This window comes from Vibrio sp. R10-SF1-ISO8 (genome assembly GCF_059833805.1).
Genome location: NZ_JCBDHL010000019.1, coordinates 346029 through 461371, shown reverse-complemented (window position 1 = coordinate 461371; position 115343 = coordinate 346029). Strand labels below are relative to the sequence as shown.

The window sequence follows — 115343 nt, the reverse complement described above, 5'->3', positions numbered from 1 at the left end:
TATGATCTTGAACCAGCTTGTTAAGTAAACTTGCGCCAAGCCACTGTTGATATAGCTGTGTCGCTGTTGCATGAGGATTTACCGCTGATATCGAGCCATCTTTAATACCAGCTTGAATGCATTGAGCGATCAATTCAATGATCCGACCTGCACCTGTTGCTAAAGCGACGCGCATAGTCTCTGACAAATCTGAAACCTCTGCGCTGAGCTTTACGACTAAACAGCGATTGGCATTACATACGCCGTTTTCCACTTCAAGCCAGCGTGAGAAATAACCCATTAATCGCTCGTTAGCATTACCGTCTTCAGAGTTAAAAAATGCGTTAAGTCGCGCAAGATAGGTTCTGAAGTAGTCTTCGATTAAGGCTTCACCAAACTGTTCCTTAGACTTGAAGTAGTGATAAAAAGAGCCTTTGGGTACATCCGCGGCTTTTAATAGTTGCGACAAACCAACAGCCGTAAAGCCTTTGGTCACCACTAATTCATAGCCCACATCGAGTATGTGCTGGCGAGTATCGTTCGTTTTTTCTTTCATGAGGTGCACTATAAATTAAATTAGACCAGTCGTCTAGTTCGTGTTGGCGGCAAATTAAATCTGTACTTTTTGATGTGGGCAAGCGTGATAAATAAACCGGTAAAGCATCACTCATAATCTGAGCTAACAGACTACGAGTGATGAATGTGTGGTTAAGGTTTTCGAGGCAGTATATCTGTGATGGTTGCAGTAGGCGCTTTCTCAACATTGGTATGAGTATGGATAGCTTGGCTACGCCCTTGCTCTTTAGCTTGATAAAGCGCGGTGTCTGCTGCTTTAACCAACTCAGTGGTAGATGCATTTAGCTCTGGGAATGTGGTCACACCGATAGAAACGCCGAGTTGTCCTAAGGAGAGACCCTTCATGTCCAAGTGCAGCTCTCTCACTGATTCGACGATAAGGTTAGCCAGTTTAAGCGCTTCGTCTTTACCCGTCTCAGGGCAGATAATCGCCAGCTCCTCACCGCCCAGTCGACAAGCGACCTGATTCTCTTCGATTGAGCGATTGAGCAAAGCAGACACCTCTTTTAATACGTAATCTCCCGCATCATGACCAAAGTTATCGTTAAAACGCTTAAAATGGTCAAGGTCGAGCATTAGCAGTGACAGTTCAGCATGGTCTTGCTCTGCTTTGGACCATTCTTTGTCAAAAACTTCCTCAAAGTAGCGTCTATTGAACAAGCCAGTAAGCGGATCTCGCATCGCTTGCGAACGTAATTTTTCCTGTAGGCTTAAATTAGCCAGCGCTAATCCAAGGTGCTCAGCGAGAGTAAAGGCTAATTGTTTGGTCTCTTCACTGACTTCCTGAGATTGAATCCCAAAATAGAGATGGAACATACCAACGGTATTACCATGAGCGGTAAGAGGGATGCATAAAGTTGTTCCGTCCTCATCTAAGCCACTCATATGACTGCAGACTAAGTTGTGATGCTTTTCATGAGATAGATGAAACTTACCTTTTCTAAGTGCCCAGCAATCATTTGGTGCATAGACTTTACTCGCTGGCCATTCACCACCCCAGTCAAGTTTCACTTCGAGCTGGTTACGTGACTCGCGCATGATCGACACGCTGCCATTAATGTCGCCGAGTAGCCTAGGGATGATATCTGCGACAACAACTTGCGCTTCTTTAATGCTATTACATGCTGCAAGCATATTGGCGAGTTGGTGCAACAATTCAATCTCACGGGTACTCTTTGCAATCCGCATTTCCTGTTGCTGACGCTCATGGTTGACTACGGCAAAGATTCTTCGATGACTAAACCAAGAAGAGGCAATGAGTACGATAAAGGAAGCGGCCATTAAGGCATCGACAATTAACTCTAGGTCCAGTGTCATTGCGTTAAGCGCGGTAAGCGGCATGGCGAGGCGGATGACATATTTCGTGTCATGCCCATGCTCATCGGGCGGAAGCTCTAAAGTTTTGGCGACATAGAGTAAATCTTGGTTGATAGATTCGCTGTACCGCTTTGATACACCCACTCCGCCACTCAGTGCTTCAGCAATTTCTGGACGATTACTATGGTCATCCAGTGCGTTAATCTCTCGATTTGAAAGCTGCGAGTCGCCAAGTACCTTACCGCTGCTATGTATGATGGTAAAGCGTTGTCCAAAGCGTGATTGGGATAGGTTATCGATAAAGACGTCAATCTCAGGTTGTTCCATATCATAGAGATCGAGTTTCTTTTCGTGTATTTGGTGTGCCACATCATCGAGTAAGCTAGACATGTATCCGCTTACAATACGCTTAGTCCAATCGGCTAGCGTATTATGGAAAAAGTAGCCACCCACAATCATTGAAATGGCGAGCGCTACTATGGGTAAATATTGAAATCTATGTAGAGAAGAAACTGACATTGATACCACACACAATATAAGGTTATTGATTCAATTGAATATTTTGCCTATATATCAGTTTAGCTGCATATCAAAAAAAAGTAGGAGAAGTGAAGGGTTTGGAAGAAAGATCAAGTTTTTAAATGCCCGCAGACGCAGAAAGTGTCTGCGGGCATTTGGTTTAGACTAGCTCGTAGCTAATTTCGAACAATGTGTCCGTGTTAGGGTAGATTTCTCGAATTAACTTTTTCAGCTTAGGCAGTTCAATGTACTCTTGCTGCGCATGAAACTCGTTAATATCATCAAAGTGCAGCGGTTTCACAGACAAGATTTTCACCTCACACACTTTTTCATCGGTCTCTAGGGTGAAAACTTCAACCCTGGTGCCTGGCACGTAGTGAGACTCTGATTCATCGCGAATCGTAATGGTCTTCTTACCTGAGGCGACTAACGGAGTCAGAAACTCGAAGAAGGTGATTTTTGTTGGGGCAGTCATTTAATCTTCCTTTTGCTGACGTTTGTGCTTAGGTACATAATTCAAAATTGAAATGGGTACAGGTTTTCGTGGGGCGAATCCTTTAACTTCACGGCGTTCAATGAGGTGACCCAAGCGTGATTCGATCATGCAAAGGTTTTTGAAGTTGTCTTTGGATACAAAGGAGATTGCCTCACCTTGTGCATCTGCACGACCTGTACGTCCAATACGGTGTACATACTCATCGGCAGGGAACGGCAAATCATAGTTAATCACACGCGTTAAACCTTCAATGTCGATACCGCGAGCGCCAACCCCTGTTGCGATCATGTACTTAATCTTACCAGCTTTGAAGTCTTCCAGCAGTTTTGAACGAACCGCTTGGCTACGGCCGCTGTGGAATGCTTCGGCCATAATGCCACGTTTTTCGAGCTGAGAGGCGAGCTTAGCAGCGCCATGTTTTGTTTCGATAAATATCAGCGCTTGGTCCCAATCATTCTCATTGATTAGATGGCTCAGTAGGGCAGATTTCTTGTCTTTATCAACGGTAATCAGCCATTGCTCGATGTTCTTCTTCGAGGCTTGATTGGCTGCAATGGAGATCTCATAAGGGTCGTGTACCGCTGTTTTTGCTAGGTCTCGAACCTTGTTTGAAAGCGTGGCAGAGAACAGAAGGTTCTGAATATCTGTAGGTAAGCGATCAAGGATTTTGTTGATATCATCAATAAAGCCCATATCCAGCATGCGGTCAGCTTCATCTAGCACCAAGACTTCGACTTCGTCAAAATGTACCGCGCGCTTGCCGTACATATCAATCAGACGCCCCGGCGTTGCAACGAGAATATCGACACCTTCGATTAACGCTTGTTTTTGAGCTTGTTCGTCGACGCCACCATACATGGCGAGAGAAGTCAGAGGTAGGTGCTGGCTGTAATCTTGAATCTTCTGTTCAACCTGAACCGCTAGTTCGCGAGTCGGGGTTAGAATGAGAGCTCGAATGCGCTTTTTACGTTGTGTTTCACCTTGACTAAGTTTCTCTAGAATTGGTAACACAAAGCTTGCGGTTTTACCCGTTCCCGTTTGTGCAGCGGCGATCAGATCTTCTCCGCGGAGAATGACAGGAATCGCTTTAGTTTGGATATTGGTGGGTTTTTGATAGCCAAGTTGAGAAATAGCATCAGTGATAGGTTGGCTTAAGCCGAGTTTCGAGAAAGACATGCTTACACTCTGAATCTAGATTAAATCAGGGGGGAGAACCCCATAGTTGCAGCAGAGTGTAGCATGAAGAAGGGGGGGACAATTAGCTTTGTTTTTCCAGATACCAATTGCCTTTGCAGATGCCGTTTTTCAAATGCCACTCACCGGAGATTCGATTGCCGCTTGCCTTGCCTGTAAAACGATAGTCCCACTGGTTATTGGTGGCGTAGAGTACAAGTCCGCCTTCGCTTGATTCTATCCAGCCTTTTAATGGTGTGCCATTGTAAGTCAAAATGAATTGAGCAAATCCTTCAGCAACGGTGCCAGTGATAGTGGTCTTTGAACACATATTGTTGCCGCTTACGTCGATTCTTCGACCTATCCATTGTCCATCAAACTCGTGTGAAACAGTAAAATCTGGTTGTGAAGGTAATTTAGGGAAAGTATCTGGATTGTTTGAACCGAAAAGTTTTGATTGTTGACCGACAACGACAAAGATACCGAAGCCGATAAAGGTAGCGATAAGAAATAGTTTCTTCATTAGTGGCCCATTTGGACAATTTCGGTTGTGATATCTGTTGTCACGGAGTTTGCGATAAAGCAGTGTTGATGTGCTAGGTGATGTAGCTTTTCGAGTTGTTCCAAGGAGGGTTGCTTTTCACCTTTAAACTCGATCTTCGGGCGCAGTATGACTTGTGTGACGGAGCTTCTACCTGATGAGTCTTCTTCAAGAAAACCTACGGCCTCATCGGTATAGCTGTCTATGATGTAGCGGCGTTTCGCAGCAATGCCAAGAAAGGTCAGCATATGACAACTTGAAATGGAGGCGATAAAGGCTTCTTCTGGGTCGACGTTTTCTTCTACCGACAGAGGGAGTGGAATGACATGGGGTGATGATGAAGCAGGTACAGTGATTCCACCATCAAAATGCCATGTATGGGCGCGACTGTATTGATTGTCGTTGAAGGCTTCACTTGGGCCACGTTGCCACTTTACCGCAGCGCTAAACTTGGACATCACTTTCATTCCTTTTGGTCGCTCATTCCGCCAATAGATTGTCTTACACGATAGAATGACTAGGTAGAAGCGTTGCCACTTAAAATTTGAGCGTGCCTCACAGGAATTGCACTGAGAGCTTGGCTTATCAATGATTTTCCATCGCTATGTTTTATCGTTGAGGTGTTTTAAAATTCAATGAATAAAATTCCTTAATATGTCATGCAGGAAAACAATCAATGGGTAAGAGCCACAAACAGTTTTACCTAGAAGTGGTAGGCAAACAGCTATTTGTTTTGATCATAGCTGCACCATTAATGTATCAGCTGACTTTTGAAGCGATGCAGGAAATGGAAAAGGGTAACCAGTCTGCGATATTGGCTGTGATTGGTTTATTGATGGCGGCAGCGATTGTTGGGGTTTTTGAAGCAACCTACCAAAAGACCCAGTTGGCTTTTCCAGTTCATCGCTACTTGGTTCATTTGACTAAAGCGCTGCTCTTTATCGGTATTACAGAGTTGATGCTGTTGGCCGTCGCCGCGATAGGGACCACGTATCATGTTTTTGATGATCCGCTGCTTTGGGCTCTTATTCCTATCTATCTCGCGCTATATCTATATGACTGGTGGGACGCGATTGCGGCTTCGTCTCGTGACAATATCTGCTGATTAGTCGTTAACAACGAGAAGCTCTATACCATGCTAGAGCTTCTCTTTTATAGGTGAATGCATCCATTACTGTTTGTATTTACCTTCAATTGAAGCTTGTCTGTATTGCTCAAGCTTACCTTCGGCTTCTAATTTGGCTAGTCCGCGATTAAAGGCGTCTAACAGTTCTTGGCTACGTGGCGAGTTTTTTGAAATGATCACGAAGTAGTCTCGCTCTGTAAGCATCTTAGCATTGGGTTCAATCGTACCAGTAAGGCCAAGCTTGGTCACTGTTTCCATACCGACATCCATATCTTCCAAAACTACATCTAAACGACCAGCTTTGAGCTTTTTATAGTTGTTTTCAGCGCTTGCGATACGCTGTATTTTGACCGTTCCAGCTTTTTCTAGATCTTCAATACCATAGGCATAGCCGGTGACCCCCCCGATTTTTAATGACGACAGATCTTCTCGGTTACTCCAAGTGACGGGTTTGCCTTTTTGTTGAAATAGTGCGGTACTCAGAGTAATAACAGGGTTGGAATAGAGGAAGTGCTGTTCACGGTCTGGGTTTTTACTCCAAATAAGAGAGCCGTCATAGTTACCCGCTTTTGCTTCTTCAAAACCTCGTTTCCAAGGCATGTAGTCAAACTCTACGGTGTAACCTTCAGCTTCGAAAGCTTCCCGTACAATTTGAGTGATAAATCCCCCTTGTTTGAGAGACTTAGATTGATAAGGGGCCCACTCGCCATTAGCAAGCTTAACCGTATTTGCATAAGAAATGTGAGAGACAGAAAGGGCAAAGATTAAAGCGATGAGCTTGAAGCTTTGTTTGAGCATAGTGCAATCCTCTAGAGAATGTCAGTATCTAAAGAATAGTTGCTGATATTCATATCACCAACGAAAGGTTGATGATATGAATCAACGAAAGTTTAGAAGTTCTCAGGTGCTTCGAAGGTCATAGGTTGTTTTGAGTAGGGATGTTCGAGCTCCAATCGCTCGGCATGCAAATGCAATCGCTCTGCTTTTTCGCCATACAAGGTGTCGCCAACCATAGGCAGGTTAAGTCCTAAGTGGTGAGCACAATGTACTCGGAGTTGATGAGTACGACCCGTTTTAGGGTACATGTAGAGTTTGCTTCTGCCGTTCACCGTAGAAATTTCTTCCCAGTAGGTTTGCGCGGGCTTACCGTGCTCAAAGCAGACCAATTGGCGAGGGCGATCGACCGGGTCACCACGCATTGGCAGATCTATTTCACCACTAGACTCAGAGACTGATCCTTCAAGTAAAGCGACGTAACGTTTTTGCACGCTGCGAGAGATAAACTGCTTTTGCAAACTTTTATTGGCGCGCTTGGTTAAGGCAAACACCAGTAAACCAGACGTTGCCATATCAAGTCTATGGATAACAAAAGGCCCTTCGACATCAGGGTAACGCTGTTGAAGTCGGGTGTAGGCCGAATCTGTGATGGTTTTTCCCGGCACAGATAGCAACCCAGAAGGCTTATTGACGATAACCATCGCGTCATCTTCAAATAAGATCTCTAGTTCTTTATCTTCCGCCCAATTTTCTTCGAGCGGATTGTCGTCAACCAACATGCCTTCAAGCATATGCCCAAGGATCGGCTGGCATTTACTGTTACACGAAGGATAGAACTTAGTGTGCTGACGAATTTCAGATTTGGGTGAAACGCCCCACCAAAACTCAGCCAGTGCTAGCGGCTTAAAGCCATGCTTAAAGGCGTAGTGGAGTAGCTTAGGTGCTGCACATTCACCTGCTCCCGCTGGTGGAATCGGAGAGGTAGTGGGGGCAAAAATTGATTTTAGAGACCGTTCTTCAGCGCGAATGTTTAAGAAACGGTATTGCTCAAAAAGCTTGTTTTGCAAAGCATTAGAGAGCAGTTTGCGTTTCTCTTTTAAAGTATTGAGTGACGTTGTCAGTTCATTTAGCTTTGAGCTGACGCCAGCGATTCTCTCTTCCCACTCTAACTTTAAGTACTTAAGGACGTTTTTCTCAGCGACGCTTTCTTTACTCAATTCAACGAGTAGAGCATCAAGTTGGCTAGAGTCGAGGTTGGCTTCGCCTTGTTTTCTCTGTTCTTTTCGCCTAGCGCGCCCTTCAATAATCGCGTCACGTTGCTCTTGCTCTGCCTCTGCATAACCTTGTTCCAGCTGACTTAATGCCTCTTTAAGCTGCAAAAGTTCTGGGTTGGATTGCTCTACTTTAACCGCTTGATTGAGCTGAGTGATCTCAGCGAGATCTGTTCGAAAGAAGCTCTCTTCCGCTAACATGTCAAACACAGGTGGAACAAAGCCGGGCAATAAGTTTTGGTCGGCGATTTTGCCAGAAAACGCAGAGAAATAGCCTATTTCGCCTTCGGGAGACTGAACAAGAAGCACGCCGAACATCTTACCTGTGCCATCTGGGTTACCATCAATACCAAAATCATGATGCCAAGCTCGTTGCACAGTAAGGTGGCGTTGCAGCTGCTGCGCGGCTAGGACACACAGTGGGTGAGGCTGGTAGTAAAAAGGAAAGGTAAACTTCTCGGGTAGTGGATACGATTGGATATCACTATCGAAACGAGTGAAAAGCTGGTTTGGGTGGTGCATTAAAGTATTCACTACAGGTAAAATCAATTGGGCGTGATTTTACCTGTTTGTGAGCATATTTCTAGTTTAGAAAACTAGCGAACGTAATTGATCTGCGCTGAAATAAACCAGTGCTGAACCGTGCCATCCGCTCTTTCAACCCAAAGGTCATTGTCTAACTGCTTCACACGACCATTAATCGTAATTGAAAGCTTGTTCTCATCTGTTTGGTTTACTTTGATGAAAGGGTCTGAAGTAATCAGAAACGGGGTCGCATCTTTTACCGAACTGTTTTCATCGATTAGAAAGAAGTGATTCAGTTTGCCATCTTCGGGCTTGGTCGAGATTGCCTTGTGACCGATGAGCTTGAACCCTTCACCAACAGGTTGATTAAGAATTTCGCTACTGAGTCTGACATGGGTAGGGATAAAAACCCAAGCGAGAACAAGGGCAATAGTGACCAAGGCAGCGCCTAGAGATATTTTGAGTTTCGACATGCTGTGTTATTGAGATGTTTGGAACAGAGGCACATATTAGCACAGTTCTATACTCCAATTCGCGCTAGGCTTGGCGATTTTCTAAGTGGTATTACTGTTACAGGTTTGCAATAATGACAGTGGTTTAATAAGACAATATTACAGAAATCACTATGGCAAATTGGGAAGGAGTGAGCGAGTTTGTCGCAGTTGCAGAAACTCAATCTTTCACCTCTGCTGCAAAGAAGCTCGATACATCGGTCGCGCAAATAAGCCGTAAAGTCGCTCTGTTAGAAGAAAGACTGGCCGTTAAGCTGTTCAATCGCACCACACGTAGAGTCTCGGTAACGGAAGCTGGGCAGCTCTATTATCAGCAATGTAAGCATCTCGTCGAAGGTCTAGAGCTGGCTGAACTGGCTGTTACTCAAATGCAGTCGACACCTAAAGGTCTACTAAAGGTGACCGCTCCCGTCACTTTCGGTGAACAAAACCTCGCCCCATTATTGCACCAATTCTTAGAACTCTATCCGCAAGTCGACTTAGAGCTAATGTTGACCAACCAAAAGCTTGATTTGATCGAGGTAGGCGTTGATGTTGCGATTCGTTTGGGGAAATTGCAGGATTCGAGCTTAATTGCCAAGCGATTATCGAGTCGGCAATTGTATGTGTGTGCAAGTCCTAGCTATCTAGAAAGGTACGGCGAGCCACATACTTTATCCGAACTTAACCATCATCAGTGTCTTGTTGGGTCAGTTGATTACTGGCGTTTTCGTGATTCTAAAAGTGAAAAATCGATACGGGTTTCAGGAAGAATACATTGCAACTCAGGCTACGCACTGCTTGATGCAGCAAAACGGGGGCTTGGATTAGTACAGCTCCCGGATCACTATGTGAAAGAAGCGCTAGAGGCCGGAGAATTAGTCGAGGTGCTTTCGGAGTATCGTGATGAGCGAGAGGGGATCTGGGCACTTTACCCGCAAAACCGAAATCTCTCGCCAAAAGTACGCTTACTGATCGACTTCTTGGCGGAGAACTTTGATTAAGACCAAGAGAAGGCGTCTCTTAGTCTTATTACACAGTAAAACCTTGAATTAAGCTTCTTGCTCTTCAGCGTCTTGGCGCTTAATCACTTTGTGACCGTCTTCTGAAACACCTTGTTTCCAGTAGCTGCTAATGTAGATGTTCTCGCGTTCGACTTCTTTCTCGTTGCGGAAGTACTGACGCAGCGCGCGCATTGAATCGAACTCACAAGCACACCAAACGGACGCTTTACCAGCCAACCAAGGCAGATCGCGAACTGCTTGTGCCAAGTTATCATTCTCAAAGATCCATTTGACTTCAAAATGCTCTGGGGCTTCGATGGGTTGAATATCTTGCTCAGAGATAACTTTAATCACAGCGTAGCCTTTTGCATCCGCCGGGAGACGTCGAATCTTGGCCGATAGGGCAGGTAGGGCTGTCATGTCTGCGGTCATGAAAAACCAATCCGCGTCTGTGCTCATGTCTTGTATCGTGCCTGGGCCGGCAATATGAATGGAAGCACCAACCTGAGCCTTCATCGCCCAGCGCGCAGCAAAACCGCACTTAAGATCGTGAGTGATGTGTTTAACAAAATCGACTTCAATGGTTCCCGCTTGCTCGTCAAACTTACGAATGGTGTAAGTACGCATCACTGGGCGCTCATCGCCTGATAGCTGTTGTGGGTCAGTGTCACCAGAAGGCGTAAACAATAGCTTGATGTAGCCACCCTCACAGTTGTTTGGAAACTCTTTTAGCGCATCACTTTGAAAGGTAATGCGCTGCATGTTTGGCGTGATAGAGACGGTTGAAGATATGGTAACGTGCTTTGGTGATGGCTTTTTCATGTGCTAACTCGAGAATTGTTCTTGTTCTCATCTAGGTTAACAGCACACAACAGAGTTAGATAGTATCTTTAACCAAATTTACATTCCTGACATCTATATCATCGGCAGTGTGGAGCCAACCAATAAGACTGCCATCAGGATATTGAAGCTTCGGATGCGTAAAGCGCTAGTTAGCCAACGTTGAAGCTCTCGACCTGCCAAAATCCAAAATGAACCCGATGGGAAATTGACCAATAAAAAGGTCGCTGAAATGATCATTAGTTCAATCCATCCGCCACCATTGCTATATAGAGTGACGGAACTTAGCGCCATAGACCAACCTTTTGGGTTTACCCACTGAAAACTGGCTGCCCCTAGGAATGTCATAGGGCGAAAATTATCGACGTCTTTTGCGCGCCCACTTAACGCGATTTTAACTGCTAAATAGGCAAGATAAGCCAAGCTGACATACTTCAATACAAGGTGGGCGATTGGATACGCTTCAAACACCGCTGACAAGCCAAGCCCAACAAGCAAGACCATAAATGCAAAACCAAATGCAATTCCGCACATGTGAGGTAACGTACGCATATAGCCGACATTAGCGCCTGAAGTCATCAGCATTAAGTTATTTGGCCCCGGTGTAAAGGTCGAGACAAAGGCAAATATCACAAGAGCAGTGAGTTGTTCGAATTCCATGAGATGTCCTATTTCTATCGTGAAAGCAATAATATTGCGTAGTAACGCTTGTCTTGACCGGTCAATCACTATATTAGGTGGAATAGTGCGCAATTATGTGTTTTTATTCGAATGACTAGGACTAATTGCGCAATAAAGGTGAGAAATGGATAAGTTCGACGAAAGAATATTGCAAGAACTCAAAAGAGACGGAAGAATCTCCAATGTCGAGTTAGCAGAGCGTATTGGTTTATCGGCTTCAGCCACGCTTAGGCGCGTCCAAGATCTTGAAAAACGCGAGGTGATTAAAGGCTATCGAGTCATGCTTGATAATAGCCAACTTGGTGTCGGCTTTGTCGCTTATGTCTCTATCGGCCTTGCCAGTCATAGAAAACAAGCCCAACTAGAGTTCGAAGAACACGTCAGATTCGTTGATGAAGTCGTTGAGTGCCACAACATCACAGGCGCTAACGAGTATTTACTTCGAGTTGAGACCAAAGACTTACCAAGCTACAAGAAGTTTCATGCCGACGTATTAGGTGAGTGCACTCAAGTACAGTCTATCACTACTATGGTGGTCATGGATTCACCCAAAGACGAGCGCTAAGCTTGTTACCAACACAATTATATTGCGTCTGTATTAAAATTAACTGATTGATTTTGTTTATTTTACTGTAATGAACCATAAATATAATCGACATTTAATCGTAATGGATTAGCAATCAAAACGTCATTCTGTCCATCTAATTTATCTCGCATCAACAGTTCGAGCACAGAAGCTCATTCTAAATGTAAAGGGTAAATAAGATGAAAAAAGCAGTGGCAGCGTCTGCAGTATTTGCAGCACTTGTATCGGGTTCTTCACTTGCAGCGACAGTGTACAAAGCTGATGGTACTGAGCTGAAAGTCGGTGGTCGCGTAGAGTTTCGTGGTGACTTCATTGGTACAAGCAAAGGTGCAGAGATTAAAGGCACGATGGACGATAGCACTCGAGCACGTCTAAACCTGAAAGGCAAATCTGAGATTACTGAGGGCATGTCAGCGTTTGGTGTCTATGAAGCTGAGCAAGATACAGGTAAAGATGAGTTTGAAAACCGTTACATGTATGCAGGTCTAGACTTTGATGGTCATGCACTGTCGTTTGGTCGTCAAGACATGGCTGCCGTTATCGTATCGGATCTGACAGATATCTCGGAGTTCTCTGGTGTTCAGCAGGTGATTAACTCTGCAAGCGACAAAGAAGACAGCGTGTTTGCTTACCGCGGTGCATTCGATGCGTTTCAACTTCAAGCCACTTACCAAGCAAATAGCGATGAAGACACTGACGGTTACAGCATCTCAGGTCTTTATTCAGCACCGTTTGGCTTAGATCTGGGCCTAGCGTTCTCAGGTGCTGATCTAGGTAAAGGAAACGGTAGCCAAAACCAGATCCTTGGTGGCCTAGGTTATACACTAGACGCTCTTTACTTAGGTGCGACGTACTCAGTCGGCGACCTAGATGACAAAGCAACAGGCACAAGCGATAAAGAGTTTAAAGCGCTTGAGGTTGCTGCGAAATACAAATTTACAAAACAGTTCTCTGCTGCGGTGGTTTACACCAATCAAGAAAACGAAGCGGCAAATGGCACTAAAGCGGATGCGACGGATGGGGTAGAAGTAGCGGGTTACTACAAGTTCAACGGTAACTTCCGTACTTATGTTTCCTACTTCTCCAACGGTATTAAGTCGACAGATGCTGACGCAGACGGCTTTAAGGACACGGGTGAAGATACGCTTCGTTTAGGTGTGCGTTACGATTTCTAATCACAGAGTTGCCTGAAATTCTGTCCCATTGGCCAAGCATTAGCTTGGCCTTTTTTGTTCTATATCAAAGAGGTTGCTATTCAGTTAATTTATAAATCAATTGCATATGGATGATAAGTTTCTGTTGTAAAACTGAAGCTTACAAGATAAATCAATGCGAACTAAGCAGAATTCAAATGTGACTTCGATCACGCCTTGTGCTAGAGTTCACGCACTTTATCTATGGGAATCTTCCCACTTCAAGGATGAGTCCAACGACTTGAATGAGAAAAATAATGCAATTGTCCCTTAAAAATTTGTCTATTCGAACACAGGTATTAGTACCTGTTATCTTCACAACGTTCGCGCTATTTATCGCATTGTGGATCACCAAAAGTAATCTAGAGGCAGAGCAAGAAATTATCAGCTCTAACACAGATTCCCTCGTGTATTACAAAGACACCTTGGCAAAAATCGATGATCAAGTTTATCCGTTACGTATTAGTGCGGTGTATGCCATTTACGATGATTCTCGCCGCCAAGTGTTTTTGAACGAACTTAAAACAAGCTTAAAAGAGATTCAAAAAGATCTCGACTTGATGGCTAGTCGCGACACATTCAGAGATGAAGTACGAGTGGTGCGCCGTGCTATTGAAGATTACGTACAATACTCTCACCGAGCAGTGGAGCTGTTTTCACAAAGGGACAGCGGCCAAGTGAGCGCGCAAGAGTACAACAGCTTTATCGCTAAGTATCGTGACTCTGGCAATCAAATGGTCGGCGCCATTAATACTTTATCTGCACAAGTTAATGAGTTCGCGACCGATGCCATGGAACATAGCGCTGAGCAAAACACAAAAGTTAAAAACATGGCAATGTACATGGTACTTACTGTTCTTGTTGCCTCTTTAGCTGTCGCTTGGGTACTTTCAGGCATGATTGTGAAACCAATCCTTCAACTGCAGAAAGTGATGCGTAAGCTAGCACATGGTGATCTTTCTGTTCGTGCTAAGGTCGATGGTGATAATGAAGTCTCTCAACTGAGTACTGATGTGAACCAAACCGCTGAGCAACTTCACAGCACGGTAGAAGAGTTAAGCCGTATTAGTGAGGAAGTCGCTTCCGCTTCTACTGAGTTAGCTGCCGTGATGACGCAAGCGCAAGCCAATGCTCAGCAAGAGCTAGCTGAGATTGAGCAAGTCGCATCTGCAGTCAACGAGCTTTCTAGCACCGCAGATAACGTAAGTGATAACGCTCAGATGGCAGACTCAAAAGCACGTGAAGCCGATCAATTGGCTAAATCTGGCTTGGATATCTTTGAAGAGAGCAGTCAAGCAAGTGCTCAAATGGGCAATGCACTAAACGAAGCTGCGCAAGTTGTTCTAACTCTTAAAGAGCAGTCTGAACAAATCAATGATGTGATTGAAGTTATTCGCGGTGTTTCAGAGCAGACTAACCTTCTAGCACTGAACGCAGCAATTGAAGCAGCGCGTGCGGGCGAATCTGGTCGTGGTTTTGCAGTGGTTGCGGATGAAGTTCGAATGCTGGCAGCAAGAACTCAAGAATCAACGGGCGAAATCCAGGCCATCATTGAAGAGCTACAGAAGCAGTCTGGTCTTGCTAACGATAGCATGCAGCTTAGCCTTGAAATGCTGGAGAAAAACAATGAGCTATCATTACAAGCTAACAGCGCGCTACAGGGTATTACAGAGTCTGTAACGAATATCAATGATGCCAATACCCAAGTTGCAACCGCAGCAGAGCAGCAGTCTCAGGTAACGCAAGACATTAACCGTAATGTTGTGAATATGTCTGAGCTGGTTAATCAAAACGTTTCCGGCATTTGTCAGAGTGCAAGTGCGAGCAATGAGCTGTCTACGTTAGCAGAAAAACAGAAAGCTCAGCTTTCATTCTTTAAACTGTAATCAAACGCTTTAATTTCAAGAAGCAGCCATTTTCGGCTGCTTTTTTTGTATTTGCGTAAAAAATTTTGAAAATTCTTTTGCCGAGAAAGGGTAAAAATTAGAGTTTAAAGGTGATTATTGACGAGTGAATCAACCAATCGATCAGAAGTTGGACAGCGTAAAGAGGAAAAGGATTGCGCAAACGGTTAGCAAGCTTTGAGTTAAGTGATTGTTTTTAAGAGAGAAGAGCGAATAATTGCTGAGAAAGGAGTTACTTAGGTATGCAACTTAACCGAACTGTATCACAAAAAAATTGGAAATATCAGTCTTGCGGGAAATAAATCACGACCTATAATGCTGAAAACCGGAGCGTCTGCCAACGCTCCGGTTTTTTTGTGTCCGAAACTCAGTAAAGCGTCTGCTAACGTTTACCGAAAACGCACGACACGTAAATTTGCTTATAGGAAAATTTATCATGCGTATCGAACAAGAACTTAAGTTAGGCTTTAAAGATGTACTATTTCGCCCGAAGCGTTCTACTCTTAAAAGTCGTTCTCAAGTTGAATTAACCCGCGATTTTACATTCAAGCATAGTGGTCGTCAATGGTCTGGCACACCAGTAATTGCAGCAAACATGGATTCAGTCGGTAGCTTTGAAATGGCGAAGGCTCTAGCGGAACATGGCGTGATGACTGCAATTCACAAACATTACACCGTAGAGCAATGGGCTGACTTCGTGAAATCAGCGGATCAAAAAACACTAAATAACGTGTTTGTTTCTACGGGGACTTCAGATGCTGATTTCGAAAAAACAAAAGAAATCATGGCGCTATCTGAAGAACTTATCTTTATCTGTATTGATATCGCGAACGGTTACTCTGAGCACTTAGTTGAGTACGTAGAAAAGGTACGTGCCGCATTCCCTAACAAAGTTATCTCTGCGGGTAACGTTGTAACTGGCGACATGTGTGAAGAGCTTATCCTAGCAGGTGCAGACATAGTGAAAGTGGGTATCGGCCCTGGCTCTGTATGTACAACTCGCGTTAAAACAGGTGTTGGTTATCCTCAGCTTTCTGCAATCATCGAATGTGGTGACGCTGCGCACGGCCTTGGGGGGATGATCATTGGTGACGGTGGTTGTTCATGTGCAGGCGACGTAGCAAAAGCCTTCGGCGGCGGCGCTGACTTCGTTATGCTAGGCGGTATGCTAGCAGGCCACGAAGAATCAGGCGGCGAAGTGATCGAGCAAGACGGCAAAACTTTCATGAAGTTCTACGGCATGTCTTCACAGTCGGCAATGGACAAGCACTCAGGTGGTGTGGCTAAGTACCGCGCTGCTGAAGGAAAAACCGTACTATTGCCATACCGCGGCTCTGTTCACGGCACTATCTCTGACATCCTTGGTGGTGTTCGTTCAACTTGTACATACGTAGGCGCAGCAAAGCTTAAAGAGCTAACTAAGCGTACGACTTTCATCCGTGTGCAAGAGCAAGAGAACAACGTTTTCGGTAAAGAGTAATTCGATAACTCTTCGGAAAATACGAAATATTAAGAGCCGCTTTTAGCGGCTCTTCTTTTGCCTGAAAATCGTAAAGTGGCGACAAAGTGGCGACAGCCAGCGAAAAATTTTTTGTGGCGACAACTACAAGTTAGCGAGTGGGTTGTGAGTGATAGCTTCTGATAGGTGATCTGGAGCGAAGTGAGCATAGCGCATTGTCATACTAATATCTGCATGGCCGAGGATATCTCGCAACACCAGAATATTCCCACCGTTCATCATAAAGTGGCTGGCAAATGAATGGCGCAGAACATGCGAAGCCTGGCCAGAGGGTAGGGTAATGCCGAGTTTGTTTTTAAGGATGTAGCAAAAGGGTGTGTAGCATTCTTGGAACAACTTACCTGAGGTTGGCTTATAGATCTCATGATAAAGCTCTTCAGAGATAGGTACAGAGCGATTCTTCTTAGTTTTAGTGTTGGTATAGGTGACTTTGTATTGAGTGAGCTGAGAGCCGTTAAGTTGCGCAGCCTCATTCCAACGCGCACCGGTGGCAAGGCAAAGTTTAACTATCTTGAGCATATCTTCTCTATTGTGCAGGGCGACTAACTCCAATAGCAGGGCAATTTGCTCCTTATGTAAGAAAGCCATGCTACGCTCGTGATCTTTAAAGGGTTTAACATCCTCAATAGGGTTGGGGAGTTTCCACTCTCCCAGTTCTTTCAGCTTGCTGAAAACAGCTTTAAATCTAGCGAGCTCAGAATTCAGCGTAGCGATACTCGGTGCCCCTTTTTGCCATCGGTCATCAACAAAGCTAATTTGCCCATGCATGCGCTGACTGCGAAAGTCTGAATACAACCTAGCGTTTAGAAGGGTAGCTAGTGGGTTACCCATAGCATCACTCATCTTTTGCAGTTTGCTATAAATTACAGCTCCGTTAGCGAGCGTTGCGCCATAGCGCGTAAACCAAATGTCGATAAGCTCAGATAGCCTTCTATGATCTGGCTTATCGCCTTGCCAGGGCTTGTCCTCAACTTGACGCATGACAAACCGCTCGTAGGCAGCAGCTTCACCTTTGGTGGCGAAACGCTTTCTTACTCGCTTACCAGAGCGACCATTTGGGTAGCATTCACATAGCCAAGGCTTTTTAGAACCATCTTTTAAGTTGCGGATAGACATGGAAAATTTACCGAAATTACTGTATATTAATACAGTATCATTCGTTTTGGTACATTCAATGTTTAGTTGGTACAAACTCGCACATTGTCAGATTTTCTGATGAAATCATGAGTGTTTGGGTTTAATATTCGCACCTAGAAAAAATAAGAGCTATACCATGAAAGCGTTATTGTCGATCAAACCAGAATTTGTAGAAAAGATTATCTCGGGCGAAAAGTTGTTCGAGTATCGCAAAGCTATCTTCAAAAGACCTGACGTGAAGTCAGTAGTAATATATTCGACCATGCCAGAAGGTAAGATTGTTGGTGAGTTTACTATCGGGGATATCTTAGCTAAACATCCTGAAGAATTATGGGAAGAAACCAAATCTGCATCCGGCATTAATAAGTCGTTCTTTGACGAGTACTTCTCAAATAGAGAAGTGGCTTACGCTATTCAAATCAAAGACTTCAAAAAGTACGATAATCCGATAGATCCATACCAAAAAGAGAGAGGCTTTAAAGCCCCTCAGTCATTTAAGTACTTAGAAAGCAATTCGTCATTGCTTGTATGTTCCGCCGCTTAACCTGATGAAAAACATTATTTTTATTTGTGGTGTCCATGGGGTTGGAAAGGGGACTCTTAGTCGAGATTTGAGTTCTAATCTTGGTATGAGTGCATACAGTGCAAGTGACATTATCAAATCTAATTCAAGCTATATCGAAAGTGGTAAACTCGTTTCATCCTCAAACAACAATCAGTTAGCTCTAATCAAGGGACTTCATAAAATACCTGATGACAACCTATTGCTAGACGGCCATTTTTGTCTTCTTAGTAAAGATTTTTCCGTGTTGGATATTGAGTACGAAGTATTCGATGCTATTGCGCCTAAGTTGATTATCTACGTCTACGCCGAAGCTACGGAAATATCTAGACGATTGCTTAAAAGAGACGGTGTGGCACCGAGTGTTTCAATGATTTCCAAATTGCAGAAGCGAGAGAAGTCGCGATCAGTTCAATTTAGTCAAGAACGTGGTATTGTATGTGTTTCATATACATCCGGTGATTCGATTGAGAACCTGATGGAAGTCATTAGAAATATATAGAGAGTAAAATATTGGCTAGCAGTGTTGGTATTTGGTTAGAGTCTAATAGTCGAGCAAACATTGATGTTAACCTAGAGGTACATGTCAACTACTGGTCTTTAGCTAAGGATGACATTAATTATCTTGATGTTGGCGTTAAGCTTACTCCGGTCAAAGGTGAATTAAATACAGAGCTCTATCAACGGATAGAGTCTGTTAATATTTACCTTCCATTTGAAAGAAAACATATTGAGTATGACTCTGAATTGGGCTACATGGTATGTAAGGATCAAGAGTTGCTTTCGGCTATTTTTAATAGCTATATTAAAGAGTATTCTCATGTGAACGACTCTGGTGTACACAATATTACTCTTCCCGATGGCGAAGAGTTGAGTTTCTTTACCCAAATTGACCTAAAAAATGGTGACGGCCTTGATGGGGTTAGTATTACCGAGCTAGTAGACAAAAAGGAAAATGGAACCTTACTCTCATTCCCGGGAGCTTTATTTAAAGTGGCAAATGGAAATGTTAAAGATTCAGTTTACTTTAGATTTCGAATAAATCTAATAGATGAACAGGCAATAAGACGAATCTCTACTATTACTAAGCCAAAGCTTTCCGCTCTTTTAGGTGACTTGAATAAAATAGAAATAGTTGACTTTAGGTTAAATGAGGCGAGAAATTTACCATTTAAAATTCGCTCAAAAATAAACTCTACGGAGTCTTTAAACGTTATACATTTCTTTTTGATAAGAGAAGCTGTATCCGATTTTAAAGCTTCACATTCTAATTACAAACGTTGTAGAGTTCTCGAGACTGATATTTGGGATAAGTATTTGGGGTTGAAAGATACCAAATCGCAGTACCTGATTTATCACTGGAGAGAGAAGACTGATGGAATCAGCTCTGAAGATAAGACTGACAATAACTTTATCGATCACTTTTCTGCTTTTGCAAAATTCACCTCAAATCAGGTCTCTTGGCGCTTGGTGCTGGTAGTTCTTACCTTTACGTTTGTGATTGGTGTGGCTAGTGGAGTATTTGGTAACCTGTTTTGGCACAAACTTACATCAGATAAAGATATCGAGTGGAATTTATCTAGAACAGAACATGAGACTGTGCCAAACTTACCCCTAGCTATGTATTGGCCCCCAACATATAAAGGTTAGTTTTGGCTGGAATAGTAGTAAAACCATCTATAAAAATAGAAGAGGCTGATAGTCACTTTGACGTTTCCCAAATCAGTCATGCGTTGGAAGATGTGTCAAAGCTTTACCCTGATTTTCAGGATTGGTTCCGTAATAAATTTATGCCAAGTTTTCATATGGGTGAGAGAACTATCCTTGTGGCTCACAACGGCTCTGAGCTATGTGGTGTTAGTCTTTTAAAAAAAACGATAGAAGAAGACAAGATTTGTACTTTTTACGTTCTTCCAAAGTTTAGAGGTGAAAAGCTCGGTGAGGCTTTACTTGATCGAAGTTTAGAGTCTTTCTCTACTTCTGATGTTGTGATATCCGTATCTAAAGAGAGAGTTAACGAGCTTTATCCCGTTTTGCATTCAAGAGGATTTTTACTTGAAGCACGAGTTGATGATTTATATCGTAAAGGTAATACAGAGCATTTTTATAAGAATAGGTAAAGGGCACTCTGGCCCTTTTCAATTAGCGAAGTACTATCTTCTGATCTAGCTCTGATAGCTCAATTATGTCATCAAACTGTTTGTCAGTTAACTTCATCACTCCCCAATAGTCATCGCGGCTTAAACCTGCAAAGTCGGCTAGTTCTTGTCTGATTGGGCGCTTTGGCAAAGCGGTGTTGTATGTAAAGTTGATGATATAATTATATTTCTTCTGTTTGTAGATTGTACGGAGCTCATCTTCAGAGAACACACTAAATTTAGCGCAGTAGTCTACGAACTCATCTATACCATTGTATTTGTCGATTGTATGGACATCTTCAACAACACATAGGGAAGTTGCGACTGATCTAAATTCTGCAGCACCTTGTCCATCTCCAGTTCGGTATATTACGATTGCATCGCCACGATTAAAGTCCATAACACCTGCCATGCCACAGATGTAAATCTTGTGGATACTATTAGAGTGAGAAATATCTCTAACGACATTAGGGCTCTCTGTGATCAATTTTGAGTCAGGGAACAACTTAGTATGGTAGTTAGGATATATGCTCAACAAGTACTTAGCGTTTCCCTTAGTGTTGACGAAAGGGTAATCTTTATCGACATCTCCTAGGGTTGAATTGAGATCTCTAAGCAATACCTCCTCAATCCCATTTTTCGTTTCTTTTTTCGCGTACTCTTTAAAGCCATACCGTTTAAATAACTCCGCCAAATAAGGATGCTTATCGGCAAATATAGTCACGTAAATGTCATCGACGTCTGGCTTATATGCTAGAGCATAATCAAAAATTTTCTTAAGATAACGATCCCCGCGCCTAGTGCGTTTAGGGTTGAACTTAAAAGTACCAACCTTCATATGTTGAGTGTTTGGCAGCGGAGGAATGGTATCGCTGCCGGGGCCTTTTTCATACTTGCAATAAAGAAAACCCTCAATCTGGTGATCATCATTGTAAAGTACTAAAGCATTGTTGTTATGTTTTTTCTCGAACCATTTTTCAAATTCTTGATAATCCCTCTTTAAAGTGTCAAAAAAAGGGTCATCGAGATCAATTTCTGAAAATGTTTGAATAACTAACTTTTCCATTGCCAATTAACCTCTACTTGCTTGTGGTCGGCGCTTTCTACGTGGAGTATATGTGCGATTGTTAGTTGTTGGTTGAGTAGCTCGATCGATTGAACGAATAATTTTTGTAGTTTCTTTTAGGTCTCTCAAGAAGTCTGGGACATTTTGTGTGTCTGCTTTTCCATCATGAAAGGAGAAGAAGGACGTTACTAACTCTTTCTTAATTGAATTTCTCTCTTGTTCATCTAACTCCTTGAGATAAGGAGTTATAGAAGCAAGCTGAACACCTCTTTGTCGGTAGAGGTTTTCTTTAGCCCTATGATTTGCAGCTTCTTTTAGAAGATACAAACCGGGGGCTGTCAATAAGATTACGATAGATATTCTTTTAAAAAACCACGATGCTTCAGAAGAGAAGGAACTAGGTGTAGAGGGAGGCTTAGAAAGACTCCCTTGATTAACGATATTGTATGTACTTAGCTCTCCGTTAGAGGAAGAAAAATCGACTAACCAAGTAAGCCATGGAATTTTGAGACCTAGCGAATCCCCAAAAATCGCGACGCTCATTAATATAGCCAAAAATAAAAAACTCAACCCAAACAACTGAAAGCCCCAGTATGCTTTAGCTTCACGTCCCGCTTGAATTAGGTGTTCGTGTGCTAACGCTTTTTTAGATAGCACGCCAACAATATCTTTTGCTTCGTTAAGCTGCTCTTTCAGGAGTGTTCTAAGCCCTTTATATTGCTGGATTTCTTTTTTTACTTCACTGAGAAATCTGTCTTTAAAACTATTCTGCTCTTGAGAAAACCTGTCATTGAGCTCTAGTATTTGTGCTTCATGTATTCTATTTAATGACTGCAGTTTTTCTTCAAAATCTGCACGAGAGTCGTCAGAGAACCTAATCTGCTCCTCCGTTTTAGATTTTAGTTCACTATAAAGTCTATTGTACTCTGAAGAGTGCTTCTTTAAGAGTTCATCAGTTGCATCACGAATTATTTGGTTTAACCTAGAGTTAGCTGTTTCTACAGTCTTTTCTAAATCATTTGAGCTGTCCTCGACGAGAACCTTTATTTCGTTTGAATAGAGCTCTCTTAACTGGCTGCTTTCGGTTCGAAGCTCATTGATATATTTCCGCTGTACTCTCTCTATCTGACGCTCAGCAGCACCTGTTCGTTCACTTATTTGAATTACACTGCTAGCTACTGCGCTGTTTATCTCGTTTTGACGCAGGGTCAATTGTCGTAGTTTGCCTGTTGCTTCTGATTGAGATAAAGATTCAAGTTCGGTAGCTTCATTATCCACATACCAATCATTTAGAGCATCATGAAGTGACTTTTTAGCTAAGACTAATTTTTCATTCGATTGTCGGGGGGAATAGTGTTTAACTTCTTTTGCTAAAAGAACCAGATCTTTTCGAATATCATCATTCAGGTCTCCCCACAATACTAATGGGTCTTTGAGGCTTGATTGTAGGCGCTTCGCAGTTCGAATAATATTTCTACTTCGCAAACTGACATTATAGTCCGCTTCTCGAGCTGCATTTAAAAACTCTTCAATTCTGTTCCCTATAAGTACGAGAGGTTCCATTACTTCTTCTCCATCACCAACGCCACACGTCCAACAACCTTAACTTCATCCTCTTCAACAGTAAGAGTTGAACCATTAAAGCTGATCGCTAGCTTCTTGCCTGGTAAACGTTGGATTTCGTTGAGAGAGAGTAGGCCGTCCATATCAATTAGATATGTGCCGCTAACAGCTTGTAAATTATTTTTATCTATAATGTGAGTGCAGCCGCTTTGACGAATAGCTATCGGATTTGATACCTCAATCTCGTCCAGATAAGCCTTGTCGAAGGTTAGTGTTTGGATGTTTTCTAACTTCCCGTCTTTAATGTTGAAAGAGTCAATGTCGAACAAAAACTTGGTTTCCATTTGTTCTTTATCATTCTTATGAGAATTTCTGTTCGGAAATGGCTCGCCTTCACCTAGTGTTAACCACTTTAAAGAAACACCTGTGTACATGTGGGCTCGCAGCACTACTTCGTATGGACAAAGCCCGCGTTTGTGCCAAGTGGCTATAGTTGAAGCGGAAACATCTAAACGGTCGCCTAAGTCCCTAATAGTTTTTGTGCCGAGAATTTCGTGAAGGCGATCTGTGACGAATTTCCCACCTTGATAATTAAAGGGGGTTAATTTGGCTTGATTTGTTCGCATATACGATCAATAATCCAATTCAAATGGACTGCGAGCTGCAACTCTAGCGTCCGATGTTAAACAATCAATAACTTACAAGGATACCACCATGCTTTCATATCAAGTAGTCCTAAATACGCCTTTCATGACCTATGACCAATACTCGCAGTTCTCTGGTATGCCTAAGCGCACCATTATGGACTGGGTTTCTGACGGTCGCCTGCCTATCAAAGCCAAGTCTAAACCTAAGGAAACACCGCTGATAAACATGGTTGCTTTGCTAGAAATGGCAACACGTGAAGCAATGCAAAACCTAGGTTAAACAGCGGTTTCTAAACCTTGGTTGGTTTTTCATTTTCATCTCCTTGGTATGCAAATGAGTATTGGCTATGAACGAAAGTGACTCAATGTGCGAATTTATTGGCACGAAACAATTGGCATTTAACGAAGCGTGTTGCGCATTTGCGAAGTCAGAGAATATGACCAAGCTGGCAGAAGGCATAGGTATGAGCCCAACAATGCTTCGCAACAAGCTCAACCCAGAGCAACCTCATGTCTTAACGTGTGTAGAGCTCATCGCGATTACTAAAGCCAGTGGCAATCACACCATAGTAAACAGCCTGCTTCTTGGGTTGGGTGTTGTTACTGCTCATATACCGCTTGATGCAACTGAAGAAACCTTTATCAAACGTGCATTAGAGAACTCGATTCACTCGGGTGACCTGTCTCAAATGGCGTTAGACCAAGCCGGAAACGTACGCTTAAGCCGCACTACTAAACACAACATTATTCAGAAAGCTCAAGCCAGCATTGGCAATCTTGTGCTTTTGATTAGTGATCTCGAAGAACGCACTAAAGGCGTGTCTCCCTTTTTAGCTATGGGAGTGGATTTTGTTGCCAACGGTGCGCCAGTCCCCGGACTGAGTTAACTGAAGAAAACAGAAAGGAAGTTTCAACATGATTACGATTGAACTCAACACTCTGGAAGAAGCTTTACATCTACAGAACGTCGCTGCGCTAAACGTCACCAAGTACCAAGAGAACCCTGTCGAAGGGCAAGAGCGCCAGCAAAACTCAAATATTCGTCTTTGGCAAAACATCAGCCGTCAAGCGGGCCTAGCGATGAAGGCATTAGGCGCGCAATCGGAGAGTGCCTCATGCAATACGTAGCCATTCGATTGTTTGGTGATGGCGCCATGAAGCGCCACGAACAAACTCAAGAGCCAGAAACAACGGCTCTTGGTGATTTCGATTCTTTAGACGATGCCGTAAGCCAAGCCTGCGAACAGCTCAAATGCAATCACGTTCGCCACGGAGTATTAAGCGAAGGCGAGGGGAAGGGCGGGTTTATCGTCGTGGACACACAGGAGCTTGCTGAGATATGAGTGCTTCCCAAATTCATCCTAGTGAAAAGAGCCTACCTGCCAAAGACTTTTGCACGATAGCTAGAGCCTTAAACAGTGTGGTTCATCATCCTCCTTGTGTATTCATAAAGTTAGATGCTAAGGGCAACTTCTTAGGTTGGGCAATATCGGTATTTAGCCAAGCCCACCGAGAAGCCATCTACTTAGTTTCTCAAGGCAATGAGCTTGAACTATTTCCAGATGTTCATGAAGCCATGTTGTTTTTGAATGCAGAAGGCATCTTTACGTTCAATGTTAGCTCTGCAGGGTGAGGTGAGAATGAGTGACGATATTGACTTCAGACCTGCGGTATCTATCTACGATGATGGCATCATCGCGACGTCACCTAGTCATTTGCCTTGTCCCGATATGCCGGCACTCGAGAGCTATGATCCGAGTAAGACGCAGCGAGCTCAATTTCTACTATCTAAGCTACGTGAAAAACACGGCATTAAAAAACGAACTAAACCCACTCAAAGACCCATGAACTACATGTGTACGGCTCAAGGTTGTATCGAACCTTGGGGATCGGTAAGTAATGTGAATCGAGAGGAGGGGCATTGATCAATGAAAGAGAGTGAGTTGCTGTATGTCGCGGGGGCGGTAATGCCCCTAGACAGAATCAAGCAAAATGACGCCAGCCATCGAGCTGGTTTTTTAGGTTCCAAAATTCACTCAGACCAAGAGCAAGCGTTACTTGATAGTGGTTTAGTTAAGAAGATTCCTGTTTATGATCGAGTATCAAACCGATTATCCAAGCGCGAGCGTGATGTAAATGTTCGAACTGATTTTTACAAAGCGAAGAATTATCGCTCAAAACACGACCGCGAAGCGGCGGCGAGAATCGCCGAAAGACTTAGTCTAGTCAAAGGGCGCAAAAGTCCGACAAAGGATTTTCGCCAAAGGAAAGAGTTTCAGATTCGTAGAATCAGGACTCTGAACAAGTCTCTTAGAGCGAAGTCAGTACTCGATTCTCCCGAGGCTTACTTCAACCATTCGACTCTCTATGAGACCACTGAGCGCTCGAAACCTGCTGTGTTAAACGAGAATGGTCGGCGAGCGAGAGGGGAAACGGGCCGAATACCTATTTGGATGCAGTTGATGCATCGTGCCTGGAACGATACTTATAAGTTTCAAGCCATAACCGAGACGCCTTCAAGTGCAGCGCCAACTGCTAATGTGGGTGAGAGGTTTTCTGAGAAGTTAACTTCACGTTCCGTTAGCAAAATCTTTGAGGCTGGTGCATATACCGCTGCCTGCCATGGAGGTTTTTCTACGTTCCTGACTTTAACCTTCACTAAAGCTAAGCGTCTGGCCATGTTTGGAGGAATGCTCGATGAAGACGATTGCCGTTCAATGGGAGCTAATCATCCAATTGTTTATAAGCGGAACATGGTGACTGCTAATCCGCGTGCTCTGGAGAAGAAAATCTGGCACCCAATAACGGATATCGGTGGTGAGTATTGGACGGTGCCAACCAAAGATAACCCCTTACCAAGAAAGATGAATCCAGATGGGGTAATCGCCGGAGCATACTGCGATTTGAAGCAGAAACCTGAGCATGAATTTACGATGGAAAAAACTCTAGAGACGACGATTGGACATGAAGTTTCAAGGTTTCTAGATGCAGCTAAGAAAATGTACCAAAGAGGCTGGCTTGCAGACCATACGGTTCGGACTGATCTTGAGTCAGGTCAGAAGTATTGTGATCTAACTAAAGAGAAAGTACCAAAGTACGTTCAACCTAATGACATAGGACCAATGAACACACCGGCAGACTTTCACTACATTTGGGTAGCTGAGTGTCCGGCTAATGAGGACGGGGAACCAAACCCTCACGTGCATTTGTTATTGAGGTGGACTGTTCCGGAGCATCTGTTTAGTCCCTGGTCTAAACGCCTAGAGAAAATATGGGGTCACGGATTTGCAAAGCTCGAGAGAATCAAAAAGCCTAAAGCTGCAGGCTCATACATCATAAAGGCAGTAGGTTATGCAGCGAAAGGCGCCAATGAGAGCCAAGGGTTAATAAAGGGCAATCGGTATGCGATTGCTAAATGTTCGAGGGCGCCTGCTTGGGAAACGTTAGCAAGTTTTGAAGCTGACAATATGACTGCAATCATAAAAGAGTTGGGATACAAGCTCGAGCAATGGAAGAAGCCTATTAAAAGGCAAGTTCGAAGCCTCCAGGCAGCTAAAGCTCAAACCATTAAAGCTAAGTCGATTGCCAGAAACCAGAACAAACCTGAGGAGTACCAGAACCGCTTGTACAATCGAATCATTCGATTAGAGAAGCAAGCCGAGAAACTAAACAAGACAATTCAAGAGCGGGGAGTGCATGTCAGCTCAAACAATAGGTTCTGCATTACATTCGAAGGCCAGGACGCGAAACAAAAGGTAGATAAGTTCATGATCTGGGCCGCTGGTGCTCGAGGGTGGCCGATGGAGTGTCGAGATATTGAAATGGACGACATTAAGTCTAGTTCAGATACGCTATATTTCTCGCAATATCAGCAGTTTATTGAGAGGCACTGTTACTGGAAGAGTGTCTTGTCGTCTTCAATACCAATAGATGAGTCGAGCGATAACGAACGAGATTACTGGCTTAACATTTCTTCTGAATATCTCGCTGGGTGTTTACAACTAGAGTGAATACGCGTTTGCCAAGATGGACTGGGGTAGCCTCGCCAGTAAGGCTACCCCGGTCGGCTAAGCGATGTGTGTGATTACAGTTTCTATTAACTGAGCAACTTGGTTGCTTTCATCATCTCCAGCGAAGAGTTCAACGAGAGAAAGCGCAGCGATAGTAAGTAACTTAAAGGCAATTTTGTCCAAAATTTGTTCGAAAAGTTTGTTACAGAAGTTGTCTAACCAACTGGCAATGGTGTTTTTGAAGTTTTTCATATCTCATTGTCCTTATGAGTTTCACAAACATCTAGTTGAATGCTACGCAACTTAGGAATCGAATATGACAGTTGTGTTTCACTTAGTTGAAGCCTAAATGACAGGTATTCAAAATACATGTAGAAAGCTGTATAAATATACAGTATATTTTCAATGTCATTAGTAAGGATATTGATATGTCGAATAAAAAACAGCTTTTCCAGCAAGCACTGGAGCTAATTCTTGACGGGGTCGCATTGAGTACGAACGGTGAAAACCGCGCCCAAGCAGGTGCTTACTTAATGGGATTAGTTGTTGCTGACAATCAAGGTGAGCTTGATATCGAGAAAGTGGAAGCCATCAAGGCCATTATCGAAATGGCTGACGAAGTCGAAAGCCCGCAGTTTAGGCTATAAGTGCAATTACTGAAAAGGAGTTGCCATGTTAATCACTTGCCCCAAATGCGAAAGCAAAGCCCGCATTGCTACATCCAGAGCGATGAGTAAAGAAACTCGTGAAGCATACTGCCAGTGCCTCAACCTCAACTGCGGCACAGTCTTTGTCACCTACACATCCGTTCACCGCATTATCGAACCTAGCGGTGATAAACCTGATCCAAAACTCCAACCTGAGTTGTGTAAGGGAGATTTGGATCAGATGGAGATCTTTGACTAACAAAAGTAGTTTAGTAACGCATCATTCAGAGATAACCTTTTTCTTCCTCATCAGTAGATACATTATAGAGGGCCAAGATAGGAGGAAAAGGAATGATAGAAGATATAGAGTGAAGCCTAATGGAGAAGCGATGTAGGTGAGAAGCTTTTTAGATATTGGTTCTTTTTGGGCCGAGTTGTTTAGTCGGTCTTCCAAATAGTTGAGATAACTTTCATTGTATATTCTTAATAGGGGGTATGCCTTAGCTTTAAACAACTTCTCGGTCTCCTCATCTAGTTCGCTCTTGTTAGGTGCTTGTTCTGTTCTGTAAGCTTCTTCAGCCTTGTCGCAATATAGCTCTGCTTGTTTATGTTGCTTTTCAATAGATTGTTGGCAAAGTGCCAGTAAGCTAGATAATTCTTTTGTTCGCCTTATTTCTTCTAGGTGGCTGCCTGATCCGATTAACTCTTTTGTATCTTGTGTGGAACGATAGAACAGATACTCTGAACCAATAGTGAAGGTGGCAAAGCAAAATAAGCTGTTGATAAAAATGACTAAAAATCGACCTTTGTTCGATTTTTCTGATTCTACAAAGAGCTTCTTCAAGCGAAAAAATAAACTTTTAATTGAAGGCCAGTAGGAGAAAATATCCATTATTAATTCAACCAGTTGAGTATTGATTTTGATATGTTGCAACAGCTAGTTTTATGAATCAATGTTTCAAGATAGTTCGAAATTTTCTTTGATAGGTTTAGGTGTTAGCCTTGTTAAGAAAAGCGCATAAAAACGATCTCCGACGATCTCTAAATCTCCAATCTAAAACAGCCCTCGGTGTAGATACATCGGGGGCTGTGCTTTACTAACCCTACCGAAACGCGATCACTTTAAGGATCGCAAAATTACAGTGCGGAATTTTAGCGCGGGGGGAGGGGTGAGTCCGAATAAGGGCTGGAAGCACACTTTCACCACCTAAATAATCTCTGCTCTTTAAACTCCAAACTTATTCTTCGATTGGTAGGCTATTGATGTGGGAACGACAACACGAGCACGCTAGATGGAATGGGCTGAAGCTCAACATCCTGTCTACCTCTTTTGATGGTGGTAAGCGTCTGCAAGTGAGCGAAATCCCCTACGCTGAACTACCGCACATCAAAGTCATGGGCACCAAAGCCCGAACATTTACTATCGAATCTATATTCGTAGGTGCAAGCTCACTAGCTGACGCCAATGCATTCATTGAAAGCCTGGAGCAACAACCAAAAGGAGAACTCGAGCATCCCTGGTTAGGAGAGTTGGTGCTAGTGTTCGAGGAACATTCCCTCAGTATTAACACCAAGAAAGGTGTAGTGACACTGAGCCTGAAGTTTGTCCGTGCCGGTACTTCACCCTCTATCACTGCACCGAGAACAGTACGCACCAAAGCACAAGCTGACATAGTAGAAAGCCTGTCTAAGCAATCATTTGTTGAAGAGGTGAAAAGGCTGGATGTGTCTCAAATCAACGAAGTACAAAACAACGCAACCAGTGCGCTCAATGTGTTGGTTGATATTACTAACCGCCTGAACCTAGCCGACGATTCGCTGCAAGATATTAACCTAGCGATAAATGGAGCCTTCTCAGCCGTGAGCGGCTTGAGCACTAACCCTGCTGAGTTCGCTGATCTGTTTTCTAGCGCTGTTGATACGGTGTCTGAAGGTGTTCAATCAGAGCCTGCTTCCGAGAGTGAAGCCGTCGATAACTCACGCAGTGCTCAAGCTTTGATGCTTGGTGAAGTAAAAACCGATAGCCCAACCAAACACCACAACGTCCAGATGGTGACAGGCGCGATGAAGATGAGTAAAGACGTGACTGACCTAGAAGCTAATGACAGCTTTGAGATCACCATAGCCCAAAAGCAACCAGAGATTATTCAAAGTGATCTCTCAACTCTAATTGTCAGCGTTGATGACCGCATCAAGGAAACCACTCAAGTTTCTACCCAAGAAAGCATAGAGCTCTATGACGCACTCACATCACTAAAAAGCAATGTGCAGACTCAGCACGACAAAGTAGCAGAGGGAACCAAAGCACACAGAACAGTGCAATCACCTCACTTTAAGTCGGCGCTGACCATAGCCCATGACGAGTACACCGATGAGAACGTCATTACCAAAATGAATGCACTTCAGCACCCTTTATTTATCCGTGGTGATATTGCGGTGAGGGATGCACGATGAATCAACTCACGATGTACATTGACGGAAAGCAGCATACTTTCTACCAAGCCAATTTGAACTACTCAACGGAGCAATTGGCCCACACCTTTAACTGCTCGATTGAACCCATGAACATTGATCGCCCGTTGACGGTAGAGTTCTACCTCAATGACCAATCCATCTTGATTGGACAGATAGATGAAGCTGAAAGCGAGACAAGCGCAAGCTCTCTAATGATGCCAATAGTGGGGCGTTCCAAGAGCGCCAACATGATTGACTCGCGCATCACTATGGATGCGCTTTATAAACTCAATGTTGAAGAGCTGCTTAGAAAGCTGGCAAAGCCATTTAGCTTAGGGGTAAAGAGCCTAGTTAAAGGCATGCCAAAGATTGAAGAGTTTCAGATTAACGCCGAATCGCCGGTTGAAAATGTTGCTCAGCTCATCCGTGAACAAGGCTACATGCTCATCGAGCGAAATGGTGTTCTGACTATAGAGAACACGGCACATGCAACGATTAACAATGTTGGCCTTGAAACAGGCAACAACATAGACAGCTTAAAGATAAAACGCGCCTTCAATAAGCAGTTTCACACCATTGATGTGCAGGGCCAATGGGATGATGCCAGTGCCAAAATTACCAACCCAAGCATTGAGAGCTCGCGCATGATGGTGATCACCTGTGACCAACTGCAAAGCAGTGCGGCATGTTTATCTCGCGCCAAATATGAACGTAACTTAGCCATAGCGGAAAGCCTGACCGCTTCAACGTCTGTCGCAGATATCTTTCCTCAGCTTGCGATTAATGGATTAAACCGAGTGATTCGAGTGATCGACAAAGAGCAGAGTTTTAGTGAAATGCTGGTAATCAAGTCACTTGGCCTATCGGTGTCCGAAAGTTCCGCGAGCACTTCCGTTGAGTTGGTCAGACCGTTTAAGGAGCAAAGTCATGTCTAGTGCTCAGCACCAGCAACAACAGCGATTAATGGCTCGCATCAAGAACGTGATCGGAACAGGCACGGTAACAGGTGCAACTACGGGCATGCTGCAAATTAGAACTGCAACAGGCCGCACTAATGACCGAATTAAGCGCGTCCACAACTACGGCTTTATGAGTCGACCATTACCACAAGCCAAGGCTTACAACTTGTTTATCGGCGGTGTGACTGCACGTGGGATTACCGTCAATGTGGAAGATGAGCGCTACCAAATCGACTTAAAGCCCGGTGAGGTCGCCATGCTTGATGATAAGGGAAATTTAATCCATCAAACCGAGGAAGGTATTAAGGTCTACGCAACCCAAGGTAAGGTCGATGTTGTAGCCGCGAATGAAGTCTCTATCAAAGCGCCACAGGTAAACGTTATTGCTGACAAAACCACGTTTTCTAATGATGTAGATATAGGCGGCGATCTGAGTGTGGCGAAGAATGCAGAAGTTGCAGGCTCTGTCGGTGGTCTGTCTGGTACGTTCGGCGGCGTTAAAGTCGAGACGCATGACCACGACTATGAAGACGACAGCGCAATCAAAACGACACGGGAGCCTAACAAAGCATGAGCCATTTTAAATTGAACGCGCTTACCGAGTCGGTGGATTCCAAAGAAGGCATGACTCATGCGGTACTGCAAAGCGTCTACAACTACGCCGAGTCAACCAAGAATGACCGCGCCAGAATGGAGAACAATGAACGCGGCGGCACTTGGAGCAATGAACTGATAGAGATTGTCGGCTCTCGGGATTGGACACTCAAACGAGCCAAATTAACCGATGAAACCTTAAGGCTTGCTAAACGTTTTTATGAAGAAGCTCTCACCTGGTTAATTCAACAAGGTCACGCGAAAACCATTGAAGTCACTGTTTGGAGAGAGAAACCAAACCAAATGGGCCGTAATGTAATAATAACCCTAACGGACGGCTCAACATTTGAAGTTCCACTATCGAAGGTAGATAAATGAGTACACAAGTGAGCCTTGAGAGTTTAATCGCTCGTGCTGAAGCTAACCTGACAGCGGCAACAGGACAAAGCAACCCAGCCACCAAAGCGATAGCTTCTGCAATCGCTGGTGTTAGCTATGGGCAATATGGCTATCAAGATTTGCTTTTCAGACAACTGCACCCTGAAACCTGCTCTGAAGCGTGGCTATATTTGCATGCCAATCGCCACAATACACCACGACTGCTGCCTACTTTTGCGAAAGGTACAGTGCAATTTAATGAGTTAGGTGGAACCGTGGTGATCGCCAAAGGGACTCGCCTGATCTACGGTGATAAAGAGTACGAAACCACTAAGGAACAGTACAGCAATGTGCTTGTAGACGTTATGGCACTTGAATCAGGGACAGCAAGCAATTTACCAAACGGCGCCAAACTCACGCTCACTGAAGGGCTAAGCGGTATCGACCCTAATATGATCTTATCGCTTGGTATTGAAGGTGGTGCAGATATCGAAGAGCTAGAGCACTGGCGAGCACGAGTAATTGTCGCGTTCGAGAAAAACGAGCTGATTGGCAAGTCAGAAGATTACGAAGTGTGGGCGGTGTCGGCTCACTCTGATGTTGATTTTGCTTGGGCACTCGATAACACGCCAGAGCGCGGCATGGTAGAGGTCTACATTGGCGCACGTGAGAACGACCCAACGTTAAGCGGTGAAGTGGTTAACCTTGTTCAAGAGACCTTTGAAGCTAACCGGCTCGCTGGTTGTCATCCGTTTGCTCACCTTCCAGAAAAAGCGCCGCTCGCTATAGAGATTCAAGGCATTGAAGACCTAGCGATTCGTGATGATGTGGTCACGGCCCTTGAAAACTTTGTCAAAGGGAAAATGGGCAAGATAAACCCAGAAACCCAAAAGCCTGAATCCATCACCAATACTGAAATTGTGTTAGTCATTTCAACCGTCACCAACAACTTTATTGTCAAAACACCTGTGGGCGAAGTGCCTATCGACAATAACCAGATTCATGTATTAGGAGCCGTCACATGGACACCTCCGACTTAATCATTGAATACAGTGAAGGGGATTTTGCTGAAGCGTACCGTGGGTTACTTCCTCAAGGCGAATACTGGCAAGACTCCGAGAACGCAGAGCTGACCAAGACCATTAACGGTATAGCGAAAGACTTTAAGAAAACCCATGACGACATTGAATTATCGCTTTTAACAGAGTTTGAAGAGCAAGGGTTTGGCTGGAAGGTTCGCGATTATCAAAGTCTGCTTGGGACAATGGGCTCAAACGGCTTGGTGTATGACGATGTGAAAAGGCCTAATCTGATTTTGATTGACCTATTCAGCTATGACAATGGTGCAGCCATCAACGCATTTGAAAATGTCCGATTACCTCATACCGAGCTTCACTGGCTTTACCCACTGGAAGCCGAAACCCAATTTGAACAGGCTACCGCCTTAACAATAAAGCCAGAGTTGAGCTCACAGTTAGAAATAGACGCTGAAACTCAAATATTGTGCCGCACTGCCATTACTTGGCAACTTGAAATAGGAGACACCGAATGAGCACACTGCAAGCTATTCCGACTCAGCACGGGATAGGCATATTAAACAGTGAGCTGAAAAATACTGTAACCAAGTATCGGCTCATTGGCGCGTTAACCCATGACGCACCAAATGAATCATTGCATTCATTCTATGAAAACACCATTGAAACCAGTTACTACGATGACAATGGCGTTTTAACCTTTATCTTGAATCTGCCTATTGAGCAGCACTTTGATGAATACCTACATCAAATCCATGTGCTTGATAGCAGTAATCAATCCGTGATCGAATGCTCGTCACCCAAAGTCGCCTTACCGAAAGGCATTGGCGGCATGGTCACACTCAAAGCGGCGATTTCGGGTGAAGCTGGACAAGTCATTTTTAAACACGGTGAGTTTGTGACTGAAACTGAAATGAATGAGCTGCATCTGGTTAACATAAAGAAAGAGCTACTAGCGCTGCGAGTGGGTGAAATATGGGAATCTCACAATCCAAGCGCAGTTGATGGCTGGCTAGAACTCAAAGGGGGAACAGCGTCGAGAACAACTGACGGTCTTCTTTGGCAGTATGCACAAACCACGGGCCTAGTTGTTGCTCAAGGCGCTAAAGATGCAGACCCGATGAAGTACGCAATGTATTTTGGTGAAGGTGATGGCATCAGTACTTTTACTCTACCCAATCATCATTTAGGGCATTTTGTACGTGGTACTCCTAACAATGTAGATCATGGGGATACACAAGAAGATCAGCTCAAAGCGCATAGTCATGAATACCACTATGTGCCGAATTCAAACAACACCTACTCTGGTACTAACAATGGTGTTCGAGACTTGGGGTATTCAGCTCAAACGGGCGTCATTGGAGGAGACGAAAACCGCCCTTACACCGCAAACCTTTCCATCAAAATTCACCGAGGTTGGATGTAATGAAAATAGCATATCACTACGCTCCACAGACTTGCTTGTTCGCAGGCACTAGCCAAGTGCACAAAGTGACTGGTTATGACGATTACATGTTGCCTCAATTAGCGACTTGGTTGGAGCTTCCTGAGTTCATAGAGAGTAAACAGCAACTGAGATTTTCTGTTGAAAATCAACAATGGTATATTGAAAATAAACCCATTGAAGTTATTGCTTACCTAAAAACTGATAGTTCTAAAACTAAAGCGTTTACTGATAAGTCGGTTGTCACTGACGACTATACGCTAGTTGAACCAGCGACCTTGTTTGACGAGTGGAACAATGATGCATGGGTAACCAACCTAAGCAATAAATACATTCACGATTATGCGCAAGTAGATGCTACTCGTTCAGCGCTTTATACCCAACTCACCGACCCACTAGAAAGTGAGCTTGCCCGTAAACAGCGGCAAGGCAAAACCGATGCGGTGCAAGTGCTCTCTGGTCGTATCAACGAGCTAGAAGCCAAAATCAAAGCAGAGAACCCATACCCAGAAGCGCCAACCAACTAACTAACCGCCAAGCCCAGCCTAGACGCTGGGTTTGTTCTTTCTACCTTCCCAAACTTCTAAATCTCCGCACTAGAAATGCCATAAGTACCCTTTAAACCTCAGCTCTATACACTGGTTTTGTGGGGCACTAATCATTAGTTACGAGAGAAAAATCAATGAATCAAACAGAAGTAAAAGCGTTAGTTGTTTCTTTGCTTGATATTACCGGGCTAAAGAAAACTCTAACGTCTGTTAGTGCAACCCTAATCAGCTTCGGTGTGAACGATATTGCTCAGCTTATAGCAATCTCTGTGGGTATTGTTTCGGGCGTCATGGCTATTCGCCACTATGCCGTTGCCACCAAACTCAACCAAGCCAAACTCGACAAGCTGAACTCTCAAGAGGACGGAGCCATATGAGCTTAAAAACCAAAGCAATACAGGCGGTGGTATGCTCTGTCACCTCAGTTCTTGCCATTGTATTTACTATCGACTCAGAGCTAAGTGTTAGTGAAAACGGTTTACGCCATATCGCTAACGAGGAAGGTTGCCGCCTTAAGTCCTACCAATGCAGTGCGAATGTTTGGACGGTCGGTTTAGGTCATACCAAAGGCGTGACCAAGGATACACATATTACCGAAAAGCAAGCCGCTGAAAGCTTTGTTGAAAGCGTATCTGCCGCTGAAAGTGTAGTTAACAAGCGTATCACCCAAACACCAAACCAAGGCGAGTACGACATGATGGTGAGCTTTGTTTATAACCTTGGTGCAGGAAACTTCGCTCGCTCTACATTGCTGAAAAAATTTAACCGAGGTGATCGCACTGGTGCTTGTAATGAGTATCCGCGATGGGTGTTTGTGAATGGTAAAGATTGCCGACTAGAAAAAAGCAACTGTGCCGGTATTCCTAAGCGCCGAAGTAAAGAGCAAGACGTTTGTCTAAACGGTTGGCAAGGAGAGTAACCATGTTAAGTAATTATCTAACCCTGTTTAAAGCTCTTGCTTTTGCTGCCGCTCTTGGTGGTGTCGCCTACCTTTCTTATGACTACGGCGTTACGACTACAGAAGCTAAGGCCCTAAAAGAACAAAACGCTCTGTGGGACAGAGTAGAAAGAAAACAAGACGAGGCTTTCCAATTAGCTGTAAAACTCGCTAACCAAAAGCCTGATATTCGAATTGAGTTTCGAGAGATAGAAAAAGAGGTGATCAAGTATGCTCAAAAGAACAGTGATAAGCAGTGCGTTGTTAATGATGCTGATTGGTTGCGCATCCGAGCCGACGCAGTGCGAGCGCATAATCGAGCAATCGGTATTCAGCAACCCGCCACCATCGCTGATGGTCCCGCCAGAACCGTTACAAGTTACGAGCGAGACGCCGAAGTCCTAGCCGAAGATGCGGCTAATATAGAGACCTGTGCGGAAAATGCGCGCAGACTGTCTGCTCTACAGCGATGGATTGCAGCACAAACACAAGTCATTCCCAAGTAAATGGTTACGATGCCTTCATTATCAATTGATGCAAAGCACTAAGCTCATCGACTATCTCTTGAGTAAAGTCATTTAAAAACTCTGGATTTGAAAGAGACTTCACGTCATTTGCGCTAAGGTTTCGAAAGTTAATTTTTTGCTTTGGATATTTAAACAACGTGGTGCCATTTTCCACCTCATAGTTATGATTTAATTTGGGGAGCTTAGTTTGCTTTGCATGTTTTGATTCCTTGTTTTGATACAGACCAAAATACAAATGGTGGTCTTGTTCTACATACAAATAGAACGAAGGGTAATCACGTAATTCAAACTCTTGAATGATCCATCTAGAATTACGTCTAGCTTGAACATATTTTCTGACTGTTTCCCTTGGATCATGTTCGTGAGCAATTGAGTCGCTTGATAGCTCACCCAACTGTTCTGTCATTTTATCTCCAAGCATCTCCCACATTGACAACTGAGCATCAACTACGATTTCTTCATACGCTTGATTTAATTCGGAGACAGACTCTAAGTTGTCATCTTCTAGCAACAGTTTCTTTAATCTCTCGATGTGTTCCATATTCTCAACGCGATTAGTTAAATGGTTTATAAGGTCTAGATATTGAATGAAAGCTTCACGCAATGGCGCATTACGAGCGGAAAGTTCAGTACAACGGTCCATCCAGTCATGTATGTCCGAGCGATAGCTTATATTGGTTACCTTCTTGTCCAGATCGCCAACACTCTCTGGACTAGGGTCTTTGCCATCTAACGTAAGATAAAAAAGATGGATATCTTTATATCCTTCCTCACGCATGGTTCGGTAGTAACGCTGAAGTTGCTTATCCTGATCAGCAGCATAGATTTTGTTTTCTATGATGATCGCTGTTTTTTCTGAACGGATCAAAACATCGATATTTTTGTACTCGCAAAGAACTTCAATGTTTCCTGAAATATCTAGCTCTTGACGCTTAAGAAAATCAGAGAGAAAAAGTTGTCCTTGATTGTGGCTACCCGTCGGGCTCAGAACATCGACTAAAAAACGAGAGTGGAGCCTAACTTCATCTGACTCAGAACGAAGAACAGAGAATAAGTTATATTGTGGGGGCTGTTCGTATCTGTCTCTTAATAGTCTTAGGTAGTTGAAGAATTGTGTATTAACCATAAAGGCCTCTTATGCAATAGTGCCAGTATGGTACTGTGTTTGATCAATTAAAGATTTGATGCAAATACTATTTTTGGTAAATCTGTAGTGGAGCTAAATGCTACTACATATTCAAAAGTTCGTATTCTTGAGGCGCGATCACCCCCATCCCCACAAACTCATTCAACTCCTGCAGTGTATCAATCATTGGCAGTAGTTCATTCTTGTGAAATAGCCAATCAACCTTGTTGAGGTCGAGAGAGGTAATACTCTCGCGGCGAACGCTCATCAGCTCGATGGGTACGCGGTGGAGAGCCAGCACATCATTCATGGTTTGGTTCTTCACTTCTTTAAATGAATCCTTTGCTTCTACTTGGCCAATTGGCTTAAGTTCTGGTGCCTTAGTGTCTTTGCCTCGCGCATTCACAAACATATTCTTAAACGCCATGCCTTCTTTGGCCTGAAGCTTGGTTTTAATTTCGTCTTCCTGCTTTTTCGTCATGCTGGGCTCATTCATATAAAGCAGGTAACCCGCGTGCTGGCCGTTGCGGTAATACTGACGGCGGAACAAAGTGGCATCGTCATTTAGCCAGATGGAAGTGAGCCCACTTACGTGACCGGGTAACCCGTAGATCTCCTGAGCAACGTCGTATTCAGAGAGATGAAAGATTTGCCCCTCCTTAAAATCAACTCTGCCATCATCCTCATAAGTTTTTGGTTTGTAGGTATAACCCAAGTCCTCGCGGCGACGCATATACAAAGCGGGAATGTGTTTAACCTGAACGATAGGACCTTTGCCCGCGTGTGAGCGAACAATTTGGAAATAGCCGTTGCCAAAGGTGAGATAGTCTTGGATAAACCGCTTAAGGTCGCGACGGGATAATATTGGCGAAACGTTCACTGCATAGGCGAGGGTATTGCGCTTAAACTCAATCGCGCTCGAGTGCATTGGGTTAACGCGTAGCGCTTTGGCCAAGGTGTCGAAAGGAATAGGTGGTTCATACAAGCCATCAACCAAAGCCGTTTCAAGGTAGCTTAGTATGTCACTGTTCATCACGCTGACAGGGTTAGAAAATTCAATCTCAATCACTTCGTTTCTCCGCTCTTTGGCTTAGAAGATTTCAACGGTGGTATCGTCGTCATTGTTAATATCAATTGGCTCCCAACACATAACATGCATCGAAGCCCAGGCGAGGTCAGCATGCGACCCTATCTTGCTGCGATTAGAGACAAACGTAACCTGGTTACTGATGTTGGTGGTCTGCTGGCGAATCATCAGGAAGGAATGCACCAGGTCATCCCATTCGGCGTCAAACTGCAGTCGACCATTGCCGATGATCTCCCGAGCTTTGTAGGCCATCATCCGCTTTACCTCTGGTGAGTAGTTCAGCTCGAGCAAAGACGGGTAAAACTTTCGAACCAACTCAGCCACGGCAGAACCTACACCACTGGTATCGATGGCGAGGTGCACTACATTGTATTTTTCGGTGATCGCGCGAATGGCTTCAGCTTGCTGCTCATAGCTTGAACCTTTAAGCCTTAATCGCTCAATGAAGCGGAAAACGCCGCCTTTCATTTTTGGTTTAAGCGAGACTACTAAGCCCGCATCATCAGAGCCTTCTCCCTGACCACCGCCTCTTGGGTCATAGCCGACTAACACTTCCTCGTCACCGACGGGGCGTGGCTTGTTGTGGTCAACTTCCTTCCATAGAGAGGAGTCCGCTTTGCAGGCGAGAAGGGCTTTCAATGAAAAGAACGACGCGCTGTCATCTAAGAATTTGCATCGCAGTAGGTTGTCGAAGATTTCCTTAACCGGATATTTACGCTTTAGCTTCTCCATGTTGAAGAAGGTCGCGCCTTTCTTCATCGCATCATCAACGGTGATCATCTGCCTGAAGATAAAATCAGGACCTAGCGCCCCATCTTTCAGCGCGGTGTGGCTGATATCAATGCTGTGCTCTTTCTTACCTTCCCATTTCGGATAAGCTTCATGAGCCATCGTGGACGGCGTCGAAATGTAAGTGGTGCGGAACTTCGCTTGTATCGACATGCCGCCTGCGTAGTCATCCAGCTCAGCGAAGCGGGGTATCCAAAACACCTCATCCCAATACATGTGACCATTGAAACCCTGAGAGGTGGAAACGTTGGTCGACATAAAGCCTAGCTTGGCGCCATTACTCAATTCAATATCATCTTTGCCCTTGAGATCGACTTCACCAATCTCGAGAGCAAACTTACGGATGTAGTTTTTAAAGATATACGCCTGCTTTTTCGACGCAGAGATAAAGACCTGGTTGTCACCATTAAGCACAGCATCTTCAAAGGCTTCATACGCAAAGTAGAAGGTGAGACCAATTTGGCGCGACTTCAGATAGAAACGTGTTTCGTTGATGTCATCATCGAGCTTGTGAGCGTGTATCTCTTTCTGGTACTCAAAGAAAGTACGTTCGCGGTATTCATCAAGCATCTCTTTGGTGATCTGCGAAACGTCATTCTTAACTTTGTTAGGTTTTCGACCTCTAGGGCTTTTGCCTTCGAAGGATGTGCCTGGTCTGCTTCGCTTATTCTCTGCTTCAACACGTTTGTAGTGCTGATCGAGTAGCATCTTCAGCTCGCGTTCCTGACACTCAAGTTTTTGGTCAACCCACATCAGATACGTGATCCTCTGACGCAGTATGAGCTCTACGGGCAAATCATCCCGCATTTCCTTCCAGCCAAATTTTGATACCCATTGCTGAACCGTTCGGGTGGCAACACCGATTTTATCCGCGATTTCTGCCGGCTTTTGCTGGCGTAAGAACAGACCAAACGCTTGAGTTTGCGCTGGCGTGTATAGCGGCTGGTTCAGATTGGTTACTGCATTCGTCTCCATGCCAGCATAGTGCTACAGAACCCGCCATTGCTCAGCTTGCGAGAGTTCTATATCGGGTATCTAGAATCAGGATGAATACAAAAAGAGGAAGGCTTTCGTTAGATTGAAATCATCGAATTCAGGAGAGTTTAGACATGTTTCAGTCAGAGCCGATTTGTATTTTGCAGGCAGGGACAACCGTTGATGGTCGCGTTATTGAACAGAAAATCATTGATGAAATCGCAGAGACCTACAACCCAGAGGTATACACCGCACGCATTAATGAAGAGCACTATGACTGGAGCTACAAATTTGGTTCGGTGTTGTCGGTAGAGAAGCGTGAAGACAAGTTGTTTGCGGTTATTAAACCTAACTCCCATTTGCTACGCATGACGGAACAAGGCCAGTTACTTCATACATCCTGTGAGTTCATTGAGAAGTTTTCTAACACTGAGAAAGCCTATTTAACCGGACTGGCTCTGACCGACAAACCCGCATCACTGGGTACAACTCAAATCCATCTCTCTAGCAAGGACGATGGCAAGGTTCACGTACTTTCAAAGTTTACGATCGAACCCCAAGCGCTTTCGCAAGAAGAACCAGAAAGTGATGCCTCCTTATTCCAGAAATTCAAAAGCTGGCTCAGCGGTGAAAAGTCTCCTGAGCAGTTCTCGCAACAAGAGGAAGAAAGCGAAATGAGTAAAGAAACTGAAGAGCTGCTCAAACAAAGCATCGAGCAGAACAAGGTACTCAGTACCAACTTAGGCCTGTTGGTCGAAAGCCTTTCCGCACAGAAAAAGCCAGAGGTTGATCAAGAGGAGCCTGAAAGCAATCAGCTCGATGAACTCAAAGGTCAGGTGGAGCAGTTGTCGACTCAGATGTCGGAGATGACGACAACGCTTAGCCAAATCACTGACGAAACACCGCGCAAGCTAGCAGGTCAGGACAGCGAAGAAGAGCAGTACCTATAACGCCAGTCTGACGAAGAGAAACAGGTAAAACTATGCAGAAACAAACGCAAATCAAGCTCAATGCTTACGTGAAGAAAGTCGCTGAGCAAAATGAAGTGGATGACGCGACCCAGAAGTTTAACGTCACGCCGAACGGCACTCAAAAAATCATTGGTCAGATGCGAGAGAGCAACTGGTTCCTGAAGAAGATCAACATCATTCCGGTGAAGAACCAGAAAGGCGAATCCATCGGTCTGGGTGTAACGGGCATGATTGCTAGTCGCACTGACACATCAGGTGAAGGTCGCCGTGTACCGAAAGACTACTCAGGCATGGGCGCGATGCCGTATATGTGTGAGCAGACTAACTTCGATACCGCTATTCGTTACGACAAACTTGATGCCTGGGCGCACGACAAGCGCTTCAACTCAATCATCTCAGCTCACACGCGTGAGCAGATTGACGCTAACAAAATCACCATTGGTTGGTACGGTGAACGCGTAGAGAAGAACACCAATGCGAGCTCGAATCCAAACGGCGAAGACGTCAACAAAGGTTGGTTTCAGGCGATGCGTGACTATAACGCTGAGCGCTACATTACTGAAATCGAGCCGAATTCCGGTGAGATCCGAATCGGTGAAGGTGGTGACTTCATTAATCTCGATTTAGCGGTGCTCAACACCAAGAATCTGCTTCACGATGCGTGCGAAAACGATTCAAACCTGATTGCGATTATCGGCTCTGACTTGCTGGCTTACGACAAAGCGAAGTTCTACGAAGCGCATGGCAATACTCCAAGCGAGAAGAGCAAGATTCAGGAAGTACAGGTCATTGGAACCTATGGTGGTCTGCCTGCAGTGAAGGTTCCGGGTTTCCCGTCAACCGGCATTATGGTGACCAGCTACGACAACCTGTCTATCTACATTCAGGAAGGCTCAATTCGTCGCTCAATGGGTAAGAAGAACGACGAGAAAGATCAGATCGAGAACTTCGAGTCGATGAACATGGCTTACGTCATTGAAGAAATCGGCAAAGCAGCCGCGATGGAATTCAAGAACGTCAAACTGAAGATTGGCGAAAACTGGGTATAGCCCTTAAACGACCACCCCCTCAATGCGGGCTCTAACACTCAATCTGTGAAGCCTTGGCAGAAGCAGAGTTCAGTGTTTGTCTGCCCGCATTTCTCACGAGGAACCATGATGGAATTTGTCGGTGATAAAAGCGAAACCTACGACTCAGAGCTACCAGCTACGGCAAAGTATCCGGTGTTGAAGCTAGCAGAGTTTCAGTCTCTGTTTCATTTCATGAGCAATGAAACAGAGGCAGGCATTCTGCATCAAGCGAGTGTGTCACGTATCAAAGTACACAAAGAGTTGGAGTGCGTCATAGCGCCTTACGAGGACCTAAACGCACTTTCTAGGGATAAGTTTGAAGATGAAGAAGCAGGCGCAACGCTTTACAAGCAAGCGGTATTTGCTTTAACCGCCAGTGAGTTGATCGGTATTCAGTTAAGTGGGGATGCGACAGCGGAAGCAGCGCAGCGACAAGAAGCGTTAACAGACAAAAAGCAGCATTGCGAAGTCCAGTATCGCCACGCTATCGACTTGCTCGTTCATGGTCACGAAACCTACTGCTTTGAGGTGGTGTGATGCAAGCGCTACAAAGCCTGACTGAGCTGTTTAAAAACCACATTACTGATTCGAAGAGCTTAGATATCTGGGTAGAAGATGGCGCTCTGTTTTGTGGTCAAGGACCATTGGTCGACGGCTATGAGTTGGAATACACGGCAATTGTTTTTGTTCAGAACGCGAGATTAAAACCGCACATTCTGTTTATGCACTTGGTGAATTGGCTCAACAATCATGATCCGGAACGAACAGAGAAAGGCTTACCAGCACCGACGTTTGCGACTCAGATGCTCGATGATGGCAAATGTGACATCAAGATAAAAATCGACCTGAGAGAAAGTTATTCACTGGCAGAGAGTGAGCAAGGCAACTGGAAGCAGCAAGGGACCCTATATGAGTGTATCAGCGAGTTTGAGGCGGCTGTGCAGGCGGATGAACTGAATGAGCTGGTTTACTTCGTTGGTCATACCAAGGACTTGCCATGAAGACCCTAGAAAGCCCAGAACAGCTGACCCAGTTGGTAGATGTTTTAGTTATGAAAGCGTCTGAAAAGCATGACTTAAACCGCCGAATGGCAAACCGAGCTCGGCAGTTTTTCAGGCAGCAAGTCAGAGCGCAGCGAGACATTAGCAACAACCCATATCAAAGCCGAAGGCCAAAGACTCAGCTTGATGATGGAGCCAACAACAAAGACATGCTGCTGGGTTTTGCTCAGGCACTACGAACACGAACCAGTGACAAAGGGTTTGAGGTTGGTCTAACGGGCTCTGTGGGTGTCATTGGCCGTGAGCACAATGAAGGTGCTCAGGTCTCTTTCACCACAAGGGTAAACGGCTTCTTCGATTCGAAGGTGGGACAGTGGCAGGGTGGAATACTCACTAAACGAAATTATCACATGCCCAAACGTACGTTTATCGGCTGGACGCCACAGCTCGAAAAAGAGTTGTTGGCGATGGCTGCAGAACACTTTGCACTAGAGGATGCAACCTAATGCGAACATTTAAGGTTAAGCCGAGCAGCAAAGGCTTACTGGTTCGAGACCCTGAAACCAGACAACCGCTGAAAGCTGCGGGAGAAGTGAAACCGCGCAATACCTACTGGCTACGCCGAATCAAAGATAAATCCGTTGTTGAGGTTAAGGCGAAACAACAAAAACAGGAGACTGAAGAATGAGTATCAGCTTCTCAGAAGTGCCGAGCAATGCTCGTGTTCCGGGCATGTATGTCGAGATTGATAACAGCCTGGCTAACAGTGCTGAAGACCAGCAACTTTGCCTTGTGATCGGCAATGCCGCCGATGGTGCCGCGGTAGGGGCAAACACAGTAAAGCTTTGCATGGATGATGCAAAAGCCGCCGAACACTTTGGCAACTCAGATATCGTTAAGATGGTGAAGTTCTTCCGCAAGCAGGATGAAACCATGCCCGTGTATGCGGTGAGTGTGGCCAGCAATGACACCATGTCTGCGCTTGCTGCATTGGGCGATAAGCAGTATCACCATATCATTTGTTCATTGAATGACGAGACCACCATTCGTGACTTGGGAGAGTTCTTGGAAAAGCGCTACGACGCGCTCAATCAAATCCCTGGTCTGGCGTATCTACCAAAGAAAGGCACACACTCGGAGCTGGTGACCTTTGGTTCGAAAAGCAATTGCCCACTGATCAGCTTTATGTCGATTGATAGCTTGGGGGATTCATCGAATCAGGTGTTGTCGGATGCAGAAGCTGTTGCTGCTTGGGCAGGGCAAATTGCCCCTTCATTGGCCAATGACCCATGCCGACCCCTACAAACCCTCAAGTTGAGTGGCGTGTATTCAACAGCGGAAACGGAGTTTGACTGGGCAGAGCGTAACTTACTGCTTCATGAAGGAATGGGTACTTACACGGTCACGCCGAGCAAAGAAGTACAGATTGAGCGCTCGGTAACTGCGTATACCGAGAATGCGTCAGGTATCGCCGACAACAGTTACCTCGACATCATGACACCGGCAACCGCGATGTATTTCCGCCAGAAGCAGCGTTCACGCATCCTGAGTAAATACGCGCGCCACAAAGTCGCAAAGGACGGTACCAAGTTTGCGCCCGGTCAGGTCATTGTTACGCCAAGCATGTTCAAAAGTGAATTGCTCGCATTATATCGGGAGCTGGAATATCAGGGCATCGTGCAAGATTTTGATGGCTACAAAAAGTCTTTGATTGTCGAGCTCGACCAGACCAACAAACAACGCATCAACTATCAGGATTCACCGCAGTTCGTGAATGGACTGATCATCGTTGCAGGTAAGATTCAATTCAGGAAGTAAGCCATGGGAACAACAATTACTAGCCGCGCGGTACTTAATGCCGGTTCATTGGGGCGCTTACCAATCAAAGAGGGCGCGGAAATCAACTTCGGTAACCTCAAGCGTGAACCAGTTATGGGTGACGATGGTGTGCTTGGCCACAGCGAGTCTTATGAAGAGGCGCCATCCATTAAGTGCGTCATCGCCCACGCGAGCAATACAGATGAAGATGCCATTAAAAAGTTCGTCGATGAAAACATCACGCTCGAGACGAACAGTGGCAAAACCTACACCTTAACCGATGCGTGGGTGGGCGACCCGCTAACGTTGGCCGTGAAGGAAGGTCAGCTGGAAGTCATGTTCTATGGCTACGAGCTGATCCCACAATAAGGAGCGAGCCATGTATTCAATACTCATGAAGCGTCAGGCGCTCACCAACAAGCCTAAAGTCGTGCAGATAGAGCAATCGAATCGACCATCGGCGTTGAGTAAGCCCTGGGAAGAAGTCCAGTTGATGCTCAAACAAGATTTATCTTACGTTCGAACCTTGGCGGGCTCAAAGGAGAAGGACCCATTCAAAGAGTCTTTGATCGAGAAGTACCGCTCAATCGTCGAAACCCTGCTTGAAACACATCAAGGCAATTACGCCAATCTTGATGTGCTTTGGTGGTTCTTCATGTGGCATGTTGATTTGGGACTGCTGGAAACCATCCACGATGATTTTCGCAATGCCATCGGTGCAGGGCTGGAAACACCGCACAACTGGAAAATGAACGGCCAGACAGCCTATTGCGGCTATGTATTCAATTACTCTCTGGAAGCCCACAAAGCCAACAAAGAGTATGAACGTAGTTACTTGCTCAATGCTGTGCAAGATTTGCAATCTGGTGAGCTGGCAACCAATGCACCACTAAAAGTGAAGATGTATCGCTTGGTCGGTGACTGGCATTACGAAGAAGGCGAACGCGAACTGGCGTACCAACTCTATGAACAGGTGATGAAGCTGGACCCGGACAAAGGCGGCTGCAAAACCAAACTCAAAGAACTAAAGGAAGAATTGGGCTATGGCGACACCGATTAAACACAGCAGTGAAGTGAAAAAGGTTAAGTTGGCAGTACCGCATGAGAAAGACGGCGAGATGATTGAAGAACTTGAAATCACCAAACCGCACTCGGGCAACCTGCGGGGTTTAAACCTCATCAAAGTGTGTGAAATGGATTTCGAAACAGGGCAGATTCTGGTGCCAAGAATCACCTGCTTGAGTGAGCGAGATATGCTCAACTTAGCGCCAGAGAACTGGGCGCCAGTACTGACTGAAATCGCCTCTTTTTTCGTCAACACGAAACAGTAATCGAATACGTTGAAGACTACTACGCAGATATAGCAGTAGTGCTGGGCTGGCAGCCAAGCGAATTGGATAGGCTTAGCTACGAAGACTTATTGCTGTTTCGGGAGAAAGCCAGAGTAAGACACGAACGGAAAGAGAGCGAATAAGCTCTCTTTTTTGCATCACCAATAAGGGATATCACCATGAAAATGAATCTGTCAGTTGTGATGGGGATGAAAGACAAGATATCCGCACCGCTTAAGGGTATCTCCAGCGAATCAGATCACTACGCAAAGGTCATCAAGAAGGTGCAAAAGGCGCAGGCAAATGACACCGCTGCACTAGGTATGATCGCTTCATTCAAAAGCTCGCAGAAAGCGATAAGTAAGAACGCCCTCGCGATTGCAGCCACTAACGAAAAGCTCACCGAACTCAAAGCCAAAGCGGCATCCGCAACGCGCCCAAGTGCTGCATTGACAGAGAAGATCAGCAAACAACGAGAGAAGTTAGACAAGCTTAACTCAGAACAAACGAGCTACAAGAACAACCTGGTTCGGCTGGGTAAACAGCTTAGCCAGACAGGCGTGAAAATGTATGACCTGGAAGGTGAAAGCGATCGGCTAAACCGAAGCTATAAAAAGCACGGCAAAGAGATTGCGCGCCTTAGCAAGAAGTACTCGATTTTACAGGGTGCAATGAAGCCCATTCAAAAGCTTAATGGGGCAATGCGCTTACCAAATGTTGCCTCCGCCACGGTAGGCAAGGGCGCTGCTTTATTGGGTGGCGTCAGCTTGGCTGGATTGGTCTCAGAGGTAAACAGCACTGCAGAAGAGATGGACAAGCTGGCGAAGGTCGCTGGTAACCTGAACCTGCCGATTGAGGAGCTGCAAGCCATGCAATCCCAAGCCAATCATGCAGGCGTTGAAAGCGATGCGTTGTCAGGCTCTATGCTCAGATTTACGAAACGTTTAGGCGTATTGCAGAAGACAGGAACAGGAGCTCTGGGTTCATTCCTTAAGAAAAGCGGTAACTCACTCTATAAAGACTTACAGGGAGCAGAAGATACCCAGCAAGCTTACGAAATGCTGCTTGATGCATTTTCAAAGCTAGAGTCACCTCAAGAGCAGATGGCATTTGCCGATGCTGCGTTTGGGCAGGATGGGCGCAAAATGTTAATCATGCTCCGCGAAGGTACACAGGGGCTAACCGCTGCACGTAAAGAACTTAATGCTCTTGGCGGAGGTGCAACCGCTGAAGACGCAGCAAAGGCAGAAGCATACAACGACGCACTGCAGAAAATTCAGGAAAGTGTTCGTTCGATGAAGTTTGCCGCACTCGCGCCAGTGATGGAGAAAGTCACCAAAGTCTTTACCCGCTTCTCAGACAAGTTTAAAAACGCGCAGTGGCGTACAGAGTTTATTGAAAAGCTCATCCAAACCGTCGACGGCCTGTATCGAGGTTTTGCTTTCTTAGGTAAAGGGCTTATCTGGGTATCGCAAAATTTCAAAGGCATTGTGGCGGCACTCGCTATCTTTAAAGTTGCGATGATTGGCCTAAACGCTGCCATCATGGCTAACCCGATTGGAATGATTGTGGCAGCGGTAGGTGCAGCGATTATCGCCATAACCTACTTAGTCGATAAGTTTGTTGGTTTAGATAAGGTCATCAAGTGGGTAGGGGAAAAGGTGGGCTGGTTATGGGAAAAGTTCAAAGCCCTTATAAACAAACTCCCAGATTCACTGATTCCAGATGATTGGAAGATAGAAACCGAACAGGCAGGTAAACAGGTCGACAGCCTCGCCAGCAAGCTCGATGGCATTAAAGACAAAAACGCCAAACTCGGTATTACCACTGAAGAAACAGCAAACCGCCGTGAAACAACCAGCTCACAATACCAGGCGTATCAGTCAGGAAATCTGACTACGCCAAAGCAATATCAAGCCTACCAACCACTTACTAGCCAGACTTTGAAAAGCAAATCCGAAGTCGAACTTCGGATTAAGTCAGATAAGCCAGTAATAGTAGACAAAGCCAAGAGTGAAAAGGGTACCGAGCTTAACTTGGATCTGGGTAGTTTGGGTTTTAGCTACTAATTTAAAGGTTCACCATAGAATTTTTATCGCGTTCTTTCTGCTCTTGAGTTAAGTGGTCTAGAGTAGTTTCCAGTTGAGTTAGTAATTTGCTCATCTGATTTATGCTTTTCTTATCCTCTAAAATATGTGGTCCAACGAAGCGGGCATAAGTATGAAGGTTGTAATATAAGTCGTCTCTAATATTGGTTAACAACATATCGAGTAGGTCTAAATTGTCAAATGTTTCGGTGAAACGACTTTTCGCCCAGTAAGTGTACATTAATGAACTCCTATCTGAATAATCAGCTACTAAGCCAGAACTTTCTTGAACTCCGAGGCAAATAACTCTATACGCCGCGTTAAAAACCTTTAGATATTGGGAGTTTACATTAGGAAGATTGACGTCGAACAAGCCCCAACGCGTATAATTGAAGCAATGACTTTTGATTTTATCTGCTACATCATCATTGAGCTGGGGATGCTCAAACTCGACGCTGCACTTAAAGAAATTGCTCAGCATTGAAGCCGAGTAATGAAGGTGCTCTAAATAATCATTGACCTTAAAAATATTTACTATAAGTTGAGAAGAACCTTTATGTGAAACATCACCATATGAAGGTCTGTTATCAAACCTCAACTTTAGTTCATCTTCTATTTTTTTAATTGTTTCAAATAGTTTAGATACTTTTGGCATTGAAGGCTTGGGCTCAGCTATTTGTGCTGTAATCACATTGAGCTCTTCGAAATAAACTTTTAAGGCAAGTAAGATGTTATGTTCTGAATTTTCATCGTCCACTTCATCTTTGCACCGACGCTCAATAGATTGATACAACATGTATTTATGAGTATAAGTACATGGATAAACTGAATGGTTTTCAAGATCACTTAATAATTCATAAAAGTCATTTTTAAGCAATGCAGAGTGCTGTGCCTCTCTGAACTTACTATTATCTTTTTCTTGCTCCTCTTGCAGTTTCTTTAAGGCGTTGTTCTGGATTATCAAGTAAATCAATGTTCCGACAGTTCCAAGAGCTCCAAGTCCAGTCGCTATGTCACCTGCATTCTTCCAACTAAAGTAATCAAAACTGGGTGTTTTGGGTTGAGCTTCGGCTAAATCTACTCCCTGACTAAAAGAGCTTGATGGTAAAGAAAAATTGAGAAAGTGGTTAAAGAACAGCACTATGAAAACTATTAGTAACAGACCAAACCCTGCATATAGCAAGACCTGTAGAACGGTTGTTCGGACATTCACCACGTTTACATAACCATTTTCGCCCTTGAATTTTGCATGTTGATAGACAACGAAAATGAAACCAAAAATCGTTGCTGCACCAGCAACCCAAGAAAGTAAACTCGAGTAGAGCTTGGAATCATGAGGTACAAACAAGCCTAACGCTGACCCAATTAGTAGCCAAAAGAGCGTAGAAACAAGAACAGTTATAAATGGTGGTATTCTATTTTGTGTCATTATTCTCACTCGCGTTAGATAATTTGTAGAACTTATTGATTACAGACTGATCTATTGTGGAGTGCATCTTCGTTGCTTGCACTAGATGTTCAAGATCTTCTAATCGCATTTTTAGTTGGACTTCTAGAGCATGAATCTGTAAATCCTTAAACTTGATGTCTTCTTCCAATTTTTGGACTTTATCAAATTGAAGATTAAGCGTATCAATCAGCACCTCAATATCCTCTTCTTTACGTAACAAGAGTGTATCCAACCGACTGGTTTTGGCGTGTTCTTCGGATAAAAGAGATTCCGTGATAGCGAGTTTCTCCACTAACGGAAAGGATTGAGTTTGCGAATGCTTGACCTTACCGTCTTCCTTGAAGGAATAGAGGATTATTAACGCGAAAAATAGCCCGATAAAAATATCTCTTATTCTAGCTACGCCGCGTAAAGCCTTGATGCTTTCTATCATATTAATATTCAAAATAATTCTAGAGCTAGGGATTCTACACCATATGCAATCCCACTAACCAACTGAAAAAGAGACAAAACGCGAACATACGTTGACACAATTCACGTCATGGCGATAAACTTCAACGGCACTGGCAAAATCCGGTGTCGGGATTGGTACCCCGCTTTCTTTCCACAGGCGCATAGACGCCAGCTTTTGCTGGTTTTTTTATGTGCGGCTTCGGCACACTTAAACATGGTGGTTTTGCTTAACTATTGGGCAAGATGCAACTGAATTATGGTGGGCTGGGCAGGGCAGCTTCGGCTGGCCGCGACCTGTGGAGCGGTAGTACCAACCTTGTTCAGTTCACCACCCGAAGATTGGTACCTTCGTGTGGTGATTCAAAATGAATCCACAGGAGGCCATCATGCCTAATACAACTTCCCTTACCCTGACTGTATCTGATCTTGTCTTTAATCAAGGCGAGAAAGTCCGTACTACTTCTCTTAAAGTCGCAGAAGCGTTTAATAAGCGGCACGACGATGTTTTGCGTAAGCTAAGAAGCCTTGAATGTTCACAAGAATTCATTGACCGCAATTTTACGGGCAATGAATATCAAGACAGGAGAGGGCGCTCATTGCCTCTCTATGAAATGACTAAAGATGGCTTCATGTTCCTAGTCATGGGCTTTACCGGAAAGAAAGCAGCGCAGATAAAGGAAGCCTATATCAACGCATTCAACCAGATGGCCAATCAACTCCGCAGCGCCATGCCTACACCTCCTCCCGCTCAATACCAACTCCCCGAAACCTGTCTACCTAACTTCTACGACTCCGGTTGGTTACCCGCACTCTACAAACGTTGCCCAGCAGAAAGCCATTGGACATATCACATCAAGTTTCAGATAAGACCAAAAGCCGGGAAGTTCTGCGCGAAGTTTGAATTAGGAATAGGGGGCAAAGGTGAAGACAAGCCGTGGTTTGAATCCAGCGGCTCCGAGTTCATCGACAGCGGTTTCTACCTAGAGTATCGAGACCTAAATGAGCTGTGGGAGAACGTTCGTAAAGTGTTGGCCAAGTATCAGGCTAACAGTCCGTTCTAAATAAAAAAAGAGAGTCAGTCCAACTAAAGTTGGCTAGCTTACCAAGAGGCATTAAAGCTGGCGATAGGGTTGTTGGTTAAATGCTTCCACTGTGTGAAATATATGTTCAGCAAAGCCGGTCTACAAAAGAACGTATCTAAATGTTTGGAGATTGGCTATGCAATGGAACATATTTACCTCAAAAACGGTTTGGATATTTCTATCTACTCTTAGTCTTGTTGCCTGTGGAGGTGAGTCTAACTCAAGTTCGAATACATCAGTATCGTATGTCTTAACGTTCACTAGCAACTGGAACTCTACGAACTTTCCAACAAATTTTCCGGTAAATCCCCATTTTTCTTCTTTGATTGGCATGACACATAATTCTTCTGCGAGTTTGTTTAAAAGCGGGACTTTAGCCACTGCGGGCTTGGAAGAAGTGGCTGAAACAGGTGGAACGAATACGATTAAGTCGGAAATAGGAGACATTCAAAACCTAGGGAATAGTCAGTCGTTGATTGAAGGTAATGGGTTGCCTACTGGGCAGACACAGGTGCAAGTGCAGTTTAGCGTAGACACGGATTTTCCGCTGGTTAGTATTGTTACAATGGTGGCTCCGAGTCCAGATTGGTTTGTGGGTGTGGATAGCCTAAATTTGTACCAAAATGGAGCGTGGGTGGACGATTTGACAGTTGAACTAAAAGTTTATGATTCCGGTACTGATGATGGTGTGATTTTTACGTCCGCGAATGCTGATAGTTCTCCAAAGATCAATGTTAGTCTTCTAACATCGAATGCTGCCGATACTGATTTCCTAAATGGTGTCCATAGGACTACTAGTACACACATAGGAACATTTACTTTCAAACGCCAGTAAATTTTAATTTAATGTCGAAAAAGCGCTGGTGAAAATGGGAGTATTAATTAAAAACTTCGTAAATTGCCGTTAAACAAGTCTTCGGCACTAAAGATAAGCGCCGAGCTTAGGCTCGGCGATTTTGATTTGAAGTCAAAAAGTTATCTATTTAATGTACAAAGCCGTAACTTGACACACATTATCCTCTGGCCCCCATGGAGTAATTGTATCATCGACTTCAATTCTGATGTTTTTTCCAGTGGTCCATGCCATCAATAGAATAGATAGTAAATGTGTGTCTTCTTTTAGTAGGTCTGCAGCATCCTGACGACATGTTGTATCCCCCCAAGCACCTGGATTGACGTAAATTCTTGTTGAATTTTCACTGTTTGGACTTGCAGGGCGCTTGGTTGAAATCGGATGAAGTTGAGTTACCGTCACTTCACGAATCGCGTGTTTGGCGTAAACCACATTTGGAGTAACCATTAGCAGCAATACTAATACTGTTTTTAGTTTGGATATCATTTTCTAATCTCTCGCACTAATATATCGAGCCTCGCAGCTTTGACCGCTTCCAGTAACACCAATACGAATACTCTTTTGCGTGGAATACGATGTTAATGCAGTGGACAGCATTGCTTTAGGACTAGGTTTGTCCTTAGAACTGAGCCAGACAATGTTATTTGTACAATTCCACGATGCAGACGAAGGATTTGGACTTTCAAGATTTTTTAGTCCAACCCACGCGCTTTCGTTTTCCATCGCAGTCACCATGTTGACAGTTGCTGTCCAGTGAACTTCGTTATCTGACGCGAAAGAAGGTGTTGCCAATAGTAATGTTGTCAGTAATGTAGCGAGCTTTTTCATTATTATCTCTCATGTTGATATGTTGAATTGCAGCTAGGGCTAAAGGCTATCATTCAACCTGATTTGCTCTAAGTAACATACGTTTGAAGCTCCTTTTAGTGAGTCATCAACTCTAACTCGAATCTTCTTACCGGCCATATAGGCACTTAGAGCCATACTTAAGTGAACTTTACCTTGCTCATTATCTTTAATTAAGAGTGCTACCAGTGATGTAGAATCTGCGACATAGCAGGTACCGGCAGTTTTAAAGCCGTTAACATAGAGCGTTGCAATGCTTGAAAAAGAATTACTTTGGGAGCTTACTATTTCGAGAATTTCACCAGAATATTCGAATCGCTCACAATACGCGCTTGAAGCAAACAAAAAACTAAGTAAGAAAAACAGTTTTTTCATAATAGAAAGCATGAGTCTGATCCTATCAATTGTTTTTGGTTAAAAGTTGATTAGGTTATTTTCTGTAGCAAGTCAGCTTTTCGTTATCACCGCTTTCTAAGACAAGTTTATTGTTGTCGAGTGAGAGTACTTTAGATTCTCCTCTTTGACCTTTTTTCGGCATAAAAGAGGACATAAAACCTTTGATTGAGGCTGTATATTCATTGGTAGGTTTAAAACTGATTTCTTCGTAAATCTCATACAAATTATCGTTTTTCAATTCCCAACGCGCGGTTCCTGAGATATCAAAGGACAAAACATTGTCAGTACCTTCCATCTTCATGTACATAGAGGTGTCAACAGAGACTTGCCCATCTTTACTGTAGACAAGAACTGTATCTTCTTTGTAATCATTTTGAATAGTTCCGCACTTCCAACTCCCTGGTAGTAGATCATTGAAATGGGATGTATCGACCGGTTCCTGAATATGCGAGGTACATGCCGCTAAGAAAAAGGTACTAGATGCGAATAAGCAATGTTTTAAGTTCATTTAACAAACCAACTGTTTATAACGTTGTGATTGAGAGCTGTAACTAGATGATTTCTTGGTTATAGCCCACAGATTTAAAGTAAGATTTTCTGAGCCGAGATTCTAACGTATTGATGATGTATATAAAAAGTGTTGTATCTATTATTTGTTTTATTAATGCTGACTCGTATCACATGTCTTAATAAAGAGGTAAGACTGAACGTGTAGAAAGTGGCGACAAAAGTGGCGGCACTCATTGGAAAACTACGTTAAATAGGGTAACAAATCGCCATTTATAACTGTTTTTATATACATGTAAAATGGATTAAGGTATTGAAATATAATGATTATATGACTTGTCTTTGAAGTTCTACGGCATGTCTTCTCAGTCTGCTATGGACAAGCACTCAGGTGGTGTGGCTAAGTACCGCGCTGCTGAAGGAAAAACCGTACTATTGCCATACCGAGGCTCTGTTCACGGCACTATCTCAGACATCCTTGGTGGTGTACGTTCAACTTGTACCTACGTAGGCGCAGCAAAGCTTAAAGAGCTAACAAAGCGTACAACCTTCATCCGCGTACAAGAGCAAGAGAACAACGTTTTCGGTAAAGAGTAACTTCATAACTATTCGGAAAATACGAACTATTAAGGGCCGCTTTTAGCGGCTCTTTTTTCCTAGATATACAGTTTGGTTTTGTTGCTCGCTCAAATCAAAGGGTAGTCACTCAATCTAAAAGAATGGGAATTGGGCAGTTGCTATAGTTTGGTTTGATATTTAAGCAAAGGGCATATTTTTGCTCAGCTTCGTTAATTTCAGATTCAGTCAATTCTCTTTTTAGGGTTGTCAGAATTGTTTTGGCTCCTTGATTTTTTTGAGCTGCGATCTTGGACCATATGTACGAACTCTGATAGTCCTGTTTGATTATCAGACCTCCGAGAAACATCTTCGCGAGATCTTCCTGTGCGTCGACTTGACCGTTCATAGCAGACTGAGTGCACCAGTCGACGGCCTTGTGGTAATCACTTTCGACCTGTTCACCATGGAAATACATATGACATAGTTGTAACTGCGCATTTGGATCCCCTTTTTGGGCCAACGCTGAATACTCTTCGAAAGAGAATTCATCGAAGGCAAGCAAATTCTGTCTGCCATTGTAATCGTTTCTATCTGCTGCTTTTTTAAACCATTGCCAAGCAAGTACCTTGTTTGGTTGTACACCTATGCCGTCTCTGTAAATAATTCCCAACATATTAGCAGCGTTTCCATCGCCATTATTCGCAGCGGTGAGAAACCAATGTATGGCCTTAGAAGAATCTTTTTCTACGCCGTAACCATTCTTGTAGGCTATTCCCATGTTTCTTTGTGCAGGGGCATAATCTTGCTCGGCAGATTTCATAAACCAATAAATGGATTTGTTATAGTCTCGAGTCGTTCCTGTACCGTATTGATATGCGAAAGCAAGGCTATTTTGAGAAGGAGCGTAACCTTGTTCAGCGGCCAAGCGATACCAGCGTGTGGAAGCCGCCAAGTTGTTAAAACCGGCAATGCCATCTTGGTACAACCAGGCAATACTATCTTGAGCAAATTTATTTCCTTGCATTGCTGCTTTGCGATACCAATGTTCAGCTTTGCGATAATCTTTTTCAACGCCTTCACCATATTCGTACAACTGTCCTAAATGAAATTGAGCAGTGTCATACCCACTTCGGGCCTCATTTTCTATTTCTTGTAAAGAGAGAGAAGAAAATTCGGTTTCAAGGAAAGCCTGCCGGTCTCGCTCCCATCTCGTGAACGTACCTTCTTGAGTAGCACAAGCTGACAGTAGGATAACTATGTACATTAAGATTAACGCGTTCTTCATAGATAAAACCCTTTAAATTTATAATTTTGATTCGCAACGTACCACTATTCATTGCTATCAGTTGAAGCGGAAGGCGTAGCTTTATCACAACTAAGGTGAGTTCCAGGCAACGTCAGTGTCATTGAACTGCTACTATGTGGTTCGACAGATATATTAATCATTTCTTCTAGGGTGCTTTCATTCTCTAGCAACCGCGTAAGTTTCTTTCTGAAGGTTTCTTTATTTGTCTCAACCGCAAATTTGTGGTGGAACTCTGTTAAATCAGTGATGAAAGGATCTCGCATCCAAACACCTTCGCTTTTAGCTGTTACCGTTAGTGGGGAGTCTAAGTTTTCACTTGGCATAGTCAATTTAGCTGTTACGTGAAGTACTCCATTTTCCTCATAGTTTCGATATATCTGTATATCACTAAAAAGAGCAAATTCGTCTTTGTACTTAGGGGCACAGACCCATTCGCCAATGAAGTAACTTCTATCAAGATCCATGGTTTTGTTATTTTCTTCATAATGCGTAGTACTACATCCATTGAGCAACATAAGTAGAAGTATGGAAAAGACTTTTTTCATAGCTTAATTAGACCGTAATTGTATTCATGTTATTCACACTGCAATCGAGGCAGAATTCTTCTCTGTTATGAAATCAACTCTTACGCAATAACGCTCGCGACAAATATTTAGCTCCGGATAATTGTCTTTCTATCACCCACTAAAATTCAATGATTTAACCAAATGGAGCTTCCAAATAGTTACAGAGAAAGTAAACTTTAACTTATTGATAAGTTTTATAGAAATGGATACTGGTATTATTTAGGTTGTTGATTCTGATGTTTGTCACAGTTATGACTAAACGCGCCATAAATTGTACTATCGCGTAGCAAGTAAAGTGCGGGCATGAATGAAAAGCTCGTCTTGGTTGATTACGTTTTATTTCAACCAATAAAGTGCATTAAAGTGACTTCATTATAACCAATTCACTCTCAATTGATGCAGCTCAAATCTCAACCTCTTTGGCTATGAAATAAGTCACATTAAAATGGGGTTATTTGATGCATGCTAAACTCATCTTCAATGAAAGCTGAAGTTGGTCTTTATGCATAGAGTGATCCGCAAAATGACATGGAAGACGAGTAGGCGGTAAGCCCGCCGCTCTAGTGCTCACTACGTTCCGAAACTCATTTTGCAAGGAGGCTCTATGCCTATCAATAAGATTCGAAATATCGCATTTGTTGGTCAAACGGGTACTGGCAAAACCACTTTAATCGAAAAGCTTCTCCATACCTGTCAAGCAACAAGAACCCTAGGAAAGGTTGAAAAAGGCGATACCATTACAGACTTTGATGCTCAGTCGATTCAGTATCAACATAGTATCGAAGCCACCCCTGTGACTATGCGCTATGACAAGCATCGACTGAACATCATTGACACTCCGGGGCAAAATGAATTGCTTGGTCGGGCGCTAAGTGTCTTTCCCGCAGTAGAAACCTCAGCGCTTATCATCGACCCTCAACAGCCTATCACTCAAACATCTCAACGTTTATTTGCTTTTGCCCAAGAGCAGAAAAAATGCCAAATGATCATAATCAATAAGCTTGATGTTGCGGCGAGTCAACTCTCTCAGCTACTGGATGAAATCAGCGATAAATTTGGTGACTACTGCTTGCCGATTAACTTGCCCACCAGTGATGGAAAAGCGGTGGTTGATTGTTTCTTTGAGCCAAACATGAATGTAGAAACGTTTATCAACGATGTCGAAGCGGCTCATGAAACACTTATCGATCAAGTGATTGAGGTTGATGAAGAGTTAATGGAACTCTATTTAGAGCAAGGCTCGGAGCTCACGCCGCAGCAACTGCATGACCCGTTTGAAGAGGCTTTAAGAACCGGGCATATCATCCCAATTTGTTTTGTCTCAGCCGAGACAGGCGCAGGAGTGGATCTACTACTTAGAACTCTGTCTGAAATTATGCCGATGCCAAATGAAGGCAATCCACCTTTGCTAGAGAAAAACGGCAACAAAGTAAAAGTGAACTGCGAAACATTAGAGCACACCGTCGCGCACGTTTATAAGGTCAGCGTTGATCCTTATATGGGCAAACTTGCCTACGTTCGCGTTTTCCAAGGTGAGATCAATGCGGGCAGCCAGCTCTATGTCGGGGAGAGTAATAAAGCCTTTAAAGTTGGCCACTTATACCAGCTGCAAGGTAAAGAACGTACTGAGATCCACCAAGCATTAGCAGGCGACTTTTGCGTATTGGCGAAAGTGGATGAGCTAGAGTTTGACTCTATTTTGCATGATTCTCATGACGAAGATGATGTTGAGCTAAAAACACTTAACTTCCCACAGCCGATGTATTCACTGTGTTTGAAGCCGATCAAACGTGGAGATGAACAAAAGCTTAGTGATGTGCTGAACAAGATCTCGAGTGAAGATCCTTCATTGAGGATTGAACATAGAGCGCGTACCAATGAGACCATCATCAGCGGTCAAGGGGAGTTCCACCTTAAGGTGGCGTTAGAGAAGATGCAATCGGTCTACAAACTTGAAGTCGAAACCGGTCAGCCTAGCGTCGAGTACTACGAAACCATTACTAAACCCGCCGAAGCTCAGTATCGTCACAAAAAGCAAAGCGGCGGTGCAGGGCAGTTTGGTGAAGTACAGTTAAAAGTTGCGCCACTTGAGCGAGGTTCAGGCTTTCAGTTCATTAACAAAGTGGTTGGCGGTGCGATTCCTACCGCGCTTATTCCAGCGGTTGAAAAGGGAATTAAGCAAGCGTTAGAAGAAGGAGCGATTTCAGGGAATCCGATCAAAGATATTGAGGTGACGGTGTTTGACGGCAAGTACCATTCGGTTGATTCGAAAGAAATCGCCTTTGTGATTGCGGGTAAGAAAGCCTTTTTGAAAGCAGTCCAAGAAGCGGGGCCGATTGTATTAGAGCCGATTGTGCAGATGGAACTGGCGATACCAACCCATTATGTCGGTGATGTTTCGGGAGATTTGTCGGGTAATCGCGGCTTAATTGAGGGTACAGAGCAGATTGACGCGAACTATACCTTGCTGCAAGCCAAGTCACCCATTAATGAACTGCAAGATTATGCAAGGCGATTACGCTCAATAACGGGAGGAGAAGGCAGCTTTAACATGAGCTTAAGTCACTATGAGCCAGCACCACCAAGTGTACAAAAACAAGTATGTTCAGAAACTTAGCAGATAGGACTAAGGTTTCTTGGAGAAAGTTAAAAAGCCGCATCTGCGGCTTTTTGTTGTTTGGTCCTAATCAAACAATTGGTTTGAATGCCACTGTAGCCAAGCCCGCTATTTAATCTACAACCAACTAATAGGTGCCCAACAAGGTATTTCTTAGTGAACTACTTCTAACGACGGCGTATCAAGTCTCGATCAGGCTAGTATCCGAAGCTCGTAAACTGCGCACATCCAGCAACTTTAGTACACCTTATGTGTTATGTTGAATAAGATGTTGGTTAAGCGTACTCTCTCATTGAGCAATGAGTGTGGTCAGATGGATATAGTTGGAGGATAAATGGCTATCTCAGTAATCTCTTGGAATATGCAGGGTGGTGTAGCGAGCAATGCAGACAAAGACCTGACGTTAAAGACGATGTGCGCACATTATGATGTCGTTATGGTACAAGAGTGTGGGACAATCGCTACGCTAACCCAATTTGCAGGAAAGAGTGTTATTGGGTCACTCCAAGCGGGAGCATTGAATAATAGGTGTTCTGTGGCAATTATTACAAATAAGCACTCTAAATACGATATAGCGTACCTTTCTACCTCGGGCCGCCCGATTATAAGTGTATTGGTTGGCGATGTTTGGTTATCGACGATACACGCAACATCGGGAGGTGTTGGAGGTACGGATCTTACAGCCAGTTTGGTGTACGCTACAAAAACCTTGGTTGGGGCAGATGGTAAGTATATGTTGGGAGGAGATTTCAACATCCTATTCAATGGGGAAGAAAACAACATAAATGTTGGAACAAGTTATCGTCCGGATATCTATAGTCTTCATACGTTTAAAAGGAGAACGCACAATAGCGGCGCAAGCCTTGATGCGTTCGCATCTAGATCTATAGAAATAAAAAGTGGGCCGAGCGTGGTCGTTGAAAAACTATCGGACCATTACCCAATAACAACGAGCATTGCATAGGGATTCGTTCGTTGAGGTGTAGTCCCTGTCACGCCTCGGCAACGCACAAGACGTAGTTTTCACACGGTTTGTAGTGGCATAGGAGTAAAGGGAAGGCTTTCCTTCTTAGTAAGCTAGGTGATGGAGAAAACACTAAATGATCAGTGCTTACATCCACTAGCTCAACGACATCAAAATCAAGGACTTCTTTTACCTGTGGGTAGATAGCTTTATAAAGCGCTTCTTTGGCAGAAAATAGCAGAGTCACTTTCTGCTGATAAGAAAGATGAGTATCTTGCAGCCTTTCTATTTCTACATCTTTGCAAACAAGAGTCGCGACGTCTTCTGTTTCTTCATGTGAAAACCAGTGCTGGATGTCGATACCTAAGTAAGTATCAGGAATCGCTTCACTTGGAATTGTTGCTGCGATAGCAAGGTTTTGACTGTGCGAGATTGATCCTTTTAGTGCCTCTGGGAAAAGCGGAGAGCGATCTGGGTTGATTTCAACGCCTTGATATTGACCAATTGCACTCATTGAATAGTGAGCTGCAACACGACCTGCTATGAATTCTGCTTGGCGTTTATGATGGGCTTGCCTTATCTGTAACGGTAGCCACTGTGAAATTTTCGAATCTAACAAAAATTGCGAGGTATCGAATTTAACGACGCAGACATCGATGCTTCGGTTCGCTAGGGTAAAAGAATAGTTTGGACATAGGGACAACCATGTTTTCGATAAAATAACTGATGCCAATCGTTTGTCCATTGCTCTTTACTAACTCACTCTTTTTACAACCGCGGATTACCCTAACAATATTACCAATAAATGCAAATGAAAATGGTTTGCATTTATGTATTTACTGTTATATAAATTCCACCTTGTTAATCAGTCGTGTTCTATTGATTAACCCTATGTAAAAAGAGAGTTTAAGGGAAATGATATGCTCGAAGCTAGAAAGCTAGCATTTAGCGTTGGTGACAGAGCGCTGCTGTCAGATTTTGATATGAATTTTGAACCTGGCAAAATTTACGCACTCGTAGGCCACAATGGTTCTGGTAAATCGACGCTACTTAAACTTCTTGCCCAACAACAAAAATTAACGAACGGTGATGTCGTGTTGCAGGGCAAATCAATCTCCCAATGGTCTGATAAAAAGTTCGCTCAGCAAATTGCGTATCTTCCTCAGCATCTTCCGCCAACCGATAGCTTATCGGGCAAAGATTTAGTCAGTTTTGGCCGCTACCCATGGCACGGCTTACTTGGGCGTTTAACGAGCCAAGACAAACAGTTTATAGAACATGCCATGCAAATGACCGATACCGCGAAGTACGCAGATCGTCTTGTGGATACGTTGTCGGGCGGTGAACGGCAGCGAGTTTGGTTAGCCATGCTTTTGGCGCAAAGAACGCAGTATTTACTTCTAGATGAACCCTTGTCAGCGCTTGATATTGCCCATCAAATCGAAATGCTTGAACTCATCAAAAAGCTCGCGGCGGAGCTTGAACTCGGTGTGTTAATCGTGATTCATGATATTAATATGGCCGCGCGGTTCTGCGATCATATTGTCGCGCTGCATAGTGGTAAGATGATTGCACAAGGCTCGGTTTCAGAAGTCTTTACTGAAACTCAATTGCGCGATATCTACGGTATCAAAATGCAGATAGCCGATCATGCGGCAGGATATCCGGTGGCAATGCCATGCTAGGTTTTAAAGCAGTTACTACTCTTTGCCTGTTGGCGTCTATAGTGGTGACGCCCGCATTGGCGGAAGATAAGCATTCAGATATCCCGTTGCGAGTTATGTCCATTGACTGGTCTCAAACCGAAACTATGCTTGCGCTAGGCATTACGCCAGTCGCGTCTGCGCAGCAATCTGATTACAACGATTGGGTCAGAAGCCCCAAGATTCCGGATGAAACGGTCGATGTAGGGCTAAGAACTCAGCCAAATCTAGAAAGGCTTTCAGAATTAGAGCTAGACACTATTTTTCTTTCTCCGCGCTTCTCTTCGCTCGAGAATCAGCTTTCTCGTATTGCGCCAGTGAAAGTCCTGGGCTTGTACAAGGTGGGAGAGGTGAACTGGGAGGCTGTAACGGATTTTACACGTCGTATGGCAAAAGAAGTTCATGTGGAAAGCCAAGCCGAAGATCTAATAGCAGACAGCGAACAAGAGTTAAAAACGCTTAAGAGCAAACTGCCATCCAATCTTGCTCCGGTGTTACTTGTTCAGTTTATGGATACCAAGCATGTGCGCGTGTTTGGGGAAAACAGCATTTATAAAGTGGCGTTGAATCAACTCGGGATTCAAAACGCTTGGAACAAAGAAACAAATGCGTGGGGCTTCAATTTAACAGGTATCGACAAGTTACAGGGTATCGAAGGGCAGATTGTAGTGATTGAGCCGCTGCCTGCAGGAGTTAAAGAGCACCTAGTACAAGATCAATATTGGCAATATTTAGTTAAGCAAACAGGTCACCCTTCATTATTGGTTGAGCCGACTTGGAGCTTTGGCGGTCTGCCTTCCGCGTTACGTTTTGCCAATCTGATCACGGCTGCATTGACTGAAGAGGTAACACAATGAGAATGCTATCTCTAAGTCTTGTTGCGATACTTGCGGCATTTACTCTGGCAATCGTTGGATTCCAATTAAACACATCAGGTAATTTTTCTGCGGGTATTAACAGTTTGTTTCGAGCGGATTGGATGTCTCCGGAATCCGTTAAGCTTCATCTTACTTGGTGGCCTAGATTCTTTACGACATTAATTGCTGGTGCTGCATTAGCCGCTGCTGGGGTTTTGATGCAACAAGTTCTGCGTAACCCACTGGCTTCTCCTTCAACTTTAGGAGTGGCGAGTGGTGCAAGTTTTGCGCTGATGTTGGCAACCTTATACGCTCCATGGTTGCTGACTTTTTCTAAGTCTCTTATCGCGCTCCTTGGTGGTGTCGGTACCATGGCCTTGGTGTTTGCACTATCCTGGCGTCGTGCTTTATCACCCACCGTCGTCGTTGTCTCTGGTCTAGTGATCAACCTCTATTTTGGAGCGGTCAGTACGGTTCTACTGATGATGAACCAAGACAAGTTAGCGGGTTTAATGATTTGGGGCGCGGGCTCTCTTGTTCAGACTGGATGGGCAGATATTACTTACCTTGCACCAAGATTAGCGTTGGCGATCGGCATCTCTTTCATATTCGTTAAGCCGTTAACTCTACTGGAGTTATCGGAAGAAGGCGCTAAGAGTCTAGGCGTTTCATTGGCTAAATTGCGGGTAATCTGTCTTGGGTTAGCAGTACTACTCACTTCTTGGGTAGTTGCAAAGGTTGGCGTAATTGGTTTTGTTGGATTAGCGGCACCAGCCATTACTCGTGCAACAGGTGTCAATAGGTTAGTACCCAAACTAATCGTTTCCATGCTGCTAGGTGGTTTACTACTGACATTAACAGATTTACTTATTCAGCAGCTTCCGGGCATCGCCGCCATGATTATTCCTACTGGTGCAGCCACGGCAGCACTTGGCGCACCTTTATTGCTTTGGCTGCTGCCTAGGTTATCAATGCGCAGTCAAACACAGACGCAAACAGTGATGACGCGCCATAGTGAACAAGTGAAATCGCTCAATCGAAATGCGATCGCCTTAGTTGCTATCTTACTACCCATTGTTTTGTTTGTTTTTAGTACCACTTCGATTCAGAGCTCAGGTTGGCAATGGTTAGTCTCCTCTGGCGAGTGGAACCTATTAGAATGGCGATGGCCGAGATTAGTCGCTGCAGCGTTGGCTGGGGTGATGCTTGCTTGCGCGGGTACCGTTATCCAAAGGCTAAGCGGCAACCCAATGGCGAGTCCTGAAGTGATAGGTATCAGTTCTGGTACGGCTTTGGGGCTAATTATCGCAATGTTCTCCGGTATTGGCGTGAGCTTAATCGGTTTGTACTTAGGTGGTCTGTTAGGCGCTTTGGCCTCTCTGTCTGTGATTGTTTTGCTCAACCGCAAGTCGGGCTTTCAGCCTGAGCGTGTTTTGCTGACAGGTGTTGCTATTACAGCACTGATGAATGCAGTACAAAGTTTTGTTCTGGCGGGAGGAGATCCTCGAAGCTATCAAGTTTTAGCGTGGCTTTCTGGTTCTACCTATTACGTTACCGAAGCAACACTTATTCCTTTGGCTGTCGCTGCTATCGTTCTAGTAGGGCTGAGTTTTGTTACCGCTCGATGGCTAGATATTCTGCCACTAGGGGAGGCAAGTTCGCGTGCCCTGGGTGTTAAGGTCAGTCAGGCGAGAGGCTTATTGTTGTTGCTCGTTGCTTTGCTGACAGTGAGCGCGACATTAGTTGTTGGGCCCCTTAGTTTTATTGGATTGATGGCTCCCCATTTAGCACGCTTGTTTGGGTTTAGTCGCGCTCGTGAACATCTTATCTGTTCCTCACTTGTCGGCATGGGTCTAATGCTATTGGCGGATTGGCTAGGTCGTCAGATGTTGTATCCACAAGAAATTCCTGCAGGTCTAGTAGCATCTTTGATTGGTGGTATGTACCTAATGTGGGGACTTCGTAGACTCTAAAATCGATTGGGGGAAATGATGCTCAAATTTCCCCCATTCTTTGCTCTTTATTGATAATGATAATCAAAATAATAATTAATATATGGAACTAGGATGAAGTTACTTTTCCAGTTGGCTCATAAACAATACAAAGCCTTAGCGCTTGTTATTTTACTTAGTGTCACCAGTGCATTTCTTAGCATCGGTGTCATCGCATTCATACAGTATGAACTTCTCAGTCAAACAACGAGCGTACATAGTGCTATCTGGCAGTTTGCCGGATTATTAGTACTGCTGCTCGTCACTGCAACGGTTGCACAGGTTTCACTTCATAAGTTAGGCCACCAATTTGTCTTTGCCAAGCGGTGCCAATTGGTGAAACAACTGATCAACACTGATATCGAACAAATTGAGGGTGTCGGTAGCGCAGGTGTATTAGCTTCGTTAAATACGGATATTCGCAATATTACCATCGCCTTTGTCACTCTGCCTGAAATGATTTACGGATTGGTATTGACTGTCGTAGCCTTATCTTATTTGGCTTTCTTGTCATTGCCACTATTTGGCGTCAGTTTGTTGATGCTCGGTTCGACGGGCGTTATCGGCTACGGACTCGTTACACGTATCACTTTCCATGTTCGACAGGTTCGTGAACTCGAAGATAAGCTATACCACGACTATCAGGCATTGATCGATGGACGCAAAGAGCTATCGCTTAACCCTAATCGAGCTCGTCGTTATTTTGAGGATGAGTTTGGTCCCAATGCCGCGGGTTATCGAGACGAAGTCACAAGAGCAGACATCTACAACGGTTTTGCTGCCAACATGGCTAACACGATTGTACTGGCACTGATTGGTCTCAACTTTTATCTGGCGCTGGGTTTAGGTTGGGCTGGTTTTGACGTTGCTTCTACCTTTGCATTAGTTATTTTGTTTATGCGTATGCCGCTTATGGCAGCGGTCGGTGCGTTACCGGGTCTGATTAGCGCCAATATTTCTATGCGTAAACTTGAATCGCTCGATTTAAGTGACAATGAAAACCTTGTTAAAGCGAACAAGGCTCCTGATACCTTTAGCTATATTGACCTTCAACAGGTTACTTATGAGTATCGCGCTGACGGAGATGATCAGCCATTTAAAGTTGGCCCGATTAATTTCAAAGCTAACCAAGGTGAGATGATCTTCATCATAGGTGGTAATGGCAGCGGTAAATCTACGTTTGCTCGCTTGCTAACAGGTCTCTATCGCCCGCACTCTGGTAACGTCCTCCTCAATGGCAAGCAGATGGTAGAACACAATTGGTCTGACTACCGTCAGCAATTCTCTACCGTGTTCAGTGATTTCTACTTGTTCCACCAGATCACTAATGGACAAGGCCAAAATGTTCCAGAGGCCGATATCAAAGAGTGGATGGACCGTCTGGAAATGAGCCACAAAGTGACTCAAGAGAATGGTCGCTTGTCGGATGTTCGTTATTCACAGGGGCAGCGTAAGCGTCTTGCGTTACTGATGGCCGTTACTGAACAGCGAGGCTGCATGCTTCTCGACGAATGGGCGGCAGATCAAGACCCTCGCTTTAGAAAAGTATTTTACCAACAGTTATTGCCGCTACTAAAAGAACGTGGTGTGACTGTGATTGCGATTACCCACGATGACCGCTATTTCGATGCGGCCGATCGCATTTTCAAAATGGATAGTGGACAGCTGACGGAACTTGATACTGCGGATAAATCACAAGCTCAACAAGCAGTAGAAAGTGTCGTCGCTTAGACAAATATCAAAACAATAAAAAACAACGAATCAGTTGAGGAAATTATGAGTATTGACAGCCCAAACACAGAATTCACCGTCGTTATAAACTCGCAAGAGCAGTACAGCATCTGGCCGACTTACCATCCAATTCCAAATGGTTGGAAGAAAGTAGGGGTAACAGGTAACAAGGAAATATGCCTTGCCCACATTAATGAAGTGTGGACAGACATGCGTCCAAAGAGCTTACGTGAAGCTTTAGCCGAGTGAACATTCTCGTCATATAGCCTATACCAACCAAAATAAATGTTCGGTCAGTTTTGCTCGTTAAAATCGCTGAGAGGATCGCTATAGATTCTTTCTGTAGCTCAATAAGCTAGCTGTAATCAAGGCTTGATCTTAGCGATATTGCTTTGCGCAATGATCTGAAGGTTTATTTGTCCGGATTGGTACCACTACTGGGTGTCGACTAGACACCTAACATTCAAAAGTTTTTAGGTATACACATGTCAGTGGATGATATCTCGATAGCTCCTGCAAACATTAGTTGGAGCCCACTATCTCATTCTCAACAACGTCTATGGTTGTTCCAGCAACTGATGCCAGAAAGTATTGCTTATAATACTGGCGGGCTTTTGTGGTTGTCGGGGAAAGAACTCAGTAAAGAAACAATAGTCGATACTTTCAAATCAGTACTGTCACTTCATAGCGCTGTTCATTTGGAAATTGAAGAGAAAGACGGACAACCTGCACAAATAGCAAGGCTTCAATCCCCTTACATAGCGTACATTGATGCCCGCGAGCATTCTGACCCTAAGAGTTTTGCTTATCAAGACGCTTTGAAAAAAGTTCGCGAACCATATAATTTGGTCGCTTCCCCTCTTTATCGGTTAGCTTTGTATCAGGTGAGTGAAGGCGAGTTCGCTGTTTGTATCGCTGCTCATCATATTATCGTAGATGCTTGGTCACTCCAGCTATTAGTCAAAGCTGTTATTGACAGCCTATCTGGTAAAACGCTTCGCGAACCCCGTGGACAAAGCTATCAAGCCTTCGCAACTGAACAACAGCTTGTTGATTTGAGCGAAGATCAAAAACAATGGCAAAATCTTGCGCTAATGAGTCATGAGCCATGTATGTTGCCAGTGAGTAACGACGTTCAGAAAAATGCTTACCAGGCTGGGCATGTTGAAGATTCGTTGAGTAAGAAAGAGTCAGACGCGGTGGCAAAAGTTGCCAAAGAACATGGTATTACTCGATTTGAAGTGTTGTCAGCAGCTATGCTGTTAACCCTAGCTAGCTATGCGAATCACGCACACCCCGCGATTAATGTTCCTGCGTTAAACAGGAATTCGGCCAACCGACGTAACATAGGTTTTTATGTCAACAATGCAATTTTAGGTGTTCAGGCGTCGGCGGATTTAACTTTGTCTGACGTACTACACAAGACTAAATCTAACTTACGTAACGCACTCAAATTTGAACATCTGCCAATAGAAAAATTGGTTGGTGGTATGCCTTTACCAACTGCCGCTTTTAACTATCGTAGTCATGGTCATAACCTGAATATTAAAACGCACAGTGTAGAGGGAGTTTTTGAGGAATTCCCTGTAACGGAAACGCCTTTTGAGCTTGTTTTAGATGCGATTACAGGTGATGAGCTAGCGATCAGATTAGTCTATGCAAAAGAGAAGTTTACATCGAGTCAAATAGACAACTTTCTCGAAAGCTACAAAAGTATTTTAAAACAATTCTGTGCTACCCCTGAACAAAAACTATCGCAGCTGAAAACGCTTTCCTCACAGGATACGCTTCGTTTAAACCAACATGGCGAGGTTCAACAAGCGTGGAACCCAGTGACCTTTATGGCACTGGTGACTGAGCAAGCAAAACTGCGTCCTGAAAAAATTGCTTTAAAACATGGCGATAAAACGCTGACTTACGCAGAACTAGAGGCTCAATCGAATTTAGTTGCACATTCACTGAGTCAAAGAAAAGTGCTAGCTGAAGCAGTTGTCGGTGTGATGATGGAGCGTGGCACCGATATGCTAGTCGCCATGCTGGGCATCATGAAAGCAGGTTGTGCATTCCTACCGCTTGATCCGGGTTATCCAGCGGAGCGCATCAGCTTTATGCTTGAAGACAGTGAAGCTCAGCAGTTACTGACTCAGCAGCACTTGTTGGAAAAGACTCAAGATCTTTTCGTAAGCTCTAAAAGTGCTCAAGAGTGTATTGTTATTGAATCTTTGTTAGCAGCTGAAGCTCCAGTGATTGAGCTTGCTGAGTGTTCCTATCGAGAGATCAATCTAGACCAGTTGGCGTATTTGATTTACACCTCTGGCTCAACAGGTAAGCCTAAAGGCGTGGCAGTCAGTCATCGCGGACTGACAATGCACGTCCAGACGATTGGCGAGCAGTATGGCATGACACCTGAAGACACAGAGCTGCATTTTGCCTCTATCAGCTTTGATGGTGCTGTTGAGCGTTGGACTGTGCCACTGGCGTTTGGCTCAACACTTATCATTCGTGACCAACAGTTGTGGACACCAGAAAAAACGACTCAAGTATTGGTCGACGAGAACGTCACCATCGCTTGTTTCCCGCCAAGTTATGCAGGACCTTGGCTAGATTGGGCTGAACAAACTCAGCCAGACTTATCTTTACGCTCATTGACACTGGGTGGTGAGGCATTTACCCGAGAAACGTTTGAACGAATTCAACGGGTGGTGAATCCACCTCGTATCGTCAATGGTTACGGCCCGACAGAAACCGTCGTTACTCCGATGATCTGGCGTGCTTATCCAGAAGATAAACTGGAAAGCTCGTACGCGCCGATTGGTCAGCCTGTAGGTGACCGTAAGTTGTATGTGCTGGATGAGAACCTTAAGCAGGTACCATTTGGATCGGTTGGAGAGCTGTACATTGGCATGGAATCTGGCCTTGCTCGTGGTTACTTGAAACGACCTGACTTGACCGCAGAACGTTTTATACCGGATCCATTTGCCGCTAACGGCGAGCGTATGTATCGCACTGGTGATTTGGTTCGATTTAGACAAGATGGTGTTGTTGAATACCTTGGCCGTGCCGATCAGCAAGTAAAAATTCGTGGTTTCCGTATTGAGCTCGGAGAGATTGAATCTCGCCTACAGACGCTTGCTAACGCTGAGTTCTGCGCCGTCGTCGCACACGAGTCGCCGACAGGAAAGCGCCTAGTTGGTTATGTTCAATTGAGTGAAACAGAGCAACAATCTGAATCTCAATGGCGCATAGAATTAGCCTCCCAATTGCCAGATTATATGGTGCCGTCACGTATCATTGTTAGCCAGACACTTCCTCTGACACCTGCTGGTAAGGTGGATCGCAAGCAACTTGCCGCACCGGTTTGGGATGAAGAACGAAAAGCGGGTGCACCGCTGGAAGGGGACATTCAACATCAACTGGCTGAATTATGGCGTGAGCTCCTTAAACTAGAGTCCATTGGTTCTGACAGCCATTTCTTTGCACTTGGTGGAGATTCAATTACTGCGCTACAAATGGTAGGTAAGCTTCGTCAGCGAGGTTTGATGCTGACACCAAAGCAAGTGTTTGACCACCCTATACTTGGTGAAATGGCGTTATGTGTTCTCGATAGCCAAATCAAACCAGCTGAACAAGGTGAGCTGAATGGCAAAGTAGCCTTGCTACCAATGCAGAAGCGATTCGTTGAACGTGGCTATTCTAACAAAAACAAGCTAGATAAGAATGGCCAGCTTGAACTATGTAACCAGTACGCAAAACTCAACTTGCCAACTCCGGTTAATGCAGACGCGATTGTTCGAGCACTCAAGCAAGTGGTGCAACATCACGACGGTTTGCGTCTTTCTTTCGAAGCTCCTAATGCAACAACATCTGACACAGTAGAGTATCTAGCTGAATATGTTCCTAGTGCAGATTTTGCCTTCAACCTTTATGCAGAGCAGATAGACACCAATGCTGTGCAGAGTACGATTAATCCGTCTGTTGGTAAGCAATTGTCTGTCGGCTTAAACGTCGAGACGGGCGAAATGCTGGTTGCCGTTCACCACCTTGTCATTGATGCGCTTTCTTGGCCTGTGCTTATTCAAGATTTGCTGGGCAGTTATCAGCAAGAAATGGGTGTTAACTCTTATGCCTTCGCTTCAAAAACTCACAATCAGGCTGATTGGTATGAGGCTCTAGAGAATCTTCATATCAGTCATAAACAGTCCGAATTCTGGAATGCTCAGCGAGCAGAACCTGCTTTTGCTGAAGGTTCAGCTAAGGAAGGCAAAAGTAAAGGAATTCATAAGCACAGTTACCATATAGCCAAAGAGATCGCCGAGCCACTGCTTACATCGACTCAAGCCTTTGCCAGAATGAGCAAGGAGCAGACTTTGATGGCATTGTCTGCGCTTGCAGTAAAACAAATAACCTCTGCAAACGAGATTGTCATTCATCGCGAAAGCCATGGTCGATTCAGTGAGTCGTTTGGATTAGATCTTTCACGCAGTGTTAACTGGCATACTGCGCTGTTCCCACAAAAAGTTGTGTTGAGTGACGGCATTAGTGAACTGTTAGCGAGTGTAAAAGATGGCTCACATGCAATCACCGATGGTGGCTTGAGTTACTCAGCGGGTGTTGTTCAGCAGCAATGGCAGTATCAAGACAATGTTGATGTACTATTTAACTTCCTAGGCCGAGCAACGCAGGCTGACGTGAAAGAGGCTGAACTGGGTGAGTTTGGCCTATGGCGACCAGAAGACGCTATAGCTGATGCCGCAATTGTACTGAATATCAGCGAAACTGATGATGGCTTTGACGTCGATTTGGAGTTCTCACTTTCTGCTCTGTCGAAATCTGAGTGTGATGCGTATGTTCATCACTTAGAAGCGGCAATCAAAGCAGTGACGGAACATTGCACGTCTAACTCCGCCGTTTTGACACAAGCTGATGCGCCAAACACTAATCTGAGTCTCGTGACGCTAAGCCATGTAAGTGGTAGCGCTCATCAACTTCCGAATCAAATTCTACCGTTGTCTACGCTACAGCAAGGTTTGTACTTCCACGCTCAGCTATCGCAAGACACCAGTACCTACGTCAACCAGATTACCTTGCCTATATCGGGAGCTGACGCTGCTCAATTAGAAGAGGGTTGGAAAGCCTTGATGAAGCGTCATTCGATTCTACGTAGTACGCTGCATCAAGTAGAAGGTCAGGCACATCTGTATGTATGGGATGACCTTCCTATCACGAGCAGAGTCTTTGATGGGCGAGAGGAAGTAGGCTTTGATCTAGAATCGTATAAACGTTCGCTTATTGAGCAAGGTTTTGAACTGGAGCAAGATGCGAGCGCCCAGCAGCTAAAACCTTTGTGGCGAGTAGATCTTGTGACAACGGGCGACAATGAGATCGCTTGTATCTTCACCATCCACCACATTCTGATGGATGGTTGGAGCACCGGTGTTCTACTTAGCGAACTGTTTGCTCACTACCAAAATATGAGCCTGCCTGTTGTCAGCCATGATTTTGCTGACTATTTAGAATGGGTTGTACAGCAAGAGCCAGAAAGTGCTCAAGAGTACTGGCGTGGTTATCTGAATGGTGTTGAAGCGCCAACAATGTTGGTTGAACAATACGGTTCGAACAAAGATAAACTAGGGCATGTGCGCCACAACGTGGACTTCAGTGCTGAGGCACTAAGTGGTTGGCAGTCTCAACTGAAGTCATCTGGCATCACGCTAAACACTCTCATTCAAGGCGCATGGCTACTGACACTTCAACGTTACACGGGCCAGTCTCAGCCTGTTTTTGGCAATACGGTTGCGGGTCGACCATCGTCACTGGCAAACAGTGAAGCCATGGTTGGGCTCTTTATTAATACCTTGCCTGTTACATCAATGGTGGACTGGCAGGCGAAAACCGGTAAATGGCTTGCCGATATACAAGAGCAGGCGAGCGCGCAGCGTGAATTCAGCCATGTCTCTCTGTCAGAGGTACAAGCACAATCTCCACTTGCTGGTGAGAATCTGTTTGATTCGTTGGTGGTGTTTGAAAACTATCCATTGGATGAGAGCCTGTTTAGTGAAACTGGCCTTAAGATTGGCGAGCCTGACAGCTATGAGTTTACGCATTACCCGTTAACGCTGGCGGTATTGCCAGGTGAATCATTACGTATTGTGTTTGCGTACGACTCAGCGAAATTCTCACAGTCAGATATTGATGCGCTGTCAGCAACGACGTCTCATTATCTTGAGCAGCTTGTCGATAAGTTGGCTCATAATCTGAGTGATATTGATGTATTGGACGCTAAGCAACAGTCTCGTTTGTCTGATCATATTAAAGCGTCTGAACCTTGGGCTTACAAACCCTACACTGAACTGTTAAAAGAGCAGGTGATTGCTCAACCAGATAGTGAAGCGCTTGTGGCGAATCCTCTCGGGGGAAGTGTTTTATCAACCAAGGGCACTGGACGGCTTGCTTTGACATACCAACAGCTGGATAACTTCAGTGATGGTGTGGCAGCTGAGCTAATCGCACGCGGCATTCAACGAGACCAACGGGTTGGTGTAATGTTTGCTCGTGGTGCAGACATGCTGGTGGCAATGATCGGTGTTTTGAAATCCGGAGCTGCATTCTTACCTTTAGATCCTTCATACCCTCAAGATCGACTGGCCTATATGGTTGAAGATTGCGACGCACAATGGTTAATTTCAGATGACAGTTCGCAACAATTAGCACGTGAGATTTGTCAGCGAGATAATATCATTGCGTATTCCGATATCGACCTTCAGCAACCTCTTTTAAATCGCCCTGAAATTTTAGAAGAGCAGCTGGCGTATGTGATTTATACCTCCGGGTCAACGGGTAAACCGAAAGGTGTGTGTGTTTCTCATTCTGGTCTGAGCATGCATGTTCAAACCATTGGCCAACGATATGGCATGACGCCACAAGACGTCGAGCTGCACTTTGCTTCGATCAGTTTTGATGGTGCAGTAGAGAGATGGACTGTGCCTCTGGCCTTCGGTTCAAAGTTGGTGATTCGAGATCAGCAGCTTTGGAGTGCGCAAGAGACATGTGAAGTGCTTGAGCGTGAAGCCGTGACCATCGCGTGTTTCCCGCCAAGCTATGTTGGACCACTGCTAGAGTGGATTGAGGTTGAACAGCCAACATTAGCGGTACGCTCTTGGACTCTGGGTGGTGAAGCCTTTACACGAGAGACCTATTTCAAGCTTCAGCAGGTACTGAATCCGAAGCGTATTATCAACGGGTACGGCCCGACGGAAACAGTCGTGACGCCAATGATCTGGCAGGCTTATCCTGAAACACCGCTAGAAAGTGCTTATGCCCCTATCGGTACTGCTGTCGGTGCACGTAGTCTGTATGTATTGGATAGCGACCTTCGTCAAGTTCCTTCTGGTGTCAGTGGTGAATTGTACATTGGTGAAGAAGTTGGCTTAGCTCGCGGTTATCTTGATCGTCCAGACTTAACGGCCGAGCGTTTCGTTCCCGATCCATTCGCGAATAATGGAGAGCGCATGTATCGCACTGGCGACTTAGTTCGCTGGCGCGAAGATGGCGTAATGGAGTATCTGGGTCGAGCAGATGACCAAATAAAAATTCGAGGCTTCCGTGTCGAATTAGGTGAAATCGAGTCACGAATACAGAGCATCAGTGGCAGTAAACTGAGTGCTGTCACCGCCTTTGAAGGTTCAGCTGGAAAATACTTGGTCGGTTACATAGAAGGTCAGGCTGACCTAATAAACGGCGATGATATTCTCGCTCAAATGGCGAAAGTACTACCTGACTACATGGTGCCTTCACAGCTTGTGGTCATGGATTCGATGCCGTTGACGCCAGCAAGTAAAGTCGACAAGAAAAAACTGCCGCAGCCTGATAATCATGTTCAGCACAAAGCCTATGAAGCACCAGAAGGTGAGATTGAGCAGCTTCTGGCACAAGAATGGCAAGCCTTGTTTGGGCTGGAGAGAGTTAGTCGTAATGATGATTTCTTCGCTCTGGGTGGTCAGTCATTACTTGCTACCCAGCTAGTTGGACGTTTGCAGCAAAAACACCAGATTCGTCTTTTACTACAGAGTGTCTTTGATTCTCCAAGATTAGATGTGATGGCAACTCAGTGTACGTCACTCAAAGAACCTGCAGTCAAGATCAAAGCAGTGCCGCGCATGGAATACATGCCAGTAAGTGCTTCGCAGAAGCGTTTATGGTTTGTTCAACAGCTGATGCCTGAAAGCTCTGCTTATCACATGCCGCTTGGCCTTAAGTTAAAAGGTGAAGTGAATAGAGAGTGGCTAGAGCAGTCGTTGCGCACTGTGATTAGCCGCCATGAGGCTCTGCGTACCAGCTTCGTGCAGGTGGATGGCGAGCTGATGCAGTCTATCCATTCTGATGACGACGCATGTCATTTCGCATTACCAGAATACTCAGCTGATGAGTTCTTCGACCTAGAGGCTCAGCGCCTCAACTGGATCGGTGAAGCTTTTGATTTGTCATCGCCTTTACTATTGAGAGCGTACTCAATAAAGCATTCAGAACAGGAATTTGAGTTACTTCTGGTTGTCCATCACATCATCTCTGATGGCATTTCGATTCAAAACCTAGTTCGAGAGCTGTCGGCTGTTTATTCGTCGTACGGTCATTCAGGTCAGATTGAATCAAACATTGAGACTGATGCACTGGATTACGCCGATCACGCTAGCTGGCAGCAAGAATGGTTAAAATCAGATAGCGCCAAAGAATCACTGTCATGGTGGAAAGAGGCGTTAGCAAAAGATATTGAGCCGCTTGTGCTCCATAGCGATGTCGCGAGAGATCAGCTAGAAACTACCGGTCAGCGTCATCATTTCACTCTGACCAAGCAGCAGGTCAACGAGATTGAAACTCTTGCTGCACAAAGTGCAACGACCCCGTTTAACGTTATGTTAAGCCTGTGGCACTTATTGCTTCACAAGTATTCTGGGCGTGATGAAATTCGAGTCGGTATCCCGGTTGCAGGCCGAACACAACCAGATACTCAGCAGATGCAAGGTTGCTTCATCAACAATTTGGTGGTCCCTGCGCAGTTAGATGCTGCGATGAGTTACGACAATCTGCTCCATGAGATAAAACGTTTTACCGAGCAGGCGTTGACCCATCAGGATGTGCCATTTGAAGTATTGGTAGAGTCTCTTGGTGTGACGGGTAATTTGCAGCACCATCCGTTGTACCAGACGAGTTTCAACTTCCAACGTATTGAGCGCTCAATTCTCACTGAATGGGGAGGATTACAAGCAGAAGCGTTTGATCCGGGCGTGGTCGCGGCTCAGTTAGAATTAAGCTTAGATGTTCAGGCTTATGATGACGGTGAATGGAGTGGTTTTGTTAACTATGCAGCACCAGTATTCGATAATACGTTTGTCGAAGCGTTACTTGGTCACTGGCTCAAGCTGCTTGAACAAGTTGCATTGAATCCTAACGCGATGCTGTCTGAACTCAAGTTGGTTGATTCTGACGAGTTCGCACAAATTGAAGCATTCAACGCGACGAAGAAATCTTGGGGTGAAATGCTTCCTCCACCAGTCGCTGTTGAAGCTCAAGCAAAGCGCACACCTGAGGCGATTGCTTTGTCCATGGGGCAGCAGTCGATGACTTACGCTGAATTCGACTGCAAAGTGAATCAGTTGGCTCAGTGGCTACGTCAACAAGGTGTGGGCGAAGAAACCAGAGTCGGCCTTGGTTTACCGCGTTCGTTTGAACTAGTGATTGGCTTACACGCGATTACTCGTGCTGGTGGTGCTTATGTGCCATTGGACCCAAGTTATCCAGCAGAACGTTTGAATTATATTCTTGAGTCTGCGGATGTATCCATTTTACTGACCGATAGTGAGACCTTGCCACAATGGCCAGAAAATCCTCAATGTCAGTATGTGGCGCTAAATCAGGCTGAGATCTTACAGCAAGTCAACGAGCAGAGCACTGTGGCTCCGGTGGTAAATTGGCAGGCTGAACAGTCGCTGTATGTCATCTTTACTTCCGGTTCTACAGGACTACCAAAAGGCGTGGTAAATACCCAGTCGGCACTGCACAACCGTTTGGCTTGGATGCAAAACGAGTATCAGTTAGATGCCAGTGACTGTGTTCTCCAGAAAACACCGTTTAGCTTTGATGTCTCTGTATGGGAGTTCTTCTGGCCACTTATGTATGGTGCAAGACTAGCGATTGCTGAGCCAGATCATCACCGACAACCTGAGCTATTGCATAGCACCATTCGAGAGCAGGGCGTAACGACGATCCATTTCGTTCCTTCAATGCTTCATGCTTTTGAAAGTGAGACGGATATTGGAGAGTGCAGCAGCCTGCGCCGTATTATTTGTAGCGGTGAAGCGTTGCCTGCTGAGTTGACCGAAAAAGTGTTGACGGGTGCGCCAGATTGTCAGCTGCATAACCTCTATGGTCCGACTGAAGCGGCTATTGACGTGACTTACTGGCAATGCGAATTACCTATCGGTAAACGCATCCCGATTGGTCACGCGATTAGCAACACTCAGCTTCATGTATTGGATGATTGTTGGAATCCAGTGCCAGTCGGCGTCCCAGGTGAGCTATACCTAGCGGGTGCTGGTCTCGCGCGTGAATACCTATCCAGACCGGATTTGACCGCCGATCGCTTTGTGCCAAATCCGTTTGGGTGCGAGCAAGATGGGAACATTGGTTCTCGTATGTACCGCACCGGTGACCAAGTAGTTCGCATGCCAGATGGCAGACTTGAATATCTGGGTCGATTGGATCATCAGGTAAAAATTCGTGGACTTCGTATTGAGCTGGAAGAAATTGAAAATGTTCTCAACCAGTACGATGACGTCGATGAATCGGCAGTCATTGCTTATGAACATCAAACAGGTACGCAGCTTGTCGCTTACGTGGTTTGCGGTGAGTGGAATTCAGAAAAAGAAACCGCTGCTAAAGCGCACTTGAATGACCACCTTCCAGACTACATGGTTCCGGCCATCTACGTTGCACTGGATGAAATGCCTCTTTCACCAAATGGCAAGCGTGATCGCAAAGCGTTGCCTTCTCCAGAGTGGACTAAGGTGGAATATCGCGCCCCAGAGAGTGAACTGGAAATCTGGTTTGCCAACACTTGGCAGCAAGTCCTTGGCTCAGAAAAAGTGGGCTTAGACGATAACTTCTTTGCGCTCGGAGGCCATTCTCTGTTAGCCACACGTATCGTCGCTCAAGCACAAAAAGAGCTCGATTTGGCGATCTCATTAAAAGACTTCTTTGCCGCTGGGACGCTACAGGCGTTAACGGATGCACTTCAATCTCAGTATCAGGCAAACAATGAACAAGAACAGGATGAACTCGACGCCATGGCAGCACTAATGGACGAGTTGGAATTGTTATGACCCAAGAATCAAACTTAAAAGCACAACAAAAACCAAAAATAGACAAATTTGCATTAGCAAAACGTTTTCTAAACCTTGGTGAGCAAGAGCAGGCGAAATTTATCGCTTTTCTTGACGCCAAAGGAATGAGTTTCGAAAAGTTACCGATTGTCCCAGCAGAGGAGGTGCGTGATGTGCCTCTTTCTCCGGCGCAGAAAAGACTTTGGGACATTTATCAGCTTGATGCTGGTAATAGTGCTTACCATATCAGTGGTGGTTTTGAGCTAGCTGGTGAGCTCTCAACCGATAAAATGGAACTGGCGCTTGCTGGTGTCATGAGTAAACACCACGCCCTAAGAACGCGCTTTGTTGTTTCGGACCAAGGTGAGCCGAAGCAACATGTTGACCAGCACTGTATTGCTCACGTTGAGCTTAAAGATGCTAGGCACTTAACGGAAAGTCAGCTGGGCGAATGGACAGCGGAATTTATCGCTAAGCCGTTTGATTTGCTTCATGAGATGCCAGTGCGAATGGCGTGTATTCGTGCATCTGAAGACAAAACCCATGTGATCATCGTGATGCACCATATAGTATCTGACGGCTGGTCTATCGGATTATTTATGCGGGATCTGGTCACCGCCTATCAGGGTGAGTATCTAGAGCCATTGAGTATCCAGTACAGTGACTTTTCTGTCTGGCAGGATGCACTACTAAAAGCGGGCAAAGGGGACGAGGATCTTCAATTCTGGCAGCAAGAGCTGGGTGAGAAGCAGCCGCAAAAATTGTTTGAGTGGACGGGCGATATTGCACCTAATCAGCGTCGAGAAGCACAGCAGGTAAGCCTAAAATTTGATGGTAATGTTTCTGAACGCATTGCACGCCTTGCAAGGCAAAATAACGTCACCACTTCGAGTTTTTGGCTAGCCATTTGGCAGGCAGCGCTGTTCAAGTTGACAGGACGTAACGATATCAATATTGGTATGCCAATGGCTAACCGCGCCCGACCAGAAGTATCTGACGTTATTGGGTTTTTCGTCAACACTAATGTGGTTTCGCAAAACGTACAACCTGAGCAGAGCTTTGGTCAAATCATGACTAGAGCTCACAGCAAAGTGCTAGAGATTCAGGAACATCAACTATTGCCGTTTGATCGTGTGGTTTCTTCATTGTTGGCGGAAAGGTTGGTTGGCGAAACGCCTTACTTTCAAGTGTTGTTTAATCATCAGGTCAATCAAACCGAGTCGGTCGAGTTTGCTCCGGGTGTAGCGGTAAAGCCGCTGGCGCTTAAAGGCAACTTCGCCCTGTTTGATGTTGCTTTGGATGTGTTGGAATCTTCGAGCGGTACTCAGGTAACGCTGACCTATGCCAAAGATCGTATCGACCCCGAGATGATGGTTTCGCTTATTAGCACTCTGAACCTGTTGGCCTCACAAGCAGAGCAAAACCTGAATACACCATTGGCTGCGCTTAAATCACTGGATGAGGTTCAACTTACCAGATTATCGCAACTGTCGCAGCCAGAAGGTGAGTGGCGTTATCAACCCGTCACTGAGTTGTTCGACCTACAGGGTATTGAGCAACCGTCAGCCATTGCATTAAAACACGGTCAACAAAGTGTCACGTTTAAACAGCTGGAAGAAAAGTCGAACCAGCTGGCAAACCAGTTAGTAGAGCAGGGCGTCGTTCGAGATCAAGCTGTGGGCGTTCTTTTTGAGCGCGGCTACGAAATGATCATAGCGATGATCGCCATTATGAAGGCTGGTGGGGCGTTTCTACCACTTGACCCTGATTATCCGACCGACCGATTGGCTTACATGATTGAGGATTCAGCTGCGAGCTTGGTTATCAGCGAGCAATCATTGCGCTCACGTTGGGAAGAGATTGATTCGCACGTCTTCTCACATTCGGATCAGGCGGCTTCAGTTTCACCGCTTTATATGGATGCGCTAGATTGGCAAGGGCTTTCAAAAGTCAAGCCAGAAGCGAAACTATTGCCAGAGCAGTTGGCTTACATCATCTACACCTCAGGGTCGACGGGTAAGCCGAAAGGCGTGGCGATTGCCCATGATGGCCTGAGTATGCATGTGCAAACGATTGGGGCTCAGTATGGGATGACGCAAGATGACGTTGAACTCCACTTTGCTTCAATCAGTTTTGATGGAGCAGTAGAGCGCTGGACAGTGCCATTGGCGTTTGGTTCTCGTTTGGTGATTCGCGATCAACAACTGTGGAGTGCAGAGAAAACCTGTGATGTCCTCAAACAGGAAGGGATTACGATAGCCTGTTTCCCTCCAAGTTATGTCGGTCCTTTATTGGACTGGATTGAGACGACTCAGCCTCAGTTGAATGTACGTTCTTGGACTTTGGGTGGTGAAGCCTTTACCCGTGAAACCTATGACCGCCTGCAATCTATTGTAAATCCACCACGTATTATCAATGGTTATGGGCCAACAGAAACCGTGGTGACACCAATGATCTGGCGTGCTTATCCACAGGATAAGCTGACCAGTGCCTATGCACCTATCGGTCAACCTGTTGGGGCTCGTAGGCTTTATGTGTTAGATGGTTTGCTTAATCAAGTTGCCGAAGGCGCAGTCGGAGAGTTGTACATTGGTGAAGAAGTCGGCCTCGCACGTGGCTATCTGGGTAAGCCGGATATGACCTCTGAGAGATTTATGCCGGATCCATTTAGCAATAATGGCGAGCGTATGTATCGCACTGGTGACTTAGTTCGTTGGCGAGAAGACGGTGTCATGGAATATTTTGGCCGTGTTGACCAACAGATAAAAATCCGTGGATTCAGAGTCGAGCTGGGTGAGATTGAATCAAGGCTTCAGCAAATATCCGGTGTCGAGACTTGCGTGGTTGTGGCGCATCGTCATGGTTCTGTGACTCACCTTGTGGGATATCTCCATGGCGCTGATGCAAACAAGTCTGATAGCGTTTTGATATTATCTGAGCTTGCAGAGCATTTGCCTGAGTATATGGTTCCAGCGCATCTCGTGGTGCTAGATGATTTGCCATTAACTCCAGCAGGTAAGGTAGATAGAAAAGCGCTGCCGGAGCCAGAATTCAAATCTGAGTTGTCGCAAGGTTTGCCACCTGAAGGTGAGAAAGAAACTCTCCTTGCTGAGATTTGGCAAGAGCTACTGGGTATTAATTTTGTCAGCCGAGAAGATAGCTTCTTTGCGTTAGGTGGGGATTCTATATTGAGCCTTCAGCTGGTGAGTAAATTGAAACTGGCAGGCCTCAACGTATCTCCAAAGCAAGTATTCCAAGCGCCAGTACTGAGCGAGTTAGCACAAGTACTTGAAGCAGCGGTTGAGCAAGAGCAAAGAGAGTTACCAAAAGAACCATTTGGTCTGATGCCAATTCAGGCTCATTTCATGGCGCAAAACTTTGTTCAGCCAAACCACTGGAACCAACATGTGTGTGTTGAGTTGAAGCAGGATATGGATATTCAGGCACTGGATACTGCGCTCAAAGGGTTAGTAGAGCACCATCCTGCGCTGAGATTGTCATTTTCTCAAAATGAGGGTAAATGGCAGCAGCAATACGTCGAGAATGTTACCCATGATCTTCTATGGAAAACTCAGCTAAACAGCTTAGAAGAATTCGAAGTGTTCGCTCACGAGTTGCAAACAAGCCTTGATATCGAAGCGGGCCGACTGATTCAGGCAGGGTACGCTCAAATTGAGGGGCATAAACCTCGCTTGATGATTGTAATTCATCACCTGGCTGTAGATGGCGTCTCATGGCGAGTCCTGATGGATGATTTATGGCGTGCCTATCAGCAAACGCTTTCTAGCGACCAAAACTCAACCAAAACAGTTGAGCTACCGCCTGTTTACACCTCGATGGATATGGCGGTGAATAGTCTCAAAAAATGGGCATCAACAGAACAAGGCAAAGCTAGAAAAGCCGTTTGGGATGAACAAGCTTTCCATGCGGAAAATACACACGCTAAAGCAATCTATGGCAACAAGCGTTCACAAAAGGTAGCGCTAAGCCGAGAGTTGACGTCAGCTTTACTGAGTACTGAAAATATCACAGTTGAACTCGTCTCTGCTTTGACAGCAATCATGGGAAGCAGCGAAGAGACTCAAAGCGTGTATCTAGAAAGTCATGGTCGCGACGAATCTGTATTTGAAGGTTTAGAGCTCAGCCGCATGGTGGGCTGGATGACGAGCCTATATCTAATGACTTTGAATGCCTCAGATTCTCGAGACGATATCGCTAAGCGTATGGCACAATTGAGCCAAGACTCAGGCATTGGCTATGGACTGCGCTACTTAGACGCTGAGCCTGAAGAACAAACTGCGCAGCTAACATTCAATTACCTAGGGCAGTATCAAGGCAATAGTTTTGCTCATTGGTGTCAACCAGTGTCGTCAAACTCGCGTGACCAAGCCGATGGCAACACCATGTTGACGCCTTTAGTCATCAATGCCCAAGTTGTCGATGGTGTATTAAGCGCTGATTTTGAATATGCAACGAGTCATTACTCGAAATCAGATATCGAGGCCAAAGCAAATGCATGGATAGAAAAGCTTGAATTGATACACTCGGTATCTAAATCGCAAAAAGGCGAGGCGATAGAAGCCAAAGCTAACCTCAAACTGATCGAGAAGCTTAATCCTAATGTTGAAGGGATTGCACCTGTATTCTGCATTCACCCAGTGACAGGCCGAACAGTTGGCTACCAGAAACTGGCTCAAGCATTGGCTGGCAAACGGACCGTTTATGGTGTTCAGTCTCAGAGCTTCGTCTATCCAAATCGCTTTGACACTTCGTTTAGCGCAATGGCTGATACTTATTGCGCGACTATTCGTCAAATACAGCCATTAGGGCCTTACACATTGATTGGTTGGTCGCTTGGTGGCGCGCTCTGTCAAGAAGTCGCAGCTCGCCTCGAAGCTGCTGGTGAAAGTGTTGATTTCCTTGGGTTGCTCGACTGTTATGTGCCTGGCACTGAAATTGCCGAAGACCAATGGGAATCACCGACAGCAAAAGCCAAGCTGATTGAGCATCTAGAATTGCTATTAGGTAAGTTATCGGAAGGGCAGAAGCAAACCTGTCTTGCAGGATTTGACCAATCAACTCCTGATAATTGGCCAAGCGTATTTTCATCTTGGTTGGCGTCACAAAACTTTGATCACTATCTGTCGGAAAGTGCGCAGCAAATGATGTACAGCTGGGCGGTAGAGCAGCACATGCGCGCATTATGTCGTGACTATACATTGCCAAAGATACTCGCTAAGCCGACTGCATATTGGGCTGGTCAACCAAAAGGTCGAAATAAACTACTGTCTAAAACGCTATCAGTAGTTAACACTCCGTTAAGCAGTGAAGTGTTCGATACTGATCACTTGGGGATAGTTCAGGATGAGAGTGTTGTTAATAAACTTGGGTACTTATTAATAAACAATACATTATAGATCCACATCAACTAATTTATAGATTCCATTTTATTATAAAACTCGTTACACTTCGTTCGCATTGAAATGCTAATGATAACAATTATCATAATAATTAATATTATGTTCGGTTTAGCCGAAAGTTAAGGAGAAACATATGAATCGGCAGTTTATGCTGAGCCCAGCTTGCTTAGCAGTAACATTTGCCTTGTCTGCTGGTGTAGTTAATGCAGCAGAAGACGAAACGGTAGTGGTGGTAGGTCAGCAGCACGAAAGCTCAGTTGGACCAGACTTCAGTTATCTAGGACAAAAGAGTCGAACAGCGACCAAAACAGACTTAGCTATTCATGAAACACCTCGCGCAGTTTCTGTTGTCACACGAGAGCAAATGGATGACCGAGCGTCTATCAGTATCTCGGATGCATTGCAGTACACTCCAGGTATTCAAACTAACCATTACGGTGATGACAACAAACAAGATTGGTTCGTTGTTCGTGGATTCAAACAAGCAAATAACGGACTTTATCAAGATGGTACGCGTTTATACTCTGCGGGTTTTTACAGTTGGCAAATAGATCCGTTTGGCCTAGAACGTGTTGAAATTTTACGTGGTCCGGCTTCTACGTTATATGGTCAGACACCACCGGGAGGCTTAATCAATGTAGTTAGTAAACGCCCGCAATTCGATGGTGGCTCTGGCCAAGTAGCGGTAGAGTTTGGCTCGTTTGATAGAAAGCAGATAAGTGTAGACGTAAACCGCGAGATTAACGAAGATGTCGCGTTCCGTTTGGTGGCTATGGGCCGTAAGAATGGTACAAAAGTCGACAATGTTGATGCAGAACGCATTTTAATTGCCCCTTCTTTAGCGTGGAACATTAGCGACAGTTCTAGCATTACTTTTCTAACTAGCTATCAGAAAGACGACTCGAATCCATATTTACAGTTTTTACCAATGGAAGGAACTTTAACAAGTAATCCAAATGGAAAAATAGCGGATAATGTTGCAGTGGGTAACCCAGATTGGGAAAAGTTCGAGCGTGAGCAGCTTTCATTAGGGTATGAATTTGAGCATCAGTTCAATAGTGCTCTAAGCTTTGGTCAGTCTGCTCGTTATAGCCGCATGGATATTGATTTACGTCAGATGTATTTTGCTGGTTATTCAGCTGATGCGCCGAGCATAGGACCTATCGATGTTGGTGCTGCACTTGATCCTACCAGTTCTCGTGAAACGATCTCGCGTGGTGCGTCTATAGTGAAAGGACAATCCGATGCTTTCAACATAGATAACAGACTAGTCTACACCTTTAATACAGGAAGCTTTGAGCATACTCTGTTAACTGGTTTTGATTTTCAAGCTATTGAAATTGATGGAAAAGAGTTCGCTAGCAACCCAACAATTGCAAATGGAAATAGCACGAAAACGATTCCTTTTGTAGGACCCATACCCGATCCAACATTCAATGTTTACAACCCTAGCTACAGCAACAATATTGTTTTGCTAAATGGAACATCGGTAATCACCGAAGATGATATGCAAACGGTTGTGACTAAGAACAACCAGTTTGGCCTATATCTGCAAGACCAAATAAAGTACAACGACTGGGTGATTCAAGCTGGTTTCAGGTATGACGATACTTCAAATAAAGAGACCAACCAAACTACAGGCAATACTTATGAAGCAGACTATGAAGAGTGGACTTCTAATGCTGCTGTTGCTTATGTGATGAGCAATGGGTTAACTCCTTATGTTAGCTACTCTCAGTCATTTGAACCCTTTGTAAAAACTGTTTCAAAACAGGCTGCTAAGCCGGAGCGTGGCGAAGCATTTGAAGCTGGTGTTAAATATCAACCAAGAAGCTTTGATGGCTATTTCAATTTCTCTATTTTCCATGCAACGAAAAAAGACGTTGTTCAGACAGTCAACTCAGGTACTGAAATTAAACAGATTGGCGAAATCAGAAACCTTGGAATGGAGCTAGAAGCAGTAGCTAACGTCACTGATTCACTGACGCTAATTGGTAACATCTCGCATGTCGATTCAGAAATTAAAGATGATGTTGATTCTACCATCGTAGGAAATCAACCGGAGCAGGTAGCCGATTTATTGGCGAGCGCTTGGGCAAAGTACCAATTCTTTGGTGGAGTGCTTGACGGCCTCAGCCTAGGAGGTGGTTTACGTTATACCGGTGATACTTATGGGGATAACAAAGGCCAAAATGTTGTACCTTCATATACATTGTATGACGCGACAGTGAGCTACCGTTTCGAAGACTATAAATTCCAAGTTGCCGCGAAGAATGTATTCGATAAAGAATATATTTCGACGTGTTACGGTGGTTCAACTTGTTTCTACGGTGATCGCCGCAACGTGATTGCGAGCTTGAGCTATGACTGGTAACACTAATGCCCTGAACACTCTGCCCTTTGGGCAGAGTGTTGAGCAGCAAGGGGATAAATGCTGTATCGATCTTGGTGAAGGTAGAATAACGGTTAGCAAAGAGAGCGGTGGATACTGGAGAGTTAATGAGAATACATTAACGGATTCTGAGTACGCTAAAGCTTTGGTGCTACTTTTGGAGCAGCGCACAGATATTCGCTGCATTGAGCTTAACGAAAATGCTGCCTCTGCTTTAGAAGATATCGTTCAAGTTAGTGCTGAAGGTATCAAACTTGTCTGGCGAGAGAGTTTGCTTCAACTGCCAGAGTTTTGGTTACAGCAGCAACGTCAATTAATGCCTCACAAGCAAGTTCTGGCAAGTAATGGCTATCACCCTTTGCGTCCAAGGCCGCAAAAAGGTGAGCTATACCGTCGTTATATCCCACAGTTAGAGCAAACGCTTTCTCTCGTGGGTCTTGATGTTGAAGAACATGCGCAGCTGTTTTCAAAATGGCAGAACAGTCAACGAGTGGCTGCTTTCTGGGAGCAAACAGGCAGCCTTGAAGAGCATAAGTCTTATCTAGAAGAGCAACTCTCGAATGACAAAAATCAATTGCTGATTGTTTGTTTGAATAACGAGCCATTTGCTTATATTGAAGCCTACTGGACCAAAGAAGATCGTATTGCACCTTATTATGCCGCTGGCGATTACGATCGTGGCATTCATATGCTTGTTGGTGAAGAGCATCACCGAGGCAGCCACAAGGTAGCAGCTTGGCTTCCTTCTGTGTGCCATTTCCTTTACCTGTCCGATCCAAGGACAGAAAAAATAATCAGCGAGCCAAGAGCGGATAACGCCAAAATGATTGGTTATCTCGAACAGTACGGCTTCGCCAAGTTAAAAGAATTCGACTTCCCTCATAAGAGGGCAGCGTTAATGTGTCAGTTGAGGGATACCTTTTTTAGCGATTGCTATTAATTACTCGGGTATCTCGGAATGAAAAGGGCCAAAGAGCTCAACAAAATTAAGAGGTTAAAAAATGACAGACCAGATTAAGGAATATGATGTTTTAGGTGTAGGTTTTGGTCCGGCCAACCTGTCAATCGCCATTGCATTAGAGGAAACGGCTCAACATCAAGAGCTGAGTTATTGTTTCTTAGAGCAAAAATCTCACTTTGAATGGCATGGCGGAATGCTACTAGACGGTACTCGAATGCAGATTTCTTGTCTTAAAGATCTCGTGACCTTGCGTAACCCTACTAGTCCATACTCGTTTGTTAACTATCTTCACTCTCACGATCGTTTGAGCTCATTTATTAACTTAGGCTCGCTACATCCATCTCGTGTTGAATTCAATGATTATCTGACTTGGGTTGCGAATCAATTTGAATCAGTTGTCACTTACGGACAACGGGTCATTGATATAGAACCGATTGAAGTTGATGGTGAAATTACCAAGGTTCGCGTTGTTTCGACAGACATTAACGGCAATCGAACTGTACGTATTGCAAAAAACCTTCTGATTGGTATGGGCGGTATGCCTAAATTGCCGGAGTTGTTCAACGGTTTAGATGACGAAAAGGTCATTCACTCTTCTAAATATAAAGTATGGCGCGAGCAGTTTAATGCAGGTACTGAAACACCTAAGATTGCGGTCGTGGGTGCGGGCCAAAGTGCAGCGGAGATTTTCGTCGACCTAACAAATCGTTATGAAGATGGCGAAGTACACTTGGTTAACCGTAACTTTGCTCTACACCCTGCTGATGACAGTGCATTTGTAAATGAGATCTTCGATCCAGAGTTTACTGACCATGTGTATTCAAGCTCGGATGAAGAACGTAAGACAATTCTGTCACGTTTCAATGGTACGAACTACTCAGTGGTTGATACGGAAGAGCTCAGTGCAATCTATGAGCGCCTGTACCTACAGAAAGTCACAGGCGAAGGAAAGCATCAACATTTACGCTGTCATGATATTCAAGAAGTTGGACAGAAGGAAGGTAAGATTTCACTTCGATACAATGATAGGATCCACACAGAGCAGAACTGGCACGACTATGATGCAGTTGTTCTTGCTACCGGGTATCGTTACGACCAGTTTAATCAGATGCTAGATAAGCTCGAACCTTTGATGTCTGATAAACAGGTTGAACGCCACTACCGTTTACCGATGCAGGATTCATGTAAGGTTAACGTGTTCCTTCAAGGTTGCTGCGAATCTTCGCACGGACTAAGTGATACCTTGTTATCTGTTCTTGCAGTGCGATCGAAAGAAATCGTTGATTCACTTTACTCAAATCTTGAATCAAAAAAAGAGCCTGTAAAAGCTTAGTGTTATCCAGTGAACTTGTCGTGGATTTAAAATCTGCGACAAGTTTTGTTATTTTTAATAATCCTTTCCTACCACCATCTTACTTTGCTATTTTGAATATCCCTCATTATGGGTAATGAGAAAAATTAACTGCAAAGGAGAAGCAAATGAGCTATTTGGTAGAAGGGTCTTGCCAGTGCGGTCAAGTATCCTACAAACTCAACCAACCCCCTAAGATGGTAGTTGCCTGCCACTGTATTGAGTGTCAAAAGTTGTCCACTGCTCCGTTTAGTGTTACCGCAGTAGTCGGTGCAAAAGACATTGAATTTGAAGGTGAGTTAAAAGAATGGCAGCGACTAGCGGAAAGTGGTAACAAGAACTTTGCGAAATTTTGCCCAGATTGCGGAAACAGAGTGTACCATTTCAATCCTGATGAACAGTCAACACTCAAGTTAAAGCTAAAAGCCAGCACACCGACCAATCATGATGTTTTTGAGCCAACCGTGCATGTTTGGGTCAGCGAGAAACAAGATTGGTACCAGTTGCCTGAAGGTGTTCAAGCTTTCGATAAACAGCCTTAAATTTCATACGCTAGCTGAGTTTCATCTATTCGAGCGTAGAAAGAGTGGACTTCAATGATTGTGCTGAGCTCATTTAAACGACGGATTAACTTCGCGTTCAGCTTCGTTCCTGCCTTGAGCAAGCAACCGCCTGTTTTAACACAGATATTCTCTAGTACGATCATTCCTTCTTTCAGCTCAGATAATGTCTCTATTTCAACGACTTGGGAAGAAACCTCTCTGACTTTTGGAGAGTTTGCTTCGGAATCCTCTTCAGGTGGTTGAAAACTGACCTCTGTTGTAGCCGTGTCATAAAGGTGTTTTTGATATAAACGTTTTGGTTCAGACACTGCCGATTTTATCTGCTCTTGAGCACTTTGAACGGTGATTGGTTTAACTAAAAATGCATCAACTTCTAACGTCATACAACTTGCTATTGTTGTTGTGTCAGATAGGGTCGTTACTGCAATAATGCTAGTTAAATCAGAGGCGCCTGATTCTCCTTCACGTACTGTTTTGATTAATTCTAATCCATTGATTTTTGGCATGTTGATGTCAGTAATGATCAGATCTACATGATGCTTGCTTAACTTTTGCAGTGCTTCTTCACCGTCTTGAGCACTGAGTAAGTTCTCATACCCTGCTCGTACAAGCATGTTGATCAGGGCTTTGCGTGAGAACTTATGGTCCTCGACAATGAGGATCGTAAAGTCACGAGGGATAAATTGAGTCATAACGAAGCTTCCGTACTTTCTATGATTGATTGCTCGATAAGGTAAACCCTTAACTTTTCTGCTTCTGTTCTGCTTTCCATTAAAGTCTTTGTGAGGGTATTCCAATCTTTTTGTGGCGCTATGTTTTGGATTCTCTCAAAAGTTTCTGCTAGCGTTTGCGCACCTGCTGAACGGGCAGCCCCTTTTGCTGCATGTGCGATTTGCTGTAGATTAAGTTCGTCTCGCTCCAATAGAGCGTGTTCGGCGGAAGTAAGGTCTTCCGCAACGGACTCCCAATAGCCTTCTAAAAGTGGAGAGACGATCGATGAATCCGTTGTTCCAAGTATCTCTTTGAGAGACTGCATACAGATTGGAGAGGCTCCTTCGTCTGCATTTGTACTATTAGGTTTAATTGCTTGGGGTGATGCAGGTGACAGCTTCAGCCACTTAATAATTGAGGTATTAAGCTTCTTCAGTTCGACAGGTTTGGTGAGATAATCATCCATCCCACAAGTCATGCATTGCTCTGAGGCTTCTTTCATTGCATTTGCAGTAATTGCAATTATGGGGATATGGCCTAGGTTCTTGTCTTCACGCTCCAGTTGGCGAATTTGGCTAGTCAGCTCATAGCCATCCATGACCGGCATATGGCAATCAGTGAGTATTAAGTCAAATCTTCCGGATTGCCACATGTGCAATGCTTCTTGTCCTTGTTTGGCAATTTCACACTGGTAACCTAGATGGGAGAGTTGCCGAGTTAGTACATCTCTATTCGTAGGTTGATCGTCGACTACGAGAATCAGTTCATCTCTAGGTTCGTCAATAATCAAAGCGTCAGTAGTATTTCCTAAATGAGTAATGTCTGGGCTTACATGCCCCTTTATAACGGAAATAGCCGTAGTGAGTTCGCTAGGTTTAAACGGGCTACAGTTCATAATGTACGTGTTGGTTTTCAAAAAGCCAGTTTTTGCACCTGCATCTGAAGTGAGGAGAATAAGTTTGTTTCTATCAAGATGTTCTTGTTCAAATGAAGACAGCTTTCCTTCGGTATAGTTGTGATAAATGTCGGGGCCGAAGATCACAACATCGATTTCTATCTCGGTCTTTTCAGCGTGATTGAGGACAGTAATTGCACGTTGAACTGTAGGAACGAAATGTACCTTGCAGTCATAGTTTGATAGGTTGATGTCGCAGAAAGTAATCACGTCTTGTTCATTGGATACAAGTAAGACTCTCGTGCCATTGATGTATTGTGGGATAAGATCTTCCGGCGGTGATTCCACTTCTATAAAGGGTAATTCAAGAGTGAATCGGCTACTCACACCAAATTGACTTTCAACGTTTATGCTGCCACCCATAAGGTCTAGAAGTGAATGAGTAATAGAAAGCCCCAATCCAGTGCCGCCGTAGAGTCGTGTGGTGCTTGTATCGGCTTGTGTGAAAGCCTTAAACAGGTTTTCTTGTTGCTCCTCTGTCATACCAATACCATTGTCCTCCACCATTAGGTCAACGCAAGGAGCGATACCATTGGAACCTAAAGAAGCAGAAACCCAAACTTTACCTTTGACCTCACTAGTACTGTCGGTAAATTTAACTGCGTTACCGACTAAATTGAGCATGATTTGGCTAATTCGAACACTGTCACTCATTATCACTTTGGGTAACTGGGGATCATAGGTTAAGTACATATCGATCCCTTTGTTATTTGCTTGAAGATAGAGAACATCAAGCGAGCGCTCGAGTAGGTTCTGCAGCTCGACAGGGGCGCTTTCTAGCCTCATTTGTCCCGCTTCAATTTTGGAAAAGTCTAGAATGTCATTGATGATATGAAGTAGGGTTAATGCCGAATCTTTAATGGTAGAGACCATGGCTCTTTGTTCTGAATCGAGTTTGCCTTCGCTAAGTAAACTTAACATGCCCACAACGCCATTCATTGGCGTTCTGATTTCATGACTCATATTGGCTAGAAACATGGATTTTGCTTCGTTTGCAGCTTGAGCAGTTTCACTTTCTTGCTGGAGAGAAGCTTGAGCTTTTTTCTCTTTGGTGATGTCGATGTTTACTCCGCCCATACCTATGGGCGAGATGTTGTCTTCGGCGAAAACAACGTCTGCGGCCGCCTTAACCCACCGTATATCTCCGCTAGGCAGTAGAATGCGAAACTCAGCATTAAATTGACTCAAGCTTTCACGCGCAGAAAGTAACGCGTGTTCGGCGAAGTCGACGTCTTCAGGGTGGACCCTTTCTTGCCACATAGCATAATTGTTTTCACATGATTGTGAATCGACGCCATAGATGTCATACATTCGAGCGTCCCAAGTCACTTCATTGCTTTCGAAGTCCCAACTCCAAATTCCGATACCTCCAGCTTGTGTCGCTAAGTTTAGATTCCGAACCACACTTTCCAGTTCTGATTCACTGCGCTTAAGCTCCATTTTAGCATCGTGCTCCGAACTTCTGTCGTGAAGGGTTATGAGAACGTACTTGCAGTTTTTAATCGAAATATAACGAGTCGCGGCGGATAAGGAGAGTACTTCACTTTCGCGATGAACATAGAATATTTGGTTAAGTGATACCTCTTGGAACATAGGAACTTGCTTTAGTTGTTGTTCTATTAGCGAGGGTTTGAGATCGATGAGCAATGAGGTGATATCTAGACCAAGAATGTCAGCTCTTTGGTGACAAAAAAGCAATAGCGCAGAGTCATTAGCATCGAGTACTTGATTGCTTTCGTTAAGCAAAATCATTGCGTCGACAGCTTGTTCGAAAATAACACCTATCTGTAGCTCGTGTTCGCTAATACGTTTGTTTTGCTGTGAAACCATTTCTTTTAATTGTCGGTTGCTGTTTCTAAGAGCAGCTTTGGCTTTTTGAATTTCAGAAATATCGGTATTGGTAATCACTAAATAATTGAGAGAGCCGTCATCTCTAAACATCGGTTGGATATCGACTTTTATCCACGTACTTGCATTGCCTGGCCTTACAACAAAGTTTGTTTTGTTTCCGGCATCTGCAGCTGTTCTAAATTTATCTAGGTCGGCGCTGGAAAGGAGGGGAGCGTAAAACTGAGTTAGGTTTTGTCCGACAATGGCGGAGTGTTTACATCCATATAGCTCTCCAAATGCTGGGTTGGCATAAAAGATAGAATGAGAATCTTGCACTCCATCGCATATGAAGATGCCTTCTGGCAGGACATCTAACACACTTTTCTTTATTTCATCGGCAGGAGGGCCGTGTCTGTCCTTTCGAGAAAGGATAGTGGAAAAGGGATTCTTCATGGTGCTGCCAACCTTGGTCTTGTTGTTTTTCCAATCCATGGGTGCACATTTTTTATGTGCTCTATTTCATAATATAGAAGGCGATAAGCACTTGATCAAACGGAAATATCTGAATCACTTAATCATGGAAAAATTGATTTTAAAAGTATTTGATAGGTCAATCTATGGCCTGTATTGAATGTTGAATTGGATAATTTACTAAATAATTAGTGTACGAAATAAAAAAGTAGGTGAGATGTGTAGGGGCGAGTGGTGGCTTACTACTGATTGGTTACTTGTTAACATTTTGTAGAAAGGGATTTGATTTTAACGCTCAATAAGTCATTGAATTAAAGTTATTTTCGTGGCCTTAAGGCTTTTTTGGATGTTTGGCTGGGTACTTAACTATTGTTATGTTCAAACTTTGAGTTCTTAGCAAATTTTCTATAAATTTTTTGATTGATCGCGATTGTTAACAAAAAACAATTTGAGTACAAATGAAAAATCAGGCATTTTATATTTAATTGATCGTTCAATTAAAAAAGGAACAATGAAATGCCGAAGGTTGGTATGCCTGATATTCGTAAGCCTCAGCTTGTACAAGCAACGATGGCGGTGATCGATCGTGTGGGATTACAATCGGCAAGTATTTCTTTGATCAGCAAAGAGGCAGGCGTCTCGTCTGGGATCATTAATCATTACTTTGGCGGTAAGCATGGATTGCTTGAAGAAACGATGCGCGAGATTTTGCGTCAGCTTTCCTATACCGTAACGCAAAAGCTCAACGAGTTGCCAAAAGAAGCTCATCAACAACGTATTAACGCCATTATTGATGGCAATTTTGTCGGCTATCAAGCCGAAAATAAAGTAGCGAAAACTTGGTTGGCTTTCTGGTCATACTCAGTCCATGACCCAGAGCTGAAACGCCTTCAAAGGGTCAATGAAAAACGATTGTTGTCCCATTTAAAAATTGAATTAAAGAATTTGTTCGAAAAAGATCAGGCAGAGATCATTGCTCATGGTATCGCTGCACTGATTGATGGTATCTGGTTGCGTGGGACGCTCAACCCACAAGGTATTGATGCCGAGAAGGCAAGGTTAATCATAAACGATTACCTAGACAAACAGCTTACTTTCTATTCTCAAAAATAATCATAAAAGTCAAATCTTCACATGGAAATGAAATCACTATTCATCGATGGCAAAGCTTGCCATGCAACCTCTAACGAGACCTTTACTACGTACAATCCAGCTAATGGAGAGCCTTTGGCTAAAGTCGGGCAAGCAAGTGAACGAGATCTTGCGCTGGCGATAGACGCTGCTAAAAGTGGCTTCAAAGTTTGGTCTGCGATGTCACCAACAGAGCGTAGCCGTATCTTGTTAAAAGCTGTTGCACTATTACGTGAACGCAACGATGAGCTTGCCGCTCTAGAGGTTGCTGATACAGGTAAGCCTTTACAAGAAGCTATCGCAGTAGACATTGAAACGGGTGCAGACGTTATCGAATATTTCGCAGGTTTAGCACCAGCTATGCAAGGCGAACAGCAACCCTTAAGTGAAACACAGTTTTTTTATACGCGTCGTGAACCTTTAGGTATTTGTGCCGGGATTGGGGCGTGGAATTACCCGATTCAAATTGCAATGTGGAAATCAGCACCAGCATTGGCTGCGGGTAATGCGATGATTTTTAAGCCTTCCGAGGAAACGCCGCTATCGGCTCTTAAGCTTGCTGAAATATTCACAGAAGCGGGTCTACCGGATGGCGTGTTTAATGTTCTGCAAGGGGATCACAGAGTAGGACAGATGCTGACGGCTCATCCTGATATCGCCAAAGTGTCATTTACGGGCGAGTCAGGCACGGGCAAGTTGGTCATGGCAGACAGTGCGAAGACTTTAAAGCAAGTCACTATGGAGTTAGGTGGTAAGTCGCCGATGATCGTGTTTGATGACGCCAAGCTTGATGATGCGGTATCTGCAGCCATGGTGGCGAACTTCTATACCCAAGGTGAAGTTTGCACGCATGGCACTCGAGTCTTTGTCCATGAAGCCCTGTATGATGAATTTGTTGCTCAGCTCAAAGCGCGTACTGAAAAGCTTATCGTCGGTAACCCAATGGAGATGGAGACTCAGATTGGGGCTCTGATATCACGTGAGCATCTAAGCAAAGTACTTAGTGCTATCGAAAGCGCTAAAGCAAGCAAGGCAACACTTCTCATCGGTGGTTATCAGGTTAAAGAAAATGGACTAGACAAGGGTAACTTTGTTTCACCAACCGTGTTTATTGATTGTGATGATGACATGGAACACGTTAAAGGCGAGATTTTTGGCCCTGTCATGTCTGTTCTGAAATTTAGCCAAGAGTCTGAAGTGATTCAAAGAGCGAACAACACGGATTACGGACTAGCCGCTGGGGTATTTACGCAAAACCTCTCACGTGCACATAGAGTGATTCATCAGCTTCAAGCAGGTATTTGTTGGGTCAACACCTGGGGTGATTCGCCTGCGGAAATGCCAGTAGGCGGTTATAAACACTCTGGTATTGGGCGTGAAAATGGCCCAGAGACACTGCGCCATTACACGCAGACGAAAAGTGTCTTGATTGAGCTTGGTGGCTACGAAAGCCCTTACGAGTAACTTGCGGGAATACGGAGATTCAAAATGAAGCAAGATTACGATTACATCATCGTAGGAGCGGGCTCTGCGGGTTGTGTACTGGCTGACAGACTTAGTGAGAGCGGCGAACATAGGGTATTGCTGCTTGAAGCTGGTGGTACCGACAAGAGTATCTTTATCCAGATGCCTACTGCCTTGTCCTATCCAATGAACACGGAGAAATACGCTTGGCAGTTCGAAACACAGCAAGAATCTGGTTTGGATGGCCGCAAGCTACACTGCCCACGAGGCAAAGTGCTAGGCGGGAGCTCTTCAATCAATGGAATGGTCTATGTCCGTGGCCATGCCTGTGACTTTGATGAATGGGAGCAGAATGGCGCTAAAGGCTGGAACTACAGTTCATGTTTACCTTATTTCAAGCGTGCAGAGTCATGGACAGGCGGTGGCGACGAGTATCGAGGTAACGAAGGGCCTCTAGGGACTTGTGCTGGTAACGACATGCAGCTTAATCCTCTTTATCAAGCTTTTATTGATGCAGGGCAAGATGCGGGTTACCCGGTAACGCCTGACTACAATGGTTACCAGCAAGAAGGTTTTGGAGCCATGCATATGACGGTGGATAAAGGAGTACGCGCATCCACTTCTAACGCTTACTTAAGGCGCGCTCTAAAGCGAACAAACCTCACGTTAGTTAAGGGTGTTGTCGCTCGCAAAGTGATTATCCAACAAGGTAAAGCAGTTGGCGTTGAATTTGAAAAGTCTGGAAAGATTATGCAGACGCTGGCACAAAAGGAAGTGATCTCAAGTGCGGGTTCTATTGGTTCTCCTCAGCTTCTACAATTGTCTGGAATCGGCCCTAAATCGGTGTTGGACAAGGCGGGTGTAAAGGTTGAGCTTGATTTGCCGGGAGTTGGGCAAAACCTTCAAGATCATTTAGAAGTTTACTTCCAGTATCACTGTAATCAACCCATCACGCTTAATAGTAAATTAGGTTTAATGACCAAGGCGAAAATTGGGGCGGAGTGGATCCTGACACGTAAAGGATTGGGAGCGACAAACCATTTTGAGTCCTGCGCATTCATTCGCTCGCGCAAAGGTCTTAAGTGGCCAAATATTCAGTACCATTTTTTACCTGCAGCAATGCGTTACGATGGTCAAGCGGCGTTTGATGGGCATGGATTCCAAGTTCATGTCGGACCGAACAAGCCTGAAAGTCGCGGCTCAGTCGAAATCATTTCTTCAAACCCAAATGATCAGCCCAATATTGAGTTCAACTACATCTCGACGGAACAAGATCGTCAGGACTGGCGGGATTGCATTCGTTTGACGCGAGAGATTTTGCAACAGCCTGCAATGGACGCGTACCGAGGAGACGAGATCCAGCCGGGGCTCAACGTTACAAGCGATAAGGCGATTGATGAATGGGTCAAGCAAAATGTAGAGAGCGCTTATCACCCTTCATGTAGCTGCAAAATGGGTGCTGATGATGACCCACTAGCCGTATTGGATGAAGCGTGTCGAGTTCGCGGTCTTGAAGGGGTGCGAGTGGTCGATTCATCAATATTCCCAACTATCCCAAATGGCAATTTGAACGCTCCGACCATCATGGTTGCTGAACGTGTAGCAGACATGATCTTAGCCAAACCATTGCTCGAATCAGCCAACATGCCTGTATGGCTAGCCCCAGAGTGGGAGCACAAACAGAGAATTAATAAACCTAAAAGAGCTGTGGAATCAGCTCAATAAAGTCAGTAATCATTACAAGGAACACATTATGTCTATGATGACAAAAACATTTACCTCCCTAGCTTTGAGCGCTCTTGCCGCCAACGCGTATGCCAATCAATGTGAAACCGTGCGTTTTGCCGATGTGGGTTGGACAGATATTACTGCAACGACAGCAGTGACGTCTGAACTACTGAAAGGTATGGGCTATAAAACGAAAACCGATTTGCTGTCTGTGCCAGTGACATACTCGTCAATGGCGAACGGTGATATCGATATCTTCCTTGGCAACTGGATGCCAACAATGGAGGGAGATATCGCTAAATACCGTGAGGCAGGCAGTGTCGAAACGGTTCGCGCCAATCTTGAAGGTGCGAAATACACCTTGGCAGTACCTAAGTATGTTTACGACGCAGGAGTGAAAAGCTTTGCTGATCTTGCAACACATGCTGATAAGTTCAGAGACAAAATCTATGGGATAGAGCCAGGTAACGACGGTAACCGACTGATTCAGTCAATGATTGATAGCGATGCCTTTGGCCTTAAAGACTTTAGTCTTGTTGAGTCGAGTGAAGCGGGAATGGTTTCTCAGGTTGCACGTGCAGTGCGCCGAAATCAATGGATCGTTTATTTAGGTTGGGCGCCTCACCCAATGAACAGCAACATTGAGATGGCTTACCTCGATGGTGGAGATGACTTCTTTGGTCCTAACTATGGTGGAGCTAACGTTTATACCAACGTTCGATCTAATTACCTTTCCGAATGTAAAAATGTAGGTCAAATGCTGAAAAACCTAACGTTTAGTTTGGAGATGGAGAATGAGCTGATGGAAGCCATTCTTAACCAAAACGTAAAACCTTCCAAGGCGGCGCAGCAGTGGTTGAAACAAAACCCACAGCAAGTTGAAGCATGGCTAGAAGGCGTTAAAACGTTGAATGGCGGTGACGCGGCTGCGGCAGTTAATAGCTATATCAAGTCAAACGCATAATAAAAATGGTGAGGTAGCAGGGTTGCCGCCTCACCAAATAATAAAGGTTATATCGTGAATTTTATTACAAACAACAAAATCCCTGTGGGTGAGTGGATGGAAACGGGCGTAGATTGGCTGACGTTGAATGCGGCAGGATTCTTCGACGCAATCTCTATCTTTCTTGAAACCGTTATTCTTTTTGTTGTCGATATTTTTAAATGGATGCCACCTGCATTTCCGATTGTATTAACAGCAGCGATTGCTTGGTATTTGCACCGTAGTATTCCATTAGTGCTGTTTGTTGTTGGCGCTCTGCTTACTATTCTTAATCTTGGCTATTGGCAAGAAATGCTGGAAACCTTTGTTCTTGTTTTTGCAGCGACAACGATTTCCGTATTAATTGGTGTTCCAATTGGCATAATGGCAGCGCACCGCCCATGGTTATATACCTTGCTGCGTCCTGTGCTTGACTTAATGCAGACTGTCCCGACGTTCGTCTACTTAATTCCCACGCTAGTTTTGTTCGGTCTTGGTATTGTACCCGGATTGATTTCGACAATAATCTTTGCCATTGCAGCGCCTATCCGTTTGACTTACCTCGGGATTACTAAAGTTCCAGAGGAGCTTATCGAAGCAGGGAAAGCCTTTGGCGCAAGTCGAATGAAACTTTTGTTTAAAGTGGAACTGCCTGCTGCGATGCCGAGCATTATGGCGGGTGTAACTCAGTGCATTATGTTGTCGTTGTCGATGGTGGTCATTGCTGCTTTAGTTGGTGCTGATGGCTTAGGCAAACCGGTGGTTCGAGCGTTGAACACGGTAAACATTTCACAAGGATTTGAAGCTGGGTTAGCCATCGTACTCGTTGCCATCATTCTCGACCGTTTGTGCAAAACACCTAATCAGAAAGAGGCATAGTCATGGATGCAATCACAATTAAAAATTTAGATGTGGTGTTTGGCGATAAACAAGAGCAGGCTTTAACTCTTCTTGACCAAGGTTTGTCACGTCAAGAAATCATTGATCAAACAGGACAGGTAGTCGGCGTTGATAACGTTTCCCTTTCAATTCAAGAAGGTGATATTTGCGTGTTAATGGGCTTGTCAGGTTCGGGGAAATCGAGTTTATTGCGCGCAGTGAATGGCTTGAATGAAATCAGCCGCGGCTCGCTAGAGATTAAAGATGGTCAGCAGGTGGTTGACCTTGCCAATTGCGGTGAAGAAACATTGCGTCATTTACGTACCCATCGTGTCTCTATGGTGTTTCAAAAATTTGCCCTGATGCCTTGGCTAACGGTACTAGATAACGTTGCTTTTGGTCTAGAGATGCAAGGGATGAGTAAAAAAGAGCGACGCGAAAAAGCGCGCGCGCAGCTAGAAATGGTCGGACTAGCAGAGTGGGAAAGCAAATATCCTCATGAGTTATCGGGTGGCATGCAGCAGCGGGTAGGGTTGGCAAGAGCCTTTGCAATGGACACCGACATCCTACTGATGGATGAACCTTTTTCGGCACTCGATCCGTTGATTCGTGCGCAGCTACAAGACGAACTCATCCAACTGCAAAGTAAGCTGAACAAAACAATCTTATTTGTGAGTCACGATTTGGACGAGGCACTTAAAATAGGAAACAACATTGCGATTATGGAATCAGGCAAGCTCATTCAGCATGGTAAGCCTGAACAAATCATTCTTGCACCGGAAACGGATTACGTTAAGGACTTTGTCGCTCATACCAATCCTCTTAACGTGCTCAAAGGACGCTCATTGATGCAGTCACGTGAAGAGCTAGCAAGACGTAATGATCAGTGGGAGATTTGTTCATCAGACAAGCTTTGGGTTGAGCAACTTCCCCAAGGTTTGAGTTTGGTTGATTCGAACAAAACGCTGGTGGATTGGAATGACGATTCTCTGGAGATAGAAGACATCAACAGTTCTATGGTGGTTCAAGCCAGCCCTGAAATAGGAATGCGCGAGGCAATTGAGCTCAAACAGCGTAGCAGTCAACCTATTTTGTTGGTCGAGGAAGATGAACTTGTCGGAGTCCTTACGGACAATGAGCTCTATGATGCCTTGCTGGGTAACTTCAAAACCAAGCAGGTCGCTTAACCAAAATGCCCAGCCTGTTAGGTTGGGCATTTTTCATTAACAAATCTTAATCTACACTCAACTCTGCCTTAATCTCACTCTTAGTACTCTTTGGGAATAACGAAAACCAAAGGGGACAAAAAGGTGAATATACTAGGATATCTACAAAAAGTCGGTAAGGCGCTGATGGTGCCTATCGCAGTTCTGCCAGCGGGTGGCCTAATGCTCGGATTTGGCTATGCGCTTGACCCTACATGGGGTTCGGGTGGAAGCGCGTTAGCGAGCTTTCTTATTTATGCGGGTAAGGCGATCATGGATAACCAGGCTTGGTTATTTGCTGTTGGTGTCGCATTTGGCATGGCGAAAGACAATAACGGTGCAGCAGCACTGGCAGGTTTGATAGGTTTGTTCATAGTACAAACTCTGGTCTCAGATCCTGCGGTCATTTCTATGCTAACGGGAACGCCCGTTGCGGATATGAGTAAGGAATCTGTCATTGCGTATGGGGCTGTCGTCAACGCCTTTACGGGGATTCTTACGGGTATTATTGCGGGAGAGCTCTACAATCGCTTCCATAATATTCAGCTGCCGTCGGTATTGGCTTTCTTTGGTGGACGCCGCTTTGTACCGATTATTACCTCGGCGGTAATGTGTGTTGTGGCTTACATTCTTATTGTGGTTTGGCCTGTGGTCTATGTTGCACTGGTTAATTTTGGTAAGAGCTTTATCGATCTCGGCCCGGTTGGCGCTGGTTTGTATGGTTTCTTTAACCGTCTGTTGATTCCACTTGGCCTTCATCATGCTTTGAACCAAGTATTCTGGGCTGACCTTGCTGGTATCAACGATATCTTCAACTTTTGGAACAACACTGGTGAGCTTGGTATTACAGGTCGTTACATGGCTGGTTTCTTCCCTGTCATGGGCTATGGTCTACCGGCGGCAGGCTTGGCGATATATCACTGTGCTAAGCCAGAGAATAAAGCGAAAGTTGGCTCTATTATGTTGGCGGCAGGTACGACTGCAATTGTAACTGGTGTGACTGAGCCGCTTGAATTTGCGTTTATGTTTGTTGCGCCAGTACTGTTTGTGATTCATGCCGCACTGACTGCTGCTTCAATGACGATTGCAGCTACCTTCCAGTGGACAGCGGGCTTTACATTCAGTGGTGGTTTAATCGACTTCTTGCTCTCTATGAACCTGCCACTGGCGAACAAACCCTATATGCTCGTGGTTCAAGGGCTCTGCTTTGCTGCCTTGTACTACGTTGTGTTCCGATTCGCTATCACGAAATTTGACCTTAAAACACCGGGTCGTGAAGATGAATCAGAAGTTAGTGCGGTTGCAGCATCGACGGACAAAGCAAAATTGGCTGCACAATACACTGAAGCTTTAGGTGGAAAATCTAACCTAGAGAGTATCGATGCCTGTATCACGCGCCTTCGTTTGGCAGTGCATGACATGAATAAGGTTGATGAAGCTGCTCTGAAAGAGTTGGGCGCAATGGGAGTGGTGAAACTGAACGAACATAATGTGCAGGTCATTCTGGGCCCCGAAGCTGAGCTCGTTGCTGGTGAGATGAAAGCTCTACCTGCTTAGTCAGTGAGGTGAAGCTCTCAAAACCCATACTAGAAAGGCAGCGTAATTCAAAGCTGCCTTTTTCAATGGCTTTAGTGAGTGAAATAGAGCCGTACTCTTAGCCCAGGTTTGTTATTGCGTAGTATTAAGCGCGCGTTGTGTTTGCTAAGTACCGCATCAACCAGAGAAAGCCCTAGTCCATTACCTTGTTCGGTTCTGCTTTTGTCCGCCCGATACATAGGGCGACACACGTAGAGTTTATCTTGCTCAGAAATGCCTATCCCTGAATCGGCAACCATAACGCCAAAGTGATCAACGACAACTTCAACCTTGCCATCGTCTGGTGTGTATTTCACCGCGTTTTCAATCACATTGAATACGGCGCGAAAAAGTAACGAACGATCGCCTAAAATGGAGCAGCTTTGGTCTTGTCGATAGGTAATGCTTTGTCGCTTCTGCTCTGCCACAGGGGTAATGAACTCGATGGCATCGTTGACGATGCTGCCGAGCTCAACTCTTTCTGTTGCTAAGTTGATTTGTCCGCTATTGATTTTAGCGATTTCGAGCATACTGTTAAAAAGCGATAAGATGAGTTCGAGTTCATCATGACAGGCTGAAAACTGCTCTTGTTGAGACTCGGATAGATCTTGACTTGATAGAACCTCTTCCAGACGTAGCTTCAACCTTGCCATTGGTGTCCGCATGTCATGAGCAAGCCCCACGGTTAAAGACTTTAGCGTTGTCTCATTTTTCGCCATTTGCTCAATCATATAATTAAGATGAATCGCCAAGATATCGAATTCGTCATCTTTCTCTGAAACTGAAAGTTTGACTTCTCGCTCGCCACACAACACGCGGTTCATCGCGTGGTTTACCTTCTCCAATCGTTTTAGGATCAGCATTGAAAAGAATAAGGCGGTGCAGAGCATCACCGCGACAGGCATGATGATGCCAGAAAACACAAGCGGTGCGAGAGACTCACGATGCGCTTCGACAACACTATGGTTAACGCCGATTTCTAATCGAAAATCATGGCCTAGTAAGATGTTGGTCTTCTCACTGGGTAAGGCCGCAATTGGATAGTACTGGGTGTTTAGTATCGGCTCCATAGGTTCGATTAATCGATAGTAAAATGGAGTCTCAGACGCTTGCTTAGCTTTCAAAAGGCTTTCAACGTTTGGTCTGCCCTGAGTTGCCGCAAAACTGAACTCTTGAATTTCATCGTTGAGTTGTTTCGTTAGTTGCTGGCGATGAAAGGTGTCTGAATCTACATATAGCTGACGTATGACGAAGGTGTTGGCTGCGGCAACCAGCACAAACATGCCAATAAGGGTTTTGAAGACGGAAGAGCGGGAGAGGGTATAGTTATCGACGAAGGACATAACCTGCCCCTCTTACTGTATGAAGTAACCCGGTACATCCTGCTTCTTCAAGTTTACGTCTTAGATTCGCAACGTGGACATCGATTACGTTGGTCTTTGGGTCAAAATGGTAGCTCCAGATACTCTCAAACAAACGCATCCGAGACACTACTTGTTCGTTGTGTTCGATAAAATGTTGAATCAATTGGAACTCCTTAGGCTGGAGCAGTAACTCTTGATTATTGCAGGTAAATTTATGTGCTTTAAGATCTATTTCTAAGCAGTCGTAGCTAAGAGTGTGAGAAGGAGGTAACGAGCGATGTGTTCGATTAATGATGATATCAACTCGAGCGATAAGCTCAGCGAGGGCGAATGGCTTAATAAGGTAGTCATCACTGCCTGCTTGCAATCCATCAACTCGGTCTTCGATGCTGTCCATTGCACTCAGAATGAGAACGGGTATGTTGTTATCTGTCGCTCTAATTGCCGACAGAACTTTCATTCCGTCAAGGTAGGGTAGCATTCGGTCAAGAATGATCAATTGATAGTCGCTGCTGAGCGCCATCATCAAGCCTTTTTTGCCATCCTCTGCCTGATCAACGGCATAGCCATGCTCTTGTAGCCCTTTTGATACAAAATCACGGGTGGTTTGGTCGTCTTCAATGATTAATATTTTCACAATAACCCTCCTTTGCCATAGCTAGGGGTTATCATAACGAATAAGGCTCTGATTTTAAGGAGAAAAATAAGGCTCGCGTGACTAATGCGAGCCATATCGGTTTAGGGGGTAAACCGAAAAACGTTTTAGATTAAGGAGTTACAGACTAACTCAGCACTTATTTAGTGCGCCTTAACGAAACATTAAGATTTGTTAATCTGGCACTTCAAACTAAACGTTTGATTATCCACGCATCATTGCGCAAGCGTATGCTGTGGTAAATGCTTGCTCTTGATACTGCTTTAAACCGGTATCTTTAAACTGAATGCCTAGCGGGTTTCGTTTTAGGCTCTCTTTGATAGCCGTTGGCGCCACAACTTCTACTTTCAAGTCGTCGATAAGCTGTATTGCAGCCTCTAACTTAAAACCGACAGCACCGCCTGCGAATTTACCTTTGGTTTGACGCTGACGAATGACGACTTTTTCAATCTTGTAATCTTCTATCAACTTGGCAAAAGAGAATTGGAATTTCTTCATCTCTTGTGTGTCGTTGGCATTACCAATGCTTAGTTTTGCTACTCGGCAATCTGGCAAATGAACGACACCATTTTCATGAGAAAGAAGACAAATGACCGCATCGTTACCTTTTAGCTCTACACCACAAATTTTCATGTTTTCACCTAGTTGTTTGTTAGCGGCGTCATTATATCGACCATTTGTGACTTATCGAGCTTTTTATGCAGTGATTGTAGAGATCAAGGTGAGGAAGGACAAAGAAGCTCAGTAAAAGCTGAGCCCCAGAGATTTACTTTGAAGCAGGATGTTATGGACAGATCTTACCAAGTGCTGGTTCTTGAGTGATTGAATATTCATCGTCAAGAGAGTGGTAAACAATCGCATTCCAAACCTCACCGTTTTCGAGCTCAAACTCCACCGCGTAGTTCATTCCAGCAACAACTTGAGTGCGCACATCAGTGATCTGTTTTAGCGGAGAAGACGTGGTGATTTGCGTGAGAGCAAGAGCAACCGCTTTCTCTGCTTCAGGTGTAACCTCACCCGGAGGGTAGAAACCTCCAGGCATCGCTTCGCTATTACACATAGGGTCGTGTGGCATAGTAGAAATGTACTCTTGGTTTGTAGAAGTCGCTTGGTTGCAACCCGCTAGAACGGCTACTGAGGCTACTGACAGTAAGATAACTTTCTTCATGTTTACTCCAGGGCGTAATCATTATTGATTTGTGAATTGTTGGTTGTTTATCTAGATACCACTTTGGATAGAAATTTTACTCATAAATGAACTTTTAAAGTCAGGATAATGCAATAAAAAAGCCGCTTTAGATAAAGCGGCAAGGCAGGTGGAGTGAAAAACGGTTAGCTATTGCCGCTTTCGCGATACTTGTATTGGTAATCAACATCGAGAACAGCTTTGTACTGAATGCTTCCTGGCGCACTGGCAAATTCTTCAATCTTTACTGTCATATCATTGAGTTTCACACTTGGGTAAACGACGTTATTCTGTGAAATATGCAACTTGTTCTTCAGTTGTGCTGGGTTCATTGCTTTCATCTCATCCATGAGGTCAAACGCGGCATCATAGGCTTGTTGCTTAGTTGAGTATGCGTCAGTGGTATAGCTTGTGTTTGATGATGTCGCATTCGTTGAAGCAAATACAGATGCACTCATTACTAACGAAGCTAATAGAATCACTTTTTTCATAATCTTTTCTCCTGATGGGTGACCTTCGAGAGAAATATTACGCCTATGGACGTAAGTGGTCTGTCAGGTTGTGTAAGATTAACGCTAGGTTTTGTAAAGCTTTCCTTTACGTTCGTAACCTGTTCATGACTAAGTAAACCTGCTGTCAGCGACTTGTGTGTTGAGCAAAGTGAGCGTCAGAGGTGAGGCTTTGCCGCCCTATAGTTTTTATATTCTCGTTGCGCTTATTATGATCGCCGTTAACTGTTTGTTTGAGCTAAGAACATACAAAAAGAGAGTAGATCTGGTATCGAAGTTGCTTGCGTTGTTGTTACAGACACGAGAGCGTAAAGTGTCTATGTTAAGAATAATGGTATCAGCAGTGAATTGCGCAGGATGAAGCAATGAAAAAACTAGGTATACTATTTATCGTCTGTTTGGCTCTGGCTGGATGCAGTACTAAGTTTGTCTACAACAATATGGATTGGCTGTTACTTGAATATTTAGACGACTACGTTGAACTTAATGACTCCCAAGAAGAGATTGTCAGTCAAAAGGTTGCGGTACTCAGCGAGTGGCATCGTAAAGAAGAGATCCCGAATTATATCGAACACCTCGATGAGCTCATGGCAATCGATCCTAAAACCTTCACCATTGATCAACTTAAAGTTCAAGAAACCAAGTTTCAGCAGCACTCTCAGCGCCTTGTAGCGAGGATTGCGCCAGAACTTTACTCCATTGCAAGAGAGTTATCTAACGAGCAAGTAGAAGAGTTGATGAATAGCATTCGAGTTCGTCACACCAAGTACAAAAAGAAGTACCAAAAGCTTAACGACATAGAAATCAAAGCGCGTTATAGAGAGCGAATTGAAGATAATTTGGAAACTTGGATTGGAGGCCTCAGTAAGCAACAACAAGCTTTGCTGGATGATTGGGTAGCGGATTTATATGTGACTTCCCATGATTGGATTCATCACCAAACAAAAATGCGTATTGAAATGAATACTCTATTATCGAATAGGCTTAATATGGCTAAGTTCCAGCCAGAGTTTCAACAATTAATGTTTAACCCCAACAGCTTCTATGCGCCTGAGCTTGAACAAAAAATTGATCACAACAAACAAGTTGCTAATCAGTATCTGGTGAAGGTCATTAACTCTATGAATTCAAAGCAGACGAAGCATTATCGAGAAGAGCTACAAGACTGGAAAGAACTTGCACTCGATATTCAGTAACTTACGCCACAAAAACAATAAAATACGGTTTGTTTAACGGTTTGAGCAAGCTAGAGTAACAATTCCCAAACACAACCTTGCGATTACTATGGAATGGATTCTGTTATTTGGCGCGGGCGTTCTCGGAGGGATACTCAATAGCATTGCTGGTGGCGGGAGCTTTATCACTTTTCCAGCGCTAATGTTTGTGGGCGTACCTCCTGTCGTTGCGAATGCCACCAATACTTTTGCCGCATGTGCGGGCTATATCAGCGGCACTTATGGGTTTAGGCACGACATCGCTGAGTCCAGTGGTGCTTTGAAGCGGACCATCATTCTTAGTCTTGTTGGTGGCGCACTTGGGGCTTATTTGCTTCTAAGTGTTTCAGAAAGCCAATTTCTAACGGCAATTCCTTGGTTACTGCTTTTTGCTACGTTACTGTTTCTGTTTGGTAACCAAATTAATCACTGGACAGCCAAGCTTTCTCGTTCGGCCTCACTTCATCCGCTGTGGGCGGTAGTTTCTGTCTCAATGTTGCTTGTTGTCGTCTCTGCATACGGTGGTTTCTTCAACGCAGGCTTAGGTGTTGTGGTTCTTAGCTATTTGGTACTAGCAGGGCATAGTGACATCAACCAAATGAATGGCCTAAAGCTGCTAATCTCTTCCTGTGTCTCTCTTATTGCGATAGTGGTGTTCGTGATTGATGGTTCGATAGACTGGGGGCGAGGCGGGGCAGTGATGTTGGGCACGCTATCCGGGGGCTATGTCGCGGCAAGAGTCTCTCGAAAAGTGGAGCAACACTATGTTAAAGGTTTTGTTGCCTTATCTAGCATTGCAATGACGCTGTACTTTTTCTTAGATGTCTATCTTTAAAGGCGTTTACCTACCATGAGTACTGTCACACTCATATCTATTTTGATGTCGATTTAGGTTAATTTAGCTTTCTAAAAGGCATAATAAAAGGGTCAAGAAAAGGCCAGTTGTTTGTCCTTCGAGGCCTTTTCCATTTGCGATTAGGAGGCTATATGAGTAGAAAACTAGGCAGAGTCATGTCAAGTAGCCGCATGATTACCTTCGTTGCATTTCTAGCTGCAACATTTGCATGGATATTAAAGATGCCGGCGCTGTTTACTGTTTCTTTGATTGCGCTTGTTGCTAGTGGTGTTCTCTATCTCAACGATAAACTCAAGCACCGAAAAGAAGAAAAGAGCGCCTGATGGCGCTCTAAGATGTGTGTTAGAAGAATCCTAATGGGTTAACATCGTAACTGATCAGTAGGTTCTTGGTGTTTTGGTAATGATCGAGCATCATTTTGTGTGTCTCTCGACCAATACCTGACTTCTTATAACCACCAAATGCAGCGTGAGCTGGGTAAGCGTGGTAACAGTTGACCCAGATTCGTCCCGCTTCGATGTTGCGACCCATTCGATATGCTAGGTTGGCATCGCGAGTCCACACGCCAGCACCAAGACCGTACTCGGTATCATTGGCAATTGCGAGTGCTTCTGCTTCATCTTTGAAGCTGGTCACCGCAATGACAGGGCCAAAGATCTCTTCTTGGAAAACACGCATCTTATTGTTGCCTTCAAGCAAAGTAGGCTGAATGTAGTAACCTGATTCAATGGCGTCAGTTTGCTGAGCAATCTCACCACCAAACACCACTTTCGCACCTTCTTGGCGGCCAATTTCTAGGTAACTTAAAATCTTATCAAATTGCTCCTGAGAAGCCTGCGCGCCAACTTGTGTGTCAGTGTCGAGTGGGTTGCCTTGTTTGATAGTCTTCGCTCTTTCCGCCACTTTAGCGATGAACTTATCGTAGACAGATTCGTGGACTAAGACACGTGATGGACAGGTACATACTTCACCTTGGTTAAAGAACGCAAGCAAAGTCCCTTCTATACACTTATCAAGGTATTCATCTTCATGGTCAAAGATATCTGGGAAGTAGATGTTAGGCGATTTGCCACCTAGTTCAACCGTTGATGGAATGAGGCTTTCAGCGGCACACTTAAGAATATGGTTACCAATTTCTGTTGAGCCTGTAAACGCGAGTTTGGCAATACGGTTGCTGGTTGCGAGTGCTTGGCCTGCTTCGCTACCAAAGCCGTTGACCACATTAACCACCCCGGCAGGAATCAGGTCACCAATTTTTTCCATCAATAGTAAGATCGAGGTGGGTGTCTGCTCTGCGGGTTTTAAAACGACACAACACCCTGCTGCAAGTGCAGGCGCTAGCTTCCATGCCGCCATTAGCATTGGGAAGTTCCAAGGGATGATTTGTCCAACCACACCAATCGGCTCAGGGAAGTGGTAGCTTGCGGTATTGACATCGAGTTCAGCGGCACTGCCTTCTTGAGCGCGAATACAGCCTGCAAAGTAACGGAAATGATCGACAACAAGAGGTAAATCCGCGGCTAGTGTTTCACGAACAGGCTTGCCGTTTTCCCATGTCTCTGCGACAGCAAGCTCTTCTAAGTTCTGCTCAATTCGATCCGCGATTTTAAGCAGAATATTTGAACGTTCAGTTACGCTTGTCGCTGCCCAACTCGCTCGTACACTATGCGCCGCATCAAGGGCGAGGTTAATATCCGCCTCACCAGAACGCGCAACTTTACAATAAGCTTGACCATTAACAGGCGAGGTGTTGTCAAAGTACTCACCTGACACAGGCTTCACCCATTCGCCCCCAATGAAATTGTCATAGTGGGTTTTGAAATTAACAACGGAACCTTGACTGCCTGGCTGTGCGTAAATCATATAAATATCCTTTTTATTTTCTCATTCAAGTATGTCTGAAGGACTCACACTCGGGTGAACACTTCTAATGGCACAGGTAGTTAACGCAAATCACAGACCAAATGTTAAAAACTTGTTGTGACTATTTTCTAGCGCTAGAGTATTCAAGGCTTAAAGAAAGATGTTTTAAACACAAAGTAGAGGAACGAGTTGTTAACAAATTGTTCAACTGTTCCAAATTGGTACAACTCAAGTGTTCAAAGTTGGAACAGGTATGGAACTACAGACAACACAATCTGGTGATTGGCTCGCCTCTTCTTGGCAAAGAAGCTCAAATGCAGGTTTAAGGCAAATTAAAAAGCCGGACGACATTAACGTTTCAAACGCTTTACTCAAGGAGCGACGTTACAATGCCCAAGGGGTTATTGAGGCGGTCAAGCAATGTGCATTGCCTCTGTTCAATCAAGTTTTGTCTCGTAGCGAAAGCCGCTTGATATTAACCGACTCTGAAGGTGTGATACTTGCAAGTTGGGGGCAGGAGAAGTTTCGAGAGAAATTGATGTCAATCGCCCTCGAATCGGGCACCTGTTGGCAAGAGAAGTGGAAAGGCACCAATGCGATAGGAACCGCTCTTTTTGAACAAAAAGCGGTTTCCATTATCGGTGAACAGCACTTTATCAAACAGCACAGATTTATAAGTTGCTCTGCCAGTCCTCTGTTCAACCATCTAGGCGAATTGGTTGGGATTCTTGATATTACGAGCGAACAAGCCAAACATGATGTGACAACGCAACTTTTGGTGCAAAACATGGTTCAGCTGGTTGAAAACTACATGCTAACCCAAATTCCAGAAGGATCACTGCAAATTAACTTGGCCCATAACGAATCGGTTTTAAAAAGTGGCTGGCAAGGGATAGTTATCGCGGATGAGAATGGTCATGTTGTGGCCCACAATCAAGTGGCGACCCAATTAATTGATCTGGCTTCTTTGGTGGGCGAGCATTTTGAGAACTTACTCCGACAACCTCTACAAAACCAGTTTGTTTTCGAAAAGAAAAGCATTGGCAAATCACCTTCCGCTAAGAAATGGATCAGCGCAGCCAGTGACTTGCATTATGGAGACGATAAGGTAGAGCAGGCTTGGCAGCAGGCCAACAAGGTCATGGGTTGCGATATCAGTCTGTTGATTTTAGGTGAAACCGGGGTGGGAAAAGGTGAGTTTGTTAAAGCACTGCACAGGCACAGCAGTCGTCGTAGTGAGCCCTTGGTTACCGTGAACTGTGGTGCATTACCGAAAGATTTAATCGAGTCGGAGTTGTTTGGCCATGCCCCAGGTGCGTTTACTGGTGCTAACAAGCAAGGCTATAGTGGGCGTATAAGACAAGCCGATAAGGGGATCTTGTTCCTTGATGAGATAGGGGAGATGCCGCTTGATGCTCAATGTCGCTTGTTATCGGTATTGCAAGATAAAGTCGTGATGCCGGTGGGATCTGCCCAATCACACCATGTTGATATTCAGGTTGTCGCGGCAACGCATCAAGATCTAAGTCTTTTGGTTTCTCAAGGTAAGTTCAGGCAAGACTTATATTATCGACTCAATGGATTGGTGGTGACGTTACCGTCTTTGTATGAACGCCAAGATAAGTTCGCCTTGATTCACGCTATTCACAACAAGTATCAGCAGAATAATCAAATGCTTTCGAGTGAGCTGACAAGCGCGCTGATGAGTTATCGTTGGCCAGGTAATCTCAGAGAACTCGACAACCTAGTAAAAGTCGCGAGCTTAATTGCCAGTGATACCCACGAAATAGGGATAGAACATCTGCCCGCACATTTTTCACAGCCTTTGCAAGGTATGCAGCCCAGTGCAAAAGATGATGAAGAGGTATCCGATCTAAAGTCGACGCTTAATGCCACCTTGATTGATACCTATCACACTCACAATGGCAATGTCAGCAAAGTATCTCGCGCGCTTGGCATTAGCCGTAATACGGTGTATCGCAAACTTAAAGCCTTAGGGCTAATGAAAGCTAAATGATATTTTGGTGCGAGATATCTGGATGATATAGCGGTTGAATAACATGGCCTTCAGGATCTTTGCAGTGAAAGCTCCGAGCGCCATCACTATGATCGTGAGGCTCATCCAAGACTGGCACTCCTCGATCTAACATAAACTCGTACCAATGATGGAGTTCATCTTTGGTTCTGACGATAAAACCAAAATGATCGACGCTTATCGGTGAGCAAACTCGTTGAGACTGCGCACGTCCAAGGGACAAGTTATCACAGCCATTGGTCAGGTAAACCAGGTTATCGTTGGCTCTTCTTAGGATATTCATCCCCATAATTTCTGTGTAAAAAGCTTCACACTCCTCATATTTTTGAACAACCAGTGCGATATGTCTAATGCCGCTGAATGGTGTTGGTCTGTCCATACTTTATTCCTTTGTATATTATCCCTCTTGTTATTGTATACAATTAAACTGTTATGGTACAACTATGAGTAGAACCAAACTCAAGGAGGGTAAAGCCACCATGTACTGTATTATTGTGAGCAATCGAGTCAAACAGGGTCGTGAAGAAGACTACATATCTATAATGGGAAGAAATGCTTGTTGTTCAGTGGAGAATGAGGATGGTTGTATACAATTTGATGTATTGAAGGATATTAATGATCCTCAGCTGTTTCATTTGTACGAGACTTACCAAAACCAACAAGCATTGGCGATACATAAGCAAACCCAGCACTATTTATTAAGTAGAGAGCAACTCGCTGATATAGTCATAGAGCAAACTGTACTGCACGCTGATGTGTTGGCGACAAATTCTAAGAAAAGCTAGAAGGGAACAAGCAAATGATTTGGAAAGTTTACCTAAGTGGGGAAATACACACCGATTGGCGAGAGCGTATAATAGAAGGCGTAAGGAAGTTGGAACTGAATATAGAGTTCTACTCAGCGAATACTGACCATGAGTCAAGCGATGCGGCTGGAGATTTGTTACGACAGAACGAATCAGGCTTTTGGCGTGATCATCAGTCTTCTAAGGTCAATGCAATTCGCACATCCACTTTGATCAAACAATGTGATATTGGCGTAGTACGCTTCGGAGAAAAGTATCGTCAGTGGAATGCAGCGTTCGATGCGGGCATGCTATCGGCACTCGATAAGCCTTATATTACTTTACATGATGAGTCACTGATTCACCCTCTTAAAGAAGTCGACGCGGCGGCAATGGCATGGGCAGAATCACCAGAGCAGGTTGTTGAGCTGCTTAAGTACGTTGTTCAATCCAACTAGTTATTACGACCATTCCTCTCACTATAAATACCACCTATCTGGTGCTGTTTATAGTGAGAATCACGATTATCGACTAATTCGCCCCCCCCCATCGCTTTATAACTACAAGTGTTAACCCAAAATCAATAATATCCGACTAAACTGTGTTCATTCGCAAAGATTGTCTTAAATGTGATAATTAAGCATCTCATGTCCAATAAATGAGAAAGGGATGGAAAATATATATTTTTCAAAAAAACTGCGACTCAAACAAAGATAAGTCGTGATTTTGTTAATAAAAATGTAAAATTCTCTGATTGAAATTTATACAAAATTAGAACTTATTTTGTTTATCAAAAATGAGACTTTACTTTCGTTGCTTATATAATTAAAAATAACCCCGCTTTTATTTCTGATATAAAAGTTATACGTAGAACAAAAATGTTAAATAACTCAATAGCCCTAAGGTCTACGTCTTAGGAGCAATAGCGTACCAAAATATGGATATGACAACGCATAGTAAAGTTAAGTTCGGAGAGGAAGAATCAAGTGCTCTCTATCGAATCATTGATGGATTTGTAATTATATTTTTCCTCCTTGCAGTATCCACAATATATTTAGGTGATTTTTCGAAAATTTATACTATTTCAGGTTTAGTATCAGCTCTGCTGTTTGTGTTTTTTGCCGAACAATCTGGTTTATATAGATATAATGGTGTATTTGTCCAGCGCCATGAGTTCAAGAACATTGTCGGTGCATGGCTGCAAACACTGCTTGTACTATTGTTGTTTGCTTTCTTTACTAAATGGACAGAAGTTCATTCCAGAGTAGTCATCACCACTTGGATGCTTGCCACTCCCGCGCTGTTGATTTCCAGTCGGCTTGTTGGAAACTCTCTAATCCGCGCGCACTACAAAAAACACCAATATAAGCAAAAAGCGATAATTGTCGGTGTTTCAAATGCAGGTATTCGCTTGGCGCATGATATGGCAAATGACAAGTCATCCAACCTTGACTTAGTAGGTTTTTATGATGACAGAGAGCCGAGTCGCCTCGCAAAGGATGGACTTAGTAAACCGATTTTAGGAACGATTAAAGACTCCGTCGAGAAAGCAAAAAAACGTGAGATACGCCACGTTTATATTGCATTACCAATGGGTGAGGTTCAGCGAGTAAAAGACGTCGTGAAAATGTTTTCTGATACCACGGCACGTGTTTACTTGATACCCGATATTTATACCTATGAGCTTATGCAGGCACGTTGGCGCACGATTGGCAACAGTCCAACAATTAGTGTTCAAGATACTCCATTTTATGGTTTAGCCAGTGTTGTAAAACGCGCAGAAGATATTCTTCTTGCGAGCATTATTACTTTTCTAATTAGCCCAATTTTATTGATGGTTGCAATTGGCGTTAAGTTGTCTGGTCCGGGTCCTATTATATTCAAACAAATGCGCTATGGGTTAGATGGACAGGCGATTAAAGTCTGGAAGTTCCGCTCAATGAATGCCACTGACAATGGAAACGTTGTTAAACAAGCGACGAAAAATGACCCAAGAATCACCAAGTTTGGTGCTTTTATCCGCAAGACTTCTCTCGATGAATTGCCACAGTTTATCAATGTAATCCAAGGAAGAATGTCTATTGTTGGTCCAAGACCGCATGCCGTGGCTCACAACGAAGAGTACCGTCAAATCGTTGATAAATACATGCTTCGACATAAGGTGAAACCGGGTATCACCGGCCTAGCGCAGATTAGTGGTTACCGCGGTGAAACTGACACTCTCGATAAAATGGAAAAGCGTGTTGAGTATGACCTTAAGTACATTCAGAACTGGAGTTTATCGCTCGATCTGAAAATTATATTCATGACTATTTTTAAAGGCTTTGTGGGTAAAACTGCCTACTAGAGGATTAATGATGAACAAAGTAACGCAAGCATTATCCGCTTTGGCAATTACCCTAACAGCATCTCAGGTGAATGCACAATTTGAGGGTAATGGCTATGTCACGCAATCGGGTCTAAAAATACTGCCTATCTTAGACGGAAGAACTGAATATAACGACAACGTTGGACGATATTCTGATGCGGAGTCACCAGAATCCTCAACGGTATTTGTCATTGAACCTGGGATTGCTTTTCAATCG

110 protein-coding genes and 1 pseudogene (2 of these 111 cut by a window edge) are annotated in these 115343 nt (G+C 44.4%); 73 read left to right on the top strand and 38 right to left on the bottom strand.

The genetic code is table 11. The features are described from left to right. From AC6R00_RS17030 to AC6R00_RS17005, 6 genes are all read right to left on the bottom strand, one after another. Positions 1-535, bottom strand: partial view of a TetR/AcrR family transcriptional regulator gene (locus AC6R00_RS17030; RefSeq protein WP_500641284.1) — the 5' portion only. 50 nt of this gene lie to the left of the window's left edge; 535 of the gene's 585 nt are visible here — the first part of the coding sequence; the start codon lies at positions 533-535; the stop codon falls past the left edge of the window. A 152-nt stretch (positions 536-687) separates the two neighbouring features. After that, positions 688-2391 carry a sensor domain-containing diguanylate cyclase gene (locus AC6R00_RS17025; RefSeq protein ID WP_500641283.1) on the bottom strand — a complete coding sequence of 568 codons (1704 nt, stop codon included), beginning with the start codon at positions 2389-2391 and terminating at the stop codon, positions 688-690. 160 nt (positions 2392-2551) lie between these two features. Further along, a complete protein-coding gene (gene yqfB / locus AC6R00_RS17020; protein ID WP_500641282.1) occupies positions 2552-2866 on the bottom strand; it encodes a N(4)-acetylcytidine aminohydrolase in 315 nt (104 codons plus the stop codon). After that, a complete protein-coding gene (locus AC6R00_RS17015) occupies positions 2867-4063 on the bottom strand; it encodes a DEAD/DEAH box helicase (RefSeq protein WP_500641281.1) in 1197 nt (398 codons plus the stop codon). Positions 4064-4145: 82 nt separating this feature from the next. Further along, complete coding sequence (locus tag AC6R00_RS17010) at positions 4146-4583, bottom strand: hypothetical protein (protein ID WP_500641280.1); 438 nt, start codon at positions 4581-4583, stop codon at positions 4146-4148. Beyond that, positions 4583-5059: an OsmC family protein gene (locus tag AC6R00_RS17005; protein WP_500641279.1), complete on the bottom strand. Its 477-nt coding sequence runs from the start codon at positions 5057-5059 to the stop codon at positions 4583-4585. Before AC6R00_RS17005 ends, AC6R00_RS17010 begins: the two co-directional genes overlap by 1 nt. A 218-nt stretch (positions 5060-5277) precedes the next feature. On the opposite strand from AC6R00_RS17005, the gene AC6R00_RS17000 reads away from it, so the two are divergent. Next, positions 5278-5706, top strand: coding sequence for a hypothetical protein (locus AC6R00_RS17000; RefSeq protein ID WP_500641278.1), 429 nt, complete (start codon positions 5278-5280; stop codon positions 5704-5706). Between the two features lie 66 nt (positions 5707-5772). Here the strand turns inward: AC6R00_RS17000 and AC6R00_RS16995 are convergent, their stop codons facing one another. The 3 genes from AC6R00_RS16995 to AC6R00_RS16985 all read right to left on the bottom strand — a co-directional run bounded on the left by AC6R00_RS16995 (position 5773) and on the right by AC6R00_RS16985 (position 8773). Then, positions 5773-6525: a substrate-binding periplasmic protein gene (locus tag AC6R00_RS16995; RefSeq protein ID WP_500641277.1), complete on the bottom strand. Its 753-nt coding sequence runs from the start codon at positions 6523-6525 to the stop codon at positions 5773-5775. A 92-nt stretch (positions 6526-6617) separates the two neighbouring features. Then, positions 6618-8297: an RluA family pseudouridine synthase gene (locus AC6R00_RS16990; RefSeq protein ID WP_500641276.1), complete on the bottom strand. Its 1680-nt coding sequence runs from the start codon at positions 8295-8297 to the stop codon at positions 6618-6620. 74 nt (positions 8298-8371) lie between these two features. Further along, positions 8372-8773 (bottom strand): hypothetical protein, encoded by a 402-nt coding sequence (locus tag AC6R00_RS16985; protein WP_500641275.1) that lies wholly within the window; start codon positions 8771-8773, stop codon positions 8372-8374. Positions 8774-8925: 152 nt separating this feature from the next. On the opposite strand from AC6R00_RS16985, the gene AC6R00_RS16980 reads away from it, so the two are divergent. Further along, positions 8926-9795 (top strand): LysR family transcriptional regulator, encoded by an 870-nt coding sequence (locus AC6R00_RS16980; RefSeq protein ID WP_069669310.1) that lies wholly within the window; start codon positions 8926-8928, stop codon positions 9793-9795. Between the two features lie 48 nt (positions 9796-9843). On the opposite strand, the gene AC6R00_RS16975 is transcribed toward AC6R00_RS16980, so the two are convergent. Together AC6R00_RS16975 and AC6R00_RS16970 are read right to left on the bottom strand one after the other, a co-directional pair. Beyond that, positions 9844-10617 (bottom strand): siderophore-interacting protein, encoded by a 774-nt coding sequence (locus tag AC6R00_RS16975; RefSeq protein ID WP_500641274.1) that lies wholly within the window; start codon positions 10615-10617, stop codon positions 9844-9846. Between the two features lie 93 nt (positions 10618-10710). Further along, positions 10711-11295: a LysE family translocator gene (locus AC6R00_RS16970; RefSeq protein WP_500641273.1), complete on the bottom strand. Its 585-nt coding sequence runs from the start codon at positions 11293-11295 to the stop codon at positions 10711-10713. Positions 11296-11440: 145 nt separating this feature from the next. On the opposite strand from AC6R00_RS16970, the gene AC6R00_RS16965 reads away from it, so the two are divergent. The 4 genes from AC6R00_RS16965 to AC6R00_RS16950 all read left to right on the top strand — a co-directional run bounded on the left by AC6R00_RS16965 (position 11441) and on the right by AC6R00_RS16950 (position 16479). Beyond that, positions 11441-11881: an Lrp/AsnC family transcriptional regulator gene (locus tag AC6R00_RS16965; RefSeq protein WP_500641272.1), complete on the top strand. Its 441-nt coding sequence runs from the start codon at positions 11441-11443 to the stop codon at positions 11879-11881. A 200-nt stretch (positions 11882-12081) separates the two neighbouring features. Continuing rightward, positions 12082-13077, top strand: coding sequence for a porin (locus tag AC6R00_RS16960; protein WP_500641271.1), 996 nt, complete (start codon positions 12082-12084; stop codon positions 13075-13077). A gap of 275 nt (positions 13078-13352) precedes the next feature. Next, positions 13353-14981, top strand: coding sequence for a methyl-accepting chemotaxis protein (locus AC6R00_RS16955; protein ID WP_500641270.1), 1629 nt, complete (start codon positions 13353-13355; stop codon positions 14979-14981). 454 nt (positions 14982-15435) lie between these two features. Continuing rightward, positions 15436-16479 (top strand): GMP reductase, encoded by a 1044-nt coding sequence (locus tag AC6R00_RS16950; protein ID WP_004746952.1) that lies wholly within the window; start codon positions 15436-15438, stop codon positions 16477-16479. A 123-nt stretch (positions 16480-16602) separates the two neighbouring features. Here AC6R00_RS16950 and AC6R00_RS16945 read toward each other — a convergent pair whose 3' ends face one another. Next, on the bottom strand, positions 16603-17634 hold the full coding sequence (locus AC6R00_RS16945; RefSeq protein ID WP_500641269.1) for a phage integrase: 1032 nt from the start codon (positions 17632-17634) through the stop codon (positions 16603-16605). A 157-nt stretch (positions 17635-17791) separates the two neighbouring features. Here AC6R00_RS16945 and AC6R00_RS16940 point away from each other — a divergent pair, with 157 nt between their 5' ends. Genes AC6R00_RS16940 through AC6R00_RS16925 form a run of 4 tightly spaced genes read left to right on the top strand, consistent with a single transcriptional unit; the run spans position 17792 to position 20337 of the window. Then, a complete protein-coding gene (locus tag AC6R00_RS16940; protein ID WP_500641268.1) occupies positions 17792-18199 on the top strand; it encodes an ASCH domain-containing protein in 408 nt (135 codons plus the stop codon). Between the two features lie 4 nt (positions 18200-18203). Beyond that, positions 18204-18719, top strand: a complete 516-nt coding sequence (locus AC6R00_RS16935) for an ATP-binding protein (protein WP_500641267.1) — start codon at positions 18204-18206, stop codon at positions 18717-18719. Between the two features lie 11 nt (positions 18720-18730). Further along, entirely contained in the window at positions 18731-19867 is a 1137-nt protein-coding gene (locus AC6R00_RS16930; RefSeq protein ID WP_500641266.1) for a hypothetical protein, read from the top strand. A 2-nt stretch (positions 19868-19869) separates the two neighbouring features. Next, on the top strand, positions 19870-20337 hold the full coding sequence (locus AC6R00_RS16925) for a GNAT family N-acetyltransferase (RefSeq protein WP_500641265.1): 468 nt from the start codon (positions 19870-19872) through the stop codon (positions 20335-20337). Positions 20338-20359: 22 nt separating this feature from the next. Here AC6R00_RS16925 and AC6R00_RS16920 read toward each other — a convergent pair whose 3' ends face one another. From AC6R00_RS16920 to AC6R00_RS16910, 3 genes are read right to left on the bottom strand one after another with little or no spacing between them, the layout of a single operon-like run. Beyond that, positions 20360-21421 carry an N-acetyltransferase gene (locus AC6R00_RS16920; RefSeq protein ID WP_500641264.1) on the bottom strand — a complete coding sequence of 354 codons (1062 nt, stop codon included), beginning with the start codon at positions 21419-21421 and terminating at the stop codon, positions 20360-20362. 6 nt (positions 21422-21427) lie between these two features. Continuing rightward, positions 21428-22984, bottom strand: a complete 1557-nt coding sequence (locus AC6R00_RS16915) for a hypothetical protein (RefSeq protein WP_500641263.1) — start codon at positions 22982-22984, stop codon at positions 21428-21430. After that, a complete protein-coding gene (locus tag AC6R00_RS16910) occupies positions 22984-23610 on the bottom strand; it encodes a phage repressor protein CI (RefSeq protein WP_500641262.1) in 627 nt (208 codons plus the stop codon). Before AC6R00_RS16910 ends, AC6R00_RS16915 begins: the two co-directional genes overlap by 1 nt. Before the next feature lie 88 nt (positions 23611-23698). Here AC6R00_RS16910 and AC6R00_RS16905 point away from each other — a divergent pair, with 88 nt between their 5' ends. The 7 genes from AC6R00_RS16905 to AC6R00_RS16875 all read left to right on the top strand — a co-directional run bounded on the left by AC6R00_RS16905 (position 23699) and on the right by AC6R00_RS16875 (position 27641). Further along, positions 23699-23911: a hypothetical protein gene (locus AC6R00_RS16905; protein WP_019275486.1), complete on the top strand. Its 213-nt coding sequence runs from the start codon at positions 23699-23701 to the stop codon at positions 23909-23911. A 67-nt stretch (positions 23912-23978) separates the two neighbouring features. Beyond that, positions 23979-24518: a phage regulatory CII family protein gene (locus AC6R00_RS16900; protein WP_500641261.1), complete on the top strand. Its 540-nt coding sequence runs from the start codon at positions 23979-23981 to the stop codon at positions 24516-24518. Between the two features lie 28 nt (positions 24519-24546). Next, positions 24547-24759: a hypothetical protein gene (locus AC6R00_RS16895; RefSeq protein WP_500641260.1), complete on the top strand. Its 213-nt coding sequence runs from the start codon at positions 24547-24549 to the stop codon at positions 24757-24759. Then, positions 24747-24974 (top strand): hypothetical protein, encoded by a 228-nt coding sequence (locus AC6R00_RS16890; protein ID WP_272275321.1) that lies wholly within the window; start codon positions 24747-24749, stop codon positions 24972-24974. The genes AC6R00_RS16895 and AC6R00_RS16890 overlap by 13 nt, the downstream gene beginning before the upstream one ends. Continuing rightward, a complete protein-coding gene (locus tag AC6R00_RS16885; protein ID WP_500641259.1) occupies positions 24971-25264 on the top strand; it encodes a hypothetical protein in 294 nt (97 codons plus the stop codon). Before AC6R00_RS16890 ends, AC6R00_RS16885 begins: the two co-directional genes overlap by 4 nt. Positions 25265-25271: 7 nt before the next feature. Continuing rightward, positions 25272-25556 carry a hypothetical protein gene (locus AC6R00_RS16880; protein ID WP_500641258.1) on the top strand — a complete coding sequence of 95 codons (285 nt, stop codon included), beginning with the start codon at positions 25272-25274 and terminating at the stop codon, positions 25554-25556. A gap of 3 nt (positions 25557-25559) precedes the next feature. Continuing rightward, positions 25560-27641 (top strand): rolling circle replication-associated protein, encoded by a 2082-nt coding sequence (locus tag AC6R00_RS16875; protein ID WP_500641257.1) that lies wholly within the window; start codon positions 25560-25562, stop codon positions 27639-27641. A gap of 57 nt (positions 27642-27698) precedes the next feature. On the opposite strand, the gene AC6R00_RS16870 is transcribed toward AC6R00_RS16875, so the two are convergent. Then, on the bottom strand, positions 27699-27893 hold the full coding sequence (locus AC6R00_RS16870) for a hypothetical protein (protein ID WP_500641256.1): 195 nt from the start codon (positions 27891-27893) through the stop codon (positions 27699-27701). A gap of 176 nt (positions 27894-28069) precedes the next feature. Between AC6R00_RS16870 and AC6R00_RS16865 the strand changes: the two genes are divergently transcribed. Together AC6R00_RS16865 and AC6R00_RS16860 are read left to right on the top strand one after the other, a co-directional pair. After that, the gene (locus tag AC6R00_RS16865; RefSeq protein ID WP_500641255.1) at positions 28070-28288 is read left to right on the top strand and encodes a hypothetical protein; all 219 of its coding nucleotides are present in this window, start codon (positions 28070-28072) and stop codon (positions 28286-28288) included. A gap of 25 nt (positions 28289-28313) precedes the next feature. Further along, positions 28314-28547, top strand: coding sequence for an ogr/Delta-like zinc finger family protein (locus tag AC6R00_RS16860; protein ID WP_272275331.1), 234 nt, complete (start codon positions 28314-28316; stop codon positions 28545-28547). A 21-nt stretch (positions 28548-28568) separates the two neighbouring features. Here AC6R00_RS16860 and AC6R00_RS16855 read toward each other — a convergent pair whose 3' ends face one another. Next, positions 28569-29180: a hypothetical protein gene (locus AC6R00_RS16855; protein WP_500641254.1), complete on the bottom strand. Its 612-nt coding sequence runs from the start codon at positions 29178-29180 to the stop codon at positions 28569-28571. A 371-nt stretch (positions 29181-29551) separates the two neighbouring features. Here AC6R00_RS16855 and AC6R00_RS16850 point away from each other — a divergent pair, with 371 nt between their 5' ends. From AC6R00_RS16850 to AC6R00_RS16800, 11 genes are all read left to right on the top strand, one after another. Next, positions 29552-30742 (top strand): DNA circularization N-terminal domain-containing protein, encoded by a 1191-nt coding sequence (locus AC6R00_RS16850; RefSeq protein WP_500641253.1) that lies wholly within the window; start codon positions 29552-29554, stop codon positions 30740-30742. Continuing rightward, complete coding sequence (locus tag AC6R00_RS16845) at positions 30739-31677, top strand: phage tail protein (protein WP_500641252.1); 939 nt, start codon at positions 30739-30741, stop codon at positions 31675-31677. Before AC6R00_RS16850 ends, AC6R00_RS16845 begins: the two co-directional genes overlap by 4 nt. Next, on the top strand, positions 31670-32275 hold the full coding sequence (locus AC6R00_RS16840; RefSeq protein WP_500641251.1) for a phage baseplate assembly protein domain-containing protein: 606 nt from the start codon (positions 31670-31672) through the stop codon (positions 32273-32275). The genes AC6R00_RS16845 and AC6R00_RS16840 overlap by 8 nt, the downstream gene beginning before the upstream one ends. Further along, the gene (locus AC6R00_RS16835) at positions 32272-32673 is read left to right on the top strand and encodes a phage GP46 family protein (RefSeq protein WP_500641250.1); all 402 of its coding nucleotides are present in this window, start codon (positions 32272-32274) and stop codon (positions 32671-32673) included. The genes AC6R00_RS16840 and AC6R00_RS16835 overlap by 4 nt, the downstream gene beginning before the upstream one ends. Continuing rightward, complete coding sequence (locus AC6R00_RS16830) at positions 32670-33713, top strand: baseplate J/gp47 family protein (protein WP_500641249.1); 1044 nt, start codon at positions 32670-32672, stop codon at positions 33711-33713. Before AC6R00_RS16835 ends, AC6R00_RS16830 begins: the two co-directional genes overlap by 4 nt. After that, a complete protein-coding gene (locus AC6R00_RS16825) occupies positions 33695-34225 on the top strand; it encodes a hypothetical protein (protein ID WP_500641248.1) in 531 nt (176 codons plus the stop codon). The genes AC6R00_RS16830 and AC6R00_RS16825 overlap by 19 nt, the downstream gene beginning before the upstream one ends. Then, positions 34222-35133, top strand: a complete 912-nt coding sequence (locus AC6R00_RS16820) for a hypothetical protein (protein WP_500641247.1) — start codon at positions 34222-34224, stop codon at positions 35131-35133. The genes AC6R00_RS16825 and AC6R00_RS16820 overlap by 4 nt, the downstream gene beginning before the upstream one ends. Beyond that, positions 35133-35678, top strand: a complete 546-nt coding sequence (locus AC6R00_RS16815; RefSeq protein ID WP_500641246.1) for a hypothetical protein — start codon at positions 35133-35135, stop codon at positions 35676-35678. Before AC6R00_RS16820 ends, AC6R00_RS16815 begins: the two co-directional genes overlap by 1 nt. A 155-nt stretch (positions 35679-35833) precedes the next feature. Beyond that, positions 35834-36076 (top strand): hypothetical protein, encoded by a 243-nt coding sequence (locus tag AC6R00_RS16810; RefSeq protein WP_171349396.1) that lies wholly within the window; start codon positions 35834-35836, stop codon positions 36074-36076. After that, positions 36073-36618, top strand: coding sequence for a lysozyme (locus AC6R00_RS16805; protein ID WP_500641245.1), 546 nt, complete (start codon positions 36073-36075; stop codon positions 36616-36618). The genes AC6R00_RS16810 and AC6R00_RS16805 overlap by 4 nt, the downstream gene beginning before the upstream one ends. Before the next feature lie 2 nt (positions 36619-36620). Beyond that, positions 36621-37142, top strand: coding sequence for a hypothetical protein (locus tag AC6R00_RS16800; RefSeq protein ID WP_500641244.1), 522 nt, complete (start codon positions 36621-36623; stop codon positions 37140-37142). A gap of 4 nt (positions 37143-37146) precedes the next feature. Here the strand turns inward: AC6R00_RS16800 and AC6R00_RS16795 are convergent, their stop codons facing one another. The 3 genes from AC6R00_RS16795 to AC6R00_RS16785 form a co-directional block, all read right to left on the bottom strand. Then, positions 37147-38289 carry a PDDEXK-like family protein gene (locus AC6R00_RS16795; protein WP_500641243.1) on the bottom strand — a complete coding sequence of 381 codons (1143 nt, stop codon included), beginning with the start codon at positions 38287-38289 and terminating at the stop codon, positions 37147-37149. Positions 38290-38392: 103 nt separating this feature from the next. Then, complete coding sequence (locus tag AC6R00_RS16790; RefSeq protein ID WP_500641242.1) at positions 38393-39358, bottom strand: phage portal protein; 966 nt, start codon at positions 39356-39358, stop codon at positions 38393-38395. Positions 39359-39379: 21 nt separating this feature from the next. Further along, complete coding sequence (locus tag AC6R00_RS16785) at positions 39380-41140, bottom strand: terminase large subunit domain-containing protein (protein WP_500641241.1); 1761 nt, start codon at positions 41138-41140, stop codon at positions 39380-39382. 134 nt (positions 41141-41274) lie between these two features. Here AC6R00_RS16785 and AC6R00_RS16780 point away from each other — a divergent pair, with 134 nt between their 5' ends. The 12 genes from AC6R00_RS16780 (at position 41275) to AC6R00_RS16725 (ending at position 49400) form a co-directional block, all read left to right on the top strand. Continuing rightward, complete coding sequence (locus AC6R00_RS16780) at positions 41275-42090, top strand: GPO family capsid scaffolding protein (protein WP_021455676.1); 816 nt, start codon at positions 41275-41277, stop codon at positions 42088-42090. A gap of 32 nt (positions 42091-42122) precedes the next feature. Further along, positions 42123-43160, top strand: coding sequence for a phage major capsid protein, P2 family (locus AC6R00_RS16775; RefSeq protein ID WP_043010143.1), 1038 nt, complete (start codon positions 42123-42125; stop codon positions 43158-43160). 108 nt (positions 43161-43268) lie between these two features. Next, a complete protein-coding gene (locus tag AC6R00_RS16770; protein ID WP_500641443.1) occupies positions 43269-43718 on the top strand; it encodes a head completion/stabilization protein in 450 nt (149 codons plus the stop codon). Beyond that, a complete protein-coding gene (locus AC6R00_RS16765; RefSeq protein ID WP_500641240.1) occupies positions 43718-44182 on the top strand; it encodes a phage tail protein in 465 nt (154 codons plus the stop codon). The genes AC6R00_RS16770 and AC6R00_RS16765 overlap by 1 nt, the downstream gene beginning before the upstream one ends. Further along, entirely contained in the window at positions 44179-44688 is a 510-nt protein-coding gene (locus AC6R00_RS16760; protein WP_500641239.1) for a phage virion morphogenesis family protein, read from the top strand. The genes AC6R00_RS16765 and AC6R00_RS16760 overlap by 4 nt, the downstream gene beginning before the upstream one ends. After that, positions 44688-44870: a DUF2635 domain-containing protein gene (locus AC6R00_RS16755; protein ID WP_152472119.1), complete on the top strand. Its 183-nt coding sequence runs from the start codon at positions 44688-44690 to the stop codon at positions 44868-44870. The genes AC6R00_RS16760 and AC6R00_RS16755 overlap by 1 nt, the downstream gene beginning before the upstream one ends. Then, positions 44867-46000, top strand: coding sequence for a phage tail sheath subtilisin-like domain-containing protein (locus AC6R00_RS16750; protein WP_500641238.1), 1134 nt, complete (start codon positions 44867-44869; stop codon positions 45998-46000). Before AC6R00_RS16755 ends, AC6R00_RS16750 begins: the two co-directional genes overlap by 4 nt. 3 nt (positions 46001-46003) lie before the next feature. Next, on the top strand, positions 46004-46369 hold the full coding sequence (locus AC6R00_RS16745; protein WP_019274354.1) for a phage tail tube protein: 366 nt from the start codon (positions 46004-46006) through the stop codon (positions 46367-46369). 10 nt (positions 46370-46379) lie between these two features. Then, positions 46380-47060, top strand: a complete 681-nt coding sequence (gpM, locus tag AC6R00_RS16740; protein ID WP_500641237.1) for a phage terminase small subunit — start codon at positions 46380-46382, stop codon at positions 47058-47060. Further along, positions 47044-47331, top strand: a complete 288-nt coding sequence (locus AC6R00_RS16735; RefSeq protein ID WP_137356963.1) for a phage tail assembly protein — start codon at positions 47044-47046, stop codon at positions 47329-47331. Before gpM ends, AC6R00_RS16735 begins: the two co-directional genes overlap by 17 nt. Further along, a complete protein-coding gene (locus tag AC6R00_RS16730) occupies positions 47331-47474 on the top strand; it encodes a GpE family phage tail protein (RefSeq protein ID WP_080927273.1) in 144 nt (47 codons plus the stop codon). The genes AC6R00_RS16735 and AC6R00_RS16730 overlap by 1 nt, the downstream gene beginning before the upstream one ends. Before the next feature lie 36 nt (positions 47475-47510). After that, complete coding sequence (locus AC6R00_RS16725; protein ID WP_500641236.1) at positions 47511-49400, top strand: hypothetical protein; 1890 nt, start codon at positions 47511-47513, stop codon at positions 49398-49400. Position 49401: 1 nt separating this feature from the next. Here AC6R00_RS16725 and AC6R00_RS16720 read toward each other — a convergent pair whose 3' ends face one another. Next, a complete protein-coding gene (locus AC6R00_RS16720; RefSeq protein ID WP_500641235.1) occupies positions 49402-50847 on the bottom strand; it encodes a hypothetical protein in 1446 nt (481 codons plus the stop codon). Beyond that, on the bottom strand, positions 50834-51301 hold the full coding sequence (locus AC6R00_RS16715; protein ID WP_500641234.1) for a hypothetical protein: 468 nt from the start codon (positions 51299-51301) through the stop codon (positions 50834-50836). Before AC6R00_RS16715 ends, AC6R00_RS16720 begins: the two co-directional genes overlap by 14 nt. A gap of 406 nt (positions 51302-51707) precedes the next feature. Between AC6R00_RS16715 and AC6R00_RS16710 the strand changes: the two genes are divergently transcribed. Together AC6R00_RS16710 and AC6R00_RS16705 are read left to right on the top strand one after the other, a co-directional pair. Then, on the top strand, positions 51708-52382 hold the full coding sequence (locus AC6R00_RS16710) for a Rha family transcriptional regulator (protein ID WP_500641233.1): 675 nt from the start codon (positions 51708-51710) through the stop codon (positions 52380-52382). A 157-nt stretch (positions 52383-52539) separates the two neighbouring features. Beyond that, on the top strand, positions 52540-53238 hold the full coding sequence (locus tag AC6R00_RS16705; protein ID WP_500641232.1) for a spondin domain-containing protein: 699 nt from the start codon (positions 52540-52542) through the stop codon (positions 53236-53238). A 144-nt stretch (positions 53239-53382) separates the two neighbouring features. Here AC6R00_RS16705 and AC6R00_RS16700 read toward each other — a convergent pair whose 3' ends face one another. Genes AC6R00_RS16700 through AC6R00_RS16685 form a run of 4 tightly spaced genes read right to left on the bottom strand, consistent with a single transcriptional unit; the run spans position 53383 to position 55006 of the window. Continuing rightward, on the bottom strand, positions 53383-53742 hold the full coding sequence (locus AC6R00_RS16700) for a hypothetical protein (protein WP_500641231.1): 360 nt from the start codon (positions 53740-53742) through the stop codon (positions 53383-53385). A gap of 3 nt (positions 53743-53745) precedes the next feature. Further along, positions 53746-54084 carry a hypothetical protein gene (locus AC6R00_RS16695; RefSeq protein WP_500641230.1) on the bottom strand — a complete coding sequence of 113 codons (339 nt, stop codon included), beginning with the start codon at positions 54082-54084 and terminating at the stop codon, positions 53746-53748. 39 nt (positions 54085-54123) lie between these two features. Continuing rightward, positions 54124-54489 carry a hypothetical protein gene (locus AC6R00_RS16690; RefSeq protein WP_500641229.1) on the bottom strand — a complete coding sequence of 122 codons (366 nt, stop codon included), beginning with the start codon at positions 54487-54489 and terminating at the stop codon, positions 54124-54126. Positions 54490-54532: 43 nt separating this feature from the next. Beyond that, positions 54533-55006, bottom strand: a complete 474-nt coding sequence (locus AC6R00_RS16685; RefSeq protein ID WP_171381405.1) for a hypothetical protein — start codon at positions 55004-55006, stop codon at positions 54533-54535. 341 nt (positions 55007-55347) lie between these two features. Here AC6R00_RS16685 and AC6R00_RS16680 point away from each other — a divergent pair. Then, a pseudogene (locus tag AC6R00_RS16680) lies at positions 55348-55602 on the top strand (IMP dehydrogenase); the annotation flags it as partial. 109 nt (positions 55603-55711) lie between these two features. Here AC6R00_RS16680 and AC6R00_RS16675 read toward each other — a convergent pair. Further along, on the bottom strand, positions 55712-56848 hold the full coding sequence (locus AC6R00_RS16675; protein WP_500641228.1) for an SEL1-like repeat protein: 1137 nt from the start codon (positions 56846-56848) through the stop codon (positions 55712-55714). A 44-nt stretch (positions 56849-56892) separates the two neighbouring features. Then, on the bottom strand, positions 56893-57414 hold the full coding sequence (locus AC6R00_RS16670; protein WP_500641227.1) for a hypothetical protein: 522 nt from the start codon (positions 57412-57414) through the stop codon (positions 56893-56895). Between the two features lie 625 nt (positions 57415-58039). Between AC6R00_RS16670 and fusA the strand changes: the two genes are divergently transcribed. Both fusA and AC6R00_RS16660 read left to right on the top strand, forming a co-directional pair. After that, a complete protein-coding gene (gene fusA / locus AC6R00_RS16665) occupies positions 58040-60052 on the top strand; it encodes an elongation factor G (protein ID WP_500641226.1) in 2013 nt (670 codons plus the stop codon). A 334-nt stretch (positions 60053-60386) separates the two neighbouring features. Next, positions 60387-61016 carry an exonuclease/endonuclease/phosphatase family protein gene (locus AC6R00_RS16660; protein WP_500641225.1) on the top strand — a complete coding sequence of 210 codons (630 nt, stop codon included), beginning with the start codon at positions 60387-60389 and terminating at the stop codon, positions 61014-61016. A 28-nt stretch (positions 61017-61044) separates the two neighbouring features. On the opposite strand, the gene AC6R00_RS16655 is transcribed toward AC6R00_RS16660, so the two are convergent. Next, positions 61045-61761, bottom strand: coding sequence for a 4'-phosphopantetheinyl transferase family protein (locus AC6R00_RS16655; RefSeq protein WP_500641224.1), 717 nt, complete (start codon positions 61759-61761; stop codon positions 61045-61047). Between the two features lie 175 nt (positions 61762-61936). On the opposite strand from AC6R00_RS16655, the gene AC6R00_RS16650 reads away from it, so the two are divergent. The 11 genes from AC6R00_RS16650 to AC6R00_RS16600 all read left to right on the top strand — a co-directional run bounded on the left by AC6R00_RS16650 (position 61937) and on the right by AC6R00_RS16600 (position 89339). Further along, positions 61937-62701: an ABC transporter ATP-binding protein gene (locus tag AC6R00_RS16650; protein ID WP_500641223.1), complete on the top strand. Its 765-nt coding sequence runs from the start codon at positions 61937-61939 to the stop codon at positions 62699-62701. Next, entirely contained in the window at positions 62695-63576 is an 882-nt protein-coding gene (locus AC6R00_RS16645) for an iron-siderophore ABC transporter substrate-binding protein (RefSeq protein ID WP_500641222.1), read from the top strand. Before AC6R00_RS16650 ends, AC6R00_RS16645 begins: the two co-directional genes overlap by 7 nt. After that, positions 63573-65549, top strand: a complete 1977-nt coding sequence (gene fhuB, locus AC6R00_RS16640) for a Fe(3+)-hydroxamate ABC transporter permease FhuB (protein ID WP_500641221.1) — start codon at positions 63573-63575, stop codon at positions 65547-65549. The genes AC6R00_RS16645 and fhuB overlap by 4 nt, the downstream gene beginning before the upstream one ends. A gap of 93 nt (positions 65550-65642) precedes the next feature. Continuing rightward, positions 65643-67298, top strand: coding sequence for a multidrug ABC transporter permease/ATP-binding protein (locus AC6R00_RS16635; RefSeq protein ID WP_500641219.1), 1656 nt, complete (start codon positions 65643-65645; stop codon positions 67296-67298). A gap of 45 nt (positions 67299-67343) precedes the next feature. Continuing rightward, positions 67344-67547, top strand: a complete 204-nt coding sequence (locus AC6R00_RS16630; RefSeq protein WP_239855729.1) for an MbtH family protein — start codon at positions 67344-67346, stop codon at positions 67545-67547. A 236-nt stretch (positions 67548-67783) separates the two neighbouring features. Next, on the top strand, positions 67784-78673 hold the full coding sequence (locus AC6R00_RS16625) for an amino acid adenylation domain-containing protein (protein ID WP_500641218.1): 10890 nt from the start codon (positions 67784-67786) through the stop codon (positions 78671-78673). Then, positions 78670-84090 (top strand): non-ribosomal peptide synthetase, encoded by a 5421-nt coding sequence (locus AC6R00_RS16620; protein ID WP_500641217.1) that lies wholly within the window; start codon positions 78670-78672, stop codon positions 84088-84090. Before AC6R00_RS16625 ends, AC6R00_RS16620 begins: the two co-directional genes overlap by 4 nt. Positions 84091-84226: 136 nt before the next feature. After that, a complete protein-coding gene (locus AC6R00_RS16615; RefSeq protein ID WP_500641216.1) occupies positions 84227-86467 on the top strand; it encodes a TonB-dependent siderophore receptor in 2241 nt (746 codons plus the stop codon). Beyond that, on the top strand, positions 86457-87425 hold the full coding sequence (locus AC6R00_RS16610) for a GNAT family N-acetyltransferase (RefSeq protein ID WP_500641215.1): 969 nt from the start codon (positions 86457-86459) through the stop codon (positions 87423-87425). Before AC6R00_RS16615 ends, AC6R00_RS16610 begins: the two co-directional genes overlap by 11 nt. 61 nt (positions 87426-87486) lie before the next feature. Beyond that, a complete protein-coding gene (locus AC6R00_RS16605) occupies positions 87487-88779 on the top strand; it encodes a lysine N(6)-hydroxylase/L-ornithine N(5)-oxygenase family protein (protein ID WP_500641214.1) in 1293 nt (430 codons plus the stop codon). A 146-nt stretch (positions 88780-88925) separates the two neighbouring features. After that, complete coding sequence (locus tag AC6R00_RS16600) at positions 88926-89339, top strand: GFA family protein (RefSeq protein WP_500641213.1); 414 nt, start codon at positions 88926-88928, stop codon at positions 89337-89339. Here the strand turns inward: AC6R00_RS16600 and AC6R00_RS16595 are convergent. Both AC6R00_RS16595 and AC6R00_RS16590 read right to left on the bottom strand, forming a co-directional pair. Then, positions 89336-90052, bottom strand: coding sequence for a response regulator (locus AC6R00_RS16595; protein ID WP_500641212.1), 717 nt, complete (start codon positions 90050-90052; stop codon positions 89336-89338). The genes AC6R00_RS16600 and AC6R00_RS16595 overlap by 4 nt on opposite strands. Further along, complete coding sequence (locus AC6R00_RS16590; RefSeq protein ID WP_500641211.1) at positions 90049-93348, bottom strand: response regulator; 3300 nt, start codon at positions 93346-93348, stop codon at positions 90049-90051. The genes AC6R00_RS16595 and AC6R00_RS16590 overlap by 4 nt, the downstream gene beginning before the upstream one ends. A 495-nt stretch (positions 93349-93843) precedes the next feature. Between AC6R00_RS16590 and betI the strand changes: the two genes are divergently transcribed. The 7 genes from betI to nagE all read left to right on the top strand — a co-directional run bounded on the left by betI (position 93844) and on the right by nagE (position 102273). After that, positions 93844-94440 (top strand): transcriptional regulator BetI, encoded by a 597-nt coding sequence (betI, locus tag AC6R00_RS16585; RefSeq protein WP_500641210.1) that lies wholly within the window; start codon positions 93844-93846, stop codon positions 94438-94440. 21 nt (positions 94441-94461) lie between these two features. Next, positions 94462-95922, top strand: coding sequence for a betaine-aldehyde dehydrogenase (gene betB / locus AC6R00_RS16580; protein ID WP_500641209.1), 1461 nt, complete (start codon positions 94462-94464; stop codon positions 95920-95922). Between the two features lie 24 nt (positions 95923-95946). Continuing rightward, entirely contained in the window at positions 95947-97647 is a 1701-nt protein-coding gene (gene betA / locus AC6R00_RS16575) for a choline dehydrogenase (RefSeq protein WP_500641208.1), read from the top strand. Between the two features lie 28 nt (positions 97648-97675). Further along, positions 97676-98614: a choline ABC transporter substrate-binding protein gene (locus AC6R00_RS16570; RefSeq protein ID WP_500641207.1), complete on the top strand. Its 939-nt coding sequence runs from the start codon at positions 97676-97678 to the stop codon at positions 98612-98614. Positions 98615-98668: 54 nt separating this feature from the next. Beyond that, positions 98669-99511, top strand: coding sequence for a choline ABC transporter permease subunit (gene choW, locus AC6R00_RS16565; RefSeq protein WP_171381433.1), 843 nt, complete (start codon positions 98669-98671; stop codon positions 99509-99511). Between the two features lie 2 nt (positions 99512-99513). Continuing rightward, positions 99514-100698, top strand: coding sequence for a choline ABC transporter ATP-binding protein (gene choV / locus AC6R00_RS16560; RefSeq protein WP_500641206.1), 1185 nt, complete (start codon positions 99514-99516; stop codon positions 100696-100698). Positions 100699-100821: 123 nt separating this feature from the next. Continuing rightward, positions 100822-102273 (top strand): N-acetylglucosamine-specific PTS transporter subunit IIBC, encoded by a 1452-nt coding sequence (gene nagE / locus AC6R00_RS16555; RefSeq protein ID WP_500641205.1) that lies wholly within the window; start codon positions 100822-100824, stop codon positions 102271-102273. 71 nt (positions 102274-102344) lie between these two features. Here the strand turns inward: nagE and AC6R00_RS16550 are convergent, their stop codons facing one another. The 5 genes from AC6R00_RS16550 to AC6R00_RS16530 all read right to left on the bottom strand — a co-directional run bounded on the left by AC6R00_RS16550 (position 102345) and on the right by AC6R00_RS16530 (position 105987). Further along, positions 102345-103634: a sensor histidine kinase gene (locus AC6R00_RS16550; protein WP_500641204.1), complete on the bottom strand. Its 1290-nt coding sequence runs from the start codon at positions 103632-103634 to the stop codon at positions 102345-102347. After that, complete coding sequence (locus tag AC6R00_RS16545; protein ID WP_500641203.1) at positions 103618-104292, bottom strand: response regulator transcription factor; 675 nt, start codon at positions 104290-104292, stop codon at positions 103618-103620. Before AC6R00_RS16545 ends, AC6R00_RS16550 begins: the two co-directional genes overlap by 17 nt. Before the next feature lie 222 nt (positions 104293-104514). After that, entirely contained in the window at positions 104515-104943 is a 429-nt protein-coding gene (locus tag AC6R00_RS16540; RefSeq protein ID WP_171320892.1) for a DUF3010 family protein, read from the bottom strand. Positions 104944-105094: 151 nt separating this feature from the next. Next, positions 105095-105478, bottom strand: coding sequence for a cystatin domain-containing protein (locus AC6R00_RS16535; protein ID WP_500641202.1), 384 nt, complete (start codon positions 105476-105478; stop codon positions 105095-105097). Between the two features lie 164 nt (positions 105479-105642). Continuing rightward, positions 105643-105987, bottom strand: coding sequence for a DUF3316 domain-containing protein (locus tag AC6R00_RS16530; RefSeq protein ID WP_500641201.1), 345 nt, complete (start codon positions 105985-105987; stop codon positions 105643-105645). A 383-nt stretch (positions 105988-106370) separates the two neighbouring features. Between AC6R00_RS16530 and AC6R00_RS16525 the strand changes: the two genes are divergently transcribed. The 3 genes from AC6R00_RS16525 (at position 106371) to AC6R00_RS16515 (ending at position 108398) form a co-directional block, all read left to right on the top strand. Next, positions 106371-107201, top strand: a complete 831-nt coding sequence (locus tag AC6R00_RS16525) for a DUF6279 family lipoprotein (protein WP_500641200.1) — start codon at positions 106371-106373, stop codon at positions 107199-107201. A gap of 88 nt (positions 107202-107289) precedes the next feature. Beyond that, positions 107290-108054, top strand: coding sequence for a sulfite exporter TauE/SafE family protein (locus AC6R00_RS16520; RefSeq protein WP_500641199.1), 765 nt, complete (start codon positions 107290-107292; stop codon positions 108052-108054). Between the two features lie 152 nt (positions 108055-108206). Beyond that, the gene (locus AC6R00_RS16515) at positions 108207-108398 is read left to right on the top strand and encodes a hypothetical protein (RefSeq protein WP_500641198.1); all 192 of its coding nucleotides are present in this window, start codon (positions 108207-108209) and stop codon (positions 108396-108398) included. Between the two features lie 19 nt (positions 108399-108417). On the opposite strand, the gene exaC is transcribed toward AC6R00_RS16515, so the two are convergent. Beyond that, positions 108418-109938 carry an acetaldehyde dehydrogenase ExaC gene (gene exaC / locus AC6R00_RS16510; protein ID WP_239824379.1) on the bottom strand — a complete coding sequence of 507 codons (1521 nt, stop codon included), beginning with the start codon at positions 109936-109938 and terminating at the stop codon, positions 108418-108420. Positions 109939-110191: 253 nt separating this feature from the next. Here exaC and AC6R00_RS16505 point away from each other — a divergent pair, with 253 nt between their 5' ends. After that, positions 110192-111955 (top strand): sigma-54-dependent Fis family transcriptional regulator, encoded by a 1764-nt coding sequence (locus AC6R00_RS16505; RefSeq protein WP_500641197.1) that lies wholly within the window; start codon positions 110192-110194, stop codon positions 111953-111955. Here AC6R00_RS16505 and AC6R00_RS16500 read toward each other — a convergent pair. Beyond that, complete coding sequence (locus tag AC6R00_RS16500) at positions 111948-112352, bottom strand: VOC family protein (protein ID WP_500641196.1); 405 nt, start codon at positions 112350-112352, stop codon at positions 111948-111950. The genes AC6R00_RS16505 and AC6R00_RS16500 overlap by 8 nt on opposite strands. Before the next feature lie 64 nt (positions 112353-112416). Between AC6R00_RS16500 and AC6R00_RS16495 the strand changes: the two genes are divergently transcribed. From AC6R00_RS16495 to AC6R00_RS16480, 4 genes are all read left to right on the top strand, one after another. After that, the gene (locus AC6R00_RS16495) at positions 112417-112758 is read left to right on the top strand and encodes an antibiotic biosynthesis monooxygenase (RefSeq protein WP_500641195.1); all 342 of its coding nucleotides are present in this window, start codon (positions 112417-112419) and stop codon (positions 112756-112758) included. A 14-nt stretch (positions 112759-112772) separates the two neighbouring features. Beyond that, positions 112773-113216 (top strand): YtoQ family protein, encoded by a 444-nt coding sequence (locus tag AC6R00_RS16490; protein ID WP_486796522.1) that lies wholly within the window; start codon positions 112773-112775, stop codon positions 113214-113216. 479 nt (positions 113217-113695) lie between these two features. Beyond that, complete coding sequence (locus AC6R00_RS16485; RefSeq protein ID WP_500641194.1) at positions 113696-115105, top strand: undecaprenyl-phosphate glucose phosphotransferase; 1410 nt, start codon at positions 113696-113698, stop codon at positions 115103-115105. Between the two features lie 7 nt (positions 115106-115112). Then, positions 115113-115343 carry the start of an outer membrane beta-barrel protein gene (locus AC6R00_RS16480; protein ID WP_500641193.1) on the top strand. The gene runs 1008 nt beyond the window's last position, so the window shows 231 of its 1239 coding nt (coding positions 1-231); the start codon lies at positions 115113-115115; its stop codon lies off the right edge, out of view.

Bases quoted from the DNA above. Each gene is read 5' to 3' on its own strand.
- AC6R00_RS17025 (WP_500641283.1), bottom strand. From the start codon at position 2,391: ATGTCAGTTTCTTCTCTACATAGATTTCAATATTTACCCATAGTAGCG.
- yqfB (WP_500641282.1), bottom strand. From the start codon at position 2,866: ATGACTGCCCCAACAAAAATCACCTTCTTCGAGTTTCTGACTCCGTTA.
- AC6R00_RS17015 (WP_500641281.1), bottom strand. From the start codon at position 4,063: ATGTCTTTCTCGAAACTCGGCTTAAGCCAACCTATCACTGATGCTATT.
- AC6R00_RS17010 (WP_500641280.1), bottom strand. From the start codon at position 4,583: ATGAAGAAACTATTTCTTATCGCTACCTTTATCGGCTTCGGTATCTTT.
- AC6R00_RS17005 (WP_500641279.1), bottom strand. From the start codon at position 5,059: ATGTCCAAGTTTAGCGCTGCGGTAAAGTGGCAACGTGGCCCAAGTGAA.
- AC6R00_RS17000 (WP_500641278.1), top strand. From the start codon at position 5,278: ATGGGTAAGAGCCACAAACAGTTTTACCTAGAAGTGGTAGGCAAACAG.
- AC6R00_RS16995 (WP_500641277.1), bottom strand. From the start codon at position 6,525: ATGCTCAAACAAAGCTTCAAGCTCATCGCTTTAATCTTTGCCCTTTCT.
- AC6R00_RS16990 (WP_500641276.1), bottom strand. From the start codon at position 8,297: ATGCACCACCCAAACCAGCTTTTCACTCGTTTCGATAGTGATATCCAA.
- AC6R00_RS16985 (WP_500641275.1), bottom strand. From the start codon at position 8,773: ATGTCGAAACTCAAAATATCTCTAGGCGCTGCCTTGGTCACTATTGCC.
- AC6R00_RS16980 (WP_069669310.1), top strand. From the start codon at position 8,926: ATGGCAAATTGGGAAGGAGTGAGCGAGTTTGTCGCAGTTGCAGAAACT.
- AC6R00_RS16975 (WP_500641274.1), bottom strand. From the start codon at position 10,617: ATGAAAAAGCCATCACCAAAGCACGTTACCATATCTTCAACCGTCTCT.
- AC6R00_RS16970 (WP_500641273.1), bottom strand. From the start codon at position 11,295: ATGGAATTCGAACAACTCACTGCTCTTGTGATATTTGCCTTTGTCTCG.
- AC6R00_RS16965 (WP_500641272.1), top strand. From the start codon at position 11,441: ATGGATAAGTTCGACGAAAGAATATTGCAAGAACTCAAAAGAGACGGA.
- AC6R00_RS16960 (WP_500641271.1), top strand. From the start codon at position 12,082: ATGAAAAAAGCAGTGGCAGCGTCTGCAGTATTTGCAGCACTTGTATCG.
- AC6R00_RS16955 (WP_500641270.1), top strand. From the start codon at position 13,353: ATGCAATTGTCCCTTAAAAATTTGTCTATTCGAACACAGGTATTAGTA.
- AC6R00_RS16950 (WP_004746952.1), top strand. From the start codon at position 15,436: ATGCGTATCGAACAAGAACTTAAGTTAGGCTTTAAAGATGTACTATTT.
- AC6R00_RS16945 (WP_500641269.1), bottom strand. From the start codon at position 17,634: ATGTCTATCCGCAACTTAAAAGATGGTTCTAAAAAGCCTTGGCTATGT.
- AC6R00_RS16940 (WP_500641268.1), top strand. From the start codon at position 17,792: ATGAAAGCGTTATTGTCGATCAAACCAGAATTTGTAGAAAAGATTATC.
- AC6R00_RS16935 (WP_500641267.1), top strand. From the start codon at position 18,204: ATGAAAAACATTATTTTTATTTGTGGTGTCCATGGGGTTGGAAAGGGG.
- AC6R00_RS16920 (WP_500641264.1), bottom strand. From the start codon at position 21,421: ATGGAAAAGTTAGTTATTCAAACATTTTCAGAAATTGATCTCGATGAC.
- AC6R00_RS16915 (WP_500641263.1), bottom strand. From the start codon at position 22,984: ATGGAACCTCTCGTACTTATAGGGAACAGAATTGAAGAGTTTTTAAAT.
- AC6R00_RS16910 (WP_500641262.1), bottom strand. From the start codon at position 23,610: ATGCGAACAAATCAAGCCAAATTAACCCCCTTTAATTATCAAGGTGGG.
- AC6R00_RS16905 (WP_019275486.1), top strand. From the start codon at position 23,699: ATGCTTTCATATCAAGTAGTCCTAAATACGCCTTTCATGACCTATGAC.
- AC6R00_RS16900 (WP_500641261.1), top strand. From the start codon at position 23,979: ATGAACGAAAGTGACTCAATGTGCGAATTTATTGGCACGAAACAATTG.
- AC6R00_RS16895 (WP_500641260.1), top strand. From the start codon at position 24,547: ATGATTACGATTGAACTCAACACTCTGGAAGAAGCTTTACATCTACAG.
- AC6R00_RS16890 (WP_272275321.1), top strand. From the start codon at position 24,747: ATGCAATACGTAGCCATTCGATTGTTTGGTGATGGCGCCATGAAGCGC.
- AC6R00_RS16885 (WP_500641259.1), top strand. From the start codon at position 24,971: ATGAGTGCTTCCCAAATTCATCCTAGTGAAAAGAGCCTACCTGCCAAA.
- AC6R00_RS16880 (WP_500641258.1), top strand. From the start codon at position 25,272: ATGAGTGACGATATTGACTTCAGACCTGCGGTATCTATCTACGATGAT.
- AC6R00_RS16875 (WP_500641257.1), top strand. From the start codon at position 25,560: ATGAAAGAGAGTGAGTTGCTGTATGTCGCGGGGGCGGTAATGCCCCTA.
- AC6R00_RS16870 (WP_500641256.1), bottom strand. From the start codon at position 27,893: ATGAAAAACTTCAAAAACACCATTGCCAGTTGGTTAGACAACTTCTGT.
- AC6R00_RS16865 (WP_500641255.1), top strand. From the start codon at position 28,070: ATGTCGAATAAAAAACAGCTTTTCCAGCAAGCACTGGAGCTAATTCTT.
- AC6R00_RS16860 (WP_272275331.1), top strand. From the start codon at position 28,314: ATGTTAATCACTTGCCCCAAATGCGAAAGCAAAGCCCGCATTGCTACA.
- AC6R00_RS16855 (WP_500641254.1), bottom strand. From the start codon at position 29,180: ATGGATATTTTCTCCTACTGGCCTTCAATTAAAAGTTTATTTTTTCGC.
- AC6R00_RS16850 (WP_500641253.1), top strand. From the start codon at position 29,552: ATGTGGGAACGACAACACGAGCACGCTAGATGGAATGGGCTGAAGCTC.
- AC6R00_RS16845 (WP_500641252.1), top strand. From the start codon at position 30,739: ATGAATCAACTCACGATGTACATTGACGGAAAGCAGCATACTTTCTAC.
- AC6R00_RS16840 (WP_500641251.1), top strand. From the start codon at position 31,670: ATGTCTAGTGCTCAGCACCAGCAACAACAGCGATTAATGGCTCGCATC.
- AC6R00_RS16835 (WP_500641250.1), top strand. From the start codon at position 32,272: ATGAGCCATTTTAAATTGAACGCGCTTACCGAGTCGGTGGATTCCAAA.
- AC6R00_RS16830 (WP_500641249.1), top strand. From the start codon at position 32,670: ATGAGTACACAAGTGAGCCTTGAGAGTTTAATCGCTCGTGCTGAAGCT.
- AC6R00_RS16825 (WP_500641248.1), top strand. From the start codon at position 33,695: ATGGACACCTCCGACTTAATCATTGAATACAGTGAAGGGGATTTTGCT.
- AC6R00_RS16820 (WP_500641247.1), top strand. From the start codon at position 34,222: ATGAGCACACTGCAAGCTATTCCGACTCAGCACGGGATAGGCATATTA.
- AC6R00_RS16815 (WP_500641246.1), top strand. From the start codon at position 35,133: ATGAAAATAGCATATCACTACGCTCCACAGACTTGCTTGTTCGCAGGC.
- AC6R00_RS16810 (WP_171349396.1), top strand. From the start codon at position 35,834: ATGAATCAAACAGAAGTAAAAGCGTTAGTTGTTTCTTTGCTTGATATT.
- AC6R00_RS16805 (WP_500641245.1), top strand. From the start codon at position 36,073: ATGAGCTTAAAAACCAAAGCAATACAGGCGGTGGTATGCTCTGTCACC.
- AC6R00_RS16800 (WP_500641244.1), top strand. From the start codon at position 36,621: ATGTTAAGTAATTATCTAACCCTGTTTAAAGCTCTTGCTTTTGCTGCC.
- AC6R00_RS16795 (WP_500641243.1), bottom strand. From the start codon at position 38,289: ATGGTTAATACACAATTCTTCAACTACCTAAGACTATTAAGAGACAGA.
- AC6R00_RS16785 (WP_500641241.1), bottom strand. From the start codon at position 41,140: ATGGAGACGAATGCAGTAACCAATCTGAACCAGCCGCTATACACGCCA.
- AC6R00_RS16780 (WP_021455676.1), top strand. From the start codon at position 41,275: ATGTTTCAGTCAGAGCCGATTTGTATTTTGCAGGCAGGGACAACCGTT.
- AC6R00_RS16775 (WP_043010143.1), top strand. From the start codon at position 42,123: ATGCAGAAACAAACGCAAATCAAGCTCAATGCTTACGTGAAGAAAGTC.
- AC6R00_RS16770 (WP_500641443.1), top strand. From the start codon at position 43,269: ATGGAATTTGTCGGTGATAAAAGCGAAACCTACGACTCAGAGCTACCA.
- AC6R00_RS16765 (WP_500641240.1), top strand. From the start codon at position 43,718: ATGCAAGCGCTACAAAGCCTGACTGAGCTGTTTAAAAACCACATTACT.
- AC6R00_RS16760 (WP_500641239.1), top strand. From the start codon at position 44,179: ATGAAGACCCTAGAAAGCCCAGAACAGCTGACCCAGTTGGTAGATGTT.
- AC6R00_RS16755 (WP_152472119.1), top strand. From the start codon at position 44,688: ATGCGAACATTTAAGGTTAAGCCGAGCAGCAAAGGCTTACTGGTTCGA.
- AC6R00_RS16750 (WP_500641238.1), top strand. From the start codon at position 44,867: ATGAGTATCAGCTTCTCAGAAGTGCCGAGCAATGCTCGTGTTCCGGGC.
- AC6R00_RS16745 (WP_019274354.1), top strand. From the start codon at position 46,004: ATGGGAACAACAATTACTAGCCGCGCGGTACTTAATGCCGGTTCATTG.
- gpM (WP_500641237.1), top strand. From the start codon at position 46,380: ATGTATTCAATACTCATGAAGCGTCAGGCGCTCACCAACAAGCCTAAA.
- AC6R00_RS16735 (WP_137356963.1), top strand. From the start codon at position 47,044: ATGGCGACACCGATTAAACACAGCAGTGAAGTGAAAAAGGTTAAGTTG.
- AC6R00_RS16725 (WP_500641236.1), top strand. From the start codon at position 47,511: ATGAAAATGAATCTGTCAGTTGTGATGGGGATGAAAGACAAGATATCC.
- AC6R00_RS16720 (WP_500641235.1), bottom strand. From the start codon at position 50,847: ATGACACAAAATAGAATACCACCATTTATAACTGTTCTTGTTTCTACG.
- AC6R00_RS16715 (WP_500641234.1), bottom strand. From the start codon at position 51,301: ATGATAGAAAGCATCAAGGCTTTACGCGGCGTAGCTAGAATAAGAGAT.
- AC6R00_RS16710 (WP_500641233.1), top strand. From the start codon at position 51,708: ATGCCTAATACAACTTCCCTTACCCTGACTGTATCTGATCTTGTCTTT.
- AC6R00_RS16705 (WP_500641232.1), top strand. From the start codon at position 52,540: ATGCAATGGAACATATTTACCTCAAAAACGGTTTGGATATTTCTATCT.
- AC6R00_RS16700 (WP_500641231.1), bottom strand. From the start codon at position 53,742: ATGATATCCAAACTAAAAACAGTATTAGTATTGCTGCTAATGGTTACT.
- AC6R00_RS16695 (WP_500641230.1), bottom strand. From the start codon at position 54,084: ATGAAAAAGCTCGCTACATTACTGACAACATTACTATTGGCAACACCT.
- AC6R00_RS16690 (WP_500641229.1), bottom strand. From the start codon at position 54,489: ATGCTTTCTATTATGAAAAAACTGTTTTTCTTACTTAGTTTTTTGTTT.
- AC6R00_RS16685 (WP_171381405.1), bottom strand. From the start codon at position 55,006: ATGAACTTAAAACATTGCTTATTCGCATCTAGTACCTTTTTCTTAGCG.
- AC6R00_RS16675 (WP_500641228.1), bottom strand. From the start codon at position 56,848: ATGAAGAACGCGTTAATCTTAATGTACATAGTTATCCTACTGTCAGCT.
- AC6R00_RS16670 (WP_500641227.1), bottom strand. From the start codon at position 57,414: ATGAAAAAAGTCTTTTCCATACTTCTACTTATGTTGCTCAATGGATGT.
- fusA (WP_500641226.1), top strand. From the start codon at position 58,040: ATGCCTATCAATAAGATTCGAAATATCGCATTTGTTGGTCAAACGGGT.
- AC6R00_RS16660 (WP_500641225.1), top strand. From the start codon at position 60,387: ATGGCTATCTCAGTAATCTCTTGGAATATGCAGGGTGGTGTAGCGAGC.
- AC6R00_RS16655 (WP_500641224.1), bottom strand. From the start codon at position 61,761: ATGGACAAACGATTGGCATCAGTTATTTTATCGAAAACATGGTTGTCC.
- AC6R00_RS16650 (WP_500641223.1), top strand. From the start codon at position 61,937: ATGCTCGAAGCTAGAAAGCTAGCATTTAGCGTTGGTGACAGAGCGCTG.
- AC6R00_RS16645 (WP_500641222.1), top strand. From the start codon at position 62,695: ATGCTAGGTTTTAAAGCAGTTACTACTCTTTGCCTGTTGGCGTCTATA.
- fhuB (WP_500641221.1), top strand. From the start codon at position 63,573: ATGAGAATGCTATCTCTAAGTCTTGTTGCGATACTTGCGGCATTTACT.
- AC6R00_RS16635 (WP_500641219.1), top strand. From the start codon at position 65,643: ATGAAGTTACTTTTCCAGTTGGCTCATAAACAATACAAAGCCTTAGCG.
- AC6R00_RS16630 (WP_239855729.1), top strand. From the start codon at position 67,344: ATGAGTATTGACAGCCCAAACACAGAATTCACCGTCGTTATAAACTCG.
- AC6R00_RS16625 (WP_500641218.1), top strand. From the start codon at position 67,784: ATGTCAGTGGATGATATCTCGATAGCTCCTGCAAACATTAGTTGGAGC.
- AC6R00_RS16620 (WP_500641217.1), top strand. From the start codon at position 78,670: ATGACCCAAGAATCAAACTTAAAAGCACAACAAAAACCAAAAATAGAC.
- AC6R00_RS16615 (WP_500641216.1), top strand. From the start codon at position 84,227: ATGAATCGGCAGTTTATGCTGAGCCCAGCTTGCTTAGCAGTAACATTT.
- AC6R00_RS16610 (WP_500641215.1), top strand. From the start codon at position 86,457: ATGACTGGTAACACTAATGCCCTGAACACTCTGCCCTTTGGGCAGAGT.
- AC6R00_RS16605 (WP_500641214.1), top strand. From the start codon at position 87,487: ATGACAGACCAGATTAAGGAATATGATGTTTTAGGTGTAGGTTTTGGT.
- AC6R00_RS16600 (WP_500641213.1), top strand. From the start codon at position 88,926: ATGAGCTATTTGGTAGAAGGGTCTTGCCAGTGCGGTCAAGTATCCTAC.
- AC6R00_RS16595 (WP_500641212.1), bottom strand. From the start codon at position 90,052: ATGACTCAATTTATCCCTCGTGACTTTACGATCCTCATTGTCGAGGAC.
- AC6R00_RS16590 (WP_500641211.1), bottom strand. From the start codon at position 93,348: ATGGATTGGAAAAACAACAAGACCAAGGTTGGCAGCACCATGAAGAAT.
- betI (WP_500641210.1), top strand. From the start codon at position 93,844: ATGCCGAAGGTTGGTATGCCTGATATTCGTAAGCCTCAGCTTGTACAA.
- betB (WP_500641209.1), top strand. From the start codon at position 94,462: ATGGAAATGAAATCACTATTCATCGATGGCAAAGCTTGCCATGCAACC.
- betA (WP_500641208.1), top strand. From the start codon at position 95,947: ATGAAGCAAGATTACGATTACATCATCGTAGGAGCGGGCTCTGCGGGT.
- AC6R00_RS16570 (WP_500641207.1), top strand. From the start codon at position 97,676: ATGTCTATGATGACAAAAACATTTACCTCCCTAGCTTTGAGCGCTCTT.
- choV (WP_500641206.1), top strand. From the start codon at position 99,514: ATGGATGCAATCACAATTAAAAATTTAGATGTGGTGTTTGGCGATAAA.
- AC6R00_RS16550 (WP_500641204.1), bottom strand. From the start codon at position 103,634: ATGTCCTTCGTCGATAACTATACCCTCTCCCGCTCTTCCGTCTTCAAA.
- AC6R00_RS16540 (WP_171320892.1), bottom strand. From the start codon at position 104,943: ATGAAAATTTGTGGTGTAGAGCTAAAAGGTAACGATGCGGTCATTTGT.
- AC6R00_RS16535 (WP_500641202.1), bottom strand. From the start codon at position 105,478: ATGAAGAAAGTTATCTTACTGTCAGTAGCCTCAGTAGCCGTTCTAGCG.
- AC6R00_RS16530 (WP_500641201.1), bottom strand. From the start codon at position 105,987: ATGAAAAAAGTGATTCTATTAGCTTCGTTAGTAATGAGTGCATCTGTA.
- AC6R00_RS16525 (WP_500641200.1), top strand. From the start codon at position 106,371: ATGAAAAAACTAGGTATACTATTTATCGTCTGTTTGGCTCTGGCTGGA.
- AC6R00_RS16520 (WP_500641199.1), top strand. From the start codon at position 107,290: ATGGAATGGATTCTGTTATTTGGCGCGGGCGTTCTCGGAGGGATACTC.
- AC6R00_RS16515 (WP_500641198.1), top strand. From the start codon at position 108,207: ATGAGTAGAAAACTAGGCAGAGTCATGTCAAGTAGCCGCATGATTACC.
- exaC (WP_239824379.1), bottom strand. From the start codon at position 109,938: ATGATTTACGCACAGCCAGGCAGTCAAGGTTCCGTTGTTAATTTCAAA.
- AC6R00_RS16505 (WP_500641197.1), top strand. From the start codon at position 110,192: ATGGAACTACAGACAACACAATCTGGTGATTGGCTCGCCTCTTCTTGG.
- AC6R00_RS16500 (WP_500641196.1), bottom strand. From the start codon at position 112,352: ATGGACAGACCAACACCATTCAGCGGCATTAGACATATCGCACTGGTT.
- AC6R00_RS16495 (WP_500641195.1), top strand. From the start codon at position 112,417: ATGAGTAGAACCAAACTCAAGGAGGGTAAAGCCACCATGTACTGTATT.
- AC6R00_RS16490 (WP_486796522.1), top strand. From the start codon at position 112,773: ATGATTTGGAAAGTTTACCTAAGTGGGGAAATACACACCGATTGGCGA.
- AC6R00_RS16485 (WP_500641194.1), top strand. From the start codon at position 113,696: ATGGATATGACAACGCATAGTAAAGTTAAGTTCGGAGAGGAAGAATCA.